Below are 113,982 nucleotides of genomic sequence, written 5' to 3'. Positions count from 1 at the left end.
TGATAAAGGCCCTGCCTGACGTGCTGCGCAGCCTGGACGCGCGGCAGTCCCTCGGCCACGTCGAGCTGATCGGAGGCCTGTTTCCGGCGCTTGTGGTGCGCCACCTGAGGCCGTTGTCTGCCAACGATCTCACCGCGTTGGGCGAGCTGGCCCAGCAGCATCAGGTCTCGCTGTGGCTTCAGGGCAGCGATGCCGATCAGCCGACCCCGGAAGGCGCCGCGCAGACTCCGGCCTATGCGCTGGATGATCAGCAACTCCGGTTCGAGTTCGCTCCCGGTGATTTCACTCAGGTCAACGCCGACATCAACCAGGCGATGGTCAATCAGGCCATTGCCTGGCTTGGCCTGCAGCCGGGCGAGCGGGTGCTTGATCTGTACTGCGGGGTGGGTAACTTTTCGCTGCCACTGGCCCGCCAGGGTGCATTCGTCGCCGGCATCGAAGGGAGCGACGAAATGGTATTGCAGGCGCAGCATAACGCCGGATTAAATGCGCTCGCTCAAACGCACTTTTGCCAGGCCGACTTGTCGAAGCGACTTGCCGACGATGTGCTGGCGCAGCGATACCATGCCGCGTTACTCGACCCGCCACGGGATGGGGCCGAGACGCTGGTCGCTGCGCTGGCTGAGCACGGCATAGGAAGGATACTGTACGTATCCTGCAATCCGGCCACGCTGGCCCGCGATGCGGGAGTTCTGGCAGGCAAGGGGTATCGGCTGGTACAGGCGGGGATCATGGACATGTTCCCGCAAACCGCCCATGTGGAAGCCATGGCACTGTTCGTGTCTGGCAAGGACAAGAGTTAATGGTACAAGTACGCGCCGAACATCCGATGAACCGGGATGGCAGCATCAATCTGGATGCATGGATGGCTCGCATTCAGAGCCGGGTGCCGCTCACCACGCCCGAGCTGCTCAGGGACGCTTGTGAGTGGGCGGAGGAGCTGGAGCAGGCCGCTATCGCCGCGGAGCATATCTGGGCCGAAGGGACGAGCAGCTATCGGACCGGGCTGGAAATGGCGGAAATCCTGGCCGACCTCAAGCTCGATCAGGACTCGCTGGTGGCCGCGGTAATCTACCGTGCCGTACGCGAGGGCAAGACCACCCTGGCAGCGGTGGAAAAGCGTCTTGGCGCGGTCGTGGCCGGCCTGGTTGACGGCGTGCAGCGCATGGCTGCCATCAGCGTCTCGCAGAATCCGGCCAAGGCCACGGTGTTCAACCCGCAATCGCAGGTCGAAACGCTGCGCAAGATGCTCGTGACCATGATCGACGATGTGCGCGTGGCGTTGATCAAGCTGGCCGAACGTACCTGCGCCATCCGAGCCGTCAAGGACGCTCCGGATGCCAAGCGCTATCGCGTGGCCCGCGAGGTCTTCGACGTCTACGCGCCGCTTGCCCACCGTCTGGGCATCGGCCATATCAAGTGGGAACTCGAAGACCTGTCGTTCAGGTACCTCGAGCCGGTGCAGTACAAGCAGATCGCCAAACTGCTCGACGAGCGGCGGCTGGATCGCCAGGTCTACATCGAGGATGTCATGGCGCAGCTGCGCGCGGAGCTGGAAGATGCCGGCATCCATGCGGACATCACCGGGCGGGCGAAGCATATCTATTCGATCTGGCGCAAGATGCAGCGCAAGGGCATCGAATTCAGCCAGGTGTATGACGTGCGCGCGGTGCGCATCCTGGTGCCACAGGTACGCGACTGCTATACCGCCCTGGGCATCGTGCACAGCCTGTGGCGGCATATCCCCAACGAATTCGACGACTACATCGCCAACCCCAAGGAAAACGGCTATCGCTCGCTGCATACGGCAGTGCTGGGGCCCGAGGGCAAGGTGCTCGAGGTGCAGATCCGTACCCAGGCGATGCATGAAGAAGCCGAACTCGGCGTCTGCGCCCACTGGCGTTACAAGGGCACCGATGTGAGCGCCTCGTCCACCGCCTACGAAGACAAGATCGCTTGGCTTCGCCAAGTGCTTGAATGGCATGAAGAAATGGGCGACATCGGTGGCCTCGCCGATCAGTTGCGGGTCGACTTCGAGCCGGATCGTATCTATCTCTTCACGCCCGATGGCCACGTGCTGGATGTGCCCAAGGGTGCCACGCCGCTGGACTTCGCCTACCGGGTCCATACCGAAATCGGACACAGCTGCCGTGGCGCCAAGGTCAATGGCCGGATCGTGCCGCTGAACTACATTCTGCAGACCGGCGAGCAGGTCGAGATCATCACCGGCAAGCAGAGCGGGCCGAGTCGGGACTGGCTGAACACCAATCTGGGCTACGTCAATACCTCGCGCGCCCGGGCGAAGATCCAGCACTGGTTCAAGCAGCAGGCCCGCGAACAGAACGTGCAGGCCGGCAAGCTCATGCTCGAGCGCGAGTTGACGCGCCTGGCATTGAACGGCGCCGACTACGCCCAGTTGATCGATCGTCTGGGGATCAACAGTCAGGAGGATCTGTTCGCTGCAGTGGGCTCCGGAGACACCCGTCTGGCGCACGTCGTCAATGTCGCGCAGCAGCTGGTCGAACCGGACCGCAGTACCGAACAGCTGGAGCTGATTCCCAAGCGTCCGAGCAAGACCGGCCGGCGCAGCGACGTGTTCATCCAGGGGGTGGGAAACCTGCTCACCCAGCTTGCCGGTTGCTGCCAACCGGTGCCCGGCGACCCGATCATCGGCTACATCACCCACGGCCGGGGGGTGACGGTGCATCGTGCCGATTGTGCCACCGCCATGCAGCTGCAGGACCGCGACGGCGAGCGGCTGATCGAAGTCAGTTGGGGTAGCAAGCCGGTGCAGACCTATCCGGTTGAAATCTACATTCGCGCCTACGACCGCAGCGGATTGCTGCGCGACGTGTCGCAGATGCTCGCCAACGAAAAGATCAACGTACTCGAGGTCAGCACGCGCACCAGCAAGGACGACAACTGCGCCTCCATGCTGCTGACCATCGAGATTCCCACGCTGAATCTGCTCGGCAGGCTGCTGGGGCGCATCGGGCAATTGCCCAATGTCATCGAAGCGCGCCGCAATCGTCAGGAAAACCGTGCGTGAGCGAGCGCTACACGCTTGACGATCTGCTCTATCTCATGCGGCGGCTGCGTGACCCGAAGCACGGCTGCCCCTGGGATCTGGAGCAGGATTTTGCCAGCATTGTGCCGCATACGCTGGAAGAGGCGTACGAAGTCGCCGACGCCATCGCCGAGCAGGACTATACCCAGCTCTCGGGCGAGCTCGGTGATCTGCTGTTCCAGGTGGTGTACTACGCCCAACTCGGCCAGGAAGCCGGTCACTTCGGCTGGGATCAGATAGTCGACGGCATCACTCGCAAGCTGGTTCGCCGCCACCCTCATGTGTTCCCCGATGGCAATCTCAGAACACCGCCGGGCACACTGCGGATCGACGCGGATCAGGTCAAGCGTCGCTGGGAAGAAATCAAGGCGCAGGAGCGGGCTGAAAAGTCTGCCACGCCGCGGCAGCTGTCGCTGCTCGATGACGTGCCGTCCGCCCTGCCGGCACTCAGCCGCGCACAGAAGCTCCAGAAGCGTGCATCCGGGGCAGGTTTCGATTGGCCTGAGGCGGCACCGGTGGTGGCCAAGATCGCTGAAGAGCTGGACGAGGTCCGTGACGCCATGGCTGCCGGAGATCATCAGGCCGTGGCAGAAGAAGTAGGAGACCTGCTGTTCTGCGTCGTCAACCTCGCGCGCCATCTGAAGGTCGATGCCGAAACGGCGCTACGCGAGGGCAACGCCAAATTCGAACGGCGGTTTCGCTACATCGAAGCGCAGCTGGCCCAGGCCGGCGAGTCAGTCGATCAGGCCGGCCTGGCGCGGCTGGATCAGCTCTGGGACGAGGCCAAGCGCGCCGGACTGTAGTGCTTCAGTGCTGGGGTTCCTGCTGCTGCTCGGTCAACTCGTTGAGATACTTGCGGCTGAGCTCGAGGAAACGTGGCGTTGGCCCGACATCGTCATACAGCGGGTCGCCCATCTCGTCTACCGCGATGACCTTGTCGCCGGCCTTGTACGGTAGACACTCCTCAAGCTCCTCCAGCGCCGTCGACAGCAGATCAGTGATCAGCTCCTCGACGCAGCGCTTGGGATACATCTCGTGCAGTGCGGCCAGTCGCGCGGCGTCTTCCACCGGCAGATTGACCTGATAGGTTTCGCGCGTCATGCGCCCCTTGGCAGTGCGTTCCCACTCCTGGGTCAGTTCACGAATCTTCATTGTCCCCCCTGGGATTGGCCGGGTTTCGCTGAAAGTGCAAGTCGGTCCGATTCGCTGGCGAACCGCTGCGCCCCGACTTGCCTCTAACTGAGTGACAACGCATGCTGTGATTCGTTTATCGACCGGGAGGCAGGACATGGCAGAGATCGACACACGGTTACGCGCGGACGTCCACGAGCTCGGCGAGTTGCTGGGACAGACGATCAAGGCGCACCTGGGCGATGAGTTCCTCGAGCGCATCGAGCGCATCCGTCTCGGAGCCAAGCAGGGGCGGCGCAGCGACCAGGCCGAGCACGACGCGCTACTCGCGGCACTGAGCGATCTGCCCGACGACCAACTGCTGCCGGTCTGCCGTGCCTTCAATCAGTTTCTCAATCTTGCCAACATCGCCGAGCAGTATCATCGTATCCGGCGCCGGCGCCCTGACGAGCCGGAACGGTTCGAAGACACCTGCCTGGTTGACCTGATGCAGCGCCTGCGCGCGTCCGGGCTCGACGGCCCGGCCCTCAAGCGGCACGTCGAGGCGCTGGATATCGAACTGGTTCTTACCGCCCACCCGACCGAGGTCACCCGGCGTACCCTGATCCAGAAATACGACGCGATCGCTGACACCCTGGCGCGGCGCGATCACGATGATCTGAGCATCGCTGAAATCGCTACCCTGCGTAGCGACCTGGCTCGCCTGATCAGCGAGGCCTGGCACACCGATGAGATACGCCGCAGCCGACCGACGCCGGTCGACGAGGCCAAGTGGGGCTTCGCCGTCATCGAACATTCCCTGTGGCAGGCACTGCCACGTTTTCTGCGTGAACTCGACAGCGAGGTCGGCCGCGAGGCGGGCAGTGCGCTCGGCGTGCGCGCCGCACCGATCCGCGTGGCGTCGTGGATGGGTGGTGACCGCGACGGCAATCCGAATGTCACCGCGTCCGTCACCCGGGAAGTCTTGCTCCTTGGACGCTGGATGGCAGCCGATCTGTACCTGCGCGATATCGAGCAGCTTGCCTCGCAGTTGTCGATGCAGGCAGCCAGCGAGGAGCTTCTCGCTACCGTCGGCGACAGCGACGAACCCTATCGTGCTTTGCTCAAGCAATTACGCAGCCGGCTTCAGGTGACCCGAGCCTGGGCGGAGCAGGCGCTGACACGGCCTGTCGAAGAGCCGGCGGACATGCTGCACGAGCTCGAGGAGCTGCGCGGCCCGCTGGAATGCTGTTACCGCTCACTGACCGACTGCGGCATGCGCATCATTGCCGACGGCCTTCTGCTGGATGTACTGCGTCGGGTCAACGCGTTCGGGCTGGGGCTGGTGCGTCTGGATATCCGCCAGGATGCATCGCGTCACGCCGATGCGCTCAGCGAGCTGACCGAGTATCTGGGTCTGGGCCGCTTCAGTGACTGGGAGGAAGAGCGCCGTTGCCAATGGCTGCTCGATGAAGTGCATGGCCGGCGGCCGTTGTTGCCGCCCGACTGGGAGCCGTCGGCCGATACCGCCGAAGTGCTGGAGACCTGCCGCGTGGTTGCCCGCCAGCCGGCGGGCTTGCTGGGCTCATATGTGATTTCCATGGCATCGAACGCTTCGGATGTGCTGGCCGTGAAGCTGCTTCTCAAGGAAGCGGGTGTTCGCTGGCCCATGCGCGTGGCGCCGTTGTTCGAGACGCTGTCGGATCTGGAAAATGGTGCGCCGACCATCGACCGGCTGTTGTCCTTCGATGCGTATCGAACGCTGGCCGGCGATGAGCAGGAGGTCATGATCGGCTACTCCGATTCGGCCAAGGACGCCGGAGCGCTGGCCGCCGGTTGGGCGCAGTACCGCGCGCAGGAGGCCCTGGTGCAGGTCTGTGCCGACCGGGGCGTGAAGTTGCGGCTGTTCCATGGGCGCGGCGGCACCGTCGGGCGGGGCGGTGCTCCGGCGCATATGGCCATCCTTTCACAGCCTCCGGGCTCGGTGAACGGTCAATTTCGGGTAACCGAACAGGGTGAAATGATTCGCTTCAAGTTCGGCCTGCCCGGAATCGCGGTGCAGAGCCTGCGCCTGTACACCAGCGCGGTGCTCGAAGCATCCCTGTTGCCACCGCCTGCGCCACAGCCACAGTGGCGCGACACCATGCAAGGCCTGGCAGATCGTTCAGTGGAGATCTACCGCGCAGTGGTGCGTCACGAGGCAGAGTTTGTCGAGTACTTTCGCCAGGCGACGCCGGAGCAGGAGCTGGCGCGGCTGCCGTTGGGCAGCCGGCCGGCGAAGCGTCGGTCGCAGGGCGGCATAGAAACCCTCCGTGCGATCCCCTGGATCTTCGCCTGGACACAGACCCGCCTGATGTTGCCGGCCTGGCTCGGCGCCGGACAGGCGCTGGCCGAGGCGATCGACAAGGGTCAGGCGGTAGAGCTGCGCGACATGATGTCGCAGTGGCCGTTCTTCACGGCTCGCATCGAGATGCTGGAAATGGTGTTGTCCAAGGCAGACGGTGGCATTGCGCGCTTCTATGAGGAACGGCTCGCCGACCCCGAGCTCTGGCCGCTGGGGAGCCGGCTTCGCGATGCGCTCCAGCAGGCGATCGACGCGGTACTGGAGCTGCGAGAAACGGACCAGTTGCTGGCCCGTAGCCAGCTGCTGGCCGAGTCGGTGGCGATCCGCAATCCGTATACCGACCCGCTCCATGTGTTGCAGGCCGAGCTGCTCAAGCGGACCCGGATACAGGGCCAGGAGGTCGCGCCGGGCCTCGAGCGGGCCTTGCTGGTTACCGTCGCCGGCATCGCGGCAGGCATGCGCAACACCGGCTGATCCGGGGAGCGCTACCCGCCGCAGGGGCCGGCGCACGCGACCTTGGTCCAGCTTGTACATGCCAGGCTGTGCGTGTATGTTGAACGCCCTTTTCGCATCGCTTCTGCCTTGCATGCGCGAATTTCGCACACCAGCGACGCTGGTGTCTGCCGGCCTGTGGTTCGATACCCGAGGCGGCCCGGTTTCAGTTAGATGAGGAGTTCAACAAATGCGTGTCATCCTTTTGGGTGCCCCGGGAGCGGGGAAGGGCACACAGGCCCAGTTCATCTGCCAGCGCTTCAACATTCCGCAGATTTCCACCGGTGATATGCTGCGTGCCGCGGTCAAGGCCGGCACCGAGCTGGGTAAGCAGGTCAAGGAAGTGATGGACAGCGGCGCGCTGGTTTCGGACGAACTCATCATCGGTTTGATCAAGGAGCGGATCCAGCAGGAAGACTGCACCAACGGATTTCTCTTCGACGGCTTTCCGCGCACCATTCCGCAGGCCGAAGCGCTGGCCGAAGCCGGTATCGCCATTGATCACGTCCTGGAGATCGCGGTCGACGACGAGGAGATCGTTCAGCGTCTGTCCGGTCGCCGCGTTCACCCGAACTCCGGTCGCGTGTATCACGTCCAGTACAACCCGCCCAAGGTTACCAACCAGGACGACGTGACGGGCGAACCGCTGATCCAGCGGGACGACGACAAGGAAGAGACCGTACGCAAGCGTCTGCAGGTGTACCACACGCAGACCAAGCCGCTGGTAGAGTTCTACCGCAAGGTATCCTCGGCTACCGGTACGCCGAAGTGCTCGAAGATCGAAGGCGTTGGCAGCGTCGACCAGATCACTGCGAAGGTACTGGCCGCGCTAAGCTGAGCCCCCTTGCAGTCCACGAAGCCCGTGCGACCCCGTCGCGCGGGCTTCTTCATTTTGGGTACAATCGCTTCCTTTTCAGGCGCTCCCCATGACTACTCTGCTTGCCATCGATACCGCTACCGAAGCCTGTTCAGCTGCGCTGCTGGTAGGTGATCGGGTCTTCCATCGGTTCGAAGTCATCCCCCGTCTGCATGCGCAGCGGCTACTGCCCATGGTCGATGAACTCCTCATCGAGAGCGGAGTCACTCTTCAAGAGATCGATGCGCTGGTGTTCGGGCGCGGCCCGGGTGCCTTTACCGGCGTTCGTATCGCCACCGGGATGGTGCAGGGGCTGGCCTTCAGCGCTGGCAAGCCAGTCATTCCGGTTTCGAATCTGGCTGCACTGGCCCAGCGCGGCTGGCGAGAGCACGGCGCTGAAGCGGTCTGCGCGGCGATCGATGCGCGGATGGACGAAGTCTACTGGGGCTGTTTCCGCCTGATCGACGGCGTCATGCAGGCGGTCTCCGGGGAACGGGTGTGTGCACCCGAGCAGGTCGCGGCACCTGATGGTTTCGAGCCGCAACTGGGCTGCGGTACCGGCTGGTCCTATGTTGACAGGCTGGCGGTGCAGGTGCCGGCCTCCGCTGCCGACATGTTGCCGGATGCCCGCGACCTGATCGACCTAGCGCTGCCCGCATGGCACGCGGGCGAGACCGTTGATGCCGCAGATGCCCAGCCGATCTACCTGCGCGATCAGGTTGCCACGCCCAAGGGCGCCTGATCAGCGGGCATCAGCACCATTTCGTCGGCGAACCTTTGCTGCAAGGCTGTCCCGCGGATACTCTGACGGGACTCATTCTGGAGTGGCTAAATGCGTCTGGATGGTCAGCTTCCATTCAACTCGCTCATCGAGCGCAGCCGAACTGTTGTCCCTCCGGCCAACAGCGAACCTGCGCGTCCCGGCCAATCTGCCCCCGTTGAACCCGTTCGTGCGATAACCCCCCGGTCTGTCGTGGCGCTGTCGGCGAATGCCGAATACATACCCGCCCGTCGTGACGCTCAGCAGCCGGTCCATGGTCGCAACAACCAGGCTCTGGCAGCATACGAGGCTACGGCCAATATCGCGGTCGAGGCGGACGTCGAAGGTATCTTTGGCGTTGACCTTTACGCCTGAGCACATGAACAACGTCTTTCCCACGCTCTCTCAGGACAGTCCAGCCGCCACGCTCGCCGTGACCTGGCGTGACGCTGCCCATCAGCAGGCGGCCGACGCGCTGGCCAGGCGCTTGCAACTACCCGTGGGTCCACGTGAACAGATCGATGCCGAGCTGATACTCCAGTGTGCCGACGATGGTCTGAGTCTGATCGCTACCGAGGCAGGCGCTCCTGGTGCCGTTCGGGTCGATTTCGTCGAGGGCGCGCTGGCGCATCGTCGCCAGTACGGCGGGGGTGCAGGGCAGATGGTCGCGCGCGCGGTTGGCCTGCGCGGAGCCATCAGGCCCTATGTGCTCGATGCCACCGCCGGGCTGGGGCGTGATGCTTTTGTGCTGGCGGCGCTCGGCTGCGAAGTCATGCTGCTTGAACGCCAGCCGGTCATCGCCGCCTTGCTGGCCGATGGCTTGAGTCGCGCGACCAGGGCCGGTGGTGAAGTAGCGGAAATAGCCAGTCGCATGCGGCTGCTCGAAGCCGACGCCATTGAAACCATGCGTGACTGGGCTGGCCCGGTCCCCCAGGTGATCCATCTGGACCCGATGTTCCCGCATCGCGACAAGTCGGCTTTGGTAAAGAAGGAAATGCGCCTGTTTCGACCACTGGCCGGCGACGACCTGGATGCCCCGAGGCTGCTCAGTGAGGCGCTGGCACTGGCCAGCCACCGCGTCGCCGTGAAGCGGCCACGCAAGGCGCCGGCCATCGAGGGGCCGCCGCCCAACGCCAAGCTGGAGGGCCAGTCCAGCCGCTATGATATCTACGGCCGGAGGAAGCTCGGCTAGTGGTCAGGCTGCTGCGGAGGGTGTCGACGTTCGGGCGACCTGCCGGATTGAAAGTCGGATCTCGGCGGTCAGTACGCGTCGGGCAGTGCTTTCGGCGATGTCTTCGAGTTCCGGCTTGAAGTGCAGCCGACCCTGTTCATCGGCGCTGAGTACGTCCAGTTGCATCAGCCGCTGAATGAATTGACGAAATAGCGTCTTGTCGAAGAATTCCGGCGCGTTGAGTCCGTGCAGAATGGACAGCCGCTGCGCCATCACGGTACATAGCCCTTCGAGTTCTTCTGCCGTCAGACTGCCGTTCGCGTTGTTCAGCAGCAGCGCTGCCACCATATAGAAACGTTCGAGCATCTGGATGATGGTGCGTGCGAGCAGCGTCAACAGCACGAACTCTCCAGAGCTGGGGTCCGGTCGATGGATCTGCTCGTTTTCTTCGCGCAACAGGCCCTGCGCAATCAGCCCGTCGATCCATTGCTCTATCACCTCCGGCAGGGCTGTCTCGTCCCACTGCAGGAACAGTTCGGCCTGCAGGTAGGGGTAGATGGCCGTGATCAGGCGGGCGATCTGCGCCCGAGTGACCCGGGGGTTGTTGAGAAACAGGCAGGCGATCAGGGCGGGCAGAGCGACGAGATGCAGAACATTGTTGCGGTAATAGGTCATCAGCACCGCCTGCGGCTCGTCGAGAAAGAGTATCTCCCCCAGCGCGTCGGACTGGCGTCCGATCAGGCCCATGTCTTCCACATAGCGAATCAGCGCCGGGCCTTCGAGTTCGGGTAGCGTAACGCTGGCGCTATATGGCACCCGGCGCAGGAGCGTGGTGTAGGTGTCCAGTACTCGTGCCAGGGCCGGCTCGTCGAGCGCCAGGCGGGGCGTGGACAGCATCGCCAGAGCGACCAGGTTCACCGGGTTGACGTCTGCCGCAGCATTGATCGAGCGAGTCAGCAGCTGAGCCAGCTCGTTGGTGGCGTACGTCATCCATACGGGTTTCGAATGCTCAGGGTCGGACACCTGGCGCCAGTCGGGCTGGGTTCGGTCAAGAAAGTCGGCCAATGCGACCGGCTCGCCGAAATTCACCGCAACCTGACCGAACGGCAGCTTGAGCGCTGACAGCACGCGAAACAGATCGAATACCGATTCCTTTTTCTTCGCCTGACCGCGCAGTTCGCCCAGATAGGTGCGACCTTCCAGGACGCGTTCGTAACCGATGTATACCGGCACAAAGACAATCGGCCGGCGGGAGCTGCGCAGAAAGCTGCGCAGCGTGATCGCTAGCATGCCGGTCTTCGAATTGAGCATGCGGCCGGTCCGCGAGCGGCCACCCTCGATGAAGTATTCGACCGGAAACCCACGACTGAACAGGGTGTGCAGATATTCGTTGAACACCGCTGTGTACAGCTGGTTGCCCTTGAAGCTGCGGCGCATGAAGAAGGCACCGCCCCGGCGCAGAATGCTGCCGATGATCGGCATGTTGAGATTGATGCCAGCGGCGATGTGCGGCGGGGTCAGGCTGTTGCGAAACAGCAGGTACGACAGCAGCAGGTAGTCGATGTGGCTGCGGTGGCAGGGCACGTAGATGATCTCGTTGCCGCGGGCGATGTCCTGCACGCGCTCGATGTGCTGGACGCGGATTCCCTTGTACAGCTTGTTCCAGAACCAGGACAGTACCACCTCGAGAAACCGGATGATGGTATAGGTGAAGTCCGATGCGATCTCGTTGGCGTAGCGGGCAGCGTCTCGGCGGGCCCTGGCCTCGTCGATATTCTCTTCCTGGGCCTCGCGAGCGATCGCCTCACGAACCAGAGGTGCCCGCAGCAGGCCCTTGAGCAAGGTACGGCGGTGAGACAGATCCGGCCCCACCACGGCACCGCGCTGCTGGCGGAAGTGCACACGCAGCAGGCGGTTGACCTTGCGCACGTTGCGTGGATGACCGAGGTCTTCGTTCACCAGCGCACGGACCGACATCGGATTGCCAAACCGCACACGTATCTTGCGGCCGTGCAGCAGGATGGCCAGCAGCTTGCGCAGGCGTCCGCCAACGGCCCAGTTGTAGGCGAACAGCAGCTTGATCGGCGAGGATTCGACGTCCGGCGACTGTCCCCAGAAAACGCTGACCGGGACCAGCTGCACGTCCAGTGAAGGGTTGTGCTCGACGGCGTTCAATATCCTCAGTAGCTGGGGCGACTGGCGTCGGGGATCGGGCCGACCGACCCAGGCCTGTCCGTGGTGAAGAAAGACGTGCGCCTCGGCTTCGTCGAGCGCGCCAATAGTCGGGCGAACCGGCCGGGGAATGCCGGCCTTGACGCACTCGCGGTCCAGCACCAGCAGGTCGGAGAGCGATCTCGATGGGAGCACGTAGACGATCGGCTGATGCTGGTCCAGCCGTTCGTTGTAGGCAGAGTTGGCAATGCTTTCCGACCGTGCCCAGATAAACAGCAGCCGGCGCATGAAGCCGAAACGCAGCCGGCCGAAAAAGGATGAAAAACCCGCAGACATGACATTCTCGTTGTTATCGCGGCAGACCGCGTTGCTCGTGCGGCGATTCTAACGGTTTTGCCGAATGCTGACATGCCCGCAGGCCTGCCGCGACCCCCCTTGAAATCCCCGATCACGGTTCATATAGTTTTTGCGCTCCGGTGTCGGTCAGCTGCAGCCGTTGCCATCGACGCAGTTCCGCCCGGGGGCTCAGATCACCCTTTATAACTTTGCCATTCAATGTATGCTTGCCCGTTGCGGCGCGCAGCCTGTTGCGGTGCGTCGGTTTTATGGGGAATGGAAAGAGGCCATGATAAAGATAAACAGCCTGACAAAACGCTTCGGCGACCACCTTGCAGTGGACAATCTCTCATTCGATGTTCAGCCGGGGGAAGTGCTCGGTTTTCTCGGTCCGAACGGGGCCGGCAAGTCGACCACCATGAAGATGCTCACCGGCTTTCTTACACCTGATGGCGGCTCTGCCTCGGTGTGTGGCTTCGACATCCAGAACCAGATTCTCCAGGCCCAGCAGCAGATGGGCTATCTGCCGGAAGGTGCGCCATGCTATGGCGACATGCGCGTGCGGCGCTTTCTGGAATTCGTCGCAGAAGTACGCGGGTTCAGCGGCGCGGACAAGCGCAAGCGCGTCGAGCTCGCTGTCGAGCAGGTCGAGCTTCAGGGTGTACTCGATCAGAGTATCGAGACGCTGTCCAAGGGCTTCAAGCGCCGGGTCGGCCTGGCGCAGGCCATCCTGCACGACCCCAAGGTGCTGATCCTCGACGAACCAACCGACGGTCTCGATCCCAACCAGAAGCATCAGGTTCGCCAGCTGATCCAGCAATTGGCCAGCGGCAGCAACAAGATCGTGGTGATTTCCACGCATATCCTCGAAGAAGTCAGCGCCGTGTGCACCCGAGCAGTCGTCATTGCTCGCGGCCGGCTGCTGGCCGATGGCACCCCGGACGAGCTCGAGTCGCGCTCGCGTTACCATCAGGCTGTTACTGTTGCGCTTGCCCAACCCGTGGACAGCCAGCCGCTGCTGGCGCTGCCTGGTGTGCTGGAGGTCGAGAGCGAGCGCGAAGGTCGCCTGCTGACCGTCATCCCGCAGCCGGGCCAGGTCATCTTCCCGACCGTGGGGCAGTACGCACGCGAGCACGCGTGGCCGGTCCAGGAGTTGTCGGTCGAGCGCGGCCGTCTGGATGAAGTCTTCCGCCGGCTGACCGCGGAGGATGCGGCATGAAGAATCTCGGAACCATCTTCAAGCGCGAGCTGGGTAGCTACTTCGCCACGCCGCTGGCCTATATCTTCATCGTCATCTTCCTGGTGCTGGCTGCGGTGTTCACGTTCTATCTCGGTGGCTTCTACGAGAGCGGACAGGCGGATCTGAATCCGTTCTTCAACTTCCATCCCTGGCTGTATCTCTTCCTGGTTCCCGCCGTGGCCATGCGCCTGTGGGCCGAGGAGCGCAAGTCCGGCACCATCGAGCTGCTGATGACGCTGCCCGTGTCGCGTACCGACATGGTGCTTGGCAAGTTCCTGGCAGCCTGGGTGTTCATCGGCATTGCCCTGTTGCTGACATTCCCGATCATCATCACCGTCAACTATCTGGGATCGCCGGACAATGGCGCGATCATTACCGGCTACATCGGTAGCTGGCTGCTGGCCGGTGGGTATCTGGCGATCGGCTCGTGCATGTCCGCTGTTACCAAGAATCAGGTCATCGCCTTCATCGTCAGCGTCGTGGCCTGCTTCATCTTCATACTCAGTGGCTTTCCGCTGGTACTGGACGTGTTCAGTGGATGGGCGCCTCAGTGGCTGGTCGATGCCATCGCCTCGCTCAGTTTCCTGATCCGTTTCGACGCCATCAGCAAGGGTGTCCTGGATCTGCGCGACCTGCTCTATTTCATATCGCTGATTGCTGTCTGGCTGCTGGCGACGGCCATTGTCATCGACCTGAAAAAGGCCGATTGAGGCGAGGAGAACAACAATGAAACGTATCATGTATTCGGGTACCGGCTTGCTGGTGCTGCTGCTGGCCTTCGTCGCCTTCAACATGGCGTCCAGCGTGCTGCTGCCCGGCGCCCGACTCGACCTGACCGAACAGAATCTCTACACCATCTCCGACGGGACCGAGCAGATCCTCGAAGACCTGGAAGAGCCGATCGATCTGTATTTCTTCTTCTCCGACGAAGCCAGCAAGGACATGGTCGTGCTGCGCAACTACGCCCGTCGAGTCGAGGAAATGCTTCGCGAGTACGAGCGCGTCGCGGACGGCAGCATTCGCCTGCACATTATCGACCCGCAGCCGTTCTCGGAGGCGGAAGACCGGGCCGCCGAGTTCGGGCTGCAGGCCATTCCGCTGTCAGAAACCGGAGAGCAGCTGTATTTCGGCCTGGCCGGTACCAACGAGCTGGCGCAGCGCGAGGTGATCCCGTTTTTCGCTCTGGAGCAGGAAGGACTGCTGGAATATGAACTGAGCCGTCTGGTCAACAGTCTCGCGCAGGCTGAAAAGCCGGCGATCGGCTTGATCACCGGCTTGCCGATTGCCGGCGGCAGCATGAACCCCATGCAGAGCCAGGGAGGGGCACCCTGGGTAGCCTACGAACAGATTGAGCAATTGTTCACCATCCGTGACCTGGATGCGGATCTGGACGAAGTCCCGGCGGACATCGATGTGCTGTTGCTGGTGCACCCGAAGTCGCTGAGCGAGGCGGCGCTGTTCGCCATCGATCAGTTCGTGCTGCGTGGGGGCAAACTGCTGGCGTTCATCGATCCGCTGGCCGAGGCCGATCAAAGCCAGGAAGCCATGATTGCTGTGATGGCTGATGGCAAGGCGTCTGACCTCGGTCCGTTGCTCAAGGCATGGGGGCTGGACTACAACCCCGAGCAGGTGGTGCTCGATGCTCGGCTGGGCATGTCGGTCAGTCGCGGACAGGGCCAGCTGCCTGCGCGTCATATCGGCTGGCTGGAGCTGGAGCCGCAGCAGCTTGATCGCGAGGATACCGTCACCGCGCCGCTGCAGTTGATCACCGTCGCCACCGGCGGCGCCCTGGTGCCGATCGATGGGGCGAAAACTCGCATCACCCCACTGTTGAGCAGCACCAGCAACAGTGCGCTGGTTCCATCCAGTCGATTCGCACAGCTGCAGGACCCGGAAACGCTGCTCGATGGCTTCGAGGCTGACGACAAGCAGTACCTGTTCGGTGCCCGCGTGCAGGGCCCTGCCAGCACCGCCTATCCCGAGGGGCTGGAAGGCCGGCAGCCGGACATCGCCAGCAGCGACAATATCAACGTAGTGGTCGTCGCCGACACCGACATGCTGACCGATCGCATGTGGGTCCAGGTGCAGGATCTTTTCGGCCAACGTATTCCGCAGCCCTGGGCAGACAATGGCGGCCTGCTGGTCAACGCACTGGATAACCTGTCCGGGTCGGAAGCATTGATCAGCGTTCGGTCGCGGGGCGATTTCAGCCGCCCGTTCACCGTCGTGGAGGACCTTCAGCGCCGCGCCGAACGTCGCTTCCGCGCCAGTGAACAGCGCCTGCAGCAGCAGCTGGCCGAGACCGAGCGTCAACTGGCGGAGTTGCAGCAGCAACAGGATCCGTCACAGCTGGCGGAGATGTCCGTTGAACAGGAGCAGGCGATTCAGCGCTTCCTGGACGAGAAGCTGGCGATTCGCAAGCAGCTGCGTGACGTGCGCTTCCAGCTCAATGCGGATATCGAACAGCTGGGCACACGCCTCAAAGTCATCAACATCGCCCTGGTGCCAGCGCTGCTGACCCTCGGCGTACTGCTGTGGTGGGGCGTCGGCCGTCTGCGCCGCCGCTCGGCCTGAATCGGGGGCACTTATGCGCAACGTCATCATCGCCCTGATCGCGGTGGTCTCCATCGCTCTGGTCGCCGTGGCATTGAAGATGCGCGGCGAGGATCGGGTTGCCGACCTGGAGTCGCGACCGTTGTTCTCGGACGCTCAGCGAGAGGTCATCGATGGCCTGGAGCAGATCGAGCTGCGTCGCGGTGGCCAGCAGGTTGAGCTGGAGTATCGCGACCAGCAGTGGGGTGTCGCCAATCATTACCACTACCCGGCGCAACGCGAACGGGTGGCTGCGCTTCTGCACGCCATCCGTGGCGTACGCATCGTCGAGGAGAAAACCGACAACCCCGAGCACCACGCCCGGCTGGGACTGGACCCCCAGGCCGAGGGCAGCAGCGCGCTTGAAGTGATTCTGCGCAACGCGGACCGCGATCTTTCTCTGGTGTACGGCAATACAGTCGGGAGCGGGCAGTTGGTGCGCCTGCGCGAGGACGATCAGGTATGGCTGATCAATCGTCCGTTTTCGATGTCGGTGAATCCTCAAGAGTGGCTGGCACTGGACGTCATCGGGCTGCCCATGGAGCGCCTGTCGACGGCCCGGTGGGAGCATGCCGACGGAGAGGTGGTGGAACTGGACAAGGCCCGGGAAGGTGATTACAACTTCCGCCTGGTCGGCTTGGCTGCAGATGCCCAGGCCGGAAAGGAGCGGCTGATCAACGGAATGGTGCTGGCGCTTGCCCAACTGCGCGCGCAGAACGTGATGCCACGCAGCGAGCTGACGCTCGGGCAGCCGATGCTGCGCATGCAGCTTGCCACCTTCGGAGGCGCGGAGCTGGCCGCCAGCCTGCATCAGATCGATGGCAAGTACTGGCTGCTGGTAGACGAATACAAGCCTTCCAGCGACGAAGTGCTGGCAGTGAATGCCGATGATCGATGGGCTTATCAGCTGAACATCGGCCAAGTAGAGAATCTCGAAAAACGCCGTGCCGATCTGGTGTCCCAGGACGACTGACAGCCTTTTCGCGGCCATTTCCCTTCTCATTGGCCTGTATCGCCCCTGATACAGGCCATTTCGCCCTTTTCCCCGACTTGCGCGCTATTTCGCTTCGACTAGAATCGATTTACGGCCTCTTTCTCAGCCCTCGACTGTTGCGCGTGGCATTCCCGGTCTTGAACGCTCGGTGCGAACAAGCGGTGCACGACGCTGGATGGCGACCAGGAGCGCCGGGATTGTTGTCCATACAGGACGGCGTGGCGTAACGAGTTTGTGGAGAGTGGTAATGGCTGAGCGTGAGCACGGCACCGTGAAATGGTTCAACGATGCCAAGGGTTTTGGGTTTATCCAGCGCGAGTCCGGGCCGGATGTTTTCGTACACTTTCGTGCCATCCGCGGGGATGGGCACCGAACGCTGGCCGAGGGCCAGAAGGTGGAGTTCACCGTCACGCAGGGTCAGAAGGGCCTGCAGGCAGAAGACGTATCGGCGGTGTAATGTACGGGACGTTGCCCCAGGGGCAACGTCCCGTTCCTGTCATGGCAGGTGTTGATCGACCCACTGGCGGAACTGGGCTGGTGGCAGCGCCCCTGCGAGGCGAGCCAATTCCTGTCCGCGCCGGACGATCATCAGCGTCGGTATGCTGCGGATAGCGTAGCGTGCTGCGAGTTCTGGCTGGTCTTCGGTGTTGATCTTGAGCAACTGTGCACGCGGCTCAAGTTCGGCGGCTGCCTGTTCGAACACCGGTGCGAACTGGCGACAGGGCCCGCACCATGGCGCCCAGAAGTCGATCACCACCGGCAGGTCGCCATTGGCATGGTTGGCGAAGTCAGCCTGCCCAACCTGCACCGGCAGCCCACTGAACAGCGGCTGCTTGCACGCCCCGCAGGTGGGGCCTGCTGCAAGCCGTTCGGCAGGCAGCCTGTTTTTCCTGTGACAGTGGGGACACGCGAGAATCATCGCTTCGCTCATTCATGTTCTCCTTACACGCTTAGGCTGAAGTGTAGCCCGGACCACGCGGCTCTACCGGGCAGCAGCTCATTCATCCCGCCAGTGATTCTGCATTTCGACGAATGTGAGCGAGGCGGACCAGGTGATCAGCATCAGGCCAGCCAGGGCCTCGGTACCGAAGAGAAAACGCAAGTGCCCGCCGGGTGACAGGTCGCCGTAGCCGACCGTGGTATAGGTCGCAGCGGAGAGGTAGACGAAATCGAGCAAGCCGGGCTGCTGCATCTCGGAGATGCCGCTGTTTTGTCCGAATTCGGCCAGCAGCCAGGCGCCGACGCCAAACATCCATATCTCGATGACATGAGCGATCAGTAGACCGAAGAACAGCAGGAGTATGCGCAGACGGGGTCGCAGGCCTGACCAGCGCGTGATCGCGCCCAATCGGTACGCCACTTCATAGTGGAAGACGATCGCTGCAATGGTGATCAGCGCCGTGGCCAGCGCAACGACCAGGTACGTACTTGTCATTTCAGGGCTTCTGCGCCCAGACGAACTCTGCCTCGCCTTCGTCGTTGATCTTCAACCAGCGATCGGCGTCCGCTTCCCCATCCGATTCAGTCCAGCCCCCGACCGAGCAACGGACCTCGTGTCCTGTGGCGGCATGCACCGCCCGGGCACAGTCGACATCGGTCTCCCAGGGGGTGGTATCGCTGTCAAACCAGATGCTCGCCCATTTCCCCGCCGCCTTGCGAACGATCATCAGGGGGATCGGCTGCGCGGTATGGATCACGCCTTTGCGGGTCAGGCCTGCGCCTGGCGGGAGGACCAGATCACCCACCTCCCGCCCGAGCCAATGGATCAGATCATCGACATGATCGTCTCGTACGTAGATTTCGATATCGGGTTGGCGCACGGAACCTCCTCAGCAACGTTGCAGGATCACCAGTCGCATGGCGACTTCCAGCCCCGGCAGTCCGGATGCCACTGCCGAACGCTGCCGGTCGGGCGCGCTGCGCAGACTGTGGGGCGTCATGCCGATCAGGTTGGTCAGATCGTCGGGTGTCAGGTGCAGAGGATAGCGCAGCGTCTCATCACTGACGACCTGCATCCCCACGGGCTGATCCTTGAGCAGGTCCGGCGTGGCATGCACTTCGTCATAGAGTGCTGCGCGCAGGGTTCGAAGGTGATCGGCATGTGGGCCCACCAGTACCAGGTGGCCGCCTGGTTTCAGGGTGCGCAGGCACTCGTCCCAGGACCACGGACTGAATACCGAAAGCAGTCCGCCGAGACTCTCACCGGCAACAGGCAGACGCGCGCTGGACGCGACCAGCCAGCGCAGGCTGCGGCTGCGGCGTGTAGCGCGCACGACGGCGTCCTTGCTGATATCCAGCCCGCCTATCCGCGTCTCCGGCAGCGCGGAGGCCAGTCTGGCGGTGTAGTAGCCTTCGCCACAGCCCATATCGAGGACGGCACCAGGCTCGAGCCGGGCGAAGGCACCATTGATTGCATCGCTGACCGGCTGGTAGTGGCCTGCATCCAGAAAGGCCTGTCGGCAGGCCAGCATGGCCGGGGTGTCGCCCGGATGGCGGCTGTTCTTGTGCTGGACCAGGAGAAGATTGAGGTAGCCCTGCCGGGCCTGGTCGTAGCTATGGTTGTTATCGCAGCGCCATTGCTGGCCCAGGTTGGTCAGTGCTTCGTGGCACTTCGGACAAATCAGTTCCAGCATCAGACCAGCAACCTGCAGAGGGTTGCCTCATAGATGTCTGTCAGCGTGTCAAGATCGTCGGCGCAGATACACTCGTCTACCTGATGTATCGTTGCATTCACCGGGCCCAGCTCGACCACCTGGGTACCCATGGTCGCGATGAAGCGGCCGTCGGAGGTACCGCCTGATGTGGAGGGTTGGGTCTGGCGCCCCGTGACATGCAGAATCGCTGCAGCGACGCCATCAAGGAGGGCGCCTGGCTCGGTCAGAAACGGCAGTCCGGAGACCGTCCAATCCAGCTCGAAGTCCAATCCGTGCCGACCGAGGATCTCCCGGGTACGGCCCTGCAGACTGTCAACGTTGGATTCGGTGGAGAAACGGAAGTTGATCAGCGCTTCCAGCTCGCCGGGGACGACGTTGGTCGCGCCGGTTCCGGCCCGAATGTTGGATATCTGAAAGCTGGTCGGTGGAAAGAACGCATTGCCCTCATCCCAGACTTCGGCGGCCAGCTCTGCAAGCGCCGGCGCCGCGAGATGGATGGGGTTGCGTGCCAGGTGCGGATACGCAACGTGCCCCTGCTTGCCCTTGATCAGCAGACGGGCGTTGAGCGATCCACGGCGACCATTCTTGACCACGTCGCCCACCCGCTCGGTGCTGGAGGGCTCGCCAACAATGCACCACTCGACGGTCTCGTCTCGCGCCTTGAGTGTGTCCACTACACGCACCGTTCCGTCCAGGGCAGGGCCTTCCTCGTCGCTGGTGATGAGGAAGGCGATCGATCCCCTGTGGTCGGGATGCGCGGCGACAAAGCGCTCAACGCCTACCACCATCGCAGCAAGGCTGCCTTTCATGTCAGCCGCACCGCGACCGTGCAGCATGCCGTCCCGCACCACCGGAGCGAACGGCGGATTGCTCCATTTGTCGAGAGGGCCAGTCGGTACGACGTCGGTATGCCCGGCGAAACATAGCACTGGCCCTTCGGTTCCCCGGCGTGCCCAGAGGTTGTCCACCTCGCCAAAGCGCATCGATTCGATGACAAATCCGCAGGCAGCCAGGCGTTCCGCCATGAGCTGCTGGCATCCGGCATCGACGGGTGTAGTGGAATCTCGCGAGATCAGCTCGCAGGCCAGGGCAACGGTCGGGGAAAGCTCGGTCATGGCTCGTCTGTCGTAACGGTATAAGAGCGGCATGATACCAGAGATGAGCCTGCACACTGTCCGCCGGAACTATGGCCACCGAGCGCGGCGCCAGGCCCGACGCTGTTTCTTGTCAAGGAAGGTCCATGCCACGAAGCGGCTGCGCTTGTTGCCCTGGGCCATTGGAATGACGCGCACGTCCGTTGCTCCCAGAGCTCTGACCCGCTCCTGCAGAGGCGCGACGTTTTCCAGCCTGGACACCAGGCTGGAAAACCAGAAAACCTGCTCTCTGCAGCCGCCGCTCTGATTGGCCATGCGCTGGAGAAATCCGGACTCGCCGTCCTCGCAGAACAGTTCGTTGTGCTGGCCTCCGAAGTTCAGCGCCGGATCGGCCGTGCCCCTCAGGTTCTGCCACTTCTTTCGGCTGGCCTCGTGGGCTTCGTCAGCGCTGCGGTGAAACGGCGGGTTGCACAGAGTAAAATCGACCAGTTCGTCCGGTTGAATGATGTGCTCGAAGATGGCCGTCGGATCGCTCTGCAACCGCAGGGATATCCCGGAGGCGAGCGTCGGATTGGCCGCCAGAATCTGTTCGGCGTTGCGCAGAGCCGCCGGGTCGATGTCCGCGGCGATGAAACGCCAGTCGTATTCCACCCGTCCGACGAGGGGATAAATCAGGTTGGCGCCGGTGCCGATGTCCAGTCCCAGCAGCTCGTGTCCCGCCGGCACGACGCCATCGTGGCTGTCAGCCAGCAGATCGGCGAGGGCGTGAACATAATCGGCACGCCCGGGTACCGGCGGGCACAGATAGCCGGGTGGAATGGACCACTGTTCAATGCCGTACTGCGTCAGCAGCAACGCGCCATTGAGCGCGCGAACCGCTTGCGGGTTCGCGAAGTCCAGCGTCGGCTGGCCATGCACGCCGGTGCGCATGAAGGCGCGCAACTCCGGCGCGACGCGCACTAGCGCATCGAAGTCGTAGCGACCCTGGTGCCGGTTGCGAGGATGCGGACCGGAAGGGCGGCGGGAAGACTGCTGGGACGATCGGGTCATAAGCGGATCCGCCTGGTGAACGAGGCGCAGTGTCCCACAGCCGGGGACCGGATCCTATCCCGAGTTGTGCACAGTTCCGGTGGATGGATCTGTGGATAACTGTCGGATAACCGCATCCGATTGTCATCCAGGCTGACGCGCAGGGCCATGGGTGTTTTTTGACCAGGCGTTGTCGAAGCCGTCTTATCACATGGCCGGTGCTGATATAATCGCGGCATATCAGAGAGGTGAACATGACCACAGATGACCCACGTTTCGGCGGTATAGCACGGCTTTATGGACGCGAAGGGCTGGCCAGGTTGCGGGACAGTCACGTCGCCATAGTCGGCATCGGCGGGGTCGGCTCGTGGGCAACCGAAGCGTTGGCGCGTACCGGCATCGGCCGGATCACGCTGATCGATCTCGACGAAGTTTGCCAGACCAACACCAACCGGCAATTGCCTGCCATGGAAGGGCAGATCGGGCGCCCCAAGGTCGACGTCATGGCAGAGCGCCTGCGTGCGATCAACCCCGCCTGCCATGTTAATGCGGTGATGGATTTCGTTTCCGAGAAGAACCTGGCCGACTACATCACCGACGATATCGATGCGGTGGCCGACTGCATCGACAGCGTCAAATCGAAAGTGGCGCTGATCGCCTGGTGCAGGCGGCGCAAGATTCACATCGTCACTGCAGGCGGCGCAGCAGGTCAGTTCGATCCCCTGCAGGTGAAGATCGCCGATCTGTCGAAAACCACCAACGATCCGCTGGCGGCCAAGGCCCGATCGATGCTCAGGCGCAACCACAACTTCCCCCGCGCCGAAAGCAAGCGCAGCTTCGGCGTTCCTTGCGTGTATTCCACCGAGCAGCTGACCTATCCGCAGCCGGACGGCAGCGTCTGCCGTACCAAGGTGTTCGACGGCGAGGTGGTCAAGCTGGATTGCGAGGGTGGGCTGGGAGCGGTATCGATGGTGACAGGCACCTTTGGCCTGAACATCGCAGCGAAGATCGTTGAGCGCTTGCTGAAGTAGGGGCAGCGACGGGGTCGCTAAGCGGCAAGCTACTAGCTTCGAGCGACAAGCAGCACGCTGCGAGTGGAGAGTTCTGAGCTGAAGGCTTGAAGCAGCGTTCACGTCAGCGGGTAAGACGTTTCCCAAGATCCGGAGCTTCAAGCGGCGCCAATCAGCTTGCCGCTTGAAGCTCGTAGCTTGGGGCTGCCCTTAGTTGTGCGCGTGCAGCATCTCGTTGAGCTGGATCGCGGTCTTGTTTGTCTTGCACTCGATAGCGCCAGTCTGCGAGTTGCGTCGGAACAGCAGGTCGGTCTGATTGGCCAAATCACGCGCCTTGACGATCTCGACGATATTGTCGGCATCGTCGAGCAGTGCAACCTTGATGCCCGCGGTGATGTACAGGCCGGCTTCCACCGTACAGCGATCGCCCAACGGGATGCCGATACCGGCGTTGGCGCCGATCAGACAACCTTCGCCTACCGAAATGACGATATTGCCGCCGCCTGACAGGGTGCCCATGGTTGAGCAGCCACCGCCGAGATCGGAACCCTTGCCGACAAACACGCCAGCCGAGATCCGTCCTTCAACCATGCTGGTGCCGGCGGTTCCGGCATTGAAGTTGATGAAGCCTTCGTGCATGACGGTCGTGCCTTCGCCAACATAGGCCCCCAGGCGCACCCGTGCGGTGTCGGCGATGCGGATGCCGGAAGGGACCACGTAGTCGGTCATCGACGGGAACTTGTCCACACTGTGCACGATGATCGTCTCGCCGCCCAGCCGCGCAGCCAGCTGCCGCTGCGGCAATTCTGCGATGTCGATCGCGCCCTGGTTTGTCCAGGCGACGTTGGGCAATAGGGGAAAGATACCGGCCAGAACCACGCCATGCGGTTTGACCAGGCGATGCGAGAGCAGGTGAAGCTTGAGGTACGCCTCCGGCGTCGATGCCGGTGCTTCGTCGGTGGCCAGGATGGTGGCCACCAGCGGGCGGGTGCTGCCCGAGAGCTGGCGGACTACCGCGCCCGCTTCGGCGAATCCGGCCTGCTCCAGCGCCTTGCCCAGCGTCTCGCACTGAGTGGCTTTGAGCGGCAGCGCATGGTTGCCTTCGCTGTAGCCGAGCTGTTCGGCCACGACCTGCACCAGCCTGGAATCGGGGTGCAACAAAGGTTGCGGGTAGAACACTTCGAGCCAGTTACCGGCAGAGTTTTGCGTCCCGACGCCGAAGGCCAGGCTGAAACAGTCGCTCATGGGCTAATTCCTTGGATGCTATGCATGGACGGTCATGTAAGAGCGGCGGCGTATTGGTCGGGCTTGAAGCCGACCAGCCGCTGCGAGCCAGTGTCGAGCACCGGTCTTTTAATCATCGATGGGTTGGCTTGCATCAAGGCGACGGCCTTGGCGGTATCGATAGCCTGCTTGTCGGATTCATCAAGCTTGCGAAACGTCGTACCCTGGCGGTTGAGAATGGTCTCCCAGCCGTGCTCGTCGCACCACGCCTGCAGCCGAGCCGCGTCGATCCCTTCCCTCTTGTAATCATGGAAATGGTATTCGATGCGCTGCTCATCCAGCCAGGTCCGAGCCTTCTTCATCGTGTCGCAGGCCTTGATGCCGTATAGGGTGATCATGTTCAAAGACTCTCTATCAGGCGGCGGATACGCTGCGCGGCTTCGATGCAGTCGGCGAGCGGCGCCACCAGCGCCATGCGTATCCGTCCGGCGCCGGGATTATAACCGTCGACCTCGCGAGACAAGTAGCGGCCTGGCACTACTGCCACGTTCTGCTCGGCGAGCAGGCGGCGAGTGAAGGTCTCATCGTCGATAGGGGTGCGGGGCCAGAGATAGAAACCCGCGTCAGGTCGGGTGACGTCCATGACGCTGCCGAGGATGTCCAGCACCGCATCGAACTTGGCCTGATACTGCATCTGGTTCTCCCTGACATGACGCTCGTCCTTCCAGGCGGCAATGCTCGCCAGCTGCGTCTGCACGGGCATGGCGCAGCCGTGATAGGTGCGGTAGGTCAGGTAAGGCCTGAGCAGGCTGGCGTCCCCGGCGACGAAGCCGGACCGTAGCCCGGGCAGATTCGACCGCTTGGACAGGCTGTGGAACACCACGCAGCGGCGGAAGTCGTCACGACCCATCGCGGCGCACGCCTGCAGCAGGCCGACGGGACCGGATCCATCGGGTTGATGGATTTCGCTGTAGCATTCATCGGAAGCGATTACGAAGTCGTAACGATCGGCCAGTTCGATAAGCTGCTGCAGCGTTCGCAGACCTATGACCGCGCCAGTCGGGTTGCCCGGCGTACAGATGAACAGAAGCTGGCAGCGTCGCCACACGTCCTCGGACACCGATGCGAAGTCCGGAACGAATCCGTTGTCGGCATCGCAGGCCAGGTAATGGGGCTCGACTCCGGCCAGAAATGCCGCACCTTCATAGATCTGATAGAACGGGTTGGGACTGACCACCAGGCCCTCCGGATCCCGTTCGACGACTGCCTGGGTGAACGAGAACAGCGCTTCGCGCGTGCCGTTGACCGGGACGATGTGGCGATCGATATCCAGCGTGTCGTGATTCAGGCTGAAGCGACGCGTGAGCCAGTCGCCGATGCTGCGACGTAGCTCAGGCAGACCCAGTGTGGTCGGATACACAGCAGCCTTGTCCAGGTTTGCCGCGAGCGCTTCGAGAACCAGAGCCGGGGAGGGGTGCTTGGGTTCCCCGATCGACAGGGACACCGGCGCCAAGGCGGGATTCGGCGTCACGTCGGCAAGCAGCGCGCGCAGCTTTTCAAACGGGTACGGTTGCAGGCGGTCGAGATCGGGGTTCATCCGCTGGTGGTCCTCAGGGGCCGATGGCAATCTGCGACGGCGGGCTGTTGTCGGAACGCTGGGCGCTTGAACCCAGCGTTTTGATGATGGTGCTCTGCAGGCGCTCGCACAGCTGCGGGTCGGACAGGGGCTGATTGTTCGCATCGGTCAGCACGAACACGTCATCGACCCGCTCGCCAAGCGTGACGATCTTGGCGTTTTGCACGCTGATCTCGAAGTCGAGGAATATCTTGCCCATGCGTGCGAGCAGCCCGGGTCGGTCAGGCGCCGACAATTCCAGGATGGTGTGCTGACCGCCATGGTCGTTGAAGATGGTCACCTCCGGATCGAAGGCAAAGTGCTTGAGCTGGCGCGGCACGCGTCGCTGAATGATGGACGGGTAGTCGTCCGGATCTGACAGCGCTTCGATCAGCCCGTGCTTGATCTGGCGGATACGTTCAATATTATCGCCGATCGAGCCGCCGTCAGCATCGAGCACGATATAGGTGTCCAGGCTGAATCGGCTGGTCGAGGTGATGATTCGGGCATCCTGAATGTTCAGGTTGAGCTGGTCCATCGCTGCCGCGGTGACCGCGAACAGGTCGTTCTGCTCGGGTGTGTAGATGAAGATTTGCGTGGCGCCCTCGAATTCACGCTGTGCTGTCTCGCGCAGCATGACCAGCGGGCCGTTGCGGTTGGGGTGCTGGGTGATCGCCTCGGTATGCCAGGCCACATCGCTGGCGGTGTGGCGCAGGAAGTAGTCTTCACCCAGTTCTGCCCACAGGGCTTCCGCGTCGTCCTCGTCGACGCCGGCGCGTACCAGAATGTCCAGCGCCGCTTGCTGGGTCTGGCGGATCTGCTCCTCGCGATCAGGCGGATTTTCCAGCCCTCGACGCAGTGCCCGCTTGGTCTCGGTATACAGCTGACGCAACAGCGAAGCGCGCCAGCTGTTCCACAGCGTCGGATTGGTGGCGTTGATGTCGGCAATGGTGAGTACGTAGAGGTAATCCAGCCGCACCTGGTTGGCCATTTTCACGGCGAAGTCATGGATGACGTCGGGGTCGGAAATGTCCTTGCGCTGCGCAGTGGTGGACATCAACAGGTGATTTTCCACCAGCCAGCTCACCAGGTGCGAGTCCCACGCCGGCAGCTGATGACGCTGGCAGAAGGCCTCAGCGTCTACCTTGCCGAGCTCCGAATGGTCGCCGCCGCGGCCCTTGGCAATATCGTGGTAAAGCCCTGCGATGTAGAGCAGATCCGGCTTGGGCAGGCGACAGAAGATGCGCCATGCCAGCGGATATTTCTCCTGGTAATCGGGGCGACCGAGTTTGCGCAGATGCTTGATCAGATTGAGCGTGTGAGCGTCGACGGTATAGATATGGAAGAGGTCGTGCTGCATCTGTCCGACGATCTTGCCGAATTCCGGCAGATAGCGGCCGAGAATGCCGTAGCGGTTCATGCGGCGCAGGTTGCGGTGAATGCCTTCCTGACAGCGCAACAGCTCGATGAACAGGCTGGTATTGCGAATGTCACTGCGGAACCTGTCATCGATCAGATGCCGGTGATCCCGCAGCAGGCGGATGCTGTCGGCCCGTACCCCGCGGATCTCGGGATGCTGCGCCATGAGCAGAAAAATCTCGAGCAACGCGAACGGGGTGCGCTTGAATACCTGCGGATGAGTGACTTCGATGTAATGGTTGCGGACCTGGAAGCGGGCGTTGAGCGGACGGATGTCGGCGGCTTCGGCATTGCGCAGCAGAATCTCTTCGAAATGCTGCATGAGCAGGTCGTTGAGCTCGGAGAGTGACATCACCACGCGATAGTACTTCTGCATGAAGCGCTCGACGGCGAGCTTGGCGTCACTGTCCTCATAGCCGAGCAACTGCGCCAGAGTGCGCTGATGATCGAACAGCAGGCGATCCTCGGCCCGGCCGGCCAGTGTGTGCAGGGCGAAACGGACCTGCCACAGAAACGCGCGGCCCGAGGCCAGGATGTTGTACTCCGGCTCGTTGAGGAATCCCTGCTCGACCAGCTCGCGCAGGTCGTTGGTGCCAAAATGCCGCAAGGCCACCCAGCCGATGGTCTGGATGTCGCGCAGGCCGCCTGGCGAGCTCTTGACGTTCGGCTCGAGGTTGTATTCGGTGTCGTTGAACTTGGCGTGGCGGGCCTGCTGTTCTGCACGTTTGGCGCGGAAGAATTCGGCATCGGTCCACATGTGCTCGGAACTGATCGCCTGCATCATCGCCTGGCGCAGCGACTCCTCGCCCGACAAGGTGCGTGATTCCATCAGGTTGGTAATCACGGTGATATCGGCCCGGGCTTCGCTCGCACAGTCGCCTATCGACCGCACGCTCTGACCGACTTCCAGACCGATGTCCCATAGCAGCATCAGGAACTGCTCGATCGACTCCCTATAGCCGTCGGCATTGTCTTCACGCAGCAGGATCAGCAGATCGATATCCGAATGCGGATGAAGCTCGCCCCGCCCGTAACCACCCACCGCCAGCAGGGCGATGCCCGGGTCGGCGGCACAGGGCAGGCGACTCCAGGCCTGACAGAGGATCTGGTCGGTAAACCAGGCACGGTCGTGTATCAGCTTGTGGATGTCCCGCCCGCCGGTGAAACGCGCCTGCAGGACGGAATCGGCCTGAGCGATGGCTTTCTTGAACGCAGCAATGGGGCTGCTTTTCAGGGCCAGTTCCGCCTGAAACTGACCTCGGTCGAACAGTTCGGTATCCATAGCTACCCCCTGCGGTGACGACGGGTGACGCTTACTGGAAGGTCTCTTCCTGACGGCGGGTCAGTACTTCGTGCCCGTCTGCAGTGACAAGAATGGTGTGTTCCCACTGCGCGGAGAGCTTGCGATCCTTGGTAATGGCCGTCCAGCCGTCGCCGAGCAGACGGGTATCGGGCCGGCCCTGATTGATCATTGGCTCGATGGTGAAGGTCATGCCTTCCTTCAGCTCCATGCCGGTGCCCGCCCGTCCGTAATGCAGTACCTGGGGGTCTTCGTGGAAGACCTTGCCGATGCCATGCCCGCAGTACTCGCGAACCACGCTGTAGCGATTGGCGTGCGCATGGTCCTGGATGATCTGTCCGATATCGCCCAGACGTGCGCCGGGGCGTACGACGGAGATACCTTTATATAGACATTCCTGGGTCACGCGAATCAGGCGATCGACCCACTCGGGCGCTTCGCCGACGATGAACATCTTGCTGGTATCGCCGTGGTAACCATCCTTGATCACGGTTATGTCGATATTCAACGCGTCACCGCTCTTGAGCGGCTTGTCGTTGGGGATGCCGTGACATACCACGTGATTGATCGAGGTGCAGATCGACTTGGGGAACGGAATCCGGTCAGGCGCACCGCCGTAGTTCAGCGGGGCAGGGATGGCCTTCTGTACATTGACGATGTGATCGTGGCAGATCCGGTCGAGCTCTTCGGTGGTCACGCCGGGCTTGACGTGCTCGCCGATCATTTCCAGCACCTCGGCCGCCAGGCGGCCGGCAATGCGCATGCCGGCGATATCTTCCGCAGTCTTGATGGTTACTGTCATGAAGGCTCTCTCACAATTCCATGCCCTGAGGCATGCAGGCTTGAACAAACCAGAGAGTTTACCAGACATGATCGTCGCTGTTGAGCCGCAGCAAGCGCAGCTCGCCTCGCCGCTCGGCATGTCGAACTTTATTCGATGGGCTCGATATGGTATAAAGCGCCGCGCCTGAAATAACGCAACGCGCGTCAGGCGAAACTAGAAACCGCACACGTATCGTCACAGTGCCCTGGGTGCCCTTCGGGGTTGGACACTGGGATACGTGGAGGCCCAACCCGACTTTATGATGGAGTTATCATGACCCAAGTCTCTATGCGTGACATGCTAAAGGCCGGTGCGCACTTCGGCCACCAGACCCGTTACTGGAACCCGAAAATGGGCAAGTTCATTTTCGGCGCCCGCAACAAGATTCACATCATCAACCTGGAAAAGACCATGCCGATGTTCCACGAAGCCCTGAGCTTTGTGGAGAAGCTGGCTTCCGGCAAGAACAAGCTGCTCTTCGTCGGCACCAAGCGTGCTGCGAGCAAGATCATTGCCGAAGAAGCAAGCCGCGCCGGCATGCCCTACGTTGATCATCGCTGGCTGGGCGGCATGCTCACCAACTACAAGACCATCCGTCAGTCGATCAAGCGTCTGCGTGACCTCGAAGTACAGGCTCAGGACGGCACCTTCACCAAGCTGACCAAGAAAGAAGCGCTGATGCGTACCCGCGATCTCGAGAAGCTCGATCGCAGCCTGGGTGGTATCAAGGACATGGGTGGCCTGCCTGACGCGCTCTTCGTTATCGACGTCGAGCACGAGCGGATTGCCATCACCGAAGCCAACAAGCTGGGCATCCCGGTTATCGGCATCGTCGATACCAACAGCAGCCCGGAAGGTGTCGACTACGTCATCCCCGGCAACGACGACGCTATCCGCGCGATCAAGCTGTACGCCGCTGCGATGGCTGATGCGGTCCTGCGTGGCAAGAGCAACGGTGGCGGTGCCGACGAGTTCGTCGAAGAAGAAGCACCGGCGACCGAGGCCTCTGCAGGCTAAGCGAGTATTTCGGCGCGCGGTTGCCGTATCGAAAAGGGGGCTATGCCCCCTTTTTGCAATATGCTCAACGCAACATGAACGACCTGCTCCGCGAAGCCGGGGCAGTACAGAATCAAGTCATTCTAGAGGAATCATTCATGACACAGATCACTGCAGCCATGGTCAAGGAACTGCGCGAGCGCACCGGCCAGGGCATGATGGAATGCAAGAAGGCTCTGGTTGCCGCCGACGGTGACATTGAAAAAGCGATCGATGACATGCGTGCCTCCGGCGCGATCAAGGCTGCCAAGAAAGCCGGCAACATCGCTGCTGAAGGCGCCATTGCAGTCAAGGTTTCTGCTGACAGCAAGGCAGCTGTCATCGTCGAAGTCAATTCCCAGACCGACTTCCTGGCTCTGCAGGACGACTTCAAGAATTTCGTCAGCGCGACGCTGGACAAGGCTTTCGAAGCTGGCTACACCGATGCCGCACCGCTGGTTGCCGATCAGGAAAGCGCACGTGAAGCGCTGATTGCCAAGACCGGCGAGAACGTCAACATTCGTCGTCTGGCTCGGGTTGAAGGCGACGTGATCGGCGCCTACCTGCACGGTCACCGTATCGGTGTCGTGGTCAACCTCAAGGGTGGCAATGAAGAGCTGGCGCGCGATATCGCCATGCACGTTGCGGCCAGCAACCCGCAGTTCGTCGACCCGTCTCAGGTGTCCGAGGAAGCGGTTGCCAAGGAAAAGGAAATTTTCCTGGCGCTGAACGCCGACAAGATTGCCGGCAAGCCGGACAACATTGTCGAGAACATGGTCAAAGGTCGTATCAACAAGTTCCTGGCTGAAGCCAGCCTGGTCGAGCAGCCCTTCGTCAAGGATCCGGAGGTCAAGGTCGGTGATCTGGCGAAGAAGGCCGGTGCCGAGGTCGTTTCCTTCATCCGCTTTGAAGTGGGTGAGGGCATCGAACGCGCCGAAACCGACTTCGCTGCCGAGGTCGCTGCCCAGGTCGCGGCATCCAAGCAGTAAGTTGCTTGCTGACCGTTGCATTGCAGGCGCTCCGCGGGAGCGTCTGCAATAAGGTCTCCCAGAGGCTTCCCGCGCAGGCGTGAAGCCTCTTTTTTGAAACACTGAACAAGTGCCCATCAGCAGTGTCTTGGTGGAACTTGTTGAGTTTTTCTCCCTTCTATCGCAGGAGAGTGCATCGATGGCCCAGGTACCCAGCAGCCGCCAGCCCAAGTACAAGCGGATCCTTCTGAAGCTCAGCGGTGAGGCCCTGATGGGGACCGAAGACTTCGGTATTGACCCTAAGGTTCTCGACCGCATGGCGCTGGAGGTAGGCCAATTGGTCGGCATTGGCGTACAGGTGGGTCTGGTGATCGGCGGCGGCAACCTGTTCCGCGGTGCCGCACTGCATGCGGTCGGCATGGATCGGGTAACCGGTGACCATATGGGCATGCTGGCTACTGTCATGAATGCCCTGGCCATGCGCGACTCGCTGGAGCGCTCGAACATTCAGACCCGGGTCATGTCAGCCATTACCATGGAAGGTGTCACCGAGCATTACGATCGCCGCAAGGCGATGCGCTACCTCGCGGGCGGTGACGTGGTAATATTTTCCGCCGGCACCGGCAACCCGTTCTTCACCACCGATACCGCGGCCTGCCTGCGCGGCATCGAGGTCGATGCCGACCTGGTCCTCAAGGCCACCAAGGTCGACGGTGTCTACAACGCCGATCCCATGAAGGACCCGAACGCCCAGCGTTTCGATACGCTCAGCTATGACCAGGTGCTGGATCTCAAGCTTGGTGTAATGGATCTGACCGCGATCTGTCTGATCCGCGATCACAAGATGCCGTTGCGGGTCTTCAACATGAACAAGCCTGGCGCGCTGCTCAATGCAGTGGTAGGAAGCGCCGAAGGAACACTGATCGAGGGCTAATCGATGATCAATGAAATCAAGAAGGACGCTCAGGAGCGCATGAAGAAGTCGGTCGAGGCACTGGATCATGCGTTTGCCAAGATTCGTACCGGCCGCGCTCATCCGAGCATTCTCGATAGCGTCATGGTCTCCTATTACGGCGCTGATACGCCGCTGCGTCAGGTTGCCAACGTCAACGTCGAAGATTCGCGTACGCTGGCGCTGACGGTTTTCGACCGCAGCATGATCCAGGCTGTCGAAAAAGCCATCATGACCTCCGATCTCGGACTCAATCCGGCTACTGCCGGCACCACCATTCGTGTGCCGATGCCTGCCCTGACCGAGGAAACGCGCAAGGGTTTCACCAAGCAGGCGCGTTCCGAGTCCGAGAACGCCCGGGTTGCCGTACGCAATATCCGGCGCGATGCGCTGAGTCAGTTGAAGGACCTGCAGAAGGAAAAGGAAATCAGCGAGGACGAGGAACGTCGTGCAGCTGACGAGGTCCAGAAGTTGACCGACAAATACATCGCCGAAATCGATAAGGCGCTGGAAGCCAAGGAATCGGACCTGATGGCCATTTGAGCCATCGTTCCCCATTGACCCATGAATGATATGACAACAGCCGGTCGTCCGCCGTCCATTCCCCGCCATGTGGCCATAATCATGGATGGGAACAATCGCTGGGCGCGCAAGCGCTTTCTTCCGGGTGTAGCCGGCCACAAGGCTGGTGTCGATGCGGTGCGCGCGGTCATCGAGGTCTGCGCCGAGGAAGGCGTCGAGGTTCTGACCTTGTTTGCGTTCTCGAGCGAAAACTGGAATCGACCCGAAGAAGAGGTCGGTGCGCTGATGGACCTGTTTCTCAGCGCCCTGCGCCGGGAAGTGCGCAAACTGGTCGAAAACGAGATCTGTCTGCGTATCGTCGGAGATCGATCACGTTTTTCCGCAGAGCTGCAGAAGGCCATGGCGGAAGCCGAAGCGCTGACGGCGGACGGCACACGCCTCACGCTGGTGGTCGCCGCCAACTATGGCGGGCAGTGGGACATCGCCCAGGCGGCTCGCCGTCTGGCAATCGAGGCTCAGGCCGGTAGGCTTGATGCGACAGCCATCGACGAGCAGGACTTCCAGCAGCGGCTTTGCACGGCGGAGTGGCCCCAGCCGGACCTGTGCATCCGTACCGGCGGCGAACGCCGGGTAAGCAACTTTCTGCTGTGGCAGATTGCCTATGCCGAGCTGTATTTCTCCGATCTCTATTGGCCCGATTTCAAGCACGACGCGCTGCGCGCCGCCTTCGCGGATTTCGCCAAGCGGCAACGTCGCTTTGGCAAGACTAGCGAGCAAGTAGCGGCGGAATCCGGATGCTGAAGCAGCGCATCATCACGGCCGTCATCCTCGCCCCGCTGGCAATCGCCGGCTTCGTTTTCCTGCACGGGCCACTGTTTGCGCTGTTCGTGGGCGCCATCGTGACGCTGGCGGCCTGGGAATGGGCTCGTCTCGGCGGCGAAACCACGCAGAAGGGCCGAATTATCTATGCTGCCGCCGTTGCGTTGCTGATGGCCGGTCTTTACCGGGACGGCTGGCCGGCGCAGTACATTTTCATACCGGCGCTGCTCTGGTGGATATTTGCGACAGTGTTGATCATTCGCTATCCCAACGGACGGGGCGTCTGGGCTGGCTCGATGATCTGCCAGCTGTTCGGTCTGCTGGTGCTTCTGCCTGCCTGGTACGGGCTGATCTGGCTTCGCGAGCAGCCTTCCGGCCTGCTGCTGATCCTTGCCGTGCTTCTGCTGGTATGGATCGCCGATATCGGCGCCTACTTTGCAGGCAAGAACTTCGGCCGCAACAAGCTGCTGCCCAAGGTCAGTCCGGGCAAGACCCGCGAAGGACTGTTTGGCGGGGTCTTCTTTACTCAGGTGGCGACACTGGGCACCTTGCTGTATCTCGGCTGGCCATTGCCTGATGTGTTGCTGGGTCTGGTCGGCGCCCTGCTGGTGGTGCTCTTTTCAGTGGTTGGCGATCTCACCGAGAGTGTCTTCAAGCGCGAGCAGGGCATGAAGGACAGCAGTAACCTGCTGCCCGGTCACGGCGGTGTGATGGATCGTATTGACAGTCTCACTGCTGCTATTCCGGTATTCGCCCTGTTCTGGCTGCTGGTCGGGAGCCGCCTCGGGTGACCATCAGCCAAATCTGCATTCTCGGTGCAACCGGATCGATTGGTGTCAGCACGCTGGACGTCATTGCCCGCCATCCGGATCGCTATGGGCTGTTTGCGCTCACCGGGCACAGCCGTATGGATGTGCTGCTCGCGCAGTGCATCGAGCACGATCCCGTCCATGCGGTGGTCGCCGGCGCGAGCCAGGCCGCAGCGCTGCAGGCATCCCTGGCAGCGGCAGGAAAGCGCACCCGGGTGCTGCACGGCCCCGAGGCGTTGTCCAGCGTGGCTGCAGATGAGCGCGTCGATGCAGTCATGGCTGCCATCGTCGGCGCTGCGGGTCTTGCCCCTACATTGGCGGCGGTCAGGGCAGGCAAGCGCGTATTGCTGGCGAACAAGGAAGCGCTGGTCATGTCCGGCAGTCTGTTCATGGACGCCGTCAGCCAGTCTGGCGCGCGGCTGTTGCCCATCGACAGTGAACACAACGCGATTTTCCAGTGCATGCCTCCTCGCTACAGCGACGGTCTGGCCAATGTTGGCGTGCGCAAGATTCTGCTCACTGCATCAGGTGGTCCGTTTCGCTCGCTCGCGTCCGATCAGCTGGCCGGCGTGACGCCTGAGCAGGCGTGTGCCCACCCCAACTGGTCAATGGGGCAGAAAATATCGGTCGACTCGGCAAGCATGATGAACAAGGGGCTGGAGCTGATCGAGGCCTGCTGGCTGTTCGATGCCAGGCCCGATCAGGTGCAGATCGTGGTGCATCCGCAGAGCGTGATTCACTCCATGGTCGAGTACGTTGACGGTTCGGTGCTGGCGCAGCTGGGCAATCCTGACATGCGGACGCCGATTGCCCATGCTCTGGCCTGGCCCGAGCGCATCGACTCGGGCGTCGCTGCGCTCGACCTGCTGCAGGTGGCCTGTCTGGATTTTGAAGCGCCCGATGTCGAGCGCTTCCCCTGCCTGCGCCTGGCCCGCTCCGCGGCAGAAGCTGGCGGCACCGCCAGCGCTGTTCTCAATGCGGCCAATGAGGTAGCAGTGGAAGCCTTTCTCAGCCGGCGCATTGGTTTTACCGACATCCCTGTTATCATCGACGACGCGCTCAGCAGCCTGCCGGCAGAATCGGTTCGCGATCTGGACCATATTCTTCACGCCGACCGGCTTGCGCGCGAGCACGCCACCGCATGGCTGGCCAACAAGGTTTGACTGGCTGAGGCAGGTATCCACCGCCTCACCCGAACGAGGCGTCAATGGACCTTCTGTTTACCCTTCTTGCGACTATTGTAGCCCTCGGGCTGCTGGTCACCATTCATGAGTACGGTCATTTCTGGGTAGCTCGACGCTGCGGCGTCAAGGTGCTCAAGTTTTCCGTGGGCTTCGGCAAATCGCTGTTCAGCTGGCACGACAAGCGGGGCACCGAGTACGCCGTCGCAGCGATACCGCTAGGCGGTTACGTGAAGATGCTCGACGAGCGCGAGGGTCCGGTAGACCCTGCCGAGCTGGATCAGGCGTTCAATCGCAAGGACGTGAAGAAGCGCATCGCCATCGTCTGCGCCGGGCCGTTGGCCAACTTCCTGCTCGCTATCGTCGCCTTCTGGGTGATCGCGGTGATGGGTATTACCACCATTGCCCCGGTGCTCGGTCCGGTTGAGCCCGGCAGCGTTGCCCAGCGTGCCGGTCTCGCCGAAGGCATGGAGCTGGTCGAGATCGACGGTCAGAGTACGCCCAGCTGGCACGAAGTGAATCTGCAGTTGATCCGCCGCTTGGGCGAAACCGGTCGTCTCGAAGTGATGGCCAGGGAGACGCCGGAGAGTGCTCCGCAGAGCTACACGCTCACCTTGCAGGACTGGTTGCGTGGTGCAGATCAACCTGATCCGATTGAAGCCCTCGGCCTCACTACCTGGCAGCCGGTAGTCGAGCCGCGCATCGGTCAGGTGACTTCCGATGGCGCTGCCGAAGCCGCTGGCCTCCGGGAAGGGGACCTCATTCTGGCAATCGACGGCGAGCCCGTTCAGGATTGGGTTCGCCAGGTGGTTCCGACCATCCAGGCTAGCGCTGGCCAGGCTCTGGAGCTGACGATCGACCGCGACGGGGCGACGCAGACGCTGATCGTCACCCCTCAGGCTCGTGAGCATGAAGGTCGCTCGCAAGGGTTCGTCGGGGCGGGCGTAGCAGCGTTCGAATGGCCTGAACACATGATCCGCAGCATTGATTACAACCCGCTGGTGGCGATCCCGGTGGCGCTGGGCAAGACCTGGGACATGACGGTTCTCACGCTGGAATCGCTGAAGAAAATGCTCACCGGCCTGGTGTCGGCAAAAAACTTGAGCGGTCCGATAACCATTGCTAAAGTGGCGGGCGCTTCCGCCAAGTCCGGCCCAGAAAGCTTTCTCAGCTTCCTCGCCTATTTGAGCATCAGCCTCGGTGTGCTGAACCTGCTGCCGATCCCCGTCCTGGACGGGGGGCATCTGGTTTACTACGTTGCGGAATGGGTTCGCGGCAAGCCGTTGTCGGAGCGTATTCAGGCCTGGGGGTTGCAGATCGGCCTGACACTCATCGTTGGGGTAATGGTATTTGCCATCTTCAACGATATCAGCCGTCTGGGTTGACCGATAAGACAGCGGAAGCCGAGCTGTCGCAAGGTTGCCACGGCCAATAATTTAAACCAGTCAGTCAGAACGGATTTCATGAAACGTTACCTATTGCCTGCGCTACTGATGATTCTCCTGGCGCCGGAAGTTTTTGCAGATTCCTTCCGGATCTCCGACATTCGCGTCAATGGGTTGCAACGTGTCTCGGCTGGCAGCGTGTTCAGCGCGTTGCCGCTGAATATCGGCGACGAGGTGGACGACCAGGAGCTGGTCGACGCTTCCCGGTCGCTGTTTCGTACCGGCTTCTTCCAGGACATTCAGCTCGGCCGGGAAGGCAACGTGCTGGTGATCAACCTGGTGGAGCGCCCGTCCATTTCGTCCATCGAGCTGGAGGGCAACAAGGCGCTGAAGAGCGAAGACCTGCTCGAAGGGCTGCGTGCAGCAGGGTTGGCAGAGGGTGAAATCTTCCAGCAGGCCACGCTCGAAGGCGTGCGCAATGAACTGCTGCGCCAGTATGTGGCGCAGGGTCGCTACTCGGCCGACATCGAAACCGAAGTGGTGGCCGAGCCGCGCAACCGTGTAGGACTGCGTATCATCGTCGACGAAGGCCAGGTTGCTTCGATCAAGCACATCAACGTCGTCGGCAACACGGTCTTCCCGACCGACGAGCTGGTCGATCTGTTCGAGCTCAGCACCTCCGGCTGGTTTTCGTTCCTGCGTAACGACGACAAGTACTCCCGTGAGAAATTGTCCGGCGATCTCGAGCGCCTGCGTTCGTACTATCTCGACCGCGGCTACATCAACATGGATGTGGCATCGACCCAGGTTTCGATCACACCCGACAAGCGCAACGTCTACATCACCGTCAACATCAACGAGGGCGAGCGCTACACCGTCAGCGATGTAAAGCTTTCCGGCGACCTGAAGGTCGAGGAGAGCGAAGTCGAGCGTCTGCTGCTGGTGCAGCCGGGGCAGGTGTTTTCCCGCCAGGTGATGACGGCGAGCAGTGACCTGGTGACCCGTCGGCTGGGCAACGAGGGCTATACCTTCGCCAACGTCAATGCCATTCCGGACATCAATGAAGAAGACCGTACCGTATCGGTCACCTTTTTCGTCGACCCGGGTCGCCGTGCCTACGTCAATCGCATCAACTTCCGCGGCAATACCAAGACCGACGACGAGGTGTTGCGCCGTGAAATGCGCCAGATGGAAGGCGGTTGGGCCTCCACTCACCTGATCGATCAGTCCAAGGTACGCCTGGAACGCCTGGGATTCTTCAAGGAAGTTGACGTCGAAACCGTGCCGGTGCCAGGCGCGGAGGATCTGATCGACGTGAATTACACCGTCGAAGAACAGCCCTCCGGTTCGATTACCGCCAGCGTCGGCTTCGCCCAGGGTACTGGTCTGATTCTTGGGGGCTCGATCAGCCAGAACAACTTCTTCGGTACCGGAAACCGCGTCAGCGTCAGTGCTAACCGTTCCGAATACCAGACGTCGCTGTCGTTTGGTTTCCTTGATCCCTACTTCACCGTCGATGGCGTCAGCCTTGGCTACAACGCCTTCTACCGTACAACCGACTACGACCGCCTCAATGTAGACATCTCGAGCTACGCGGTTGACTCCTATGGCGCCGGCTTCAACATCGGCTACCCGATCAGCGATACGTCGCGCCTCTCTTTCGGGCTCAACTTGCAACAGGATGAAATCAAGACCGGTACCTACACCGTTCAGGAAATCGTCAACTTCCTCGAAGAGGAGGGCGATTCATTCACCAACTTCAAGTTCAATGCAGGCTGGTCGCAGTCAACGCTCAACCGCGGCGTGTTTCCGGATCGCGGCTTCTCGCAGAACCTGAACGTGGAAACCACGGTGCCGGGCAGCGATCTGAGCTTTTACAAGATCGACTATCGCGGACAGCACTTCCTGCCTGTCAGCGAATCCCTGACGTTGCGGACCCATGCCAACCTGGGCTACTCCGACAGCTTCGGCGATACCGGGCGCGTGCCGTTCTACGAGCACTATTACGCCGGCGGCATCGGTTCGGTGCGCGGTTTCCGTGACAGTTCGCTCGGCCCCCGAAGCACGCCGGCCGCGATTGATCCGGACCGCGATCAACTGCCCTTTGGCGGTAACGTCAAGGTGACCGGTGGCGCGGAACTGATCTTCCCTGCGCCGTTCGTTACCGATCAACGTTCACTTCGCACGGTGCTGTTCTTCGACGTGGGCAATGTCTTTGATACCGAATGTGCCAATACCGTATTGCTCAATGGCCGCGAGAATCCAGGCTGTGGTAGCGTAGATGCCGGTCAGTTGCGATACAGCGCCGGTGTGGGCCTGTCCTGGCTCACCGCTCTGGGCCCGCTCGGGTTCAGCCTGGCCATGCCTCTGAACGACGAATCGGAAGACGACACCCAGGTATTCCAGTTCACCTTGGGCCAGACGTTCTGAGGCTGGCCTCTCTCATCACTACAAAATCCAGGAGCAGTTGAAGGTGCGTAAGTTAATCAGCGTTGCAGCAATATCCTTGATGGTACTCGCCAGCTTTCCGGCTGTTGCCGAAATCAAAATCGCCGTGCTGGATTACCAGATGGCTCTGGTCGAGTCGGATGCTGCCAAGCGCTACTCGGGCGAAGCGGAAAAGAAGTACGGTAATCAGGTCCAGCGCCTGCGCAATCTCGAAAGCGAGGCCAAGCGCCTGCAGGAGCGCATGCAGAAGGACGGTGAAAAGCTCGGCCAGACCGAAAAGGAAAAGCTCGACCTCGAGTTTCGTCAGAAGGCACGTGAATTTCAGACCCTGTCCCGCGAGCTGAACGAGCAGCGCGCCCAGGATGAGCGTCAGGTTGTCGAAACACTGCGTCCCAAGCTGGAAGAGGCGGTCAAGGCGGTGATTGCGTCCGGCAATTATGATCTGGTCATCGATCGCAGCGCGGTTGTCGACGTCAAGCCCGATCTGGATATCACCCGCCAGGTCATCGAGCGCCTCAACAGCGCCCGCTAAGCGATGACTGATACTTTGCTGACTCTGTCCGATCTGGCCGATGCGCTCGACGCCAGGCTGGTGGGCGACGGCACGCGCGTCATCACCGGCCTGTCCACACTGGCCGACGCCGGACCGGGTCAGCTGAGCTTTCTGGCCAATGCCCAGTACCGCAAGTTGCTGGCCACTACCCGTGCCGACGCAGTGCTGTTGCGCGAAGCGGACGCAGAGGGGTTCGGCGGCAATGCCCTTATCGTCAGTGATCCATACCTCGCCTATGCCCGTTTGTCCCACCGATTTGATCCCAAGCCGCGTCCGGCTGCGGGCATTCATCCTACGGCGGTGGTCGCCACGGATGCCACGGTGCATCCAGAGGCCAGCGTCGGCCCGTTCGCGGTCATCGAGTCGGGTGCGAATGTTGGCGCCGGGGTGACACTGGGCTCTCACTGTCACGTGGGTGCCCGTTCGCGCATCGGCGCGGGCGGCTGGCTTGCGCCTCGGGTCACGATTTACCACGATGTGCGCATCGGCGAGCGGGTGGTGATCCAGTCAGGCGCGGTGATCGGCTCGGAAGGCTTCGGATTTGCCAATGAGGCGGGCCGCTGGGAGAAGATAGCCCAGATCGGTGGCGTGAGCATTGGTGACGATGTGGAGATCGGCGCCAATACCGCGATCGACCGGGGCGCTCTGGCCGATACCGTTATCGGCGACGGCGTCAAGCTGGACAACCAGATTCAGATCGCCCACAACGTCCAGATCGGCGACCACACGGCCATGGCCGCCTGCGTGGGTATCTCCGGCAGCACGCGGATCGGCCGTCATTGCATGATCGCAGGCGGTGTCGGGATGGTTGGCCATATCGAGGTCTGCGACAACGTATTCGTCAGCGGCATGACCATGGTCACGCGGTCGATCACCGAGCCTGGCGCCTACTCGTCAGGAACGGCAATGCAGCCGGCGGCCGAATGGAAGAAGAGTGCTGCACGGATTCGGCAGCTCGATGCGCTGGCCAAACGTGTCCAGCACATGGAGAAGCAATTGGCGGCAGTGACTCCAGCTGCGCAGGGTTCATCTGAACCCTGATCGGCGCTGCGGCGCACCTATTTCACTGCAAGGCTTGCCTAATGGATATCAACGAAATCAAAGAATACCTGCCCCACCGGTACCCGTTCCTGTTGGTAGATCGGGTGGTGGAGCTGGATCTCGAGAATCGCCACATTCGTGCATACAAGAACGTGTCGGTGAACGAGCCCTTCTTCAACGGGCATTTCCCTCAGCATCCCATCATGCCCGGCGTGCTGATCATTGAAGCCATGGCTCAGGCCGCGGGTCTGCTTGGTTTCAAGATGATGAATGTCAAGCCGTCCGATGGCACCCTGTACTATTTCGTCGGTTCAGACAAGCTGCGCTTCCGTCAGCCGGTAGTGCCAGGCGACCAGCTTCAGCTCGAAGCTCGCCACCTGAGCAACAAGCGCGGCATCTGGCGCTTCTCCTGTCGAGCCATCGTCGGTACGCAGGAAGTCTGCGCCGCCGAGATCATCTGCGCGGAGCGCAAGATATGAATCGGATCCATCCTCAGGCGATCGTCGATCCGGCTGCGCGGCTGGCCGATGATGTCGAGGTCGGACCCTGGACGCTGATCGGCCCGGATGTCGAAATCGGCTCCGGCACGGTCGTCGGCCCCCACGTGGTGATCAAAGGGCCGACGACAATCGGCCAGGGCAACCGGATATTCCAGTTTGCCTCGGTCGGCGAAGACTGCCAGGACAAGAAGTACCGTGGCGAACCCACCCGCCTGGTGATTGGCGACAACAACGTCATTCGGGAAGGCTGTACGCTGCATCGCGGCACGGCACAGGACCAGGGCGTCACCACCATCGGCAGCAACAATCTGCTCATGGCCTATGTACATGTTGCCCACGACTGCGTGGTAGGTAGCAACATCATCATGGCCAACAATGCCACCATCGCGGGACATGTTCACGTCGGCGACGGCGCGATCCTTGGCGGCTACACGACGGTCCACCAGTTCTGCCGTCTTGGCGCCTGGTCGATGAGTGCGGCCAATAGCGCGGTATTCAAGGACATTCCCGCGTTTGTCATGGTGGGTGGAAATCCGGCCAGCGCGCACGGGATGAACTTCGAAGGCATGCGCCGCAGAGGCTACAGCCCGGAGCTTGTCGCTGCGCTGCGCCGCGCCTACAAGATCGTTTATCGCCAAGGCTTGACCCTTCAGGAAGCACTGGTTTCGCTGGAAGACAGCGCTGCCGAGTTCGCCGAAATTGCGCTGTATCGCGATTCCATCCTGGCGTCGACCCGCGGCATCACCCGCTAGAAATGTCCGGTCTCCAGCCCTCGTCCCGTCAATCCTTGTGTATTGCTCTGGTTGCTGGCGAAGCATCTGGCGACACACTGGGGGCGGGTCTGATGCGCGCGCTCAAGCGCGACTATCCTGATGCTCGCTTCATCGGTATAGGCGGGCCGCGGATGATCGCCGAAGGCTTGGTGAGCCAGGTGCCGATGGAGCGACTGTCAGTGATGGGGCTGGTCGAGGTGCTCGGGCGACTGCGAGAACTGCTGGCGATCCGCAAGAATCTGGTCGACTACTTCAAGCGCGAGAACCCGGACGTGTTCATCGGCATCGATGCCCCGGACTTCGTTCTGAACATTGAAAAGAGGCTGCGCGCCGAACGCATCCCCACTGTCCATTACGTCAGCCCGTCCGTCTGGGCCTGGCGCGAGAAGCGTGTGCTGGGCATCCGCGAATCCACCGATCTGATGCTTACGCTGTTCCCTTTTGAAGAAGACGTGTATCGGCGTCATGGCGTGCCGGTGCGGTGCGTCGGCCACACGCTGGCAGACCAGATTCCGCTGCAGCCCGATCGCGAGGCCGCCCGCGTCTCCCTCGGTCTGCCAGCCGACGCGCGGGTTATCGCATTGATGCCGGGCAGCCGTAACGGGGAGCTGCGCAAACTCGGCGCCCTGTTTCTGCAGACCGCGGCCTGGTGCGCTGCGCGCAGACCCGAACTGACGTTCGTCATGCCATGCGCGAATGCGGAGCGAAAGGCGCAGATGCAGGCGATCATCGCCGAGAACGACGTTGGCGTTGCTGTGCAGTTGCTTGACGGGCAGGCCCACGAAGTGCTTGCGGCCTGCGACGCGGTGCTGATCGCCTCGGGCACCGCGACGCTCGAGGCCATGCTGTTCAAGCGCCCGATGGTCGTTGCCTATCGAATGGCTGGACTGACCTTTCGTATACTCAAGCGGCTGGTCAAGGTAGGCCACGTTTCGCTGCCCAACCTGCTGGCACAGCGCGAGGTGGTGCCGGAGTTTCTGCAGGATGATGCGACCCCCCACGCGATGGGCGAGGCGTTGCTGGCTCGCCTGGACCCGTCTCCCGAACGCGAGGAAGCCCAGGCCACCTTCACCGAACTGCATCAGCTCCTGCGTCGCGATGCCGACCGGGCCGCGGCAGACGCTGTTATTGCATTGATGAAAGAGAAGGGTCGACTGGCATGAACCAGGTCATCATGGAGTGGGTGCTACCCGAAGGCGAGCTGGTCGCCGGCGTAGACGAAGTCGGCCGTGGACCGCTGTGCGGTGCGGTGGTGACCGCGGCGGTGATCCTCGATCCGCTGCGACCCATCGAGGGCCTGAATGATTCGAAAAAGCTCACCGAGGCGCGCCGTGAGGAGCTTTTCCCGATCATTCAGGAGCGCGCGATCGCCTGGTGCATCGCCCGCGCCGAGGTCGAGGAAATCGATCAGCTGAATATCCTACACGCGACCATGCTGGCCATGCAGCGCGCCGTGGCCGGGCTGTCGGTCCGTCCCGATCGGGTGTTGGTCGACGGTAACCGCTGTCCGGTTCTCCCCATGCCGAGCGAGCCAGTGATCAAGGGTGACGCGCGCGTGCCGGCAATCGCCGCAGCATCGATCCTCGCCAAGGTCGCTCGCGACCGCGAGATGTGCGAGCTGGATATGATGTATCCCGGTTACGGCTTCTCCAGCCACAAGGGCTACGCGACGCCGTTTCACCTCCAGGCGCTGTCGGAACTCGGCGCTACATCCATCCACCGCCGTTCATTCGCGCCGGTGCGGCAAGTACTGGGCCTCGACGGTCTGATAGCTGAGCCGGACGACGACGAAGTACTCGTGAAGGCCTCTCTGCTGGATTGATTCAGGCCGTTGAGGTCGCTCTGTGCTGGCAACTCAGTGCCTGGTCAGTCGCGCCGGGAGGGACAATCCGACACGCAGCAAGTACATCCATGTAGCTCGGCGATCGCATCCATGCGAGCGACGGTCGGTTTGCCCCTCCCGGCACGACTGACCCGAAACGTTAGTGTCGCTGGTTGGATCGGTTAGGCTTTGGGACTCGCACCTGCGCACAGCTGCGCAGCGACTCTCGAGTCGGATCAGCTCGCGCAGCCGGCGGGGCGGAGCAAGTCTCTGCCGCAAGGATGCGGCAGTGAAGCCCCCGGGGATGGGTTCACGGCGCCTTGCGCAGTCACGTCGGCTGCGTGGGCGTTAGGCACCGATCCTCCCGCCCGAGTCGGTATGCGGCGACATCGCCGACCATCTGCGCTTCGTTCGACTAGTCCCGTCAGTGCCTGACCGCTACAATCTCTCTCCTGCAGTTTCGCTTCAAAACAGGAATTCCATGACCGTCTCCTTCGTCCATCTGCGCGTTCACAGTGAGTATTCCCTGGTCGACGGGCTGGTTAAGATCAAGCCGCTGATCAAGGCGACTGCCGATGCCGGCATGCCGGCTGTTGCGGTAACCGATCAGAACAACATGTGCAGCCTGGTCAAGTTCTACAAGGCGGCCATGGGTGGCGGCATCAAGCCGATTTCGGGCGTCGACATCTGGCTGGTGGGCCGGGACGACGATACCCAGCTGACTCGCATGACCCTGCTGTCAATGAACAAGCGGGGCTATCGCAACCTTACCGAGCTGATTTCTCGCGGTTATACCGAAGGCCAGCGCAACGGTGTGGTCACCATCCGCCGCGAGTGGGTCGCCGAAGCCAGTGAAGGTGTCATTGCCCTGTCGGGAGCCAAGGAGGGCGAGATTGGCCAGGCGCTGCTGTCGAACAATCCGCACGAAGCGGACGCGCTGATCGAATACTGGCTGGGTGTGTTTCCGGACCGGTTCTATCTGGAGTTGCAGCGCACCAGTCGCCCGCATGACGAAGAGTACCTGCACTCTGCAGTCACACTGGCCGCGCGCTTCGACTGTCCGGTCGTCGCCACCAACGACGTGCGCTTTCTCAAGCGCGAGGATTTCGAGGCGCACGAGACGCGCGTATGCATCGGTGAGGGCCGCGCCCTTGACGACCCGAGGCGGGTGCGCCAGTACAGCGAAGAGCAGTATCTGAAAACCCCGGCGGAAATGGCTGAGCTGTTTGCCGATATCCCCGAGGCACTGGAAAACTCGGTCGAAATCGCCCGACGGTGCAGCATCGAGGTGCAGCTGGGCACGTACTTCCTGCCGGAGTTTCCGATTCCGGAAGGTCTGACCATTGAAGAGTATTTCAAACAGGTGTCCTTTGAAGGCCTTGAGCAGCGCCTGAAGATCATCCTGCCGCCCGATTCGCCGGACTACGAATCCAGGCGTAAGGTGTACGTCGATCGCCTGAATTTCGAGCTCGATATCATCAATCAGATGGGCTTCCCCGGCTACTTCCTGATCGTCATGGACTTCATCAAATGGGCCAAGGGTAACGGCGTGCCGGTGGGTCCGGGCCGGGGGTCAGGTGCCGGCTCACTGGTCGCCTATTCGCTGCTGATCACCGATCTTGATCCGCTGGCCTACGACCTGCTGTTCGAGCGCTTCCTCAATCCGGAACGGGTATCGATGCCCGACTTCGATATCGACTTCTGCATGGAAGGCCGCGACCGGGTGATCGACTACGTCGCGGAAGCCTACGGGCGCAACGCGGTATCGCAGATCATCACCTTCGGCACCATGGCGGCCAAGGCTGTGGTACGTGACGTCGCGCGCGTGCAGGGCAAGTCCTACGGTCTGGCGGACAAGCTGTCGAAGATGATCCCCTTCGAAGTGGGCATGACGCTCGCCAAGGCCCATGAGCAGGAAGAGCTGCTGCGCGAATTCCTTGCCGTCGACGAGGAAGCCCAGGAAATCTGGGACATGGCGCGCAAGCTCGAAGGTATTACGCGTAACGTCGGCAAACACGCCGGTGGGGTGGTGATCGCGCCGACCAAGCTGACCGATTTCGCGCCGCTGTATTGCGACGAAGCCGGTGCCGGCCTGGTGACCCAGTTCGACAAGGACGACGTCGAGGCGGCAGGCCTGGTGAAGTTCGACTTCCTCGGCCTGCGTACGCTGACGATCATCGATTGGGCCATGGATACGATCAACCGCGAGCAGGCCAAGAAGGGCCTGGATCCGTTGAATATCGACTTCATTCCGCTGGATGACGCGCCCACGTATCAAATGCTGCAGAGAGCAGAAACCACAGCGGTCTTCCAGCTCGAATCGCGTGGGATGAAGGAGCTGATCAAGAAGCTCAAGCCGGACTGCCTGGAAGACCTGATTGCACTGGTTGCCCTGTTCCGCCCGGGGCCGCTGCAGTCGGGCATGGTTGACGACTTCATCAACCGCAAGCACGGACGCGAGATCGTCTCCTACCCGCACCCGAATTATCAGTATGCAGGCCTTGAGCCGGTGCTCAAGCCCACCTACGGCATTATCCTGTATCAGGAACAGGTCATGCAGATCGCCCAGGTGATGGCCGGCTACACGCTCGGCGGGGCGGACATGCTGCGCCGCGCCATGGGTAAGAAGAAGCCCGAAGAGATGGCCAAGCAGCGGGCGATCTTCCTCGAGGGCTGTCAGAACAACGGGATCGATGCCGATCTGGCGGGCAATATCTTCGATCTGGTAGAAAAATTCGCCGGCTACGGCTTCAACAAGTCGCACTCGGCCGCCTATGGTCTGGTGTCATACCAGACCGCCTGGCTCAAGGCGCATCATCCTGCACCCTTCATGGCAGCGGTACTGTCTGCCGACATGCACAACACCGACAAGGTGGTGACGCTCATCGAAGAGTGTCGCAGCATGAAACTGCGCATCAAGGCGCCGGATGTGAACGTGTCAGAGTTCAAGTTCACCGTCGATGACGCCGGGGACGTGGTCTATGGCCTGGGTGCGATCAAGGGCGTTGGCGAAGGCCCGGTGGAGACCATTGTCGAGACGCGGCAGGCGGGTGGACCTTTCAACGACCTGTTCGACTTCTGTGCCCGGGTCGATCTCAAGCGGATCAACAAGCGGGTGATGGAGGCGCTGATCCGCAGTGGCGCGCTGGATCGCCTGGGACCCTTCTTCGACGAAGAGCAGCAGGCGTATCTCAAGCAGGTCGATCGCAACCGTGCAGCGCTCGCTGCTGCAATGGAGGAGGCGATGGCCTCGGCCGAGCAGACCGCGCGCAGCGCCGACAGCGGCCACGATGACCTGTTTGGCGATCTGCTCGGCCCCTCGACTGACCGTGATGTGTTCGAAAGCTACCGCCGGGTGCGCGAATGGTCCTTCAAGGAACGGTTGCGCGGCGAGAAGGAAACCCTGGGGCTATACCTGACCGGCCACCCGATCGACGAGTACGAAAAGGAGATCCGCCGCTTCGCCAGGCAACGCATCATCGATCTGAAGCCGTCGCGCGAGGGCCAGACGATCGCCGGGCTGGTATTCGACCTGCGGGTAATGAAAAGCAAACGCGGCGACAAGGTGGGTTTCGTCACCCTCGATGATCGATCGGCGCGGATAGAGGTCTCACTATTCGCCGATGCGTTTCAGGCCGCGCAGAGTCTTCTCCAGAAGGACGCGTTGCTGGTGGTCGAAGGAGAGGTGGCGCAGGATGACTTTTCCGGCGGACTGCGCATGCGTGCCAAACGGGTCATGAGCCTCGAGGAGGCACGTACCAGCCTGCTCGACAGCGTACGGATCAGTATGGACACCGTTCGCCATGGTCCGGACTGCCTGGCGCAGATCGCCGGGCTGCTGCGCAAGCATCGCGGCGGGTGCGCGGTTACGATCGACGTGACGCGCCCGGATGCGACCGCGCTGCTGCGTCTTGGCGAGGAATGGCGCGTGGAGCCGGCTGATGAGCTGGTCCAGAGTCTGCGTGACCAGCTCGGCAAAGACAGCGTCTCCTTGCACTACAGATGACTGCTACCCCGGGACCGCTTGCTCGACGCAGGCTGCTCAATCCCGTAAGGTAATCACCAAAAATTGGATGCCCCGAGCGGGCGCCCCGCGGATGATGGACGCTTATGAGCAAGAGTCAGAAGTATTTGGAGTTCGAACAGCCGATCGCAGACCTGCAGGCCAAGATCGAGGAACTGCGCCTGGTCGGGACCGACAATTCGCTGAATATCGGCGATGAGATCACCCGACTGGAAGACAAGAGCCGTTCCCTCACCGAAAGCATCTTCTCCAATCTGTCGAGCTGGCAGGTTGCGCAAATGGCCCGTCATCCGCAGCGCCCCTACACGCTCGACTATATCCGACACATCTTTACCGATTTTGAAGAGATGCACGGCGACCGTCATTTCGCCGACGATGCGGCGATCGTCGGCGGCATGGCGCGCCTCGATGGCCGCCCTGTCATGGTCATTGGTCATCAGAAGGGCCGTGACGTAAAGGAGAAGGTGCGCCGCAACTTCGGCATGCCCAAGCCGGAAGGCTACCGCAAGGCCTGCCGCCTCATGCAACTGGCCGAACGGTTCAAGATGCCGGTGGTGACCTTCATCGATACGCCCGGTGCCTATCCTGGCATTGATGCGGAAGAGCGCGGACAGAGCGAGGCGATCGCCTGGAACCTGCAGATCATGTCGCGGCTGAAGACGCCCATCATCTCCACGGTCATTGGTGAAGGCGGGTCCGGCGGCGCGCTGGCTATCGGCGTATGCGACCGTCTGATGATGCTTGAATATTCCACCTACTCGGTGATCTCGCCCGAAGGCTGTGCGTCCATCCTGTGGAAGAAATCCGAGAAGGCTGCTGATGCGGCCGAAGCCATGGGTATCACCGCTGGCCGGCTCAAGGAGCTGGGCCTGGTCGACCAGCTCATCTCCGAGCCCCTGGGCGGCGCTCATCGTGACCCGAAGGAAACGGCGGCACGCATCAAGGCCCAATTGCTCGAGCAACTGAGCTCGCTCGACGAACATGACGCCGATTCGCTGCTCGACTCGCGCTACGAGCGCCTGATGGCCTTCGGTATCAAGTAATCATGTTCGACCCGCAGGCGCTGCTCGACAGGCTGGCGCCCTGCATGGACGCCCCAGCCTGGCGGCTGGGGTTGTCCGGTGGCATGGACTCCATGGTCCTGCTCCACGCGCTCTCCATTCTGCGTGACTCGGTCGAGTTGCCACCTCTCTCAGCTATTCATGTTCATCATGGCCTGCACCCTGACGCCGATCGATGGGCGACGCAGTGCGCCGAGGCGTGTGATCGTGCTGGCGTTGCGCTGCGCACCGAACGCGTGACCGTTGCTCCGGGCGCGAGTATCGAGAATGCCGCCCGCGAGGCGCGCTACCAGGCGTTCGAATCGGTTATCGGGACAGGCGAGGTATTGCTGCTTGCGCATCACCGGGACGATCAGGTCGAAACGATTGTCTTCCGACTGTTGCGAGGCACAGGGCTACGCGGGTTGACCGGTATGCCGGCAGGGCGGGCGCTGGGGGGCGGCCGGCTGTACAGGCCATTGCTGGCGTGGTCACGCGCCGATCTGCTGCGATGGGCGCATCACCATGCACTGACGTGGGTTGATGATCCCGCCAACGGCGATCCGCGGTTTGCACGCACCGCGTTGCGCCACGAGGTTCTGCCGGGCATGCGTCAGCGATGGCCGATGGTCGACGGGAGTCTCATCCGTCTGGCGGAACATGCCGAGCAGGCGCTCGAACTGCTCGACGAGCGTGCGGAGGAAGATCTCCAGCGCGTGGCGGCGCGTCACAGCGATCAGTGGCTGGCAGGCTGGCCGGCGTTGTGCGTCGCAGAGCTGCTGCGACTGAGCGGCCCGCGGCGTGTCAACCTGCTGCGCTTCTGGCTCGACCGACATCACTGCAGGCTGCCCGACCAGCGCCGGCTCCGTGAGCTCATCGAGCAACTCGGTGCGCGGACTGACGCTCAGCCGCAAGTACTGCTCGACGGATACCGTCTTGTACGCGAATCAGGCTCCCTGTGGCTGCTGCCCGAGGTTCTGCCCCTCCCGATGGCACAGGTGATCGAACCGGCTGCGAGCGTGGATCTGGCCGGCAACGGACGGTTGGTCTTCACCGCCGCTGCCGGTGGGCTGGGGCGTGGGGTGGGGCGCTGGGAGGTTCGCTATCGCGAAGGTGGCGAATCCATCAAGCCTGCGCACAGACCTCACCAGAGCCTCAAGCGCCTGCTGCAGGAGGCCGCCATTCCCGCCTGGCTGCGTGCGCGCGTGCCGTTGCTATACTGCGATGGCCGTCTGGTGTCGGTCGGTGGGCGCTGGCAGGACGAGGCGGCATGCATCGGTGCGGATGACACCGGCTGGCAGGTGCGGTGGGAGCCTGGGGTGTCGGGTTAGAGACGGTTTCAGCCGGGCTTTGCGATTGAGCAAACCGGGGTCCTCTGGTATTCTGGCTTCCCATCTTGACGAGACTTTGGTCTCCCTTCGATTCCTCTGCGGCCGGCGGTCGCCTAACAGTCAATCTACGGGTTTTTATGACGCGCTACATCTTCGTCACGGGTGGTGTTGTATCTTCATTGGGCAAGGGTATCGCCTCGGCATCGCTGGCAGCGATCCTTGAAGCGCGCGGCCTGAAAGTCACCATGCTCAAGCTGGATCCGTACATCAACGTCGATCCGGGCACCATGAGCCCGTTCCAGCATGGTGAGGTGTTCGTCACCCACGATGGCGCCGAAACCGATCTCGATCTTGGCCACTACGAGCGCTTCGTCAAGGCGACGATGAGCCGGGCCAACAACTTCACCGCCGGTCGTGTCTACGAGCACGTGCTGCGCAAGGAGCGCCGCGGTGACTACCTGGGCGCGACCATCCAGGTCATTCCGCACATCACCGACGAGATCAAGAGCCGCATCATCAAGGGTGCAGGCGACGCTGATGTGGCGCTGGTGGAAATCGGCGGCACCGTAGGCGATATCGAGTCGCAGCCGTTCCTCGAGGCGATCCGCCAGTTGCGTGTGGAAGTCGGCGCGCGCCGCGCGATGCTCATGCACCTGACGCTGGTGCCGTACATTGCCACCGCCGGCGAGACCAAGACCAAGCCGACGCAGCACTCGGTCAAGGAACTGCGTTCCATCGGTCTGCAGCCTGACGTGCTGATCTGCCGTTCCGATCATCCGATCGACCTGTCCTCGCGCCGCAAGATCGCGCTCTTCACCAACGTGGAAGAGCGCGCGGTCATCGGCCTGGAAGACGTCGACACCATCTACCGCATTCCCTCGGTCCTGCACGCGCAGGGTCTGGACGACTTCGTCGTCGAGCGTTTCGGTCTGGAGTGTTCGCAGGCGGATCTGTCCGAATGGGACCGCGTGGTCGACGCCAAGCTGTACCCGGAGAAGGAAGTGACCATCGCCATGGTCGGCAAGTACATGGAGTTGCTGGACGCCTACAAGTCGCTGATCGAGGCGCTCAGCCATGCCGGTATCCAGAGCCGCACGAAGGTCAATGTGCGCTATATCGATTCCGAAGATATCGAGCAGAAAGGCCTCGAGCTGCTGGAAGGCGTCGACGCCATTCTGGTGCCGGGCGGCTTCGGTCTGCGCGGTGTCGAGGGCAAGATCGCCACGGTGCGCTATGCCCGCGAGAACAAGATTCCATACCTTGGCATTTGTCTGGGTATGCAGGTTGCAGTCATCGAATACGCGCGCGATGTACTCGGCTGGGCGGACGCCAACTCGACCGAATTCGACAAGACCAGCACGCATCCGGTGGTGGGCCTGATTACCGAATGGCAGACCGCTTCGGGTCAAATGGAGCAGCGTTCGGAAGACTCGGATCTCGGCGGGACCATGCGGCTCGGTGCGCAGGAATGTGCCTTGACCGCCGGTTCACGCGCGCATGACTGCTACGGTCAGGATGTTATCGTCGAGCGTCATCGCCACCGCTATGAGGTCAACAACAACCTGTTGCCCGATCTCGAAGCGGGTGGACTGAAAATTACCGGTCGTTCGGTAGACGGTGCGCTGGTCGAGATGGTCGAAGTGGCCGACCACCCGTGGTTTGTCGCGTGCCAGTTTCACCCGGAGTTCACTTCCACGCCGCGTTATGGGCATCCGCTGTTCAGCGGCTTCGTGAATGCCGCCATTGCCCAGCGTGCCGTCAAGGCCTGAGGACCAGCAATGACCCAGAAGACCATCACCGTTGGCGACATCCAGATCGCCAACGACAAGCCGTTCGTGCTGTTCGGAGGCATGAACGTGCTGGAGAGCCGCGATCTTGCGATGCAGATCTGCGAGACCTATGTCGAGATTACGAGCAAGCTGGGCATTCCTTACGTGTTCAAGGCCAGCTTCGACAAGGCCAATCGCTCTTCCATCAGTTCGTTCCGTGGACCGGGCATGGAAGCAGGCCTGCGCATCTTCGAAGAGATCAAGCAGACCTTCAACGTACCGGTGATCACCGATGTGCACGAACCGCATCAGGCTGCTCCGGTGGCCGAGGTTTGCGACATCATTCAGCTGCCTGCCTTTCTCTCGCGCCAGACTGATCTGGTGGTGGCCATGGCCAAAACCGGTGCCGCGATCAATATCAAGAAGGCCCAGTTTCTCGCTCCCCAGGAAATGAAGCACATCCTCACCAAGTGCGTTGATGCCGGAAACGACCGACTGATCCTTTGTGAGCGGGGTTCGAGCTTCGGCTACAACAACCTGGTGGTCGACATGCTCGGCTTCGGCATCATGAAGCAGATGGGCTATCCGGTGTTCTTCGATGTGACCCACGCTTTGCAGATGCCCGGCGGGCGCAGTGACTCGGCCGGCGGCCGTCGCGCTCAGGTCACTGATCTGGCCAAGGCAGGCATGAGTCAGGGGCTGGCAGGCCTGTTCCTTGAAGCGCATCCCGATCCGGACAACGCCAAATGCGATGGCCCCTGTGCGCTGCCTCTGAACAAGCTCGAACCGTTCCTCTCGCAGCTCAAGCAACTGGATGATCTGGTCAAGGGATTCCCGACGCTCGAAACCGCGTGAACTTGTCGCGTCGGACCTGATCTACTTTCGGACGATTCATATGGAGATAGCATAATCATGGCAAAGATCATCGACATCAAGGGACGTGAGGTCCTCGATTCGCGCGGCAACCCGACCGTCGAAGCGGATGTGATTCTGGATGGCAATATTATCGGCAGCGCCTGCGCCCCGTCCGGCGCCTCGACTGGCTCGCGTGAAGCGCTTGAGCTGCGCGATGGCGACAAGAGTCGCTATATGGGCAAGGGTGTACTCAAGGCCGTGGCCAACATCAACGGTCCGATCCGTGAGCTGCTGATGGGCAAGGATGTGACCGATCAGGTCGCACTCGACCGCGCCATGATCGAACTCGACGGTACCGAGAACAAGGCCAAGCTCGGCGCCAATGCCATTCTCGCCGTGTCGCTGGCTGCCGCCAAGGCCGCCGCCCAGTCCAAGGGCATCCCGCTGTATGCACACATTGCCGATCTGAATGGCACGCCCGGCCAGTACAGCATGCCGGTGCCGATGATGAACATCATCAACGGTGGCGAACACGCTGACAACAATGTGGATATCCAGGAGTTCATGGTCCAGCCGGTTGGCGCCAAGACCTTTGCCGATGCGCTGCGCATGGGTGCTGAAATCTTCCATCACCTCAAGGCGGTCCTCAAGGCCCGTGGTCTGAGCACCTCGGTTGGCGATGAAGGTGGCTTCGCGCCGAACCTCTCGTCCAACGAGGATGCGCTGGGCGCCATCGCCGAAGCCGTGGCCAACGCTGGCTACACGCTGGGCGGCGACGTCACCCTGGCGCTGGACTGCGCATCCAGCGAGTTCTACAAGGACGGCAAGTACGACCTGGCCGGTGAGGGCAAGGTGTTCGACGCGGCCGGCTTCGCGGATTACCTGGCTGGTTTGACGCAGCGCTACCCGATCATCTCCATCGAAGACGGCATGGATGAGTCTGACTGGAACGGCTGGAAAGTGCTCACCGACAAGATCGGTGAGAAGGTTCAGCTGGTTGGTGACGATCTGTTCGTCACCAACACCAAGATCCTCAAGGAAGGGATCGACAAGAGCATCGGGAACTCGATTCTGATCAAGTTCAACCAGATCGGCTCGCTGACCGAGACCCTCGAAGCCATCCAGATGGCCAAGAAGGCTGGCTACACTGCCGTGATCTCGCACCGTTCCGGTGAGACCGAAGACAGCACCATCGCCGATCTGGCGGTAGGTACCGCCGCCGGTCAGATCAAGACTGGTTCGCTGTGCCGTTCCGACCGCGTTTCCAAGTACAACCAGCTGCTGCGCATCGAAGAGCAACTGGCCGGGCAAGCCCCGTACAAGGGGCGAGCCGAGTTCCGCGGCTAAGCCACAGTTGCGTTCCGGTTCAACAAGGCGCGCCGCCAGTCGGCGCGCTTTTTCGTTGGGACGTGGCAATTGGCTTGCGCGCCGATTAGTATCTGCTCACTGAATCGCTGCCCGCTGGAGGCTGGACGTTGTGAAATGGCTCTGGATTGCCGCCCTGGTTTTGCTGGCTGGCCTGCAATACCGCCTATGGGTAGGCGAGGGCAGCTTCGCCCATGTCGCTCAGCTCAAGCAGCAGATCGCTGAACAGCAGCAGGAAAACGAGCAGCTGCTCGAGCGTAATCAGGTGCTCACTGCAGAAGTGCTGGAGCTCAAGCAGGGCCTGGAAACCATCGAAGAACGTGCCCGCCGCGAACTCGGCATGGTGCGCGAAGGCGAAACCCTGTTCCAGCTCAGCAACGAATGACGGCGTCGCCTTCATTCTGGGTCGTGATCCCCGCCGCCGGTGTCGGCGCGCGGATGAACGCCGATCGGCCCAAGCAGTATCTCCCCCTGGGTGGTCGCACCCTGATCGAACACACCCTCGACTGTTTTCTTGATCACCCAGGCCTGCGCGGCCTGGTCGTCAGCCTGTCGGCAACGGACGGTTACTGGCCGACCCTGGCTTGCGCGGCGGACACGCGCATCCAGCGTGCTGCCGGCGGTGCCGAGCGAGCCGACTCGGTGCTCGCCGGCCTTGAGCGGCTGTCGACGCTGGGCGCCGCACCTGAAGATTGGGTACTGGTGCACGACGCGGCGCGACCCAACCTGGCTCGTGCCGATCTGTCGCGGCTACTGGCGTCCCTGGTAGACGACCCGGTTGGCGGTCTCCTGGCGGTTCCGGTCCGCGATACGCTGAAAAAGGCCGGGCCGGATGGCCGGGTAACGGCCACCCCGGACCGCAGTCTGTTCTGGCAGGCCTACACGCCGCAGATGTTCCGCCTTGGGATGCTACACGACGCGCTGAAACGGGGGCTTGCCGCTGGTATCGCGATTACCGACGAAGCGTCGGCCATCGAATGGGCGGGTCATGCCCCAAGATTGATTGAGGGGCGAGCCGACAACATCAAAGTGACGCGGCCAGAAGATCTCGACTGGCTGGCCAGTCTGCTGCGCTGAGCTAGCCGTCGCTACCTGCGCTTCGTCATACCGCCATTCACTGCCTGGTTCGTGCAAAAAAGCCGATCGCGCCAGTAGAGAGACAATTTGAAGTACCATACCGCGGCGCGACCTGAGTTATCATCGTCTTCATCAGGCGATCGCTGAGACGCTGGTTTCAACCGATCGGCTAGCGAGCTAACAAAAGAGGAGAAAAGCATGAGCCGTCAGGCAAAAGCCGTGGTTTGCCGTGAATGGGGTCAGCCCGTTCAGGTAGAGACCATCACCGTCGATGGGCCCAAGCGGGGTGAAGTCACCATCAAGGTCGCTGCATGTGGTGTGTGCCACAGCGATCATTCGGCAACGACCGGCAAGATTCAGTACCCACCGCCGCTGGTTCTGGGCCATGAAGCCGCCGGTGTGGTGGTGGAAGTCGGCGAGGGCGTGACCGAGTTGAAGGAAGGCGACTACGTCGTCAGTACCTTCATCACCATGTGCGGCAAATGCCGTAACTGTGTTCGCGGCCGCCCGGTCCTCTGTGAAAATGCTCGCAAGTCTCTGGTTACTCTGCCCGATGGCACGGTTCGCACCCACGGCAAGGATGGCGAAGACCTCAACGTGTTCGGTGCCTGCGGCGTAATGGCAGAATACGCGACCATGCACGTGGACAACTGTGTGAAGATCGAGGAAGGCGTGCCCATGTCCAGCGCAGCGCTGGTTGGCTGCGCAGTGATTACCGGCGTCGGTTCGGTGTTCAACACTGCACAGCTTGAGCCCGGTTCGCGAGCCGTGGTGTTCGGCATCGGCGGTGTGGGTCTGAACGTGATCCAGGGTTGCGTCACTGCCGGGGCCGAAATGGTCATTGCCGTGGACACCAACGAGTCGAAACTGGAAATGGCCAAGGAGTTCGGCGCCACCCACACCATTAACATCAAGGATGTGGAAGACGTCAGCAAGGCGATCAAGAAGCTCAGCGGTGGTGGTGTCGACTACGCGTTCGAATGTGTGGGTAACGGCAAGGTCGTCGAGCAGGCCTACAAGGCACTGGGCCGCGCCGGCACGGTCGTTGTCGTCGGCGTGGCAGACATGCAGGACAAGACCTCCTTCAATACCTTTTCGCTGCCGGCTGACGAGCGCACCATCAAGGGTAGCTGGCTGGGTTCGGCACGGCCGCAGTACGATTTCCCAAAGATTCTCAATCTGTACAAGGCCAATCGTCTCAAGCTTGACGAGCTGGTGACCAAGACCTACAGCATCGACGACGCTCCCCAGGCGTTCCAGGACATGCTGGACGGCAAGAACGCCCGGGGCGTGATCGTTTTCGAATAACCCGGGTTTACGCTGCTGTATCGACGGGTACCGGACCGCTGTCCGGTACCCGTTTTTTATTGGCGCTCCGCAGTCCTGCTTCTTTAGCCTTCCTCTCATCTGTCACCGATTGACCCGCGCCTGCCGAATGATATGCTGTATGTATATACAGTATAAAGGCGGTATGTATGCTTCTTTTCATTGATATCCCGTTTCCTGCGCACCCCGGCGTTCATTGATCATGGGCTCGGTTGTCGCACTCGAAACGCTTTTGGATGAACGGCGCGTCTGGCGTGGTCAGGCGCTGGCCGAACCTGCCGGCGTACAGCCGACCGGTCATGCCGTGCTCGATCAGGCGCTCCCGGCGGGAGGCTGGCCCGAGGCAGCGCTGAGCGAGATTCTGCTGCCCGCTGAAGGTGTCGGTGAGCTTCAACTGCTGTGGCCTACGCTGGCGCGGCTGACGCAGGCCCGAGAGCGCATCGTTCTGGTAGCACCGCCGCATATCCCATTCCCCTGGGCCTGGCAGGTGGCCGGAATCGATCTGCGCTGGATGAACATCATTCGCTGCAGTGCTCGGGAGGCCCTCTGGGCCACCGAACAGTGTCTGCGCTCGGGCAGTTGCGGAGCGGTGGTGTGCTGGCCGGAAAGAGCCGATGACCGTTCATTGCGCCGATTGCAGGTAGCCGCCGAAACCGGTCAGACGCTGGCTTTTGCCTACCGTCCGGTTGGCGAAGCGGTGAATGCTTCTCCGGCAGCCCTGCGTCTGGTCTTCGATGGGCCAGGACAGGTACGGGTGCTCAAGTGCCGGGGTGGCCTGGCGCCGGCTCGCTCCATTTCGCTTGTAGCGGGGCGGTAATGCCATGCGCTGGGCCTGTATTCTCCTGCCTCAATTGGCGATGGACGCCGCGCTGCGTGGCCGCGAGGATCCCGATGCCCCGCTGGCGCTGATTACCGGCCCGGCACAGCGCCGGGTGCTGCAGGCAGTCAACGCAGCTGCCCGTGAACTGGGTCTGCGACCGGGGCAGACGCTCACCGCGGCGCATGCGCTGACGCGCAGCTTCAGCACCGCCGAATACGACGTGGCGCAGATCGACCATTGGCACCGCTTTCTCGCCGCCTGGGCTTACCGGTTCAGTTCGCATGTAAGCCTGGATTATCCCCGTGCGCTGCTACTCGAGGTCGAGTCCAGTTTCAGCCTGTTTGGCCCCTGGCCGCGCTTCGAAGCGCGGTTGCGTGAAGAATTGACCAGCCTGGGGTTCCGTCACCGCATTGTTGTGGCGCCCAATCCGGCCGCTGCACGTTTTCTGACCAACGTACATGACGGGCTCGCCGTAGCGGATCGACAGACGCTCGGGGCGATCCTGGGCAGCATGCCGGTCTCGCGCTGCGGATTCGATCGCGACACGGCAACAGCTTTTGAGCGCATGGGGCTGCGACGCTTCAGGCAATTGCTGGACTTGCCGCGGGACAGCCTGGCTCGACGCTTTCCCCGAGAAGTCCTTCAGCATATCGATACCCTGCTGGGTGATCGCGCCCTGGTGCTCGGCTGTTATGCGCCCCCGGATGAATTCGACCAGCGCATCGAGCTCAATTTCGATGTGGAGTCCCATCAGGCATTGCTGTTTCCCTTGCGCCGCTTGACTGGTGATCTGGCGGCCTTTCTGGCTGGTCGGGACAGCGGCGTACAACGCTTCATCCTGTCACTGGAGCACCGGGAAGGCCCCGATAGTGATGTGCCGGTCGGTCTGCTCGGCGCCGAGCGCGATCCGTCCATGCTATTCGAATTGGCTCGAGGGCGCTTCGAACAGTTGCAGATTCCCGGCCCGACTCAGGCGTTGCGGCTGGTGGCCCGTGACCTGCCGGCCTTTGTTCCGGAGCACCGCGAACTGTTCGAGGAGCGTCCGCAGCAGTCGGTGCCCTGGGAACAACTGCGTGAACGGTTGCGAGCGCGGCTGGGTGACGAGGCGGTGCAGGGCGTTCATGCCCTGGCTGACTATCGACCCGAAGCCGCATGGCGCATGGCCGCAGTCGGACATGTCGGCAAATCGGCCGGGCTGCCGCCACGACCGGGCTGGCTGCTGCGCGAGCCCATCGTCCTGCACGAGTTTCTTCCGCGTGTGCTGGCCGGACCTGAGCGTATCGAGTCTGGCTGGTGGGATGGGTGCGACGTGCGCCGCGACTATTACCTGGTACAAACCCGCGACGGCCAGTTGGCCTGGGCCTATAGCTGCGTCGACCAGCCGGGGCGACTGATGTTGCATGGGTGGTTCGCATGAGCGGTTACGCTGAATTGCACTGTCTGTCGAATTTCAGCTTCCAGCGTGGCGCATCGAGTGCCGAGGAGCTGTTCAAACGCGCCGCTCAGCACGGTTACCGCGCTCTGGGCATAACCGATGAATGCACTTTGAGCGGCATCGTGCGCGCCTGGCAGGCGTCAAAGGAAACAGGCGTGCCGCTGATCATCGGCAGTGAAATGCGTATCGAGCACGGGCCCAGGCTGGTCCTGCTGGTGGAAAACATCGACGGTTACCACAGTCTCTGCCGCCTGATTACCCTGGCTCGCCGGCGCACGGTCAAGGGTGAGTATCGGGTGCTGCGCGAAGACCTGGACGGTGCGTGCAAGGGTCTGATGGCCCTGTGGTTGCCCGATTCGCCGGACGATGATGCGACCGGTGAATGGCTCAGGGACCTGTTCGGTGTCCGGTTGTGGCTCGCCATTGAATTGCATTGTGGAGCGGATGACGCCGAGCGTTTGCGTGGCTTGCAGACGCTGGCGCAGCGTCTGGGGCTGCCGGCTGTCGCCAGTGGTGATGTCCATATGCACGCGCGCGGCCGCCGTGCCCTGCAGGACACCATGACCGCCATTCGTCATCACTGCACAGTGGCCGAAGCCGGCTACCGGCTGTATGCCAATGGTGAACGACATCTACGCAGCATCGACAGACTCTCGGGCATCTATCCCCCGGAGCTGCTCGCAGAAACCCTGCGCATTGCCAAGCGCTGCCAGTTCGATCTTGGCCAGCTCAAGTATCAGTATCCGCATGAGCTGGTCCCGGTTGGCCACAGCCCCAGTAGCTGGCTGCGTGAGCTGACTGAGCAGGGTGCGCGCTGGCGCTGGTCAGAGGGGATCACCGAACAGGCTCGGGAACAGATCGAGAAGGAGCTGAGCCTGATCGCCGAGATGGGTTATGAAAGCTACTTTCTCACCGTGCATGACATCGTGCGCTACGCCCGCGAGCAGGCGATTCTGTGTCAGGGTCGCGGTTCCGCGGCCAATTCCGCTGTGTGCTACGCACTGGGCATCACCGAGATCGACCCGTCACGTTCGAGCCTGTTGTTCGAGCGCTTTCTGTCCAAGGAACGTAACGAGCCGCCGGATATCGACGTCGACTTCGAGCATGACCGCCGTGAAGAGGTCATTCAGTACATCTTCCGCCGCTACGGTCGACAACGCGCTGCACTGACGGCGGTGGTCAGCAGTTATCACGCTGCCGGTGCGCTGCGCGATGTGGGCAAGGCACTGGGCCTGCCACCTGATCAGATCAACGCCCTGGCCAAGTGTGCAGGTAAATGGACCGACCGTTTGCCTTCACCGGAGCGCTTGATCGAGGCCGGGTTTGATCCGGAAAGTCCTATCCTGCATCGGGTCATGGTGCTTGCAGGGGAGCTGGTCGGCTTTCCCCGGCACCTGTCGCAACATCCCGGTGGATTCGTGATTTCCGAACAACCACTGGAAACCCTGGTGCCGGTGGAAAATGCGGCAATGGCCGATCGCACCATCATCCAGTGGGACAAGGATGACCTGGACCTGGTCGGCCTGCTCAAGGTGGATATTCTCGCCCTGGGCATGCTCAGCGCCATCCGTCGTACGTTCGATCTGGTTCGCGATTACCGAGGACGCGAGTTGACGCTGGCGACCATCCCCGCTAAGGACTCGGCAACCTTCGACATGATTGGCAAGGCCGATACCGTTGGGGTATTCCAGATCGAGTCGCGAGCGCAGATGGCCATGCTTCCGCGGATGAAGCCGCGAACCTTCTACGATCTGGTCATCCAGGTCGCGATTGTGCGGCCCGGGCCTATACAGGGCGACATGGTGCATCCGTATCTGCGTCGTCGAAATGGCGAAGAGCCAATCAGCTATCCCTCCGACGCCCTGAAACGCGTGTTCGAACGAACGCTGGGCGTGCCACTGTTCCAGGAGCAGGTGATGGCGTTGGCAATCGTGGCTGCCGATTACACGCCAGGGGAGGCTGATCAGCTGCGTCGCTCGATGGCCGCCTGGAAGCGCCACGGCGGGTTGGAGCCGCACAAGCTGCGGTTGACCGAAGGCATGCTCAGAAACGGCTACACGCTGGAGTTTGCAGAAAAGATCTTCGAACAGATACGTGGGTTCGGCAGTTACGGCTTCCCTGAGTCACACGCGGCAAGCTTCGCCCTGCTGACCTATGCCAGTTGCTGGCTCAAGTGTCATGAACCGGTGGCCTTCGCCTGCGCCCTCATAAACAGCTGGCCAATGGGCTTCTACAGTCCTGACCAGATTCTTCAGGATTTGCGCCGGCACAACCTCGAGACATTGGCGGTCGATGTGCGATACAGCGACTGGGACTGCTCGCTGGAGCCCGGGCAGGGCGAGCAACCTGCCTTGCGCATGGGGCTGCGGATGATAAGGGGGCTGCGCGAGGAGGCTGGTCGTAGTATCGAAAGTGCGCGCCAGGATGGCCCATACCAGAGCGTCGCAGACCTGGATCGGCGGGCGGGGCTCGACGCACGTAGCCGGGAATTGCTTGCCGACGCCGATGCTCTGCGCGGGTTGGCCGGGCATCGGCATCAGGCCCGCTGGGCCACGGCCGGTATCGAGCCGCAGCTGGCACTGTTCGAGGGCATCGATTCGCCGACCGAAGCGGCTGTCGCACTGCCGGTACCCAGCGTGGCGGAAGATATGCAGGCTGACTACGCGACCGTGGGCACGACGCTGGGTCCTCATCCTCTCGCACTGTTGCGTCCGCAACTCGCGGCAAGGCGCTGCCGAAGTTCGCGCGAACTGTCCGACATCGAACATGGGCGCTATATCCGGGTTGCCGGTCTGGCGATTGGCCGACAGCGCCCGGGCACCGCCACGGGCGTCATCTTCGTCACGCTGGAAGATGAGTTCGGTATGGTCAACGTCATCGTCTGGGCTGATCTGGGGGAGCGCCAGCGCAAGGAGCTGATCGGTTCACGTCTGCTCGAGATTCATGGTCGACTGGAAACGAAGGAGGGCGTCACCCACCTGATCGCCGGGCGTCTGGTCGATCTGACGCCCATGCTGATTGGGCTGGATGTGCGCAGCCGGGACTTTCGCTAGGGGGCGAACCCTTCGAAGAAATCGGCAACCATACCCGGCTCCAGCAGGTCGATGCTGGGCACTCTCCAGCGCGGTTGCCTGTCCTTGTCGACCAGCAATGCGCGAACCCCCTCGGCGATGTCACCGTGCTCGAACCATTGCCGGTCCAGATACAGCTCAAGTGCAAAACAGCCTTCGAGATGCAGCTGCCTGCCGCGCCGCAACAGCTCGAGCGTGACAGCCATGGCAAGCGGTGAACGGGTTTCCATAAGTGCCAGTGTTTGCTGCGCCCAATCGCGCCAGGCGGGATTTTGTTCCTTTCCGAGTGAGTCGCGGATGCTGCGCAGATCGCCAGCTGAAAAATGACGATCAATAGCGGGCCGCAGCGGCTGCAACGCATACCCGGGCTGCAACCCCATCTCGTGCAACTGGGCTTCAAACATTGAAAATACCTGGTCCGAGCCATTGAAGCCGGCCAGCGCCTTCTCGACGGCGCCCAGCCCGTCGTCGTCCACGACAATATCGAGAAGCCCTGCATATCGGGCGTCCGCAGCGCTCAGTTGGGTGCCGGTCACTCCCAGATAGATGCCGAGAGCCCCGGGCAGCCGCGACAGAAAATAGCTGGCGCCAACATCTGGGAAAAAGCCGATGCCGGTTTCCGGCATCCCCAGTCGCGAGCGTTGCGTAGCGATGGTCAGAGCACCCTGTGCCAGACCCATGCCACCGCCGAGCACATAACCGTCGAGCAAGGCTACAACCGGTTTGGGATACCGGTGAATCAACTGATCAAGGGCATACTCTTCAGTGAAGAAGGTTTCTGCAGCGGCCTTATCCCCGGCCAGATAGCTATGGTAAAGCGCTCGCACGTCGCCACCGACCGAGAAGGCCCGGTCCCCACTGGCACGCAGTACCACAACTCGCACGTCCTCGTCGGATAGCCACAGATCCAGCTGTGCCCGCAACAGACGCACCATGTCGAGATTCAGGGCGTTCAGCCCTTCGGGACGATTCAGCGTCAGATAGCCGATGCGGTGACGAATTTCCGCAAGCACTGGCGATTGTGTACCACTCATACCGACTCCACTCATGCCGATCCCTGGCAGGAGCCGGACTCCCGCGTCCGGCTCCGCTTTATGATGACCTAACGCAGACAGGAAAAACGCGCGAATGCTCAGCGCTGCATGGGCTCACTGACGAGCGGTACGCGGAAGATCTCTTCCAGTTCACCTGACTCGCGCAGGGTATCCAGCGCGGCGCGCAGTTTCGGCCCGTAGTCCGGCCGCGAGGCCATACGCTGCATGTAAAGATGCCCGGCGAGCCCGCTGGTATAGACCCGTATGCGGAAATGCGAAGGGTCGATGCCCTGTGCAAGAAAGGTGTGATAGAGCAATACGTCGCTACTCAGGAACGCGTCAAGCCGGCCCGCAGCGAGCATCTGCAGCGCCTGATCGAGATTGTGCGTGGCAATCTTGATCATGCCCTGATCTTCCTCGAAGACTTCGCCGTAATAGGTCCCGCGGATGTACCCGACCGGTCGGCCTGCAAGTGCCTCGAAGGACAGCGTACCGGTGGAGTCTGCCGGCGCGACCAGAAACATGTTGCTGCGCAGCACTTCGCCCAACGGGGTGGCGAAGTCATCCAGAGTGGGGTTTTCGAACAGCACGGTGAAATCGCCGTGTCCCAGGCGAAACTCGTGACGCAAGCGCTGATGCGGCAGGATACGGTTGTGCAACGGAACCCCGGCCACTTCGGTCAACCGCTCGGCCAGGGTGTGCAGCAACCCGGCCGGTTGGCCTCGCTCATCGAGGTAGGCCCAGGGCCACACATCGGCCGACATGAAGCGCGCCGCCTCGTCGTTCACCTCGCGCACCTGAGCCAGGCTTGGCAGAGGTACCAGTGCGGCGATCAGGGCGGGAAGAAGGAACCGGAAAAAAGACATTATGGGCAACTGGCTATCAATGTGCCGCCAGTATACTCATTTTGTTTCCCGGTTGAATTGATGCGCTATCCGGTGAACGGACCGCCCGTCGGATCAGACGAAAAAATGTTTTCGCATCAATCGCTTGACAGCTCACCTGCAATCCGTAGAATTGCGACCTCTGACGCGGGGTGGAGCAGTCTGGTAGCTCGTCGGGCTCATAACCCGAAGGTCGTAGGTTCAAATCCTGCCCCCGCAACCACATTCGAGAAAACCCCGCACTGCCATGCAGTGCGGGGTTTTTTTACGTCTGCTTCACGCGGCGTTGTTCACCATGTGACGCTTTTGCACGGCGTGGCGAAGAATCCGCTGTAACCCACGCCCCGTGCCCGCTTGCGGCAGCAGGGTCTCTGTGTCATCGTCCGGAAATGATGCGTGCCGAGGCCGCCGGGCGGCAGCGCGTGTCATCGGTCGGGCGAAGCGGACGGTTGTTGACTGATGTCATATTAAAATCATTGCCCCTGCGATATAGTCCGCCAGACAGAACAATAAAAAACGAAGCACTTCCGGTGCGTTAGTGAAACGGGGAGGGACAACCTCTTGGAGACACCCTACGAACGATTCGCGCTGTCGGCCTGGCGCGGCGAGTTTCGGGACCCCGCTGAAGAGCGAGCCTACCGCAAGCACGTCGAACCGGCAGCAGCCAGACATCTGCGCACATCAGTCACGGTCTGGGCCTCCCTGTTGCTGCTGTTCGGATCACTCGACTTTCTTGCGTTGGGCTTGAGCAGTGGGTTTGTGCAGTTGATGGCGGCGCGTGGCATCAGTGCTGCTTTGTTGCTGCTGCTGGCCTGGCGGCTCAAATACAACCCGCACTGGGCCACGTCCGGCTACGCTGTGACGATTCTGGAAATTGTCGGATTCACGCTGTTCTTCCTCATCTACTTCGTACGGCCCGATATCATCATCTGGAACATCGGCGTCACGCTGATTCTTCTGCTGTGTCTGTATATCTTCATACCAAACCGCGTCGTGCTGTCCAATGTGGCCGCAGGATTCGGGATTGTTGGCACCCTGGTATGCGTCAGGCTCACTGGCGCCGACGCTGCCAAGATCATATCCCTGTTCATTCTGCTCTGCCTGCCAACCACGGTCGGCATGATTGCCGCCCTGCGTCTGCAGATGGTGCAGCGCCGCCAGTTCGCATTGCACACCGAAATGGTCGAAATCAACGCCTCGCTGCAAGAGGAGATAGAGCGGCGCGAAGCGCTGGAAGTCGAGTTACAGAAGCAGGCCACCACTGATCCCCTGACCGGGTTGTTCAACCGCCGTCAATATGAACTGCTGTTCAACCGGGAACGCGAGCGGAGCCGGCGCCTGGGTACTGAGTTGTCGCTCTGCGTGCTGGATCTCGACCACTTCAAGCAGATCAACGATCTGCACGGTCACGACGTGGGGGATCAGGTGCTGCGACACGTCGCAGCCCTGTTCGGGCAGACCCTGCGTCAGACCGACATCATCGGCCGGTTCGGTGGCGAAGAGTTCATTCTGCTGCTGCCCGAAACGAGTCTGGAACAGAGCGAGCGCCTGATCGATCGTCTGCGTCAGCGGCTCGAAGGCGCACCGCTGGAGACCGACGAGCAGACCATTCGTATCACCGCGACCTTTGGTTTGACCGCGGTTCAGGATGAGGACAAGACCATCGAAGACATCGTCAAGCGCGCCGACAGGGCTCTCTACCTGGGCAAGCAGAGCGGCAGAAACCGAGTGGTAACGGCAGACCATGGCGACCAGTGAAAGCATGCAACCAATGAGTGAGCTGCAGTCCGGAGCAGCGGTGCCGCAACCAGCGCCGACCAATGAACCGCCCCCGATGGCTTCCTGGCGCATCAGCGGATGGTCGGGCGAGTTCGTTGATCGCCAGATCGAGCAGGAGTACCTGTTCAAGCACCGCGGACTGATTGCCCGGCAGTTGATCACCGCGCTGCTGATCTGGGCCGCGCTTCTACTGCTTTTCGCCATCCCCGACTATCAGGCGCTCGGTCCCGTGCCGATATTCTGGTCGAGCCTGACCGTGCGCGGCGCTACCTGTCTGTTGATCGGGGCACTGGCCATCTTCGTGTACCGTGATCCGATCCGGGCGACCCAGGCGCGGTGGATAACTGCACTGGAGCTCATCGCGGTATTGCTGTTCATGCCGGTTTACCTGCTGCGCCCGGACATTGCGTCATGGATCGTGACGTTGACCATGATCATGCTCATCGCGTTGTTCATATACCTGCCCAATCGCGTCCCGGCTGTGCTTGGGGTGTCACTGTTCATGGCGGCCGCGACAGTGGTGACGCTGGATCAGGTCCGTCCGAAATCCGCTGGGGAAATGGCAGCCGTGTTTCTGCTGTTGCTGGTGCCTATCGGCATTGGCTGGGCTGCGGCGTTGCGTACCCAGGTGCTCCAGCGCAAACAGTATGCAATGTGGCGCCAGGCGCAGCAGGCCAATGAGGCGCTGAGCCGGGAGATGGAGGAGCGCGCGCGGTTGCAGGAGGCTCTGGTCAGGCAGGCGACCACCGATCCGCTGACCGGTCTGAACAATCGCCGTCAGTACGAGGCGTTGTTTACTACGGAGTTGGCCCGTGCTCAGCGCAAGGGTAATGCACTGGCGTTGTGCATCATCGATCTTGATCATTTCAAGCAGGTGAACGACACCTGGGGCCATTCGGCCGGCGACCAGGTGCTGCGCAGCGTCGCACAGCTGTGCAGAGACAACTTTCGAACGATCGATATTCTCGGCCGTCTGGGAGGAGAGGAGTTTGTCGTGCTGCTGCCCGATACCGATCTGGCCACGGCAACCCGAATTGCCGAGCGTTTCATCGAAACCCTCTCAGCCGCGCCGATACCCGTTGGCGGGCAGGCTATTCAGATCACGGCCACAGCAGGTGTGGTGCAACGTCGGGCGGACGAAGCGCAGCTCGAATCTCTGGTCCAGCGCGCCGACAAGGCGTTGTACGAAGGTAAACACGCCGGACGGAATCGGGTTGTAGCGGGGTGATGCGGTACACTGGACGTTCCTCTCGTTCGAGTGCTTCTCGTGCGCAAGATCATTCACGTCGACTGCGACTGTTTTTATGCCGCCATTGAGATGCGCGACGATCCTCGGCTGCGCGGGCGGCCGCTGGCGGTGGGCGGGGACCCGAGCAGGCGCGGCGTTGTCGCAACCTGCAACTATGAGGCAAGGGCCTACGGCGTGCGCTCGGCGATGGCATCCGGCTATGCGAAGAAGCTCTGCCCGGACCTGCTGATCGTGCCGCCGCGCATGGCGGTTTATCGCGAAGTATCCGAAGCGATACAGACGATCTTTTCCGATTACACCCCATTGATTCAGCCGCTGTCGCTCGACGAAGCCTATCTCGACGTGAGCGAGAGTCAGGCGTGTCGCGGCAGTGCCACCCTGATCGCCCAGACGATTCGCCAGCGCGTACGCGAGTCCCAGCAGATCACTGTCTCGGCCGGCGTGGCGCCGAACAAGTTTCTCGCCAAGATCGCCAGTGACTGGAACAAGCCGGACGGCCTGAAGGTGATTCTGCCCGATGAAATCGAAGCCTTCATCGAGAAGCTGCCCGTCGAGCGTCTGCACGGAGTCGGCAAGGTGACTGCCACTCGTTTGAAGAAGCTGGGTATCGATGTATGCGGTGAGTTGCTGCCCTGGCGCAAGCAGGATCTGGTACGGGAGTTCGGCAGCTTCGGTGAGCGGCTCTGGCACCTGGCGCGGGGCATCGATGATCGTCCGGTCATCGTCGAGAGCAAGCGCCAATCGGTCAGTGTGGAGAATACCTACGATCAGGACCTGCCAGATCTCAATGCCTGCCTCGGTGCGTTGCCGGCGCTACTTGAGAAGCTGGCGCAGCGTCTCGGACGACTCGGCGATCAGTATCGGGTCAGCAAGCCGTTCATCAAGCTCAAGTTTTCCGACTTCACCCAGACCACGCTGGAGCAGGCCGGCGCTCCGGTTAGCCCGGAGGGCTACCGAGACCTCTGCAGCCGCGCTTTCGCCCGCGGCGAGCGGCCCGTGCGCCTGATCGGCGTGGGAGTACGGCTGGACAACGCTCACAGCCCGCTGGGTGAGCAGCTCACGTTGTTCTGACAGCTGCCTTTCTTACGCAGGCCGGGCACAGGTGGTTCTCATCGCGCGGCTGCCAGCCGAGCTTGCCGATGCGATCAACGGCCCTTTCCGTGCGCGCTGCAAGGTCATCACTTTCCGCGGCGAGAAACTCGAAAGCCTGATCACGCCCGCATTCGTCGCAACGGATCGACCAGCCAAGCACAACCTGTCCGCGCAGGTCCGGACCCTGGGCCGTCACCGTCCATTGGCCGGGCGGGTTGATCAGGTAGCGCACCTTGTCAACGCGCAGTGGCAGTGGCAGATCACGACTGCCCTTAACCGTGCAGATGAGCCGATCGCCCGGCTGTATGCCACCGCCGCGGCCGGTGACCTGATACAACCCGGCACCGAGAGTGCGGCATTCGATCAGCGTGTGGGAGGGGTTCAGGGCGTTACGTCGGAAGTCGTGTTCGGCCATCGGCAGGTGTCCGGCTGGGTTGGAAGCGGGGGCGCGCATGATAACACTGGCGCGTGCAGCGTCATCACTGATGTCACTGATAGTCGGGTCAATTGGCTGTGAGAAGCTATGCTTGCCGGGTCATTGTCACAGCCACATTACCTAGAGGACACATCATGAGCGTCAAACAACTATTCGATCTGACCGGCAAGGTTGCACTGATCACCGGTGGTACCAAGGGCCTGGGCCTGCAGATGGCCGAAGCCTTCGGTGAAATGGGCGCCAAGGTATTCATCAGTGCGCGCAACGCAGCCGAGGTCGATGAAGTGGTTGCCCAGCTGGGTCAGCAGGGAATCGAGGCTGGCGGGATTGCCTGCGACCTGGGCAAGCCGGAGAGCAACCCGGTGAAGACGCTGGTCGATGCGGTCGAAGCGAAGTTCGGCACGATCGACATTCTTGTCAACAACGCCGGTACCACCTGGGGCCAGCCTGCGGCCGAACACAGCTACGAAGGCTGGAACAAGGTCATGTACCTGAACGTCGATGCCTGCTTCCTGATGGCCCAGGAAGTCGCCCGTCGCTTCATGATTCCGCGCCAGACCGGCAAGATCATCAACATCGCGTCAATCGCGGGTCTCAAGGGCAACCGTCCGAATACCGGGATCTACACGGTCGCCTACAACACCAGCAAGGCCGCGGCTATCAACCTGACCCGCGCGCTGGCCGGCGAGTGGGGTCCCTACAACATCAACGTCAATGCGATCTGCCCGGGGTACTTCCCGACCAAACTGTCGAAGGGCCTGGAAAAGGTCAGCGAGCACATCAAGCAGGGCACTCCGCTCGGACGGGTAGGCGGCGAGGAAGACATCAAGGGTCTGGCGGTGTTCTTTGCATCCGAAGCGTCGCGCCATGTCACCGGTCAGGCCGTCGCGGTCGATGGTGGCAATTCGGTGGTGTGATCAGCCAATGACCGGGCCGACTGCGGCCCGGCCATTCAGGTCAGGCCGTTGCCGAGCTGCTCGGCGGCCTGCCTGGCTCGGGTCCCGTGTTCGGCCTCGAGCTGTTCCATGCGCTGACGGTAAAGGTTGCGCTCGCTTTTCGGCAGGTCCTTCCACCCCTGATGGGTCGGGATGTCGGCTGTTGCGTCGTACAGCAGGGTGAATACTTCGGTATCGATACCGCTGCGCAGCGTGCCCTGATAGTTGTCCAGCAGCACCTTGATGCGGATCGAACCTTCGATCAACGGCAACTGTCCGGTCATCAGGCTTTGCGCCAGGAAACGAATATCTTCTGCCAGCCGTTCATCACGCTCGCGGCCGATCCGTTCAAGCTCCTGCCGCTGACGCCACACGCGCCGCCACAACACCCAGGCGTAGGTCGCCAGCGCGACAATCAGTACAAGCCCGGCGATCGCCAGCCAGTCGAAAATATTCATCGCGTCAGAACCGCATCGCAGAAGGGTCGAGACTGCCTTCTTCCTTCAGGTTGATTTTCGGCGAGAGGAAGAATCCGGTGCGGATATGCCCCTCGAGTCGGTAATCGATCGCCTGCTGCCGGTCGACCATCTTTGCCAGATCGCTCAGGTGGCGCCATAGGTTGGACCGCACATTCAGATCGAAATACTGCGAGCCGTAGGCGGGCACGTCGAAGGTCGAATCGCTGACGCCGGTGGCCAGTCTGGTGTCGTTCAGATAGACCACGTAATGCATGCCGCGGATCGGCAGCACGCGATCATTGGGATTGTCGACGCGCAGGCGGAGCTGGAAGGATTGTTCCCAGAGGTTCGACTTGAGCATCTCCACGTTCGCCAGGGCAATATCAGGCTTGGTATACGAGCGCCCCAGACCCAGCGCGGCGCATCCGCTCAGCGACGAGGCGCCAAGCAGCAGTATCCAGATGGCCATCTGACGAGCGAACATGAGCCCCTCCGTATCCCGGCCGCGGAGCAGTTGTGCAGCGGCCTGTGCCTGTCCATACTAACCGCAATTGCTGCCAGGGAGTGACAACATGCCACTTTTCGAAATTGTTTTTCAGGGACAGGTGAAGGATGGCATCGCGCCGGCGCAGGCGCGGGCACGGCTCGGTCAGTTGTTCCAGGCCGGAGACCAGCAGCTCGACACGCTGTTTTCGGGTCGTCGCATCGTCATCAAGCAGGGGCTGGATGCCGCCGGTGCCGAGCGCTACCGTCAGGCTATCGAGCGCGCCGGCGCGGTGTGCAGCGTCGAGCCGATGGTCGAGGCAATGGCCAGCGCCGAAGCCGAGCCGGAGCAGCCGGTCGCGCCTGCGCAGCAAGCGCCACGTGCAGCCAGTTCCATCATGCCACGTGACGAATACATGGCAGCATTCGCCAACGTCGAGGCGCCCGACTTCGGAATCGCCGAACTGGGAGCCGACCTGCAGGATGAGTACACCGATCACACGCCTCTGCCCCTGGACCTTTCCGCGCTGAGCCTGGCGCCCCCCGGTGCCGACCTGGACCAGCTCAAGCAGGACCGCCCGCCGGTGAACCCGAATATCGACCACCTGAAACTGGTGGACTGACAACCGGTCGGCCGAAGGTCAGAGCATGCAACACTGCTTGAACTTGCGACCTGAGCCGCAGGGACACGGCTCGTTGCGGCCGGCCCGCACCGACCGACCCGGCTCCACGAAGTACCATCGCTCGCGCCTGCGGACGAAGTCCGAACATTCCCGATGGCTGTGCTGCCTCCCGTCCGGGTCCGCCCAGTGCGCGACGAATGTGACCTGGGCGCGGTCCCCCGACGCTGGCTCGGCCCGCTCAACGTCCAGCCCGAGCCAGCTGCTTTCGCGGCTCCACTGGGCTATTGCGGCGCGGTCGAGGCCCTCTTGTTGCGCGGGAAGCGTTGTGTTCACCAGGTAATCGATGAGCCCCAACGTATAGGCGCAGTAGCGCGAACGCATCAGCCGCTCCGGGCTGGGCGCGGCTTCGCCCGCATGCAGAGGTTGGCAGCAGCGACCGTACACCAACCCCGATCCGCACGGACATTGGTCCGCCTTGCCCATGACTACCACCAGTACTTGCCGAACATTTCGGGGTTGGCCCAATACTTCGAATTGAGCCAGTCAGGCACCTGCTTGTACTCGGCCAGATCGTACGTATACAGCGTCAGCAAGCGGTCGCCCTGCGCAAAGCGGGCAGTGCGCTGCAGCGCCAGGGCAAAGAAGTCCGTGTCCTGCCAGTCACTGGTGAGGCTATGGTCGATCAGCACGGCCATGCGGCTGACCGACAGATTGCGCAGGCCGGCCAGCAGCTCGGTGCCGGCGCGCTTGTCGAGACGCTCCAGTTCGTTGGCGACTATGGCCAGGTCGTAGCGCTGGTTGGCCAGTTCTGGAGGCAAGGGCACGTCTGCGGTATTGATGCAGTCGCACCCGGTGGTCTGCTCGCAATAGGCCATGGCCGCAGGCACCGGCGCGGTGCTGATGCACAGCAGGCGCCTGGGCTGATACTTGTCGAGGATGCCCAGCAGGGCGGAGGTGGGGCTGGCAGTCATGGCGTCAGGCTCCTGGCGGAATCGGACAAGGTAGAGCTACAAGCAGCAAGCTGCAAGCTGCACGCGAGGACGGATGTTCGAGCTTGAGCGCCGAAGGCCAAAGGCCAAAGGCCAAAGGCCAAAGGCTAAAGGCTAAAGGCTAAAGGCTAAAGGCTAAAGGCTAAAGGCTAAAGGCTGGAAGGAAGGAAGAGATTAAAGGATCAGCGCAAATAGTACTTGACACCCTTAATGCCAAAATCAACATTGTCCAGCCTCCAGCCTCCAGCCTCCAGCCTCCAGCCTCCAGCCTCCAGCCTCCAGCCTCCAGCCTCCAGCCTCCAGCCTCCAGCCTCCAGCCTCCAGCCTCCAGCCTCCAGCCTCCAGCCTCCAGCCTCCAGCCTCCAGCCTCCAGCCTCGTCGCTTGCCGCTTGCCGAGTGATGCTCGCAGCGTCCGGCTCGCCGCTTACCGCCTGCGGGTCGCTTTGGCGTATCATGGCAGCTGTTTCCCGGAGCCTGCATGCTGAACGATGATCTCAAGGGCCAGATCCAGACGGCCTATCGTACTTTCCTCGAAAACAAGTCTCTCAAGCCTCGTTACGGGCAGCGTGTGATGATCGCCGAAGTGGCCAAGGTGTTCGGCGGAGTCGAGCTCGACGATGAAGGCCGCCGCAGCGGCGAACCGGCAGTGGCGGTGATCGAGGCCGGTACCGGCACCGGCAAGACGGTGGCCTATTGTCTGGCAGCGATTCCGATCGCCAAGCATCTGGGCAAGCCGTTGGTCATTTCTACTGCCACGGTCGCGCTGCAGGAGCAGATCGTGCTCAAGGATCTGCCCGATATTCAACGCAATGCTGGCCTGGATTTCCATTTTTCGCTGGCCAAGGGTCGTGGACGCTACGTCTGCCTGTCCAAGCTCGATCAGCTGTTCTCCGACAATCAGGCGCTCTCCAGCCAGCAGCAGGGATTTGCCGAGGAAGGCTTCCGCATCGACATCGACGAGGCCGGGCTCAAGCTCTATACGCGGATGGTGGAAGCGCTGGGCAGCAAGAAATGGGACGGTGAGCGCGATTCGTGGCCCGAGGCGCTGGACGATCAGGACTGGTCGCGCCTGACGACCGATCATATCCAGTGCAGCAACCGGCGCTGCGGCCACTTCAATCAATGCGTCTTCTACAAGGCGCGGGAAAGTGTGCAGAAGGTCGACGTCATCGTTACCAACCATGATCTGGTGCTGTCCGACCTCGCCCTGGGCGGTGGGGCGATCCTTCCGGATCCGCGTGACTGTCTGTATATCTTCGATGAAGGGCACCATCTGCCGGACAAGGCCATTTCGCATTTCGCCCATCACACACGCATGACCGCGACGGCCGACTGGCTCGATCAACTGGACAAGAATCTCACCAAGCTGCTGGCGCAGCATCCGCTGCCGGGCGACTTCGGTCGGTTGCTCGAGCAGGTACCGGTGCAGGCGCGTGATCTAAAGCCGCATCAGCAGTTCATGACCCAGGCGCTGGGTGAGGTGGCCGACTTTGCCAGCACTGAAGATCTGAGTGGTCACGTGCGACCCCAGTATCGTTTCGAGCACGGCGTTGTGCCGGAGCATCTGCGCGACATGGGTACCGAGCTGAAGGCCGGATTCGGGCGCATTACCGACTCGCTGCAGCGCCTGGTCGACATGCTCAAGGAGGCCATGGACGGCGAGTCGGTCGGAGTGCATCAGACCCAGGCCGAGGAATGGTATCCGCTGTTTGGCGCGCTGCTGGCGCGGTCCGAAGGCAACTGGACACTGTGGACGCAGTTCTGCCTGGTCGATGCCGAGGACAAGCCGCCCACCGCGCGCTGGCTGACGCTGACCGAGGCCAATGATCTGGAAGTGCACGTCAGCCCGATCCTGGCCGCGGACACGCTGCGTCAGTCGCTGTGGTACAGCGCCTTCGCCTGCCTGGTGACGTCGGCGACGCTGACCGCCCTGGGTCGCTTCGACCGCTTCAGTCAGCGCGCGGGGCTGCCCCGCAGTGCTGTCTGTGCGATGGCGCCAAGCCCGTTCAGGCACGGTGAAAACGGGGTGCTGCGTATTCCCAACCTGGGCGCGGATCCGCGGGACAATGCCGGACACAGCGCGGCGATTATCGAACGCCTGCCCGATATGCTTGAAGGCGTCCCCGGCAGTCTGGTCCTGTTTTCCTCCCGGCGTCAGATGCTCGAGGTTTTCGCCGGGCTGCCGGCCGCGTTCCGCGAACGGCTTCTGGTCCAGGGTGATCTCTCCAAGCAGGAGCTGATACGTCAGCATCGCGCGCGCGTGGACAAGGGCGAGCCCAGCGTCATCTTCGGCCTGGCCAGCTTCGCGGAGGGCGTCGACCTGCCAGGGCGCTATTGCGAGCACGTGGTGATCGCCAAGATTCCCTTCGCTGTGCCGGACGACCCGGTGGAGGTGGCGCTGGCCGAATGGATCGAGCGCAACGGCGGTAATCCGTTCATGGAAATCGCCGTGCCCGACGCCTCGCTGCGTCTGATCCAGGCTTGCGGACGCCTGCTGCGTAGCGAGCAGGATTCCGGGGTGATCACATTGCTCGACCGGCGCCTGGTGACCCAGCGCTACGGCAAGGCCATTCTTGATTCGCTGCCGCCGTTCCGTCGCGAAATCGAGTAGCCCTCTTTTGCGGCTATGTCAGCTGATACCTGCCGCTTATCCGAGCTGAAAACACGCGTCCAGCAGGCTTTAATAGTGGCAGAACAACAACCGATACGGACCAATACATGACCACCATCCAAGGCTATTTCGATCCTCGCTTCGAAGCGGTGCGCGAGCTTTTCGCCGAACAACAGAGCGATGAACAGGCTCGCGGTGCGGCCTTATGCGTGACGATTGGCGGCGAAACCGTGCTCGATCTGTGGCAGGGGGTGATGGACAAGGACAACCAGCGTGTATGGGAGCAGGACACCCTGGTCAACGTATTTTCCTGCACCAAACCGCTGGGTGCAGTCGCGCTGCTGCAACAGGTCGAGGCCGGGCGTATCGAACTGGATGCGCCGCTGGCCACCGTTTGGCCCGAGTTCGTCCGGGCCGGCAAGGAGTCGGTCACCCTGCGCCATGCGCTCAGCCACCGTTCCGGACTGTCGGCGATCGCCGACCCGCTCCCGCCTGAGGCGCTGTTTGATTGGGATGCCATGGCTGCGGCCCTTGCCGCGCAGGCCCCCTGGTGGACACCTGGGGAAGCACACGGTTACGCACCGGTCACCTACGCCTGGCTGCTCGGCGAACCGCTGGCGCGGCTCAGCGGCCAACGCCCTGGCGCGTATATCAACCGGGAGGTCTGTCAGCGGCTGGGCATGGATTTCTACGTCGGCGTGCCGGACGGCGAGCTGGACCGCATCGCGTCGCTCTCAAGATTGCGCAACCAGTATGGTGATGAGTACGCGCGAGCCCTGTTCGCCGCGATGGGCCGTCCTGACCAGCTCAGCTTCAAGGCCTTCGGCAATCCGTCCAGCATGATGACCAGCAGCAATCGACGCGAGTGGCAGCAGGCTGAGATATTCTCGGCCAACGGGACCGGGAATGCCCGTTCGCTGGCTCGTTTCTGGCAGGTATTGGCGCATGGCGGCAGTCTGGATGGGGTGCACCTGCTTGACGCCCATCTGGTCGACCTGATGCAACGTGAACACAGCCAAGGCATGGACAAGACGCTGCACGCACCGACGCGCTTCGGGCTGGGCGTCATGCTTGAGCAGAATTACGAAGGCGGCGGCTTCGGCATGGGCGAACGCGCCTTCGGCCATCCCGGCGCTGGCGGCTCGCTGGGCTTCTGTGACCCGGACGCCCGCGTCGGCTTTGGCTACGTCACCAATACCATGGGGCCCTACGTGCTAATGGATCCGCGCGCGCTGGCGCTGAGTCGGGCCATTTACAGGGTTCTGCGTCAGCTCGATTGATTGCCCCGGATCAACAGCTTCGTGGCCGATGGGTGCTAGCATTGACTCAACGTACAAGGAGCTCCCGATGAATTCGAACATTGCCGATCTGCGACGCGACTATACCCGGGACGGGCTGCTGGAAAGCCAGGCGCCGGATGAACCCATGTCGCTTTTCGCGACCTGGTTCCAGCAGGCCGTGGAAATCGAAACCACCGAACCCAATGCAATGATGCTGGCCACGGTCGACGGGGCGGGGCAGCCGCATCTGCGGACGCTGTTGCTCAAGGGGGTCGATCCGCGCGGCTTCATTTTCTTTACCAACTACGATAGCGAAAAGGGCCGGCAGCTGGCCTTGCAGCCACGCGCGGCGATGACCTTCTGGTGGCACGACCTGGAGCGTCAGGTTCGTATCGAAGGGCAGGTTGAACGCATCAGCGCTGACGAGTCCGATGCCTATTACCACAGCCGCCCTGTGGGGAGCCGCCTCGGTGCCTGGGCGTCGCCGCAGAGTCAGGTCATCGCTGGGCGTGAGGTATTGGAAGACGACCTTCGCGCCCTGCAGCAGCGTTACGCCGACAATCCCCCGCCGCGTCCGGAGCATTGGGGCGGATATCGCCTGGTTCCGGAACTGATCGAGTTCTGGCAGGGACGCTCCAGCCGACTGCATGACCGGTTGTGCTACCGGCTGGAGAACGGATTGTGGAGCCGGAAGCGGCTCGCTCCCTGAACAGCGGGTTGCGCGACATGGAGATATTGACCACTCTTTGCTGATAACGGGAAGCGGAGAGCGCCATGGCCGTCGGCATGTTCCAGCACAAGGTTGTCGTAATCAGTGGCGGTTGCGCCGGGATCGGCAGGGCATTGGCAGTGCGTTTCGCTCAGGCGGGCGCGCGCCTGGCCATCCTCGACATACAGGATGACGCGCTGGTTGCGTTGCGCCAGCAGCTGCAGGATCGAACCGGAGCAGAGGTCCTCGCCCTGCACTGCGACGTTTCTGATGAGCAGGCCTGCAACGAGGCGATCTGCCGGGTGATCGAGCACATGGGCGGAGTCGATGTACTGATCAATAATGCCGGTATCACTCACCGCAGCGCCTTCGCCGACACCGAGACTGCCATATTCCAGCGCATCATGGCGGTCAACTATTTCGGCGCGCTGTATCTGACGCGTTACGCCCTGGGTAGCCTTATCGAACGGCAGGGGCAGATCATCGTGCTGAGCTCGCTGTCCGGCTTCGCGCCGCTGCCCAATCGCAGCGCTTACACCGCCAGCAAACATGCCCTCCACGGTCTGTTCGAAGCCTTGCGGCTGGAAGTGAAGGAGCAGGGCGTGAATGTCATGCTGGTGGCGCCGGGTTTTACCGCCACCGACATTCGCAAGAACGCCCTGGTCGGTGACGGTTCAATCAGTCCGCAGACGCTCAACCCCGCGTTGAAGGTAGCCTCGCCAGCGGATGTCGCCGAAGCGATTTTCCGCGGCGCGACACGGCGCAGGCGTCTACTCGTGGTATCCAACGTGGACTGGCGCGCGCGCATGCTGGCCCGTCTGTTCCCTCAACTCTTCGAGCGCTGGATGGTGCCGAGGCTGAGTGGGATCAGGTCGACCCGTTGAACGCTTGCAGATAGCGCAGCGCGCCCTGGCCAGCGATACGTCCGCTGGCGAAGCAGGCCGTCAGCAGATAGCCCCCGGTGGGGGCTTCCCAGTCGAGCATCTCGCCGGCGCAGAAGACGCCTGGGGAGCCCCGGAGCATCAACGTTTCGTCCAGTGCCTCGCGCATCACCCCTCCCGCGCTGCTGATGGCTTCGTCGAGGGGTCGCGTGGCGTGCAGTTCGACGGTCAAGGCCTTGATCGCCTGCGCCAGATGCTGTGGATCGACCAGCGTCTCACGCGCGGCGCATTCGTGGAGCAGGCTGATCTTCACCGGATCGAGACCGGCGCGCTTGCGCAGTACCGATGCCAGTGACTGGCCGTTGCGCGGTGTGGCGAGTGCCTTCGTCAATTGCTCCAGCGAGCGATCCGGGGCCAAGTCCAGCGTCAGTCGTGCAATGCCGTCCGTGTCCAATGCACTGCGCAGTTCAGCTGACAGGGCGTAGATCAGACTGCCCTCGAGCCCGTCGGCGGTCACGATGCATTCGCCACGGCGCGCAATGCGCGTTCCGTCGGCGGCGAGCGTGGAGGCAATGACCTGCTTCAGCGGCTGGCCGGCGAAGCGCTCGGACAGCCTTGCACTCCATCGAGCAACGAAGCCGCAATTGGCCGGCCGCAGCGCCCGCACCGCTATGCCGCTGCTTGCCAACCAGGGCACCCAGGCGCCGTCCGATCCCAGGCGGGCCCAGCTGCCGCCGCCCAGCGCGAGGACGGTCACCTGCGGGCGGACCGCAACCTCGCCGGCGGGCGTGACGAAGGTCAGCTCGCCGGCTTCGTTCCAGCCGGCCCAGCGATGCCGTGTATGAAAACGCACGCCGCTGGCGCGCAGCCGTGTAAGCCAGGCACGCAGCAGCGGCGCCGCCTTCATGTCGGTCGGAAACACCCGTCCGGAGGAGCCGACGAAGGTGTCGACACCCAGCCCGTGAATCCACTGACGCAGTGCGTTGGCGTCCCAATCGGCCAGCCAGTTGCCGACCCAGGGAGCCGCTTCGCGGTAACGCGCGATGAAGGCCGGCGGGTCTTCGGAATGGGTTATGTTCATGCCGCCGACTCCGGCCAGCAGAAACTTGCGGGCAACCGAGGGCATCGCATCGAACACCTCGACCCGGACGTCACCGGCCGCCAGCACGTCCGCAGCCATCAATCCGGCTGGACCTGCACCGATGACGGCGGCGTACGGTGCGGGCGGTGCAGAACAAACCATGCGGGCATCCTGAAGGGGCGGGCGGGACGGGAGTTTACCCCAATCCCCGCGCGTGCCAAATGTCACTGGCTGTGTGGTGCAGAATGCCGTGACGGCGGGCCAGTGCCGACCGATCCTTGTCATAGCCCCCGCCGATGACTGCGCATACCGCAATGTCGCGACCCAGGCATTGCTCGATCACCAGCCGATCGCGCCGGGCAATGCCCGTATCGGTCAGATTCAGGTAGCCCAGCGCGTCGTCGCGGTGCACATCGACGCCAGCGTCGTAGAGCACCAGGTCCGGCTGGTAGAGCGGCAGCAGGTAATCCAGGGTCTGCTGCAGAACCTGGCAGTAGCCTTCGTCATCCAGTCCGCGGGGCAGAGGGATGTCCCAGTCGCTCTGAGCCTTGCGCGCCGGAAAGTTGTTTTCGCAGTGCAGCGATACCGTGATCGCATCGCTGTCGTGTTCGAGTATCCGGGCGGTGCCATCGCCCTGATGCACGTCGCAGTCGAGTATGAGCACCCGTCGGACCCTGCCGGCGGCCAACAGATAGCGGCTGATGATCGCCAGGTCGTTGAAGATGCAGAAACCCGACGCGAAGTCGTAATGGGCATGGTGCGTGCCGCCCGCCAGATGGCAGGCCAGGCCGTGCTCCAGTGCGAGCTGCGCAGTGAGTACCGAACCGCCAACCGCCCGCGTGGTGCGCTGCCAGAGCTGCTCGCTCCAGGGCAGACCCATACGTCTGATTTCATCGCGACTCAGGTCATTGAAGTGAAAGCGTTCAACGTAACCCCGGTCGTGCGCCAGTGCGAGCAGATCATCATCGGCTCGCTGGGCACAGTGCAGGTTGCCATCGCTCAGCAACCCGGTGCCGCGCAGGTGATCGTGAAGCAGCACGAACTTTTCCATCGGAAAGCGATGTGCGGCGGCGAAGGTGAAGCTGTACTCGGGGTGATAGACCAGCGGCAGGTTCATGGTGAGTCCGGCTGCTCCGTGAAGGAAAAGGCCGAGTATGGGCGAGCAGGCGAGCGATCGCCAGGCAGGCCCGCCGGTCTAGGCGGCGTCAAGGCTGCCGAAAATGTCTCGGCAGGGTACACTCCCCGCAATGAATGCTGCGACGGTCCGTCGCAGTCGAGGCTATGGTTATTCCGGCGCTGTCCGGAAGTGGTTGAGGATGCACGATGACGCAAATGCTGGACGATCTGGTTAGCCTGCTGGCGCTGGAGAAAATCGAGGAAACGCTGTTTCGCGGCCACAGTCAGGATCTGGGCTTCAAGCAGCTGTTCGGCGGTCAGGTGCTCGGTCAGGCGCTGTCGGCAGCCAGCCAGACCGTGGACCCGCAGCGCCACGTCCACTCGGTGCACGGCTATTTTCTGCGGCCCGGTGATGCGCGCATGCCGATCGTCTACCAGGTCGATCCGGTCCGCGACGGTGCCAGTTTCACAACTCGGCGGGTGCAGGCCATTCAGAAGGGCAAGCCGATCTTCACCATGATCTGCTCTTTCCAGGGGTACGAGGAAGGGTACGAGCATCAGGCAAGCATGCCCGATGTGCCTGGGCCCGAGGATCTGCTGAATGAAACCGAGCTGACTCGCAAGTATCAGCATCTGATTCATGAGAAGGTGCGAGACAAGGTGCTGGTCGACAAGCCGATCGAGATCCGCCCGGTCGGCGTGTTCAATCCGTTCGACCCCAAGCCAGCCGAGCCGCGTCGTTTCATGTGGCTGCGCGCTGACGGCAACCTGCCGGATGATCCGCCGCTGCATCGCTACCTGCTGGCCTACGCCTCGGACTTCCACCTGCTGGGAACAGCGTTGCAACCCCATGCGGTGTCCTCATGGTCGCCCAACATGCAGATCGCCAGCCTCGACCACGCGGTCTGGTATCACCGTCCGCTCAGAATGGACGATTGGCTATTGTACGCCATGGACAGCCCGTCCTCGGCCGGCTCTCGGGGGCTTTCACGCGGGCAGATCTTCAACCGCCAGGGCGAACTCGTGGCGTCGGTGACGCAGGAATCGCTGATGCGCAATCTGAATCAATAACATGAACGGCATCCGCGGCTGGGTTTTCGACCTCGACGGTACCTTGACGGTGGCACAGCATGACTTCCCGGCGATCCGCAGGGAGCTGGGCATTCCTGCCGAGTTCGATATTCTCACCCACATCGCCGCGCAGCCCGAGCCCTCGCGCAGCGAGTTATCGGAGCGACTCGATGCCATCGAGAATCGGCTTGCCGAGGCCGTGCAGCCGGCGCTGGGTGCAGCACAACTGATCCGCTATCTGCATGGTCGCGGCGACCGGCTGGCAATCCTGACCCGCAATATTCGCTCGGTCGCCTTGTCATCATTGCGTACGCTCGGCGTAGCGGACTGCTTCGACGATGCTCACGTGCTTGGCCGCGACGAAGCGCTGCCCAAGCCCGATCCGGACGGCATCCTGCAGATGCTCGATCGCTGGCAGCTGAACCAGGCGGACGTGGTCATGGTGGGTGATTTCCGCTTTGACCTCGAAGCGGGCCGCGCTGCAGGTTGCCGTACCTGTCTGATCCATCCCGACAATCAGTGGCCGGAGCTGGCGGACTGGCATATGCGCGACTGCCACGCACTCCTCGACAGCCTGGGTGGCAGCGCCGCGGCAAGCTATTCGACAGACTGAATGTGCTGGCGCTCGCCGGCATGCAGGCCCGACTGTATGATGCGGCATCAAAGCGCTACTACCGGATGCCGCCTCATGTGGACCCGCTTCAAGGCTCTCTTTGCATCACCGCGCCGGCCTCCGGCCATGTCGCCCCACTCCAGGGCCGGCAGCTCCTTGCAAGCCAGTACTGCGGAGCACCCGGCGGATGACATTCAACGGGCCTTCCTGGGATTGCTGCTGGGCGTACATTCGCCATTGCCACTGGCGCTCAATCGGTTCGAACTCGCGGCGATACGGCGGCTCGACAGTCTGGCCGATTCCGATCTCAATGATCACGCGCTGGTCCCGCGTCTGCCTGCGATTCTTCCGCGATTGATGACCAGCTTCCGCGACCCGGCGACCTCGTCGAGAGAGTTGGCTGACCTGGTCGGCCGCGATCTGGTGTCGGTGAGCGAAGTCATGCGCCTGGCAAACAGCCCGTTCTACCGGCGTTCCAGTGAGGCAAAGACGCTCGAGCAGGCTGTGCTGGTGCTTGGCCAGCGGGGCCTGCGGCAGATGATGGCTAATGTCATGCTCAAGCCTGTCTACAATTCTCAGCGAGGTCACTTCAGCACCATCGCCGCCCCGTTGCTCTGGGAGCAGGCGGAAAAGACCGCAGCAGTCAATGCGGCGCTGGCGCGTGCCAACGATGAGACGGATGAATTTTCCGCGTATCTGGCTGGCCTGTGCAGCAACCTGGGCCTGCTGATCGGAGCCCGTGTGCTTGATGGCTTGTTCGATGGCAGCGAAACCCCGAGCAGCGAGCTGTTCCGTGAGCAGTGGCTGCAAGCCGCCCGCAGGCTGACTGCCGCAGTGGCGCGGGCGTGGGATTTTCCCGACGCGACGCAGCAGGCACTGGCCGGGTTGCAGAAGCAATCGGGCGTTCGGTTGCCTGCACCCAGCCAGCAGTTGTACAGTGCCGAGCGCTTCAGCCAATACCATGGCCTGTTGAGCCGCGGGCGGCTGCCCGGCGGCGTCGACATGGCCTTCTCACAGATGGCGCCGGCAGAGCACTTTTCCATAGCGATGCAGACCCTGGCGCGTTTCGAGCGCCGGGACTGAGTGGTGCCGGCCGAAGCGAAACACGATTGAATCAAGGAGCGGTCATGGGCTGGTTGCGATCTCGGCGTCTGCACTATTTTCTCGGTGGCGTGGCCATCATCTTCATGTTGCTGCTGCTGCTGCGGGCGGTATTTCTGTTCGGCTTCTCCGCCGTTACGCCAGGCGTAGAGCAGTCCTGGTCGCTGGTTCTGGAAACCCTGGGGATCGGCGTGCGTTTCGACCTGCGCCTCGCGATTCTACTGATGCTGCCGGTGATGCTGCTCGCCTGGCTGCCGGTCTGGAACAGCCTGCGCTCTTCGCTGCTGCGCTGGATCGGGCGAATCTATCTGATCGTTGCGCTGGCCGTGGTGCTGCTGCTGTACATCATCGACTTTGGCCACTATGCCTACCTCGGGGTACGCCTGAATGCCTCGGCGCTCAAGTTCCTCGCCGACGCGCAGATCTCTCAACAGATGCTCTGGGAGACCTATCCGGTAGTCTGGATCACCCTGGCGTGGCTGGCGCTGCTGCTGATCTGCGCCGGCGCGCTGATCGGACTCGAGCGGTTGACCTTCAATCGACCGGCTATCCGCATAGGGCTGTGGTCGCGGATCTGGGGCAGCAGTCTTATGGTCGTTCTGGTGTTTCTGGCAATCCTCGGCCGCTACACCAATATCAATCTGGAAAATCCTGTTCCGCTGCGCTGGAGTGATGCCTTCTTTTCCGGCGACAGCCAGTTGGGTGCGCTGGGGCTGAATCCGGTCATCTTCTTCTACGACACCATGGGTGTGCCGCAGGAACGCTACGATCTTGATCAGGTTCGTCGTCACTATCCTCAGGTGAGCCAGTATCTCGGCGTGGCCGAGCCGGACATCGAGACGCTTCCATTGGCGCGGCAGGTGCCGCTGCAACCGCATCGCCTGACCGCCGAGCAACGTCCCAATGTCGTCTTCGTCATGCTCGAGTCATTGGGTACCACAGCGGTCGGGGCCTATGGCAACCCGCTGCAGCCAACGCCGAATCTGGACCGGCTGGCCAAGCAGAGCTGGTTCTTCCGTCACTTCTACGTGCCGGTCACCGGAACCGCGAAAACGGTGTGGGCGAGCATCACTGGCATTCCAGACGTGTCGCGCCAGGAAACCGCCACGCGCAACCCGCTGATCACCAATCAGCACACGCTGATCAACGCGCTTGAGGGGTACCACAAGGTCTACACCATTGGCGGCAATTCGGGCTGGGCGAACATGAACGCGCTGATCCGTCAGAGCATCGACGGCGTCAAGCTGTATGAGGAAGGCGGCTGGAAGGCGAAGAACGTCGACGTATGGGGTATCTCCGATCTCGACCTGTTCAAGGAAACTGACCAGATCCTGCGCGATCTGCCCCGGGACAAGCCATTCTTTGCCTACATCCAGACTGCAGGGCACCACCGCCCGTACACCATCCCGAAGGAAAACGATGGCTTCCAGGTCATCGACCGCACGCTGGAGGAGGTACAGGCAGCCGGTTCGCAAAGCGTCGCTCAGTACAACGCCGTGCGACTGCTAGACTTCAACATCGGCCGTCTCATGGAGCTGGCTGAAGAGGGTGGTTATCTGAATAACACCATCTTCGTCATGTTTGGCGACCACAACACGCGGATCGCCAATATCGACTACATGAAGCCGGCATTCGAAAAGCTCGGTCTGGAAAGCAACAACGTACCGCTGCTGATCTATGCACCCGGGTTGTTGCAGCCACGCGAGTTCGAGGAAGCGGTCGGGCTGGCAGATCTGCTGCCGACAATTACCTCACTGCTGGGCTATGAGTACGAGAATCGCACGATGGGACGTGATCTCCTGCAACCGGCCCCTGAGGGCGAGCGGGTCGTGCCGCTGGTGCTGCGTGAAGGAACGTTCCCGCTGATTGGCGCGGTGACCCAGGACTTCCTTCTTCAGATGAACTACGACGGGACCGAGCCGAGCCTGCATGATCTGGACTCGGACACGCCGCTGGACAACGTCGCGGAGGCGCATCCGGAAGAGTATCGGCGGTTGTTGCCGCTGGCTCGCGGATTATACGAGACTTCGCGTTACATGCTTTACGAGAACGTGCGCGACTAACATTGCGCACCGCTTCACATGCTCAGTCGCATCGACAGGTCGACAGCCTTGATATCCTTGGTCAGGCTGCCGATCGAGATGTAGTCGACCCCGGTCTCGGCGACACTGCGCAGGTTGCTCTCGGTAATGCCACCGGACGCTTCCAGCTTGGCGCGCCCGGCGGTGATCTCGACCGCTGTGCGCATATCGGCATCGCTCAGTTCATCCAGCATGATGATATCCGCGCCGGCCTCCAGCGCCTGGCGCAGTTCATCCAGGCTCTCCACTTCCACCTCTACCGGCTTGCCCGGCGCAATGACATGGGCCTGCTGTATTGCCTGGGCGATACCGCCGCAGGCTGCGATGTGGTTCTCCTTGATCAGAAATGCGTCGTACAACCCGATCCGATGGTTGTCGCAGCCGCCGCAGGTGACGGAATACTTCTGTGCCATCCGCAGGCCCGGGAGCGTCTTGCGCGTATCCAGAAGGCGCACGCCGGTACCCTCAACCAGATGGGCGAAATAGCGGCTGCGCGTTGCGGTAGCGGATAGCATCTGCAGGAAGTTCAGCGCGCTGCGCTCGGCGGTCAGCAGGGCACGGGCCGGTCCACGCAGGATACAAAAAGGATCATTGGGCTGCAGTCGGTCGCCATCGGCGGCGCGCCACTCCACCGCTATCGCCGGACTCACCTGGCGGAAGACTTCGTTCGCCCACGCGGTGCCGGCAAGGGTCGCCGGCTCGCGGCTGATGATGGTGGCGGACGCCTGTCTCTCGGCGGGAATCAGCGCTGCGGTGATGTCGCCGCTGCCGATGTCCTCGGCCAGTGCGCGGGCCACGTCATCGCGAATCGTCGCCTGCAGACTGTCGAGGGTGAGGTTCGGCATGGGAGCTCTCGTCGCGTATCGGATGATGGCGGCGAGTATAACCGATCAACATGAAAATACCCGCCCGGGACCGGGCGGGTAGCTGACGGGTCAGCGCTTGAAGCTGTTGGCCGGATCGTTGAAGTAATCGCGAGCCAGTTTGAATACCACTGGGCTGAGCAGCAGCAGTGCGATCAGGTTGGGGATGGCCATCATCGCGTTCAGTGTATCGGCGACCAGCCACAGACTGCCCAGATCGATTCCCGGCAGCGTGCCAAGGGGAATGGCGATGATCCACAGCACGCGAAACGGTATGTTGGACTTCTCGCCAAACAGGAACTGCGTGCACTTTTCCCCGTAAAAGCTCCAGCCGATAATGGTGGTGAAGGCAAAGATGGCCAGACCGATACTGACGATGTACTGCCCCCAGCCGCCCGGCAGACCTTCGTTGAAAGCGTACGCCGACAGCGATGCACCGTTCTCACCGCTCTGCCAGGCGCCGGTCACCAGGATCACCAGACCGGTGATCGAGCAGATGACGATGGTATCAATGAAGGTGCCCAGCATGGCCACGGTGCCCTGACGGATCGGGTTGTTGGTTTGAGCCGCTGCGTGGGCGATAGGTGCACTACCCAGACCAGCCTCGTTGGAAAACACGCCGCGCGCCACACCGAAGCGGATGGCGGCCCAGATGGTCGCACCGGCGAAGCCGCCCGCTGCAGCGATGGGATTGAAGGCGTGATAGAAGATCAGCCCGAATGCATCAGGGATGCGGTCGGCATGCATGATCAGAATGATCAGGCCGCCACCCACGTAAAACAGCGCCATGATCGGCACCAGCTTGCCGGCGACGTCACCGATGCGCTTGATGCCGCCGATCAGCACCAGCGCAACCAGTACGGCAATGACGATGCCGGTCACCAGCGGCTGCACGCCAAAGGTGCTTTCCAGCGCGTCTGCGACAGAGTTGGACTGGATGGTGTTGCCGATGCCGAATCCGGCCAGCATGCCGAATACCGCGAACAGTACCCCCAGCCACTTCCATTTCGCGCCCAGACCGTTCTTGATGTAGTACATCGGACCGCCGACGTGGCGACCATGCGCGTCCTTTTCACGAAAGTGCACGGCCAGCGAGGCTTCGCAGAACTTGGTCGCCATGCCGACCAGGGCGATCAGCCACATCCAGAACAGCGCGCCCGGGCCGCCAAAGAACAGTGCAGTAGCCACGCCGGCAATGTTGCCGGTGCCTACCGTGGCGGACAGTGCAGTCATCAATGCGTTGAAAGGGCTGATGTCACCGTCCTCGGTGCTCTTTCGACCGCGCCATAGCATCTTGAAGCCGTACACCAGCTTGCGCTGCGGGATGACCTTCAGCCCGAGGGTCAGATAGAGTCCCGTACCGGCCAGCAGGGCCAGCATTGCCGGGCCCCAGACAACACCGTTGATGGCGTTGATAGCGCCAATGAGTGATTCCATTAATGCAGCTCTCCAGAGTTGTTATAGTTCGACGGCGCCGCTGTCCTTGGGCAGCAAAACGCGGCTAAGGGACTGACCATGCTGGACTTTTGCAGGCCATCCGCAAGCTGACAACAGCATGGACGGCTTGGCTGTTCGCGGCCTGCCTGTGATCGTCGAATTGTTACATGAATGCGTCGAAACCCGCGGTGTGCGCCCGTGAGCGTCTATTCTGTGATCTACGTCGACAATCAGGATGAAAGAACTGGCACGAAATCAAAATTCTGTATACTGCGAATATTGACGCCAGATAATCGTCGGAAAATGGAAGGACGCTCAGGAACGAGCAATCAGGCGCCGCTGAAAGACAAGTGACACTTGTCCGGAGATCAGTCATGACACAGGATCGGAAAGTCGTTCCCATCGCGCCAGGGAATAATCGTGCGGGAATGGGCAGTGGCCGTGCGCTGCAGCTGCCAGCACCTTTGGTTCCGGTCCGTGAGCACGCCCTGGTGTTCTTCAAGTCTGCGCTTGGCGAGCTGTTCGATAACGCCGACGACAGTCTTTTTGAAATGGCCGACAAGGCCGGCAGCAACACCGAACAATCCATGTACTTCGAGGCGATGCGGCAGATTCGCCTGCAGCGCCATGCGCTTGAGCGCACCTGTCTGAATAGTCTCATGACGCTGCTCGACGAGATGAATCAGAGCGAGCGGCCCCAGCCGCCGGCTAGCTCGGCATTTGAGCTCGACAGCCTGTCACTCGTTCAGCACGATGACCTGGAGCAGACGGTGGCTCTGGATGGCATGGTCGGTCGCGCGTCACTGCGTAACCGCGCCGCGCTCAGTCATCTGGCAACGCGCATGAACAGTCTGATCAAGTCGCAGATTGACGACCGCAGCAATCCGCTAGGGCCCGGTTCGCTTGCCGACATTTTCGTACAGGGCTACGCACCGCTGGGTCTGAACATCAAGGTCAAGCTGATCGTCCTCAAGCTCTTCGAGCGCTATGTGCTCAACCGTGTCGACAACCTCTATGAAGACGCCAACGGTCTGCTGATCGGCGCCGGTGTGATGCCAGACCTGAAACTCAGCGGCGTCCCGGCGCAGCCGGCTAGAAGCGGACACGGCGGCAGCCGTGGACAGGGCGCTGGCGGGGAGGGTGCTGCAACCGGTGGCGATAACGAGCAAGTGCTGTCCATGTTCAGCGAGCTTATCGGCAGCTGGCGCCACGCCAGCGGCGATGTGGCACTCTCCGGCCTTGGCTCCAGCGGCGGTACGCCGATGCAGACTCAGGAGCTGCTCGGCTTGCTGTCCCGGTTGCCGGGCGAGAACAGCGGCACGCGCTCGATCCGCGATCTTCGCCAGGGCCTGCATCAGGCTCTAGACCGTCAGCGCCACGAGACTGGACAGGTGCGCAGCGTGGCGCGGGTAGACGACGACGTCATCAGTCTTGTTTCCATGCTGTTCGACTTCATTCTCGATGACCCGAATTTGCCCGCTGCGCTGAAGGCACTGGTCGGGCGTCTGCAGCTGCCGCTGTTGCGCGTTGCCATCGCCGACAAGAGTTTCTTCAATCGATCGGGCCACCCGGCTCGACGGCTGTTGAACGAGATAGCCCGCGCAACCATGGGCTGGAGCGATCAGGACGATCTGCGCAAGGATCAGTTGTACAACCTCCTCGAAGGCATCGTTGGCAAGCTGCTCGATGATCCTGCGCCGACCTCTCAGGTGTTCGAGCGGATGCACGATGAGCTCGCGGACTTCGTTCGTGTCGAGCAGCGCCGCTCCGAGCGTCTCGAACAGCGCACGCGTGATGCCGAAGAGGGCCGCGCCAAGGTCGACGCTGCGCGGCGCGAGGTGGGCCTGGAGCTCAACCGACTGATGGTCGGCCGGACGCTGCCGGTGTTTGTTGTCGACCTGCTCCGAGACACCTGGAGCCCGGTCATGCAGATCACCTGGCTCCGGGAAGGTGCTGACTCCTCAGCCTGGAAGGATGTCGTCACTACTGCCAGGCGCACCCTCGACTCGGTGGAGCCTCTGGGCAGCAGCAGTGCAGCCGAGCGCGTCGCGCTCAATGAGCGGGTGATCCGTGCCCTGCGCAATGGCTTGCTACTGATTGGTCAGGACGAGGCTCAGAGTGCACCGCTGCTCGATCGCCTGGCGTTGCTCCAGCAGAGCATCCTGCCGGTGGCAGATAGCCAGGTTGTTCGTACTTCGCCGCCGGCCGATCTTGCCGAGCCCGCTCCGTCTTACCTTGCCGATGCTGGCGAGCCGCAGCCTGCGGTGGAGACGCAGGTTGCTCCGACCCCGCCGGTGAACAAGGTCGTCGAGGCCGACTTCCAGCCTGTGCTGGTAGCCGAGCCAGTGATGGAAGCGCCCCCTGCTCAGCCGGAAGTACAGACTATCGATGATCTGCCGAGCGTCAGCGCTTCTGCCTGGGTCGATGCTCTGCACCCTGGCTCGTGGTTCGAGTTGGTGATCGCCGAAGGACAGCCGGCGCAGCGCTGCAAGCTCGCGGCCATCATCAGCTTCAGCGGCAAGTACATTTTCGTCAATCGTAACGGCATGAAGGTGGCGGAGTTCACCCAGCCGGCGCTGCATCGCCATTATGACGCCGGTCTGGTCCGTCTGCTGAATGACAACCAGTTGTTCGACCGGGCGCTGGAGTCGGTCATCGGCAATCTGCGCAAGCTGCAGTCCACCCGTACCTGACAGGCAGATGCGTCCTGCATCGCCGCCTGCTAGCATAGGCTTTTGCTTGGCGGCAGACGGGTATGATGCAGGTAGCGGACGATGGCTGGGTCGAGGGGGTGCTGCGGTGTCCCTCAGCGCATTTCAATGAGCGTCCGGTAGGCGAGACGGTTTCGCTGCTGGTGATCCACAATATCAGCCTGCCGCCGGGTCAGTTCGGCGGTGGCCATGTGCAGGAATTCTTCACCGGCCATCTCGATCCGGATGTTCATCCCTATTTCGCCGGAATCGTTGCGCTTCGCGTATCCGCGCATTTTCTCATCGAGCGTACCGGCAGTCTCACTCAATTCGTTTCCTGCCTGGATCGCGCCTGGCATGCCGGGGCTTCGCACCATGGCGGGCGTCCGGACTGCAACGACTTCTCCGTAGGCGTCGAGCTGGAGGGAACGGACGACACGCCGTTCACCGATGAACAGTACGCCACGCTAACCCGCCTCAGCGACGCGCTCATGCGCCGCTTTCCCGAGATTACGCCCTACCGGGTTACCGGACACGAGCATATCGCACGCGGCCGCAAGACCGATCCGGGCGTGTGTTTCGACTGGCGCCGCTATCTGTGTTCACTGCCCCGGCCGCACAACGAGACCGGTCGCTGATGAATTTTCTGACGCTGTGCATCACGGCGCTGGTCTGTTGGGGCACGCCCTGGCGCACCGGGTTGCCTTCAGACCCGGTCGGACGCTGGGTCGACAAGTCAGCGGATCTGGCAGATGGCCGGCCTCGCTTCGCGGTGATCTGGCTCGGGTTGGCAGTCGCCCTCCCGCTGTTACTGCTGATTGCAGCACTCTGGCTGATTGAGGGCGTGGCCTACGGTCTGCTTACGCTCGCCCTGCATGTGGTGATGCTGCTGGCCTGCGTCAGTCGCAAGGACCCTCTGGGTGCGATGAGCCGCTCGATCGAGCGCGCCTGGCAGCGCGGCGATCAACAGGCTGCTGCGCTCATAGCCGAGCGGGATTGGTCGATTCGGGCCGAAAACACTGAGGAGCTCGGCAAGGTGGTACGGGGGCATCTCGGGCTTGAAGCATTACGCGGCTATTTCGTTCCGGCGTTCTGGTACCTGTTGCTGGGGCCTGTTGCCGCGCTGGGCTACGCACTTGCCCGCAGTGCAAGCGAGCGCGCCAGAGACGGGAGCACGGCTGCCGCGGAGGCGGTGCAGGCGCTTGACTGGCTGCCGCTACGCCTGCTGGGAATGAGTCTGGCCGTGGTAGGGCGGTTCCGGGCGACGTGGGAATGTCTGCGTCGCCGCTTCACCGACTGGGATACCCCATCCAGCCAGGTGGTCGGCGAGCTGATCGAAGCCTCGCTGGGCCCGGTCGCCGAAGCCACGTCGCATTTCTCAGCCACCCGCCGGCTACTCCTGTACGCCCTGCTGGTGTGGGCGGTTTTCATCGCTTTCCTCTCGCTCGTCGGCTAAAGAACCCTGCGCTGCCGCCGATAGCATCAGTATGAGACAATCCGATTGATGGCGATAAGGCATCATATAGCCTTCGTCTAGAGATTGACCTGCCGCCCCGTCAGCATTGGCGCGTGGCAACCCGTCCGTCCGGTTTTCCCAGTCAGCCGGCGCGACAGAATTACGAGGAGAGCGGATGTGATGAGTTTTCTGGCGCCAGCGATCGCGTTGATGAACCGGCTCGGTTACGGGATGAAGTTCTGTCTGATCAGCATGCTGTGCTTCGTGCCCCTGATCATCATCAGCGGCATGGTGGTTCAGCAGGCCTATGAGCGCGTGCAGATGACCCAGCACGCGCTGGACAGCATGGCGTTACTACGTCAGACCAGCCAGTTGCTCCGTGATGCCGAGACGCTGCGGGATCTGGACATGGTCCTCGATCAGCTCAGCCAGGGCGAGCATGCGGCGGAACTCGAAAGCCGCACACAGACGCTGCGCAATCAGGTGGTTGATGCGCTCAAGGCACTCCCCCTGGATCCGGGTAGTGAGGGCACGCGGGACCTCATCGCCAAGCGTGACGAGCTGGTAGCCAGCTACACCCGTATCGGAACGGAGTCGGTACGCAACCGTGGGTCGCTGTCGGCCCAGGCGTTCGGCGAAGCCGCTTCGTTGCTGAGCTTTGCCGCTGCCTATGCCGGGCTGCCGCAGGACTATGATCGCAACGTACGTCAACTTAACGATCTACTGATCAACGTCACGCCCCAGGTGACCCAGGCGATCGGCCAGGGCCGTGCCGTCGGCGCCTATTCAATGGGGCTGGGCTACCTCAATTCCGATGCCAGTCGCGCTATGGATGACCTGATCGAGGTGCTTCAGCGACTCTCGGCGGACTATGAGCAGATTCTCGGACTCGCGCTGGCAGATCCGGCGTTGGCGTCGTTGCAGCCGGTGGCGCGGGAGAGTCTGGCGACCCTGGCAGCCAGCCAGGTGCTGTTCGAAGAGGAAATCGTGCTTGCCAACGCGCTTGAAGGGAGCTGGTCGGCCTATTTCCAGACCATCACCGGTGAGATCGACAAGACCTACGCGTTGAATCAGGAAATCTTCAACTCGCTGGAGCTGGTGCTCGATCAACGTCTGGGCAAGAACACTCAATCAATGGTCGGACTGATCATTGCCCTGGTGGTGGTGCTTGCACTGATCGTCTATCTGTACCTCGGCTTCTATGTCGCGACCCGCCGGACGCTGAGCCGACTGTCTGCTCTGATGAACCAGGTAGCCGGCGGCGACATGACCGTGCGTGTCGAGGTCGACAGCCGGGACGAGCTGGGCGCGCTTGCCCGCGAGTTCAACGATACCGTCAGCCGCATCCGCGGGTTGATTCAGCAGGTCAGTGAAACCTCCGGACAGGTGCAGGACCAGTCGCGTCAGGTCGAAGGTGTCGCTGCAGAGAGCAGCCAGGCCGTCGCTTCACAACGCAGCCAGATTGAGCAGGTCGCTACTGCGATGAACGAAATGGCCGCTACCTCGCAGGAGGTTGCGCGCAGTGCCGCGCTGGCGGTGACCAATGCCGAGCGGGTCAATGCCGAAACCCTCGATGGACAGAGGCTGGTCGCTTCCTCCGTGCAGGGTATCGAAAAGCTGGCTGGGGAAATCGACAACTCGGTCAAGGTGATCAACCGGTTGGCCGACGACAGCGCCTCGATCAGTCGTGTGCTGGACGTCATCAAGGGCGTCGCCGAACAGACCAATTTGCTCGCCTTGAATGCGGCGATCGAGGCTGCGCGGGCCGGAGAGCAGGGCCGTGGATTCGCTGTGGTCGCCGACGAGGTGCGGACACTGGCGCGCCGCACCCAGCAATCGACCGAAGAAATCGAACAGATGATCGTACGGCTGCAGGACGGCGTGGGCGCTGCAGTCAAGGCCATGGGCAGCAGTCACAGCATGACCAGTGCCACGGTCGACGCTTCGCAGAAGGTGCGCGCCGCGCTGGACAATATCCTCAGTGCAGTCAATCTGATCGTCGACCAGAGCCAGCAGATCGCCGCTGCGGCCGAAGAGCAGACGGCGGTCAGCCATGATATCGATCAGAATATCGTGGAGATCAACCATGCAGGCGAACGCACCGCCGCCGGTGCGGTGCAGGCTGAGCAATCCAGCGGCCGGATGACGCAGCTGGTGACCGAGTTGCAGCGGATCATCAGCGCATTCCGCGTCTGACTCCGCAGCGGCTCAAGCCTCGCCGGTGGGGCGGGGCTTGGGCTGCCAGAGCACCTCAGGAGTGCCCTGCAGCCGGGCTATCGAACGCGCGATCACGAACAGCAGGTCCGATAGCCGATTGAGGTAAATCCGGGCCTGCTGATTGACATCTTCCAGCCCGGCCAGCGTCAGATAGCGTCGCTCTGCACGTCGGCAGACGCTGCGTGCCAGGTGTGCCAGCGCTATGGCTTCCGAACCCCCGGGCAGAATGAAATTCTTCAGTGGCTCGAGCTCGGCGTTATACGCATCGATCTCCGCCTCCAGCGCCGCAACGTCAGCGGCGTCGATGATCTGCTGACCAGGTACTGCCAGTTCTCCACCCAGGTCGAACAGCCGATGCTGGACAGGCTCAAGTGTCTGGCGAACCGGCTTCAGCTCCGGTGCATGCAGCGCGGCGAGCAGTAGACCGATCTGGCTGTTCAGCTCGTCCACGCTGCCCATGGCTTCCACACGGGGATGGTCCTTGCCCAGCCGCCGACCATCAGCCAGTCCCGTCTCGCCGGTATCGCCGGTGCGGGTGTACACCTTGCTTAATCTGAATCCCATGTGCGCCTGCTCTCCAGTGACTGAACGATGCAAAGCGCAAGCCTAGCGATAAAGTACCGCTACGCCTAGGGTTCACCGACTGGGCAGTCCTCGGAAAGCCAGTAGTGAAAGCAGATCGGCGTAAAGCGCTTCCAGATGAGGAAGCGAAAGGCCTGCCTCGCATGCGGAGCGGCAGGCGAATCCCAGCAGGTAGTCGATTTCCGTACGTCTGCCCGCGGCCACATCCTGGCGCATGGAAGAGCTATTGGCAGCGGTTCGCTCGATCACATCCTGTACGGTCCGGGGCAGGCGCCTCGCGACGTCGGGCATGCCGTTCGCCGTAAGCAACTGCTGCAACTCATCGAGCAGGCTCGGCAGGCGCGGGCCGGCCCTGGCTGGCACCAGGCCATTGGCACAATCATGAAGCGCCGTGAACGGGTTGATCGCGCAATTGACTGCGAGCTTTTCCCACAGCACCGGTAGTATGTCTGGCTCCCACTGACAGGTGAAGCCGCTGGCGCGCAGGGACGCAAGCCAGTCCGGCTCAGGAAGGCCACGCGGGTCACCCACGCGCGTCAATCCCTTGCCGGCCCAGATCACGGTCTGGCTGTCGGCCAGCCAGGCACCGTCGGTCACACTTGCAAACAGGATCCTTTGCGCAGGTAGCAGGTCACACGCGGCCTGTTGTGAGCCCAAACCATTTTGCAGCAACAGGATATCGCTGGACGGATGCAGTCGATGGGCGATGCTGCGCAGCGCATCGGTTACCGAATACGCCTTGGTCGCCAGCACCAGTCGGTCGATCGGCCCTGATGACATCGCAGGCTCAGCCGGAATTGTGAAAACCTGTTCGCCTGCGGAATCGCGCAGGCTGACCGATGCACCCAGGCGTTGCCATTTCGCCGACGCTTCACCATCACGCAGAATCATTCGGCACGCGAGGCCGGCGGCGGTCAGCCTGGCTGCCCAGAGCAGGCCCAGGCTGCCGGCACCGAGAACGTGAAACATCAGACAGTGAGCGGCCGGCGCACTTCGGTGATGAGATTGGTGGCGTAGGCTTCTTCCAGATGCTGCTCGACCGAGCTCAGCAGCTGCTCGGCCTCAGGTAGCTCCTGATTCGATTTGACAGCGCCAACGGCCATCCCGGCACGAACCGACAGATAACCCTCGCTGGTCTTGAACGCCTTCAGGTTCAATCCGTCATGCAGCCGCCGGAAACTCTGCGGTTTGCAGTCGTGCGGGTCGTCGGCCAGGGTGACGATGGCAAAGGTGTTCGAACCGACCCGTGCGATGACGTCGGTCGGCCGTACCAGTTGTTGCAGCCGCCGGGCGATGCCACGCAGCAGCTCGGTCTGCACTGCCTCGCCGAAGCGGCCACCCATTTCATCAAGGTTCTGCACGCCAAGTACCAGCACGCAGCAGGCGCCCCCACGGGTATCAATGCTGCGAATCGCATCTTCGAGCCGCTGCACTAGATAACGCCGATTCCCCAGCGCGGTCAGGCTGTCGACCATATTGTGCGATTCGAGTTGGGCATTGTTGCTGGCCAGGAGGCGGTTTTCGTCGAGCAGACGGTTGATCAACTGCGTGGTGCGATCGGCAGCGAATATCCGCGGAAGAAGCTGTTCATTCATGGACGACTTGCTGATGAAGTCATCAACGCCCCGGTCGAAGGCTTCACCGAGCACATTGTCACCTTCGCGCGCGGTAAGCAGAACAACATAGGTGTAGTGTCCGCTCTGTTCGTCGGCCTGCCTGACCCGTGTGGTCAGTTCGAGCCCATCCATTTCGGGCATCAGCCAGTCAGCCACCATGACGCTGGCAGGACGCTGCTCGTGCATCGTCAGCGCGTCCATGGCAGAGCTGGCGAAGCGGATATCCGCGTAGCCGGCCTGGGTCAGGTTATGACCTATGACCGCACTACTGAACTTGGTATCGTCCACCACCATGATGCTGAGTTGTGGATTGGGCATAGCTTTGCTCCCTGCAGCTTGGACTCTGGCAAATGTCGTTATAATGCCACGAGCATATCCGTTCTTTTGCTGGTTTTGTCATAAAAAAACACTAAATCCGAGGTAACGCATGCCATCTTTCGATGTGGTGTCCGAACTGGACAAACACGAAGTCACCAATGCCGTCGACAATGCCATGAAAGAGCTCGACCGTCGCTACGATTTGCGCGGAAAGGGCGAATTCGAATTCAAGGAGAAAGATCTCACGGTCAACATCACGGCCGACGCTGATTTCCAGCTCGAGCAGATGCTCGAAATCCTCAAGCTCAGCCTGGCCAAGCGCAAGATCGATATCCAGTGCATGGAGATCAAGGATGCGTTTGCGTCGGGCAAGCAGGTGAAGCAGGATGTCGTGCTCAAAGAAGGCATCGACAAGGAGCTGGCGAAGAAAATCGTTGCTCGCATCAAGGAATCGAAGATCAAGGTTCAGGCGGCTATTCAAGGCGAGCAGGTACGGGTCACCGGCAAGAAGCGGGACGATCTGCAGGAAGCCATGGCGCTGCTGCGTGGGGCCGATTTCGAGATGCCGTTGCAGTTCAACAACTTTCGTGACTGAAGCGGCGCAGGATACACAGGTTATAAAAGGGAAGACTGATGAATGATGTGATCGTCCAGCTGGAGGAACTACAAGAGGCGTGGTTACCGCTGGTACTGCAATACGGTAGTCAGGTGCTGCTGGCTCTGGTGACCCTGCTGGTCGGCTGGTGGATTATCGGCCGGTTCACTTCCGGCGTTCAGGCGCTGCTGGAAAAGCGCGCAGTAGATCGCACCCTGCATGGTTTTATCGGCACGCTGGTAGGCCTCGGGCTGAAGATTCTTCTGGTGGTCAGCGTCGCCGGAATGATCGGCGTCGAGACGACCTCGTTCATCGCGCTGATCGGTGCTGCCGGCCTGGCAGTGGGTCTGGCCTTGCAGGGCAGTCTGGCCAATTTCGCTGGCGGCATGCTGATCCTGATGCTGCGTCCTTTTCGGGCCGGTGAATACATCGAAGCTCAGGGCGTGGCAGGCACGGTGGACAGCATCCAGATATTCCACACCGTACTCAAGAGTCCTGACAACAAGACCATCATCGTGCCCAACGGCAGTCTGTCCAATGGCAATGTGATCAACTATTCTCGCCAGCCCACCCGTCGGGTCGATCTGAACATCGGAATCGACTACGGTGACAGCGTCAAGCAGGCGCGCGAGATTCTGCTTGGTCTGGCCCAGGCGGACGAGCGAGTGATGAAGGATCCTGAGCCTGCTGTATGGCTGGTAGCGCTGGGCGAGAGCTCGGTCGATCTCTCCTTGAGGATGTGGACCAGGACCGAGGACTATTGGGGCGTCTACTGGAGCATCATCGAGTTGGCCAAGGAACGATTCGACGAGGAAGGTATCACCATACCGTTCCCGCAGCGGACCTTGTACCTGCAGTCCGAGGCCGTCGCCGACGACCGGTAAAGGAATGTATAAACTCAATAAAAACCCAGCCTTAGCTGGGTTTTTTTGTGTTATTTGGTACGTCCGTCAGAAAAGCGTCGATATAGGTTGAACGCGTCAGGGTGAGGCTTGTCACTTGGTACAGCGATGCAATTGGGTGTCGCGCCTACCAATCAATAGTGAGAGGGGCAACCTCATGAAAAACCTTTTTAAAACATCGATGCTCGTCGCCGCTATGGTCCCTGCCATGGCAATGGCCGAACCCATGACTGGCGGCCAGGAAATCACCCTGAGTGGTGCCGGCAGCAGCGACAAGGATTTCGACAGCACCGTGCTGTCAGTCCAGGGCAGCTGGGGTCAATATCTGAGCGAGAGCTCCCTGTGGGGCGTGCGTCAGACCATCAACGCGCGTGACAGCGAAGGCGAGAGCGTCATGTTCGACGGTTCGACCCGCGTGTTCTACGACTACATGTTCGGAGACGGTCCGGCTCGTCCGTTTATCGGCGCCAGCATCGGTGGTCTGTACGGCGAGCAGGTCGATGAGACCTTCATGGGTGGGCCTGAAATCGGCATCAAATACTGGGTCCAGGACAACACCTTCATCACCGGCATGATGGAATATCAGTTCCTGTTCAAGAGCGGCAGCGATGCACGTGACAGCTACGACGATGGCGCGATCTTCTACAGCGTGGGTCTCGGTTACAACTTCTAACCGATCGTCGTGATGAAAAGGGCGCCTTCGGGCGCCCTTTTTTGTGTCGGTTACGGTCTGTCAGTCGATCCCCGGGCGGCGAGCACGGTCCGGGTGAGCGTGACGTAACAGCAGAAATGCCAGCACGATGGCCGGCACGCCGGTGAACGCCGTCAGCGTGAAAAAGCCTACCCAGCCCACATTCGCTGCAAGCAGGCCGGTGAAGCCGGCAGCGAACTGCCCGGGCAACGTCATGAGCGAGCTGAACAAGGCGTACTGTGTGGCCGTATAGGCGGTGTTGGTGAGACTCGACAGGTAGGCGATGAAGACCGAGATCGCCAATCCGCCGGTGATGTTATCGGCCACGATCGCCAGCACCAGCCCATAGCTCTGCGGGCCTATGTGCGCTAGCCAGGCGAAGGCGATGTTGGTCGCTGGCGCCATGAAGGCGGTGGCTATGAGCATTGGCGCAATACCGTAGCGCGCTACCAGCAGGCCGCCCAGCGCTGCGCCCGCCAGCGTCATGGCAAGTCCGAAGGCGGCGGCGATGTTGGCGATTTCGGCCTTGGTAAAGCCCAGATCCAGATAGAACGGGTTGGCCATGACGCCCATGAAGATGTCGCTGATGCGGAAGGTCGCGATGAACGCCAGAATCAGCAGGGCCGTCTTTCCATAACGCTGGAAGAATTCAGCGAACGGGCAGATCATCGCGCCAATGAACCATGCGGTCAGGTCACGTTGCCAGCCGGTATGTTCGGTGCTGGCAAGATAGCGCTGAACACGCTCCTCAAGCTGGCTGGTCTGTTCGGATATGCGTACAGACGGCTCGGCGATCACCAGCGTGGTCACCACACCGATGCCCATCAGTCCTGCCATGACCGTGTAGGCCAGCGTCCAGCTGTCCATGCTCGCCAGGTGAAGCGCACCTGCGCCGGCTGCCAGGATCGCCAGGCGATAGCCAGTCACGTACGTGGCTGCCATGGCAGCCTGGCGATGCTTGGCCTCTGCCTCGACCCTATAGGCGTCAATGGCGATGTCCTGTGTGGCCGATCCGAAGGCGGTCAGTACGGCAAACACGGCGATGAGACCCAGATGCTCCCGTGGGTCGCTGAATGCCATGCCGAGCAAGGCGCCGACAATGACGACCTGCGACAACAGCATCCAGGCACGCCGGCGCCCGAGCAGGCGGGAGAGGATGGGGACGGGAGCGCGGTCGATTATCGGGGCCCACAACACCTTTACCGAGTAGGCGATGCCTACCCAGCTGAGAAAGCCGATGGCCGAGAGCTCGATTCCCAGGTCGCGCAGCCAGGCACCGAATGTGCCGCCCACCAGCAGCAGGGGCAGACCAGCCGAGAACCCGAGAAACAGCATGCCGATAACGCGCGGCTTGAGGTAGACCTGCCAGCCTTCGCTGGGCAGCTCGGCCGGTCGGGCCTGGTCTTCAGTCATGGGAATCCTGTTGAAAGAGACGGGCGGTCAGTCCGGCCAGCCGTAGCGTTTCATGTCGATGCGCCGGTTGCGAATGACAACACCTTCTGCAACCAGCCGTTGAAATTGTTCCTGCCCAGCCGGCGAATCAGCCGGCAGCGATAACCGTCCCTGACTGTTGACGACCCGATGCCAGGGCAGCGTCGACCCCGGCGGCAACTCCCCCAGCCAGCGACCCGCCAGGCGCGCGCCGCGGCCGAGTCCGGCGAGACTTGCCAATACGCCGTAGCTGCATACGCGACCCGCTGGAATGCTCGACAGCGCGGCCCAGAATGCTTCTTTTGCAGGGCCGGATACCGTTCGGCAATCCGTTTCCGTGGCGGGTAGTAATCGCATGTCAGGCATGGATAATGGCGCTCTTGTCGAATTCGTCTCACAAGGTTGTCCCATGTTTTACCGCCTCATTGCCGCGCTGGCTTTGGTCTTTGCGCCATTAGCCATTGCCGATACCGTCTGGCTGGACAACGGCGACAGGATAACCGGACGAATCGAATTACTCGATAGGGGCCGACTGGTGGTTACTACCGAGTTCGCCGGCGAGGTCACCATTGATGTCGCCCGGGTGCGGACGCTGGAAAGTGACCGTCCGCTGCTGGTCAAGCGGGCCGATGAAGCCGAACGGGCGCTATCGATCCGACCGTCCACCATTCCGGGGCAGATTCAGGTGGTCAATGGCCTGCCCGATGCTCACGAAGTGCGCCTGACCTCCGTCGAGCAGATGATGGCGCCCCAGCCGCTGATCAAGGACTGGTTGCTGGAAGGCAACGCAGACGTTGCGATATTCCTCAAGCAGGGCCAGGTGGATGAACGTGACCTGGCGCTACGTGGCAACACCCGGATCCGCCATGGTGACTGGCGCCATTCACTGGCCGGCAACTTCGAGCGCTATTACATCGACGATGTGAAGAACCGCGACTTCTGGCAGACCGAATATGACCTGGGCTGGTTCTTCCAGGAGCAATGGTTCTGGCAGACCGCCTGGAATTACCAGCGGGATCGAATCGGCGATATCCGCCGCCGCGCGCAGTTCGGTATGGGGCCGGGTTACGAGTGGTGGAACACGACGCTCAGCCGCTTCGAAACATCCGGCCGTATTGACCACGTCAGGTTTACCGAGCGCAGCGGGGAAGAGCGGCAGTTCAATGCGCTTGGTCTGGAGTGGGACTATCGCCGGTACATGCTGGGCAAGCGATTCGAGGTCTTTCATAACGCCGAGACGCTGATTACCGGCGACCCGTCGATCCGCTATGTGATTGATGCCGAACTTGGCTTGCGCTACATGCTCAACAACTGGGCTTCGCTGAGCCTGCTGACCGAGTGGGATTACGTCGACAGTGCCAACAGTGCCAACGTCGATGAGATCCGCTATCGCTTTGGTCTGGGGGTAAGCTGGTAGGGACCGGCGCTGCCGGCCCCATGCGAGCTGTTACAGGCGCAAGCCGCCATCCAGCTCGAGGACGCGGCCGGTGTAATAGTCGTTTTCCAGAAGGTACGCTGCCGAGTGCGCGATCTCTGCCGGCTTGCCCATACGCCGGAGCGGGATGCCGGATGTCATCTTCTCCAGTGCTTCCGGTTTCATGCTTCCGGTCATCTCGGTTTCAATGAAGCCCGGCGCGATGCCGGCCACGCGAATGCCGTAGCGCGCCAGTTCCTTCGCCCAGGTCACCGTCAGTGCCGCGACGCCGGCCTTTGCAGCCGAATAGTTGGACTGGCCGATGTTGCCGGCACGCGAGATGGACGAAATATTGATGATCAGGCCCTGATTGCCCAGCTCGATCATCTTCGCCCCCACCTCACGCGTGCACAGGAATACGCCGGTGAGATTGACGTCGATCACCGACTGCCACTGTGCCAGGCTCATCTTCTGAATCTCGCCATCCTTGTTCTTGAGCAACAGACCGTCACGCAGGATGCCGGCATTGTTGATCAGGCCATTGATCGCGCCAAAGTCCTGCGCGACCTGAGCAACCATGGCCGTCACCTGCTCTTCGTTGGCGACGTTGCACACGTAGGCACGCGCCTCGATGCCGGCTGCCCGGCAGGCTGCTACCGACTCATCGAGCCGATCCTGACCCAGATCGACCAGCGCCAGCCGGGCGCCCTTGGCAGCCAGAAATTCGGCCATCGCGCGGCCAAGCCCCTGACCGCCTCCGGTGATGATGATCACGCTGTCTTTGATTTGCATGTTCCTGCTCCTGATTGCCATGCGGACTGGAAAGCCCGCAAGCATGCATGAGAACGTCGACGGAATGAATACCCGGGTCGGTATCGCTCTTGCCGCCGGGCGGAGCATGCTTGAATTCGCAGCCGTCGCCCCCATACCTGATCTTTACCGTTCCCGCGAGGTTGCAATGATTCGACTTCTTCTACTTGCCGTCCCGCTGATCGAGCTGGCCGGACTGATAATCCTCGGCCAGCGCATAGGTGTTGGTTACACGCTGCTGTGGGTGCTGGCCAGCGGTTTGCTTGGCGTAGCAGTTATCCAGCGTCACGGCTGGAGCACCTTGCAGCGCCTGCAAGAGCGCATGGCGGAGAACCGCAGCCCCTTCGGCGTGCTCAAGTCAGGCATGTGGGGCGTGGTGGCCGGTCTGCTGCTGATGTTCCCCGGCGTTATCACCGATGCGCTCGCGGTCGTCGCCTTCATCCTCGCGCTGCGTCACCGCGGGCAGGCTGGCCCAGGTGAGCCGGGTGGCCCGAAGGTGTACCGCCGCGGTGACAACAATGTGATCGAAGGTGAGTGGGAGAGCCGCGAACAGCGCGACGAGCCCGACTCCCGGATCGACAAGCATTGAAAAATTTTTGCCTCCGCGCCCTTGAAAAGCCTTTGGCCAGCCCCATTAACCCTGCACCAGTTATCGCGGGGCACCAGGATTGGTGATCCGCGCAGGACAGTGACGCGACCGCAAGGGGCGTCCTTCGGGTCGCAAGACTCGACGTTAACTCGAAACAGCCGGCAAACCGGCATTTGACATATATATGGGAGATCCAAAACGATGAAAATCCGTCCGTTACACGATCGCGTAGTCGTGCGTCGCAGCGAAGAAGAGACCAAGACCGCTGGCGGTATCGTTCTGCCCGGCTCTGCCGCAGAAAAGCCGAACACCGGCGTAGTAATCGCTGTAGGTACCGGGCGTCTGCTGGACAACGGTGATGTTCGTCCGCTGGCCGTCAAGGAAGGTGAGAAGGTGGTTTTCGGTCCCTATTCCGGTAGCAGTACCATCAAGATCGATGGCGAAGAGCTGCTGATCATGAGCGAGTCCGAAATCTACGGTGTGCTCGACAACTGATCATCGAATCGTTGACGCAACGCATCCCTTAACGAATTCAACGAAGGAAAGCGAAAATGGCTGCTAAAGAAGTTAAGTTTGGTATTCCCGCCCGTAACAAGATGCTGGCCGGTGTGAACATCCTGGCTGACGCCGTGAAGGCAACCCTGGGGCCGAAGGGCCGCAACGTCCTGATCGAGCGCAGCTTCGGTGCACCGCTGATCACCAAGGACGGCGTATCGGTTGCCAAGGAAATCGAACTGAAAGACAAGTTCGAAAACATGGGCGCCCAGCTGGTCAAGGACGTCGCCTCGCGTGCCAACGATGATGCAGGCGACGGCACCACCACCGCTACCGTCCTGGCCCAGGCTATCGTTACCGAAGGTCTGAAGGCCGTTGCTGCCGGCATGAACCCGATGGACCTCAAGCGCGGCATCGACAAGGCAACCACCGCCATCGTTGCCGAACTGAAGAACCTGGCCAAGCCCTGTGCCGATTCGCGCGCCATCGCTCAGGTTGGCACCATCTCCGCCAACTCTGATGAATCAATCGGCAAGATCATCGCCGAGGCTATGGATCGTGTTGGCAAGGAAGGCGTAATCACGGTCGAAGAGGGCTCCGGCCTGGAGAACGAGCTGTCCGTCGTCGAAGGCATGCAGTTCGATCGCGGCTACCTGTCTCCCTACTTCGTCAACAAGCCTGAAACCATGCAGGCTGAGCTGGACAACCCGTACATCCTGCTGGTCGACAAGAAGATCTCCAACATCCGCGAGATGCTGCCGGTCCTCGAAGCGGTCGCCAAGGCAGGTCGTCCGTTGATGATCGTTGCCGAAGACGTCGAAGGCGAAGCGCTGGCCACCCTGGTCGTCAACAACATGCGCGGTATCGTCAAGGTCGCGGCTGTCAAGGCGCCGGGCTTCGGTGATCGTCGCAAGGCAATGCTGCAGGATATCGCCATCCTCACCGGCGGTACCGTCATCAGTGAAGAAGTCGGTCTGAGCCTGGAAGGCGCAGCCCTCGAGCACCTTGGTCAGGCCAAGCGCGTGCAGATCAACAAGGACAACTCGACCATCATCGACGGTGCTGGCACCCAGGTGGACATCGAAGCCCGTGTGGGTCAGATCCGCAAGCAGGTCGAGGAAACCACCTCCGACTACGACAAGGAAAAGCTGCAGGAGCGTCTGGCCAAGCTGGCCGGTGGCGTTGCAGTAATCAAGGTCGGTGCTGGCTCCGAAGTCGAGATGAAAGAGAAGAAGCACCGCGTCGAAGACGCCTTGCATGCAACCCGTGCTGCAGTCGAAGAAGGCGTTGTACCTGGCGGTGGTGTGGCGCTGGTGCGCACCCTGAAGGCTATCGAAAGCCTGACCGGCGACAACGAAGACCAGACCGTAGGCATCAACCTGCTGCGCCGGGCTATCGAGGCTCCGCTGCGTCAGATCGTTACCAACGCGGGCGACGAAGCTGCGGTCGTGGTTCAGCAGGTCAAGGCCGGCGAAGGTAACTACGGCTACAACGCGGCCACCGGTGAATACGGCGACATGATCGAGATGGGTATCCTCGATCCTGCCAAGGTCACTCGCAGCGCGCTGCAGGCTGCTGCATCGGTTGCAAGCCTGATGATCACCACCGAGGCCATGGTTGCGGAGTTGCCGGAAGAGAAGCCGGCGATGCCTGACATGGGCGGCATGGGTGGTATGGGTGGCATGGGCGGCATGATGTAACAGCCCCCCGGCACGCACCACAGAGACCCGGTCCGAATGGACCGGGTTTTTTTATGGGCAAAGTTTGGTTTGTAAGAGATTGCCTACAGGGGATGTACGCGCTTGCAGACAGGAGTAGTGAGCGACTGCCGCTATTCGCCGCAGGATGTCAGCTAAGCTGTTGATTCAAAACGATAAGCACATTTTGTGCAGCGCTTCGGGGGCGGTCGGCGGGGGGTATCCAGAGCCGATTTGTAACCGTATTATTCACCCATGCACAACGGATTGTGCAGCTCGGCAGGATGCTGAGCCAGGGATACACCAGGATGGGAACGTCGGGACGACGGGACACGGATGGCACACAGGGAATGAAGAGTGGGCGGGTAACACCGCCCCTTTTTTTGCCTGCGATTTGCCCGGAAAACAAAAAAGGCCAGCTTTGAACTGGCCTTTTTGCGTTGCGCTATCAGCGCTCGAGATACTGCAGCTTGTCTGGCACGCCATCCCATTCTTCCGCATCAGGGAGCGCGTCTTTCTTCTCGGTGATGTTAGGCCATACATCGGCCAATTCCGCGTTCAGGGCGGTGAATTCCTGCTGATCCTCGGGGACTTCGTCTTCTGAGAAGATCGCGTTCGCCGGGCATTCGGGCTCGCACAGTGCGCAGTCGATGCACTCATCCGGATGGATGACCAGGAAGTTCGGACCTTCGTAGAAGCAATCGACAGGGCAGACCTCAACGCAATCGGTGTATTTGCACTTGATGCAGTTGTCGGTAACAACAAAAGTCATGGTGGGGGCTCCATCGGAATCAGGCGTGACGCAAATGTGGCGCGTAGTCTATCAGCTTTTACAGGGTGGTACAGAGCGCGGCAGAGCGTTTTACCCCTAGCCTACCGATCGCGGCGCGTTTAATGAAAATCAATATCATTCGCACCCTTTTCAGAGCATTTCCTCCTTCCATTTATAGATCAGCTCCAACGCCTGGCGTGGGGACAGTTCGTCCGGCTTCAGTCGCTGCAACTCATCCACCAGCGGATGTGAGGCGCTGGCGAACAGGTCGACCTGCAAGGGCTGGTTGGTCGAACCTGCCGTGGCGGCCTGCTGGCTGAGGCTCTGACGCTCCAAATTGGAAAGGTGTTCGCGGGCGCGCTCGATCACCGGTCGCGGCACGCCAGCGAGCTGAGCGACCTGCAAGCCGTAGCTCTGGCTGGCTGGCCCGGCCAGAACGGTGTGCAGGAAGACGATGCGGTCGTTATGCTCAGTAGCGTTCAGATGCACGTTGGCCACCCCGGGGTCGGTCTCTGCCAGCCCGGTGAGCTCGAAGTAGTGCGTGGCGAACAGCGTGAACGCACGCACACGGGCCAGGTATTCGGCGGCCGACCAGGCCAGCGACAGACCATCAAAGGTGCTGGTGCCCCGTCCGACCTCGTCCATCAGCACCAGGCTGGCCTCGGTCGCGTTATGCAGGATATTGGCGGTCTCGCTCATTTCGACCATGAAGGTCGAGCGGCCACCGGCGAGATCGTCGCTCGAGCCGATCCGCGTGAAGATTCGATCCATCAGAGACAGTTCGACCTGACCGGCAGGTACGTACGCGCCGATATGTGCGAGCAGCACGATCAACGCGGTCTGCCGCATGTAAGTCGACTTACCACCCATGTTCGGCCCGGTGATGACCAGCATGCGGATCTCCGGGTCGAGACACACGCCGTTCGCCACAAAGGGGCTATCCAGCACGTTCTCCACGACCGGGTGACGTCCCTGGTGGATGATCAGCTGACTATTGTCGACAAACTGCGGGCGGCAGTAGTCCAGCGTGCTCGCGCGCTCGGCCAGATTGGCCAACACATCCAGCTCGGCAAGACTGGCCGCGGTGTCCTGCAACGTCGCCAGGTCCTCGTTCAGACGGTTGATCAGCTCGTCATACAGTGCCTTTTCGCGTGCAAGGGCCCGGCTGCGTGCCGACAGCGCCTTGTCTTCGAAGGTCTTCAGTTCCGGTGTGATGAAACGCTCGGCGCCCTTGAGTGTCTGCCGTCGGATGTAGTCGGCAGGTGCCTGTGCAGCCTGGCCTCTGGACAGCTCTATGAAGTAGCCGTGGACACGGTTATAGCCGACCTTCAGCGTGTTCAGACCGGTCCGTTCGCGTTCTCTGACTTCCAGATCGAGGAGGTACTGCCCGGCGTTTTCGCTGATGTTCTGCAGGTCATCGAGTTCTGCGTCGTAGCCTGGCTTGATCACGCCGCCGTCGCGGATGACGGCGGGCGGATTGTCGATGACGGCGCGCTCCAGCAATGCGGCCAGTTCGGGATAGGTTCCGATGCTGGCGGCCAGGCTCCCAACGTGTGGTGACTGCACATCGACCAGCGACTGTTGCAGGCCGGGCAGGGCGCCGAGCGAGTCGCGCAACCGGGCGAGGTCGCGTGGCCGGGCCGAGCGCAGGGCGACCCGCGCAAGTATGCGCTCTATGTCGCCGATGCCCTTGAGCAATGGGTGGATATCTTCATGGCGGTGCTGGTCGAGCAGGGCTGCGATGCTTTCCTGGCGCGCCTGCAGAACGCGCATGTCGCGCAGTGGGCGGTTCAGCCACCGAGCCAACAGCCGGCTGCCCATCGCCGTGGCGGTACGGTCGAGTACATCGAGCAGGGTATTCTCGCGGCCGCCTCCCAGATTGCAGTCGATTTCCAGATTGCGACGGCTGGCGCCGTCGATCACTACGCTGTCCTCGAAGCGCTCCTGAACCAGTCCGCGCAAGTGTGGCAGGGCGGTGCGCTGGGTTTCGCGTGCATAACCCAGCAATGCGCCCGCCGCAGCCAGTCCAAGCGTGAGATCGGCGCAGCCGAAACCGGCCAGATCCTTGGTGCCGAATTGCTGGGTGAGGCTTTTGAAGGCGCTGTCCTGATCGAACTCCCAGGGCGCGCGGCGTCGTACGGCCCGCCGTCGCTCGATCGGCGTGTCGGTTTCCCAGTCATCGGGAATCAGCAGCTCGGCCGGCGCCAGGCGTTCCAGTTCGCCCAGGAGCGTCTCCCAACCCGCGAACTCCGTGGCCACGAAGCGGCCGCTGTTGATATCCAGCGTGGCCAGACCGAATCGCCGCTCGCTGCCGACCAGCGCGGCAAGCAGGTTGTCGCGGCGTTCGTCGAGCAGTGCTTCGTCACTTACGGTGCCAGGCGTGAGGATGCGAACTACCTGACGCTCGACCGGTCCCTTGCTGGTAGCAGGGTCGCCGATCTGCTCGCAGATCACCACCGATTCGCCCAGCTTGACCAGTCTCGCCAGGTACCCTTCGGCAGCGTGAAAGGGGATGCCGGCCATGGGTATCGGCGAGCCACCTGACTGGCCGCGGGCGGTCAGCGTTATGTCCAGCAGGCGGGCGGCTTTTTTCGCGTCGTCAAAGAACAACTCGTAAAAATCGCCCATGCGGTAGAACAGCAACTGATCAGGATGGTGCTGTTTGATGCTGAAATATTGCTGCATCATTGGCGTGTGGCTGGCGGATTTCTCGGCGCGGCTCATGAATATCTCTGATCGATGAATGCGGTGGGCAAAGACGGCCTAGTCTACGCAAAGCCGCCTTGGCTTTTAAGCGCAAAATGAGAGGTGCAACAACGATGTCCCAATACGATCCTCTGATCGACTCCGTCGCGGCGCGGCTGGGCAATGGCTTGCGCCGGCTGGGGCTGAAAGTCACCGTGGCCGAGTCCTGCACCGGCGGCGGCATCGCCGAGGCGATCACCCGCGTCAGCGGCAGCTCGGGGTGGTTCGAAACCGGTTTCATCACCTACGCCAACAGCAGCAAGACGCGCTGGCTTGGTGTCAGCGAAGAAGATTTGGCCAGGCATGGGGCGGTCAGCGAACAGGTGGTTCGCGCAATGGCGCAGGGCGCGCTCGACGCGGCGGAAGCCGACCTGGCGGTGGCGGTCAGCGGTGTTGCCGGTCCGGAAGGGGGTACGCCCGAAAAGCCGGTAGGCACCGTCTGGTTCGCCTGGGCTGTCCGCGACCGTGGTGTGTTTGCGCACTGCAAACGCCTGCAGGGCAGTCGCAAGGAAGTGCGCGCGCATACTGTGCTCAAGGCGCTCGAAGGTCTGGTGATCGAGGTCGAGCGGGCCCTGGCGGCACGCTCGTCGTAAGGCGCCAAAAGGGGGTAGGCGGGGAAAAAGTTCTGTGGAATAATACTGACCAAATATACAGTAGTTCCCGGGCGCTCGGCACCCGCCACTTCCAAGAGGATGCACAATGGACGACAACAAAAAGAAGGCGCTTTCCGCGGCTTTGAGTCAGATTGAACGTCAGTTTGGCAAGGGCGCGGTGATGCGCATGGGCGACCATGAGCGGATGGCGATTCCTTCCATCTCCACCGGTTCGCTGGGGCTGGACATTGCCCTGGGCCTCGGCGGCCTGCCGAAGGGACGTATCGTCGAGATCTACGGCCCCGAGTCGTCGGGTAAAACCACATTGACCCTCTCGGTGATCGCGCAGGCGCAGAAGAAAGGCGCTACCTGCGCGTTCGTCGACGCGGAGCACGCGCTCGATCCGGAATACGCTGCCAAGCTGGGCGTAAATGTCGATGATCTGCTGGTCTCGCAGCCGGATACCGGTGAGCAGGCGCTGGAAATCACCGATATGCTGGTGCGTTCCAATGCCGTTGACGTGATCATCGTCGACTCTGTTGCTGCGCTGGTACCCAAGGCCGAGATCGAAGGCGAGATGGGCGACCACCACGTCGGCGTGCAGGCGCGCCTGATGTCTCAGGCGCTGCGCAAGATCACCGGTAACATCAAGAACGCCAACTGTCTGGTGATCTTCATCAACCAGATTCGCATGAAGATCGGCGTCATGTTCGGCAATCCGGAAACCACCACCGGCGGTAACGCGCTGAAGTTCTATTCATCGGTTCGTCTGGATATCCGTCGCACCGGCGCGGTGAAGGAAGGCGACGAGGTGGTCGGTAGCGAAACCCGGGTCAAGGTCGTCAAGAACAAGGTCGCTCCGCCTTTCCGCCAGGCCGAGTTTCAGATTCTCTACGGCACCGGCATCTATCATAACGCCGAGATCATCGACCTTGGCGTGCAGATCGGCCTGGTCGAGAAAGCGGGCGCCTGGTACAGCTACAAGGGCAGCAAGATCGGACAGGGCAAGGCCAATGCGGCCAAGTATCTGGAAGAGAACCAGGCGATCGCCGAAGAAATCGAGAAGGCGATCCGTGAACAGCTTCTGCCCAAGCCAAGCAAGCCCGGTGCGTCGGTAGTCGAAGACAGCGCCGAAATCGACGCCTGAAGCAGAACCCGGGGCGCCTTCCCACGGGCGCCCCGGTTAGATTCTATCCTTCCCCTATCCCCGTTTCGGCAGACCGCCCATGTTCCGTCGAACCACGCTCGAAACGCCGCAGGCTATCCGCCGCTCGGCCATGGATCTGCTTGCTCGTCGCGAACACAGCCGCAGCGAGCTGTCGCGCAAGCTCCGCCAGCGCGGCGCTCCATCCGGTCTGGCCGATGTCGAACTGGACAAGCTCGAAGAGGACGGCCTGCTGAGCGACGAGCGCTTCTGTGAAGCGTACGTGCACGCAAGAAGTCAACGTGGCTATGGACCTGTTCGCCTGCGTGAAGAGCTGCGCCAGCGCGGCGTGGCGGACTATCTGATTGACGCCATACTCGGCGACGCAGCCTACGACTGGAATGAGCTGGCCGGCCGGACCTTCGAGAAACGCTTCCCTGAAGGCAGGGCGACCGATATGAATGAGCGCAGCAAGCAGCTGCGCTTCATGCAGTATCGCGGGTTTGCTGGTTTTCCGGACGATTGATCCAGTCGATTAGGCCGCGCAATCGGCCATGATTCCTGCCATTGAACACGAAACTCAGCCGCACCAGGTTGGCCAGTTCTGGCTCGTCGGCTTCAGCTCCGCTCGGTGTCGTCTGAATGAACCCTGGCGTGCGGCAGATATCCGCGTAGGTGTCCTGTAGATGGGCCAGTGCGCTTTCGGTCAGTGCCCGATTGAGTCGCATGACGTAGCTGCCATCTACCCAACGTGCAGAGTGATAGTTGCTGTAGAAATCCAGGATGTGATCCATCGCATCTGCGGGTGAATCGACCAGTGTCATCAGGTTCAGATCGGTTTCCAGAATGTAGCCGTTCGCGCAGAGCTGTTCCCTGAAGAACGCCATCAGGCTTTCCCAATATCGGCCGCCGGGCACATCCAGCAGGATGACAGGGACAATCGGGCTCTTGCCGGTTTGGATCAGCGTGAGCAGCTCGAGGGTTTCATCCAGCGTACCGAAGCCGCCAGGACACAGGATCAACGCTTCTGCTTCCTTGACGAAGAACAGCTTGCGCAGAAAGAAGAACTTGAAAGACAGGTCGTGCTCGGTGCCGTTGACGACGTCATTCGAACGCTGCTCGAAGGGAAGTGTGATGTTGAACCCGAGGCTGTTGTCCAGCCCGGCGCCTTCGTGCGCAGCCGCCATGATGCCTGCACCAGCGCCGGTGATGGTCATGAAATCGTTCGCTGCCAGTAACCGGCCCATTTCCCTGGCGATGACGTAGAGATCGTGACTGACCGGTGTTCGCGCGGAGCCGAAGACCGTGACCTTGCGCCGCCGTTTGAACAGTTCGAGTCGGGCGAAGGCGGCTTCCAGTTCACGAATGGTCTGCAGCATGATCTTTGCGTCCCAGCGGTTACGCTCGGCCTGGGCCATACGCACGATGGCCAGCACCATTTCGCGATAGAGCTCGGCCATGTCCTGGCTACCATGACTATCACGGATCAGATCATCGACCCTGCCCTGAATCCCCGGCGCGCCGGTATTCAAATGTCGATTGAGATAATCGACGTCGCCCGGATCATCGGACATCGGTGTCTCCTCCAGAGGGCGCTAGAACGAAATGGATTCGCCCAGCTCGGGAATGTGTGCAGGCCAGCCGAGGCGGGTTTCCACTGCCTGGGCGAGTGCCTCGCTACGGGACAGCTCCCCGTGGACGAGATACACCTGCGGTCTGGTGTTGAAATGGCTGAGCCAGTCAATAAGCTGACTTTGTCCGGCATGTGCCGAGAACCCGCCCAGCGTATGGATCTGTGCCTTGACTGCAAATGTCTGGTGAAGAATGCGCAGCCGCTTATCGCCATCAACCAAACGGCGGCCGGGAGTGCCGGCGGCCTGAAACCCCGGCATGATGACATGGCATTCCTCGCGCCAGATGTTGTGCTTGAAGTGATGCATGATCCGGCCCCCTGTGCACATGCCGGCCCCTGCGATAATGATGGCGCCGCTGGTAATCCGGTTTATGGCCATGGACTCCTTGGGCGTCGGTGTGCACTTGAGCACCGGTAGCCAGCTGGTCAGTTTGCCGTCCGCGGTCTGGCCTATCAGCGCGCGATCATCGTCACTGAAATGGTGATGATACCGATCGTAGATCTCAGTCGCGGCGATGGCCATCGGGCTGTCGAGAAAAACTGCGCGCTGTTTCAGCGTGCCGGCCTGATAAAACTTGCCCAGGTAATACAGCAGGTCCTGGGTACGGCCTACGGCGAACGCTGGAATGAGCACATTGCCGCCCTGCTTCCAGGCAAGATCGAGAATACCCTGTAGCTCCTCGAGCGTATCCTCTCGGTTGCGATGATCGCGGTCGCCGTAGGTTGATTCCAGCAATACGATATCGGCACTGTTGATCGTTTCCGGGTCCCGCAACAGCGGTGATCCAGGCCCGCCCAGGTCGCCGGAAAATACCAGCCGCCGTGTCCTGCCGTGGTCTTCGTGCACTGCGATTTCAACGGTGGCTGAACCTAGAATATGGCCGGCTTCGCGAAAGGTCAGTTCGATCCCCGGGGCGACCATGGTGGGCTGCGCGTATGGCAACGGTTGGCGCAGCTCAAGCGCGGCAAGGGTGTCGGGCAGGGTATACAGCGGCTGGACAGGCGGCCGGCCGGAGCGCTGTCGCCATCGATTCTCCCATTCGGCGTCGCGTTCCTGCAGGTTGGCTGAGTCCTTGAGCATCAGTGCGAGCAGGTCGGCGGTATCATGCGTGGTATAGATGGGGCCCGCGTAGCCCTCCGCGACCAGCCGGGGGAGCATGCCCGAATGATCAAGGTGAGCATGCGAGACCACCACTGCATGCAGCGATCGGGGATCGAAGCGAAAGTGATTCCGGGCAGCGCGATCTTCCTTCCGGCCTCCCTGGGACATGCCGCATTCGAGCAGCACCCTGGCCCCATTGGCCTCGATCAGATAACAGGAGCCGGTAACCTGGCGAACCGCGCCGTGAAATGTAAGTTGAGCCATGGGCATCTCCCTGAGCAGAAGCGACAGTATTGCCGCTCCGGCTGCCCGTTTCGCTGACCTGGATCAGGGATGGATCAGAGTTGCTGGCAATGCTCGGCAATGAAGCTTTGGGTCAGCACCGGCTGGGTGCTGCCAGTGAGCACGAAGTGATAGCTGAGCGTGGCGCCCATGTCCATCAGCCGACGTAAGCGCTGATCGGCACAGACACTCGCTTGTAGCTGAGTCCTGACCACCAGAGGGTCCGCCTGCAACTGCTCGGCGTAGTCAGGTGCAACGGATAGAAAGTTGATCAGTTCCGTGCCGCTCACGGTCAACCCTTCGTCGGTGATCTGCTCGTTCATCTGGCGTGGCCGGTCCCTGTTGTTCTGCTCGGCGACGTTCTGCAGCGTCTGCTCCAGTTGCGCTTCGCGCAGGGATGCGGCAGACAGCGATGTCGCGAGCAGCATAGTCAGGACCAGCAGCGGTAAGCGCATGAATTCTCTCCAGGTGACGTGTACACGATGTGAGACTCCACTGCCGCGGCGTGGTTCGCTATCAGTGGTGGCCGGCCGGTTCCTGTTGCACTGGCACCACCTGCCGACGCTTTTCCACGTACAGCGGCACCAGCTGAGCAACCAGCATCCCCGCCAGCATCAGCACACAACCGAACAGGCCACGCAGGCTGATGGTTTCATCGAGGATCAGCCAGGCGAACAGCGCCGCGAACACCGCCTCGAGACTGAGTATCACCGCAGCGTGTGACGTGATCGCATCCTTCTGCGCAACGACCTGTAGCGTGAAGCCGACGCCAACAGCCAGGAGCCCCCCATACAGAACGGCAGGAAGCGACAGTTGTATTGCTGTCCAGCTGATCTCCTCGAAGGTGACGGCCAGCATCAGACTGATGACTGCGCATACCACGAACTGTACGAAGGCCACCTTGATGGCATCGAAGCGACTGGCCAATGCGCCTACCAGTAACACATGCACCGCCCAGCAGCACGCGCCCAACAGTTGCAGCCAGTCGCCGGACGCGACCTTGTAATGCTCGTTGATGCTGAGCATGAGCATGCCGATGAGCGCCAGCAACGCCCCCACCCAGGTACCCGAGCCTGTGCGCATGCCTATCAGCAAACCGAATACCGGAACCAGGATGACGTACAGGCCGGTAATGAAGCCGGAATTGGTGACACTGGTGAACATCAGGCCGATCTGCTG

105 protein-coding genes and 1 tRNA gene (2 of these 106 cut by a window edge) are annotated in these 113,982 nt (G+C 61.7%); 69 read left to right on the top strand and 37 right to left on the bottom strand.

Annotation, left to right across the window (positions count from 1 at the left end; genetic code table 11):
* The 3 genes in view from rlmD to mazG are tightly spaced (each overlapping or abutting the next) and all read left to right on the top strand, a layout consistent with a single transcriptional unit that may run on beyond the window.
* A protein-coding gene (rlmD, locus tag KEM63_RS13045; protein WP_223652317.1) for a 23S rRNA (uracil(1939)-C(5))-methyltransferase RlmD crosses the window boundary here: on the top strand, positions 1-803 show its 3' portion. 550 nt of this gene lie to the left of the window's left edge; 803 of the gene's 1,353 nt are visible here — the last part of the coding sequence; its start codon lies beyond the left edge, outside the window; its stop codon occupies positions 801-803.
* Positions 803-3,049 carry a GTP diphosphokinase gene (relA, locus tag KEM63_RS13040; protein WP_223652307.1) on the top strand — a complete coding sequence of 749 codons (2,247 nt, stop codon included), beginning with the start codon at positions 803-805 and terminating at the stop codon, positions 3,047-3,049. Before rlmD ends, relA begins: the two co-directional genes overlap by 1 nt.
* A complete protein-coding gene (mazG, locus tag KEM63_RS13035; protein ID WP_223652305.1) occupies positions 3,046-3,870 on the top strand; it encodes a nucleoside triphosphate pyrophosphohydrolase in 825 nt (274 codons plus the stop codon). The genes relA and mazG overlap by 4 nt, the downstream gene beginning before the upstream one ends.
* Positions 3,871-3,874: 4 nt before the next feature.
* Here the strand turns inward: mazG and KEM63_RS13030 are convergent, their stop codons facing one another.
* The gene (locus KEM63_RS13030) at positions 3,875-4,219 is read right to left on the bottom strand and encodes a pilin assembly protein (protein WP_223652304.1); all 345 of its coding nucleotides are present in this window, start codon (positions 4,217-4,219) and stop codon (positions 3,875-3,877) included.
* A 136-nt stretch (positions 4,220-4,355) separates the two neighbouring features.
* Here KEM63_RS13030 and ppc point away from each other — a divergent pair, with 136 nt between their 5' ends.
* The 5 genes from ppc (at position 4,356) to KEM63_RS13005 (ending at position 9,821) form a co-directional block, all read left to right on the top strand.
* Positions 4,356-6,995, top strand: a complete 2,640-nt coding sequence (gene ppc / locus KEM63_RS13025) for a phosphoenolpyruvate carboxylase (RefSeq protein WP_223652302.1) — start codon at positions 4,356-4,358, stop codon at positions 6,993-6,995.
* 208 nt (positions 6,996-7,203) lie between these two features.
* On the top strand, positions 7,204-7,851 hold the full coding sequence (gene adk / locus KEM63_RS13020) for an adenylate kinase (RefSeq protein ID WP_223652299.1): 648 nt from the start codon (positions 7,204-7,206) through the stop codon (positions 7,849-7,851).
* Between the two features lie 88 nt (positions 7,852-7,939).
* A complete protein-coding gene (tsaB, locus tag KEM63_RS13015) occupies positions 7,940-8,611 on the top strand; it encodes a tRNA (adenosine(37)-N6)-threonylcarbamoyltransferase complex dimerization subunit type 1 TsaB (protein ID WP_223652297.1) in 672 nt (223 codons plus the stop codon).
* Between the two features lie 90 nt (positions 8,612-8,701).
* Positions 8,702-9,004: a hypothetical protein gene (locus KEM63_RS13010; protein ID WP_223652295.1), complete on the top strand. Its 303-nt coding sequence runs from the start codon at positions 8,702-8,704 to the stop codon at positions 9,002-9,004.
* Between the two features lie 4 nt (positions 9,005-9,008).
* A complete protein-coding gene (locus KEM63_RS13005) occupies positions 9,009-9,821 on the top strand; it encodes a class I SAM-dependent methyltransferase (protein WP_223652293.1) in 813 nt (270 codons plus the stop codon).
* A gap of 3 nt (positions 9,822-9,824) precedes the next feature.
* Here KEM63_RS13005 and plsB read toward each other — a convergent pair whose 3' ends face one another.
* Positions 9,825-12,308: a glycerol-3-phosphate 1-O-acyltransferase PlsB gene (plsB, locus tag KEM63_RS13000; protein WP_223652291.1), complete on the bottom strand. Its 2,484-nt coding sequence runs from the start codon at positions 12,306-12,308 to the stop codon at positions 9,825-9,827.
* Between the two features lie 289 nt (positions 12,309-12,597).
* Between plsB and KEM63_RS12995 the strand changes: the two genes are divergently transcribed.
* From KEM63_RS12995 to KEM63_RS12975, 5 genes are all read left to right on the top strand, one after another.
* A complete protein-coding gene (locus tag KEM63_RS12995) occupies positions 12,598-13,527 on the top strand; it encodes an ABC transporter ATP-binding protein (protein ID WP_223652289.1) in 930 nt (309 codons plus the stop codon).
* Positions 13,524-14,258: an ABC transporter permease subunit gene (locus KEM63_RS12990; protein ID WP_223652287.1), complete on the top strand. Its 735-nt coding sequence runs from the start codon at positions 13,524-13,526 to the stop codon at positions 14,256-14,258. Before KEM63_RS12995 ends, KEM63_RS12990 begins: the two co-directional genes overlap by 4 nt.
* Before the next feature lie 16 nt (positions 14,259-14,274).
* The gene (locus KEM63_RS12985; RefSeq protein WP_223652285.1) at positions 14,275-16,122 is read left to right on the top strand and encodes a GldG family protein; all 1,848 of its coding nucleotides are present in this window, start codon (positions 14,275-14,277) and stop codon (positions 16,120-16,122) included.
* A gap of 13 nt (positions 16,123-16,135) precedes the next feature.
* The gene (locus tag KEM63_RS12980) at positions 16,136-17,113 is read left to right on the top strand and encodes a DUF4340 domain-containing protein (RefSeq protein WP_223652284.1); all 978 of its coding nucleotides are present in this window, start codon (positions 16,136-16,138) and stop codon (positions 17,111-17,113) included.
* 268 nt (positions 17,114-17,381) lie between these two features.
* Complete coding sequence (locus tag KEM63_RS12975; RefSeq protein WP_223652283.1) at positions 17,382-17,591, top strand: cold-shock protein; 210 nt, start codon at positions 17,382-17,384, stop codon at positions 17,589-17,591.
* A 39-nt stretch (positions 17,592-17,630) separates the two neighbouring features.
* Here KEM63_RS12975 and trxC read toward each other — a convergent pair whose 3' ends face one another.
* From trxC to rlmF, 6 genes are all read right to left on the bottom strand, one after another.
* Entirely contained in the window at positions 17,631-18,065 is a 435-nt protein-coding gene (gene trxC / locus KEM63_RS12970; protein ID WP_223652282.1) for a thioredoxin TrxC, read from the bottom strand.
* 66 nt (positions 18,066-18,131) lie between these two features.
* Complete coding sequence (locus tag KEM63_RS12965; RefSeq protein WP_223652281.1) at positions 18,132-18,569, bottom strand: ion channel; 438 nt, start codon at positions 18,567-18,569, stop codon at positions 18,132-18,134.
* A gap of 1 nt (position 18,570) precedes the next feature.
* Positions 18,571-18,954 carry a hypothetical protein gene (locus tag KEM63_RS12960; RefSeq protein WP_223652280.1) on the bottom strand — a complete coding sequence of 128 codons (384 nt, stop codon included), beginning with the start codon at positions 18,952-18,954 and terminating at the stop codon, positions 18,571-18,573.
* Positions 18,955-18,963: 9 nt separating this feature from the next.
* Positions 18,964-19,767 (bottom strand): putative RNA methyltransferase, encoded by an 804-nt coding sequence (locus tag KEM63_RS12955; RefSeq protein ID WP_223652279.1) that lies wholly within the window; start codon positions 19,765-19,767, stop codon positions 18,964-18,966.
* Positions 19,767-20,903, bottom strand: coding sequence for a succinyl-diaminopimelate desuccinylase (gene dapE, locus KEM63_RS12950; RefSeq protein WP_223652278.1), 1,137 nt, complete (start codon positions 20,901-20,903; stop codon positions 19,767-19,769). The genes KEM63_RS12955 and dapE overlap by 1 nt, the downstream gene beginning before the upstream one ends.
* Positions 20,904-20,972: 69 nt before the next feature.
* On the bottom strand, positions 20,973-21,932 hold the full coding sequence (gene rlmF / locus KEM63_RS12945; protein WP_223652276.1) for a 23S rRNA (adenine(1618)-N(6))-methyltransferase RlmF: 960 nt from the start codon (positions 21,930-21,932) through the stop codon (positions 20,973-20,975).
* A gap of 233 nt (positions 21,933-22,165) precedes the next feature.
* On the opposite strand from rlmF, the gene tcdA reads away from it, so the two are divergent.
* Positions 22,166-22,942, top strand: a complete 777-nt coding sequence (tcdA, locus tag KEM63_RS12940; protein ID WP_223652274.1) for a tRNA cyclic N6-threonylcarbamoyladenosine(37) synthase TcdA — start codon at positions 22,166-22,168, stop codon at positions 22,940-22,942.
* A gap of 189 nt (positions 22,943-23,131) precedes the next feature.
* Here tcdA and dapD read toward each other — a convergent pair whose 3' ends face one another.
* Genes dapD through map form a run of 5 tightly spaced genes read right to left on the bottom strand, consistent with a single transcriptional unit; the run spans position 23,132 to position 29,281 of the window.
* On the bottom strand, positions 23,132-24,166 hold the full coding sequence (gene dapD / locus KEM63_RS12935; protein ID WP_223652272.1) for a 2,3,4,5-tetrahydropyridine-2,6-dicarboxylate N-succinyltransferase: 1,035 nt from the start codon (positions 24,164-24,166) through the stop codon (positions 23,132-23,134).
* A gap of 32 nt (positions 24,167-24,198) precedes the next feature.
* Entirely contained in the window at positions 24,199-24,543 is a 345-nt protein-coding gene (locus KEM63_RS12930) for an ArsC family reductase (protein ID WP_223652270.1), read from the bottom strand.
* Between the two features lie 2 nt (positions 24,544-24,545).
* A complete protein-coding gene (dapC, locus tag KEM63_RS12925) occupies positions 24,546-25,742 on the bottom strand; it encodes a succinyldiaminopimelate transaminase (RefSeq protein WP_223652268.1) in 1,197 nt (398 codons plus the stop codon).
* Between the two features lie 13 nt (positions 25,743-25,755).
* On the bottom strand, positions 25,756-28,461 hold the full coding sequence (locus KEM63_RS12920; protein WP_223652266.1) for a [protein-PII] uridylyltransferase: 2,706 nt from the start codon (positions 28,459-28,461) through the stop codon (positions 25,756-25,758).
* A gap of 31 nt (positions 28,462-28,492) precedes the next feature.
* Entirely contained in the window at positions 28,493-29,281 is a 789-nt protein-coding gene (gene map / locus KEM63_RS12915; RefSeq protein ID WP_223652264.1) for a type I methionyl aminopeptidase, read from the bottom strand.
* A 294-nt stretch (positions 29,282-29,575) separates the two neighbouring features.
* On the opposite strand from map, the gene rpsB reads away from it, so the two are divergent.
* The 27 genes from rpsB to KEM63_RS12780 all read left to right on the top strand — a co-directional run bounded on the left by rpsB (position 29,576) and on the right by KEM63_RS12780 (position 62,205).
* Entirely contained in the window at positions 29,576-30,319 is a 744-nt protein-coding gene (gene rpsB / locus KEM63_RS12910; protein ID WP_223652262.1) for a 30S ribosomal protein S2, read from the top strand.
* Between the two features lie 137 nt (positions 30,320-30,456).
* Entirely contained in the window at positions 30,457-31,326 is an 870-nt protein-coding gene (tsf, locus tag KEM63_RS12905; RefSeq protein WP_223652260.1) for a translation elongation factor Ts, read from the top strand.
* A 178-nt stretch (positions 31,327-31,504) separates the two neighbouring features.
* Entirely contained in the window at positions 31,505-32,239 is a 735-nt protein-coding gene (gene pyrH / locus KEM63_RS12900) for a UMP kinase (protein WP_223652259.1), read from the top strand.
* 3 nt (positions 32,240-32,242) lie between these two features.
* On the top strand, positions 32,243-32,800 hold the full coding sequence (frr, locus tag KEM63_RS12895) for a ribosome recycling factor (RefSeq protein WP_223652257.1): 558 nt from the start codon (positions 32,243-32,245) through the stop codon (positions 32,798-32,800).
* Positions 32,801-32,830: 30 nt separating this feature from the next.
* On the top strand, positions 32,831-33,580 hold the full coding sequence (gene uppS, locus KEM63_RS12890; protein ID WP_223652255.1) for a polyprenyl diphosphate synthase: 750 nt from the start codon (positions 32,831-32,833) through the stop codon (positions 33,578-33,580).
* Positions 33,574-34,389, top strand: coding sequence for a phosphatidate cytidylyltransferase (locus tag KEM63_RS12885; protein ID WP_223652253.1), 816 nt, complete (start codon positions 33,574-33,576; stop codon positions 34,387-34,389). The genes uppS and KEM63_RS12885 overlap by 7 nt, the downstream gene beginning before the upstream one ends.
* On the top strand, positions 34,386-35,570 hold the full coding sequence (ispC, locus tag KEM63_RS12880; protein ID WP_223652251.1) for a 1-deoxy-D-xylulose-5-phosphate reductoisomerase: 1,185 nt from the start codon (positions 34,386-34,388) through the stop codon (positions 35,568-35,570). Before KEM63_RS12885 ends, ispC begins: the two co-directional genes overlap by 4 nt.
* 44 nt (positions 35,571-35,614) lie before the next feature.
* Positions 35,615-36,973 carry an RIP metalloprotease RseP gene (gene rseP / locus KEM63_RS12875; protein ID WP_223652249.1) on the top strand — a complete coding sequence of 453 codons (1,359 nt, stop codon included), beginning with the start codon at positions 35,615-35,617 and terminating at the stop codon, positions 36,971-36,973.
* A gap of 78 nt (positions 36,974-37,051) precedes the next feature.
* Positions 37,052-39,403 carry an outer membrane protein assembly factor BamA gene (gene bamA, locus KEM63_RS12870; protein ID WP_223652247.1) on the top strand — a complete coding sequence of 784 codons (2,352 nt, stop codon included), beginning with the start codon at positions 37,052-37,054 and terminating at the stop codon, positions 39,401-39,403.
* 43 nt (positions 39,404-39,446) lie between these two features.
* Complete coding sequence (locus tag KEM63_RS12865; protein WP_223652245.1) at positions 39,447-39,953, top strand: OmpH/Skp family outer membrane protein; 507 nt, start codon at positions 39,447-39,449, stop codon at positions 39,951-39,953.
* A 3-nt stretch (positions 39,954-39,956) separates the two neighbouring features.
* Positions 39,957-41,015 carry a UDP-3-O-(3-hydroxymyristoyl)glucosamine N-acyltransferase gene (gene lpxD, locus KEM63_RS12860; protein WP_223652243.1) on the top strand — a complete coding sequence of 353 codons (1,059 nt, stop codon included), beginning with the start codon at positions 39,957-39,959 and terminating at the stop codon, positions 41,013-41,015.
* Positions 41,016-41,056: 41 nt separating this feature from the next.
* Positions 41,057-41,494: a 3-hydroxyacyl-ACP dehydratase FabZ gene (gene fabZ, locus KEM63_RS12855; protein ID WP_223652240.1), complete on the top strand. Its 438-nt coding sequence runs from the start codon at positions 41,057-41,059 to the stop codon at positions 41,492-41,494.
* Entirely contained in the window at positions 41,491-42,267 is a 777-nt protein-coding gene (lpxA, locus tag KEM63_RS12850) for an acyl-ACP--UDP-N-acetylglucosamine O-acyltransferase (protein WP_223652238.1), read from the top strand. Before fabZ ends, lpxA begins: the two co-directional genes overlap by 4 nt.
* A 2-nt stretch (positions 42,268-42,269) precedes the next feature.
* Complete coding sequence (lpxB, locus tag KEM63_RS12845) at positions 42,270-43,451, top strand: lipid-A-disaccharide synthase (RefSeq protein WP_223652236.1); 1,182 nt, start codon at positions 42,270-42,272, stop codon at positions 43,449-43,451.
* On the top strand, positions 43,448-44,110 hold the full coding sequence (gene rnhB, locus KEM63_RS12840; RefSeq protein ID WP_223652234.1) for a ribonuclease HII: 663 nt from the start codon (positions 43,448-43,450) through the stop codon (positions 44,108-44,110). Before lpxB ends, rnhB begins: the two co-directional genes overlap by 4 nt.
* Before the next feature lie 481 nt (positions 44,111-44,591).
* Positions 44,592-48,116, top strand: coding sequence for a DNA polymerase III subunit alpha (gene dnaE, locus KEM63_RS12835; RefSeq protein ID WP_223652232.1), 3,525 nt, complete (start codon positions 44,592-44,594; stop codon positions 48,114-48,116).
* A gap of 104 nt (positions 48,117-48,220) precedes the next feature.
* Positions 48,221-49,177, top strand: coding sequence for an acetyl-CoA carboxylase carboxyl transferase subunit alpha (gene accA, locus KEM63_RS12830; protein WP_223652230.1), 957 nt, complete (start codon positions 48,221-48,223; stop codon positions 49,175-49,177).
* 2 nt (positions 49,178-49,179) lie between these two features.
* Entirely contained in the window at positions 49,180-50,505 is a 1,326-nt protein-coding gene (gene tilS / locus KEM63_RS12825) for a tRNA lysidine(34) synthetase TilS (RefSeq protein ID WP_223652228.1), read from the top strand.
* 137 nt (positions 50,506-50,642) lie between these two features.
* Positions 50,643-52,274, top strand: a complete 1,632-nt coding sequence (locus tag KEM63_RS12820) for a CTP synthase (protein WP_223652226.1) — start codon at positions 50,643-50,645, stop codon at positions 52,272-52,274.
* Positions 52,275-52,283: 9 nt separating this feature from the next.
* On the top strand, positions 52,284-53,129 hold the full coding sequence (gene kdsA, locus KEM63_RS12815) for a 3-deoxy-8-phosphooctulonate synthase (protein ID WP_223652224.1): 846 nt from the start codon (positions 52,284-52,286) through the stop codon (positions 53,127-53,129).
* Positions 53,130-53,186: 57 nt separating this feature from the next.
* On the top strand, positions 53,187-54,476 hold the full coding sequence (gene eno, locus KEM63_RS12810) for a phosphopyruvate hydratase (protein ID WP_223652222.1): 1,290 nt from the start codon (positions 53,187-53,189) through the stop codon (positions 54,474-54,476).
* A 130-nt stretch (positions 54,477-54,606) separates the two neighbouring features.
* The gene (gene ftsB, locus KEM63_RS12805) at positions 54,607-54,879 is read left to right on the top strand and encodes a cell division protein FtsB (protein WP_223652220.1); all 273 of its coding nucleotides are present in this window, start codon (positions 54,607-54,609) and stop codon (positions 54,877-54,879) included.
* On the top strand, positions 54,876-55,571 hold the full coding sequence (gene ispD, locus KEM63_RS12800; RefSeq protein WP_223652217.1) for a 2-C-methyl-D-erythritol 4-phosphate cytidylyltransferase: 696 nt from the start codon (positions 54,876-54,878) through the stop codon (positions 55,569-55,571). The genes ftsB and ispD overlap by 4 nt, the downstream gene beginning before the upstream one ends.
* Before the next feature lie 198 nt (positions 55,572-55,769).
* On the top strand, positions 55,770-56,879 hold the full coding sequence (locus tag KEM63_RS12795) for a zinc-binding dehydrogenase (RefSeq protein WP_223652215.1): 1,110 nt from the start codon (positions 55,770-55,772) through the stop codon (positions 56,877-56,879).
* A gap of 220 nt (positions 56,880-57,099) precedes the next feature.
* Positions 57,100-57,714, top strand: a complete 615-nt coding sequence (gene imuA, locus KEM63_RS12790) for a translesion DNA synthesis-associated protein ImuA (protein ID WP_223652214.1) — start codon at positions 57,100-57,102, stop codon at positions 57,712-57,714.
* Positions 57,715-57,718: 4 nt separating this feature from the next.
* Positions 57,719-59,134 (top strand): Y-family DNA polymerase, encoded by a 1,416-nt coding sequence (locus KEM63_RS12785; RefSeq protein WP_223652211.1) that lies wholly within the window; start codon positions 57,719-57,721, stop codon positions 59,132-59,134.
* Entirely contained in the window at positions 59,131-62,205 is a 3,075-nt protein-coding gene (locus KEM63_RS12780; RefSeq protein WP_223652209.1) for an error-prone DNA polymerase, read from the top strand. The genes KEM63_RS12785 and KEM63_RS12780 overlap by 4 nt, the downstream gene beginning before the upstream one ends.
* Here the strand turns inward: KEM63_RS12780 and KEM63_RS12775 are convergent.
* Complete coding sequence (locus KEM63_RS12775) at positions 62,202-63,257, bottom strand: enoyl-CoA hydratase/isomerase family protein (RefSeq protein ID WP_223652207.1); 1,056 nt, start codon at positions 63,255-63,257, stop codon at positions 62,202-62,204. The two genes, KEM63_RS12780 and KEM63_RS12775, sit on opposite strands and share 4 nt — an antisense overlap.
* Before the next feature lie 98 nt (positions 63,258-63,355).
* Positions 63,356-64,123: a substrate-binding periplasmic protein gene (locus tag KEM63_RS12770; RefSeq protein ID WP_223652205.1), complete on the bottom strand. Its 768-nt coding sequence runs from the start codon at positions 64,121-64,123 to the stop codon at positions 63,356-63,358.
* Positions 64,124-64,287: 164 nt separating this feature from the next.
* Between KEM63_RS12770 and KEM63_RS12765 the strand changes: the two genes are divergently transcribed.
* From KEM63_RS12765 to dinB, 4 genes are all read left to right on the top strand, one after another.
* Positions 64,288-64,364 (top strand) — tRNA-Met (locus tag KEM63_RS12765).
* A gap of 338 nt (positions 64,365-64,702) precedes the next feature.
* Entirely contained in the window at positions 64,703-65,899 is a 1,197-nt protein-coding gene (locus KEM63_RS12760; protein ID WP_223652203.1) for a GGDEF domain-containing protein, read from the top strand.
* 4 nt (positions 65,900-65,903) lie between these two features.
* A complete protein-coding gene (locus tag KEM63_RS12755) occupies positions 65,904-67,148 on the top strand; it encodes a GGDEF domain-containing protein (RefSeq protein ID WP_223652201.1) in 1,245 nt (414 codons plus the stop codon).
* A gap of 39 nt (positions 67,149-67,187) precedes the next feature.
* Complete coding sequence (gene dinB / locus KEM63_RS12750) at positions 67,188-68,240, top strand: DNA polymerase IV (protein ID WP_223652199.1); 1,053 nt, start codon at positions 67,188-67,190, stop codon at positions 68,238-68,240.
* Here the strand turns inward: dinB and KEM63_RS12745 are convergent.
* On the bottom strand, positions 68,227-68,715 hold the full coding sequence (locus KEM63_RS12745) for a hypothetical protein (protein WP_423747806.1): 489 nt from the start codon (positions 68,713-68,715) through the stop codon (positions 68,227-68,229). The genes dinB and KEM63_RS12745 overlap by 14 nt on opposite strands.
* A 116-nt stretch (positions 68,716-68,831) precedes the next feature.
* On the opposite strand from KEM63_RS12745, the gene KEM63_RS12740 reads away from it, so the two are divergent.
* Entirely contained in the window at positions 68,832-69,614 is a 783-nt protein-coding gene (locus tag KEM63_RS12740; RefSeq protein ID WP_223652197.1) for an SDR family oxidoreductase, read from the top strand.
* A 35-nt stretch (positions 69,615-69,649) separates the two neighbouring features.
* On the opposite strand, the gene KEM63_RS12735 is transcribed toward KEM63_RS12740, so the two are convergent.
* Together KEM63_RS12735 and KEM63_RS12730 are read right to left on the bottom strand one after the other, a co-directional pair.
* A complete protein-coding gene (locus tag KEM63_RS12735; RefSeq protein ID WP_223652195.1) occupies positions 69,650-70,090 on the bottom strand; it encodes a DUF2489 domain-containing protein in 441 nt (146 codons plus the stop codon).
* Positions 70,091-70,094: 4 nt separating this feature from the next.
* A complete protein-coding gene (locus KEM63_RS12730; RefSeq protein WP_223652193.1) occupies positions 70,095-70,574 on the bottom strand; it encodes an LEA/WHy family protein in 480 nt (159 codons plus the stop codon).
* 88 nt (positions 70,575-70,662) lie between these two features.
* Here KEM63_RS12730 and KEM63_RS12725 point away from each other — a divergent pair, with 88 nt between their 5' ends.
* On the top strand, positions 70,663-71,196 hold the full coding sequence (locus tag KEM63_RS12725; protein ID WP_223652191.1) for a hypothetical protein: 534 nt from the start codon (positions 70,663-70,665) through the stop codon (positions 71,194-71,196).
* Positions 71,197-71,214: 18 nt separating this feature from the next.
* Here KEM63_RS12725 and KEM63_RS12720 read toward each other — a convergent pair whose 3' ends face one another.
* The 3 genes from KEM63_RS12720 to KEM63_RS12710 all read right to left on the bottom strand — a co-directional run bounded on the left by KEM63_RS12720 (position 71,215) and on the right by KEM63_RS12710 (position 72,640).
* A complete protein-coding gene (locus KEM63_RS12720; protein ID WP_223652188.1) occupies positions 71,215-71,679 on the bottom strand; it encodes a YchJ family protein in 465 nt (154 codons plus the stop codon).
* A 2-nt stretch (positions 71,680-71,681) separates the two neighbouring features.
* A complete protein-coding gene (locus KEM63_RS12715) occupies positions 71,682-72,167 on the bottom strand; it encodes a DUF6231 family protein (RefSeq protein WP_223652187.1) in 486 nt (161 codons plus the stop codon).
* A 200-nt stretch (positions 72,168-72,367) separates the two neighbouring features.
* A complete protein-coding gene (locus KEM63_RS12710) occupies positions 72,368-72,640 on the bottom strand; it encodes a hypothetical protein (protein ID WP_223652184.1) in 273 nt (90 codons plus the stop codon).
* A 23-nt stretch (positions 72,641-72,663) separates the two neighbouring features.
* On the opposite strand from KEM63_RS12710, the gene dinG reads away from it, so the two are divergent.
* From dinG to KEM63_RS12690, 4 genes are all read left to right on the top strand, one after another.
* Positions 72,664-74,796 carry an ATP-dependent DNA helicase DinG gene (gene dinG / locus KEM63_RS12705; RefSeq protein WP_223652182.1) on the top strand — a complete coding sequence of 711 codons (2,133 nt, stop codon included), beginning with the start codon at positions 72,664-72,666 and terminating at the stop codon, positions 74,794-74,796.
* Between the two features lie 107 nt (positions 74,797-74,903).
* A complete protein-coding gene (locus KEM63_RS12700) occupies positions 74,904-76,076 on the top strand; it encodes a serine hydrolase domain-containing protein (RefSeq protein WP_223652180.1) in 1,173 nt (390 codons plus the stop codon).
* Between the two features lie 67 nt (positions 76,077-76,143).
* Positions 76,144-76,785, top strand: a complete 642-nt coding sequence (gene pdxH / locus KEM63_RS12695) for a pyridoxamine 5'-phosphate oxidase (RefSeq protein ID WP_223652178.1) — start codon at positions 76,144-76,146, stop codon at positions 76,783-76,785.
* Between the two features lie 65 nt (positions 76,786-76,850).
* Positions 76,851-77,669 carry an SDR family oxidoreductase gene (locus KEM63_RS12690; RefSeq protein ID WP_223652176.1) on the top strand — a complete coding sequence of 273 codons (819 nt, stop codon included), beginning with the start codon at positions 76,851-76,853 and terminating at the stop codon, positions 77,667-77,669.
* Here KEM63_RS12690 and KEM63_RS12685 read toward each other — a convergent pair.
* A complete protein-coding gene (locus KEM63_RS12685; RefSeq protein WP_223652174.1) occupies positions 77,653-78,909 on the bottom strand; it encodes a TIGR03862 family flavoprotein in 1,257 nt (418 codons plus the stop codon). The two genes, KEM63_RS12690 and KEM63_RS12685, sit on opposite strands and share 17 nt — an antisense overlap.
* Before the next feature lie 34 nt (positions 78,910-78,943).
* The gene (locus KEM63_RS12680) at positions 78,944-79,864 is read right to left on the bottom strand and encodes a histone deacetylase family protein (RefSeq protein WP_223652172.1); all 921 of its coding nucleotides are present in this window, start codon (positions 79,862-79,864) and stop codon (positions 78,944-78,946) included.
* 206 nt (positions 79,865-80,070) lie between these two features.
* Here KEM63_RS12680 and tesB point away from each other — a divergent pair, with 206 nt between their 5' ends.
* The 4 genes from tesB to KEM63_RS12660 all read left to right on the top strand — a co-directional run bounded on the left by tesB (position 80,071) and on the right by KEM63_RS12660 (position 84,711).
* On the top strand, positions 80,071-80,934 hold the full coding sequence (gene tesB / locus KEM63_RS12675; protein ID WP_223652170.1) for an acyl-CoA thioesterase II: 864 nt from the start codon (positions 80,071-80,073) through the stop codon (positions 80,932-80,934).
* 1 nt (position 80,935) lies between these two features.
* Positions 80,936-81,547 carry an HAD family hydrolase gene (locus KEM63_RS12670; protein WP_223652168.1) on the top strand — a complete coding sequence of 204 codons (612 nt, stop codon included), beginning with the start codon at positions 80,936-80,938 and terminating at the stop codon, positions 81,545-81,547.
* Positions 81,548-81,703: 156 nt separating this feature from the next.
* The gene (locus KEM63_RS12665; RefSeq protein ID WP_223652167.1) at positions 81,704-82,630 is read left to right on the top strand and encodes an HDOD domain-containing protein; all 927 of its coding nucleotides are present in this window, start codon (positions 81,704-81,706) and stop codon (positions 82,628-82,630) included.
* A gap of 44 nt (positions 82,631-82,674) precedes the next feature.
* Complete coding sequence (locus KEM63_RS12660) at positions 82,675-84,711, top strand: LTA synthase family protein (RefSeq protein ID WP_223652165.1); 2,037 nt, start codon at positions 82,675-82,677, stop codon at positions 84,709-84,711.
* 14 nt (positions 84,712-84,725) lie between these two features.
* Here the strand turns inward: KEM63_RS12660 and nadC are convergent, their stop codons facing one another.
* Complete coding sequence (gene nadC / locus KEM63_RS12655; RefSeq protein ID WP_223652163.1) at positions 84,726-85,574, bottom strand: carboxylating nicotinate-nucleotide diphosphorylase; 849 nt, start codon at positions 85,572-85,574, stop codon at positions 84,726-84,728.
* 90 nt (positions 85,575-85,664) lie between these two features.
* Positions 85,665-87,029 (bottom strand): alanine/glycine:cation symporter family protein, encoded by a 1,365-nt coding sequence (locus tag KEM63_RS12650; protein WP_223652161.1) that lies wholly within the window; start codon positions 87,027-87,029, stop codon positions 85,665-85,667.
* 374 nt (positions 87,030-87,403) lie between these two features.
* Here KEM63_RS12650 and KEM63_RS12645 point away from each other — a divergent pair, with 374 nt between their 5' ends.
* From KEM63_RS12645 to KEM63_RS12630, 4 genes are all read left to right on the top strand, one after another.
* Positions 87,404-89,722: a DUF1631 domain-containing protein gene (locus KEM63_RS12645; RefSeq protein WP_223652160.1), complete on the top strand. Its 2,319-nt coding sequence runs from the start codon at positions 87,404-87,406 to the stop codon at positions 89,720-89,722.
* 62 nt (positions 89,723-89,784) lie between these two features.
* Positions 89,785-90,357, top strand: a complete 573-nt coding sequence (gene ampD, locus KEM63_RS12640) for a 1,6-anhydro-N-acetylmuramyl-L-alanine amidase AmpD (protein ID WP_223652159.1) — start codon at positions 89,785-89,787, stop codon at positions 90,355-90,357.
* Entirely contained in the window at positions 90,357-91,175 is an 819-nt protein-coding gene (ampE, locus tag KEM63_RS12635) for a regulatory signaling modulator protein AmpE (protein WP_223652158.1), read from the top strand. Before ampD ends, ampE begins: the two co-directional genes overlap by 1 nt.
* Positions 91,176-91,352: 177 nt before the next feature.
* The gene (locus KEM63_RS12630) at positions 91,353-93,371 is read left to right on the top strand and encodes a methyl-accepting chemotaxis protein (protein WP_223652157.1); all 2,019 of its coding nucleotides are present in this window, start codon (positions 91,353-91,355) and stop codon (positions 93,369-93,371) included.
* A gap of 12 nt (positions 93,372-93,383) precedes the next feature.
* Here the strand turns inward: KEM63_RS12630 and KEM63_RS12625 are convergent, their stop codons facing one another.
* The 3 genes from KEM63_RS12625 to KEM63_RS12615 all read right to left on the bottom strand — a co-directional run bounded on the left by KEM63_RS12625 (position 93,384) and on the right by KEM63_RS12615 (position 95,908).
* Positions 93,384-93,956, bottom strand: a complete 573-nt coding sequence (locus KEM63_RS12625; protein WP_223652155.1) for a cob(I)yrinic acid a,c-diamide adenosyltransferase — start codon at positions 93,954-93,956, stop codon at positions 93,384-93,386.
* Positions 93,957-94,028: 72 nt separating this feature from the next.
* Positions 94,029-94,946, bottom strand: a complete 918-nt coding sequence (locus tag KEM63_RS12620) for a 2-dehydropantoate 2-reductase (protein ID WP_223655882.1) — start codon at positions 94,944-94,946, stop codon at positions 94,029-94,031.
* Complete coding sequence (locus KEM63_RS12615; RefSeq protein ID WP_223652153.1) at positions 94,943-95,908, bottom strand: GGDEF domain-containing response regulator; 966 nt, start codon at positions 95,906-95,908, stop codon at positions 94,943-94,945. Before KEM63_RS12615 ends, KEM63_RS12620 begins: the two co-directional genes overlap by 4 nt.
* A gap of 109 nt (positions 95,909-96,017) precedes the next feature.
* Here KEM63_RS12615 and KEM63_RS12610 point away from each other — a divergent pair, with 109 nt between their 5' ends.
* The 3 genes from KEM63_RS12610 to KEM63_RS12600 all read left to right on the top strand — a co-directional run bounded on the left by KEM63_RS12610 (position 96,018) and on the right by KEM63_RS12600 (position 98,078).
* A complete protein-coding gene (locus KEM63_RS12610; protein ID WP_223652150.1) occupies positions 96,018-96,503 on the top strand; it encodes a YajQ family cyclic di-GMP-binding protein in 486 nt (161 codons plus the stop codon).
* Between the two features lie 38 nt (positions 96,504-96,541).
* Positions 96,542-97,387 carry a mechanosensitive ion channel family protein gene (locus tag KEM63_RS12605; protein WP_223652148.1) on the top strand — a complete coding sequence of 282 codons (846 nt, stop codon included), beginning with the start codon at positions 96,542-96,544 and terminating at the stop codon, positions 97,385-97,387.
* Between the two features lie 175 nt (positions 97,388-97,562).
* Entirely contained in the window at positions 97,563-98,078 is a 516-nt protein-coding gene (locus KEM63_RS12600) for a hypothetical protein (protein ID WP_223652146.1), read from the top strand.
* 60 nt (positions 98,079-98,138) lie between these two features.
* On the opposite strand, the gene KEM63_RS12595 is transcribed toward KEM63_RS12600, so the two are convergent.
* Positions 98,139-99,509, bottom strand: a complete 1,371-nt coding sequence (locus tag KEM63_RS12595) for an AmpG family muropeptide MFS transporter (RefSeq protein WP_223652144.1) — start codon at positions 99,507-99,509, stop codon at positions 98,139-98,141.
* 27 nt (positions 99,510-99,536) lie between these two features.
* Complete coding sequence (locus tag KEM63_RS12590; RefSeq protein WP_223655881.1) at positions 99,537-99,884, bottom strand: MGMT family protein; 348 nt, start codon at positions 99,882-99,884, stop codon at positions 99,537-99,539.
* A gap of 52 nt (positions 99,885-99,936) precedes the next feature.
* Here KEM63_RS12590 and KEM63_RS12585 point away from each other — a divergent pair, with 52 nt between their 5' ends.
* Positions 99,937-100,944: a DUF481 domain-containing protein gene (locus KEM63_RS12585; RefSeq protein ID WP_223652142.1), complete on the top strand. Its 1,008-nt coding sequence runs from the start codon at positions 99,937-99,939 to the stop codon at positions 100,942-100,944.
* A 30-nt stretch (positions 100,945-100,974) separates the two neighbouring features.
* On the opposite strand, the gene KEM63_RS12580 is transcribed toward KEM63_RS12585, so the two are convergent.
* Positions 100,975-101,733 carry an SDR family oxidoreductase gene (locus KEM63_RS12580; protein WP_223652140.1) on the bottom strand — a complete coding sequence of 253 codons (759 nt, stop codon included), beginning with the start codon at positions 101,731-101,733 and terminating at the stop codon, positions 100,975-100,977.
* 166 nt (positions 101,734-101,899) lie between these two features.
* Between KEM63_RS12580 and KEM63_RS12575 the strand changes: the two genes are divergently transcribed.
* From KEM63_RS12575 to groL, 3 genes are all read left to right on the top strand, one after another.
* Positions 101,900-102,340: an FxsA family protein gene (locus KEM63_RS12575; protein ID WP_223652138.1), complete on the top strand. Its 441-nt coding sequence runs from the start codon at positions 101,900-101,902 to the stop codon at positions 102,338-102,340.
* A 201-nt stretch (positions 102,341-102,541) separates the two neighbouring features.
* Entirely contained in the window at positions 102,542-102,835 is a 294-nt protein-coding gene (locus KEM63_RS12570; RefSeq protein ID WP_093394287.1) for a co-chaperone GroES, read from the top strand.
* A 56-nt stretch (positions 102,836-102,891) separates the two neighbouring features.
* Positions 102,892-104,535, top strand: coding sequence for a chaperonin GroEL (gene groL, locus KEM63_RS12565; RefSeq protein ID WP_223652136.1), 1,644 nt, complete (start codon positions 102,892-102,894; stop codon positions 104,533-104,535).
* A 445-nt stretch (positions 104,536-104,980) separates the two neighbouring features.
* On the opposite strand, the gene fdxA is transcribed toward groL, so the two are convergent.
* Together fdxA and mutS are read right to left on the bottom strand one after the other, a co-directional pair.
* Positions 104,981-105,304: a ferredoxin FdxA gene (gene fdxA, locus KEM63_RS12560; RefSeq protein ID WP_093394281.1), complete on the bottom strand. Its 324-nt coding sequence runs from the start codon at positions 105,302-105,304 to the stop codon at positions 104,981-104,983.
* Between the two features lie 150 nt (positions 105,305-105,454).
* Complete coding sequence (gene mutS, locus KEM63_RS12555; protein WP_223652134.1) at positions 105,455-108,028, bottom strand: DNA mismatch repair protein MutS; 2,574 nt, start codon at positions 108,026-108,028, stop codon at positions 105,455-105,457.
* A 95-nt stretch (positions 108,029-108,123) separates the two neighbouring features.
* Here mutS and KEM63_RS12550 point away from each other — a divergent pair, with 95 nt between their 5' ends.
* From KEM63_RS12550 to KEM63_RS12540, 3 genes are all read left to right on the top strand, one after another.
* Positions 108,124-108,642 carry a CinA family protein gene (locus tag KEM63_RS12550; RefSeq protein ID WP_223652132.1) on the top strand — a complete coding sequence of 173 codons (519 nt, stop codon included), beginning with the start codon at positions 108,124-108,126 and terminating at the stop codon, positions 108,640-108,642.
* A 106-nt stretch (positions 108,643-108,748) separates the two neighbouring features.
* Positions 108,749-109,789, top strand: coding sequence for a recombinase RecA (gene recA / locus KEM63_RS12545; RefSeq protein WP_223652122.1), 1,041 nt, complete (start codon positions 108,749-108,751; stop codon positions 109,787-109,789).
* Positions 109,790-109,868: 79 nt separating this feature from the next.
* On the top strand, positions 109,869-110,312 hold the full coding sequence (locus KEM63_RS12540; protein WP_223652120.1) for a regulatory protein RecX: 444 nt from the start codon (positions 109,869-109,871) through the stop codon (positions 110,310-110,312).
* On the opposite strand, the gene KEM63_RS12535 is transcribed toward KEM63_RS12540, so the two are convergent.
* The 4 genes from KEM63_RS12535 to KEM63_RS12520 form a co-directional block, all read right to left on the bottom strand.
* Positions 110,272-111,360 carry an LOG family protein gene (locus tag KEM63_RS12535; protein WP_223652118.1) on the bottom strand — a complete coding sequence of 363 codons (1,089 nt, stop codon included), beginning with the start codon at positions 111,358-111,360 and terminating at the stop codon, positions 110,272-110,274. The two genes, KEM63_RS12540 and KEM63_RS12535, sit on opposite strands and share 41 nt — an antisense overlap.
* Before the next feature lie 21 nt (positions 111,361-111,381).
* Entirely contained in the window at positions 111,382-112,785 is a 1,404-nt protein-coding gene (locus KEM63_RS12530; protein ID WP_223652116.1) for an MBL fold metallo-hydrolase RNA specificity domain-containing protein, read from the bottom strand.
* Positions 112,786-112,859: 74 nt separating this feature from the next.
* On the bottom strand, positions 112,860-113,258 hold the full coding sequence (locus KEM63_RS12525) for a PA3611 family quorum-sensing-regulated virulence factor (protein WP_223652114.1): 399 nt from the start codon (positions 113,256-113,258) through the stop codon (positions 112,860-112,862).
* Between the two features lie 61 nt (positions 113,259-113,319).
* Positions 113,320-113,982: the 3' portion of a DMT family transporter gene (locus KEM63_RS12520; RefSeq protein WP_223652112.1), read on the bottom strand. The gene runs 267 nt beyond the window's last position; only the last 663 of its 930 coding nucleotides appear in the window; its start codon lies off the right edge, out of view — the gene reads right to left on this strand; the stop codon is at positions 113,320-113,322.

The sequence above is a fragment of the Halopseudomonas nanhaiensis genome, assembly GCF_020025155.1.
Lineage (GTDB): Bacteria > Pseudomonadota > Gammaproteobacteria > Pseudomonadales > Pseudomonadaceae > Halopseudomonas > Halopseudomonas nanhaiensis.
This window is presented reverse-complemented; position numbering and strand designations above follow the sequence as displayed.

Bases quoted from the DNA above. Each gene is read 5' to 3' on its own strand.
- relA (WP_223652307.1), top strand. From the start codon at position 803: ATGGTACAAGTACGCGCCGAACATCCGATGAACCGGGATGGCAGCATC.
- KEM63_RS13030 (WP_223652304.1), bottom strand. From the start codon at position 4,219: ATGAAGATTCGTGAACTGACCCAGGAGTGGGAACGCACTGCCAAGGGG.
- ppc (WP_223652302.1), top strand. From the start codon at position 4,356: ATGGCAGAGATCGACACACGGTTACGCGCGGACGTCCACGAGCTCGGC.
- adk (WP_223652299.1), top strand. From the start codon at position 7,204: ATGCGTGTCATCCTTTTGGGTGCCCCGGGAGCGGGGAAGGGCACACAG.
- tsaB (WP_223652297.1), top strand. From the start codon at position 7,940: ATGACTACTCTGCTTGCCATCGATACCGCTACCGAAGCCTGTTCAGCT.
- KEM63_RS13010 (WP_223652295.1), top strand. From the start codon at position 8,702: ATGCGTCTGGATGGTCAGCTTCCATTCAACTCGCTCATCGAGCGCAGC.
- KEM63_RS13005 (WP_223652293.1), top strand. From the start codon at position 9,009: ATGAACAACGTCTTTCCCACGCTCTCTCAGGACAGTCCAGCCGCCACG.
- plsB (WP_223652291.1), bottom strand. From the start codon at position 12,308: ATGTCTGCGGGTTTTTCATCCTTTTTCGGCCGGCTGCGTTTCGGCTTC.
- KEM63_RS12995 (WP_223652289.1), top strand. From the start codon at position 12,598: ATGATAAAGATAAACAGCCTGACAAAACGCTTCGGCGACCACCTTGCA.
- KEM63_RS12990 (WP_223652287.1), top strand. From the start codon at position 13,524: ATGAAGAATCTCGGAACCATCTTCAAGCGCGAGCTGGGTAGCTACTTC.
- KEM63_RS12985 (WP_223652285.1), top strand. From the start codon at position 14,275: ATGAAACGTATCATGTATTCGGGTACCGGCTTGCTGGTGCTGCTGCTG.
- KEM63_RS12980 (WP_223652284.1), top strand. From the start codon at position 16,136: ATGCGCAACGTCATCATCGCCCTGATCGCGGTGGTCTCCATCGCTCTG.
- KEM63_RS12975 (WP_223652283.1), top strand. From the start codon at position 17,382: ATGGCTGAGCGTGAGCACGGCACCGTGAAATGGTTCAACGATGCCAAG.
- trxC (WP_223652282.1), bottom strand. From the start codon at position 18,065: ATGAGCGAAGCGATGATTCTCGCGTGTCCCCACTGTCACAGGAAAAAC.
- KEM63_RS12965 (WP_223652281.1), bottom strand. From the start codon at position 18,569: ATGACAAGTACGTACCTGGTCGTTGCGCTGGCCACGGCGCTGATCACC.
- KEM63_RS12955 (WP_223652279.1), bottom strand. From the start codon at position 19,767: ATGCTGGAACTGATTTGTCCGAAGTGCCACGAAGCACTGACCAACCTG.
- dapE (WP_223652278.1), bottom strand. From the start codon at position 20,903: ATGACCGAGCTTTCCCCGACCGTTGCCCTGGCCTGCGAGCTGATCTCG.
- rlmF (WP_223652276.1), bottom strand. From the start codon at position 21,932: ATGACCCGATCGTCCCAGCAGTCTTCCCGCCGCCCTTCCGGTCCGCAT.
- tcdA (WP_223652274.1), top strand. From the start codon at position 22,166: ATGACCACAGATGACCCACGTTTCGGCGGTATAGCACGGCTTTATGGA.
- dapD (WP_223652272.1), bottom strand. From the start codon at position 24,166: ATGAGCGACTGTTTCAGCCTGGCCTTCGGCGTCGGGACGCAAAACTCT.
- KEM63_RS12930 (WP_223652270.1), bottom strand. From the start codon at position 24,543: ATGATCACCCTATACGGCATCAAGGCCTGCGACACGATGAAGAAGGCT.
- dapC (WP_223652268.1), bottom strand. From the start codon at position 25,742: ATGAACCCCGATCTCGACCGCCTGCAACCGTACCCGTTTGAAAAGCTG.
- KEM63_RS12920 (WP_223652266.1), bottom strand. From the start codon at position 28,461: ATGGATACCGAACTGTTCGACCGAGGTCAGTTTCAGGCGGAACTGGCC.
- map (WP_223652264.1), bottom strand. From the start codon at position 29,281: ATGACAGTAACCATCAAGACTGCGGAAGATATCGCCGGCATGCGCATT.
- rpsB (WP_223652262.1), top strand. From the start codon at position 29,576: ATGACCCAAGTCTCTATGCGTGACATGCTAAAGGCCGGTGCGCACTTC.
- tsf (WP_223652260.1), top strand. From the start codon at position 30,457: ATGACACAGATCACTGCAGCCATGGTCAAGGAACTGCGCGAGCGCACC.
- pyrH (WP_223652259.1), top strand. From the start codon at position 31,505: ATGGCCCAGGTACCCAGCAGCCGCCAGCCCAAGTACAAGCGGATCCTT.
- frr (WP_223652257.1), top strand. From the start codon at position 32,243: ATGATCAATGAAATCAAGAAGGACGCTCAGGAGCGCATGAAGAAGTCG.
- uppS (WP_223652255.1), top strand. From the start codon at position 32,831: ATGACAACAGCCGGTCGTCCGCCGTCCATTCCCCGCCATGTGGCCATA.
- KEM63_RS12885 (WP_223652253.1), top strand. From the start codon at position 33,574: ATGCTGAAGCAGCGCATCATCACGGCCGTCATCCTCGCCCCGCTGGCA.
- rseP (WP_223652249.1), top strand. From the start codon at position 35,615: ATGGACCTTCTGTTTACCCTTCTTGCGACTATTGTAGCCCTCGGGCTG.
- bamA (WP_223652247.1), top strand. From the start codon at position 37,052: ATGAAACGTTACCTATTGCCTGCGCTACTGATGATTCTCCTGGCGCCG.
- lpxD (WP_223652243.1), top strand. From the start codon at position 39,957: ATGACTGATACTTTGCTGACTCTGTCCGATCTGGCCGATGCGCTCGAC.
- fabZ (WP_223652240.1), top strand. From the start codon at position 41,057: ATGGATATCAACGAAATCAAAGAATACCTGCCCCACCGGTACCCGTTC.
- lpxA (WP_223652238.1), top strand. From the start codon at position 41,491: ATGAATCGGATCCATCCTCAGGCGATCGTCGATCCGGCTGCGCGGCTG.
- lpxB (WP_223652236.1), top strand. From the start codon at position 42,270: ATGTCCGGTCTCCAGCCCTCGTCCCGTCAATCCTTGTGTATTGCTCTG.
- rnhB (WP_223652234.1), top strand. From the start codon at position 43,448: ATGAACCAGGTCATCATGGAGTGGGTGCTACCCGAAGGCGAGCTGGTC.
- dnaE (WP_223652232.1), top strand. From the start codon at position 44,592: ATGACCGTCTCCTTCGTCCATCTGCGCGTTCACAGTGAGTATTCCCTG.
- accA (WP_223652230.1), top strand. From the start codon at position 48,221: ATGAGCAAGAGTCAGAAGTATTTGGAGTTCGAACAGCCGATCGCAGAC.
- tilS (WP_223652228.1), top strand. From the start codon at position 49,180: ATGTTCGACCCGCAGGCGCTGCTCGACAGGCTGGCGCCCTGCATGGAC.
- KEM63_RS12820 (WP_223652226.1), top strand. From the start codon at position 50,643: ATGACGCGCTACATCTTCGTCACGGGTGGTGTTGTATCTTCATTGGGC.
- kdsA (WP_223652224.1), top strand. From the start codon at position 52,284: ATGACCCAGAAGACCATCACCGTTGGCGACATCCAGATCGCCAACGAC.
- eno (WP_223652222.1), top strand. From the start codon at position 53,187: ATGGCAAAGATCATCGACATCAAGGGACGTGAGGTCCTCGATTCGCGC.
- ispD (WP_223652217.1), top strand. From the start codon at position 54,876: ATGACGGCGTCGCCTTCATTCTGGGTCGTGATCCCCGCCGCCGGTGTC.
- KEM63_RS12795 (WP_223652215.1), top strand. From the start codon at position 55,770: ATGAGCCGTCAGGCAAAAGCCGTGGTTTGCCGTGAATGGGGTCAGCCC.
- imuA (WP_223652214.1), top strand. From the start codon at position 57,100: ATGGGCTCGGTTGTCGCACTCGAAACGCTTTTGGATGAACGGCGCGTC.
- KEM63_RS12785 (WP_223652211.1), top strand. From the start codon at position 57,719: ATGCGCTGGGCCTGTATTCTCCTGCCTCAATTGGCGATGGACGCCGCG.
- KEM63_RS12780 (WP_223652209.1), top strand. From the start codon at position 59,131: ATGAGCGGTTACGCTGAATTGCACTGTCTGTCGAATTTCAGCTTCCAG.
- KEM63_RS12775 (WP_223652207.1), bottom strand. From the start codon at position 63,257: ATGAGTGGTACACAATCGCCAGTGCTTGCGGAAATTCGTCACCGCATC.
- KEM63_RS12770 (WP_223652205.1), bottom strand. From the start codon at position 64,123: ATGTCTTTTTTCCGGTTCCTTCTTCCCGCCCTGATCGCCGCACTGGTA.
- KEM63_RS12755 (WP_223652201.1), top strand. From the start codon at position 65,904: ATGCAACCAATGAGTGAGCTGCAGTCCGGAGCAGCGGTGCCGCAACCA.
- KEM63_RS12745 (WP_423747806.1), bottom strand. From the start codon at position 68,715: ATGCGCGCCCCCGCTTCCAACCCAGCCGGACACCTGCCGATGGCCGAA.
- KEM63_RS12740 (WP_223652197.1), top strand. From the start codon at position 68,832: ATGAGCGTCAAACAACTATTCGATCTGACCGGCAAGGTTGCACTGATC.
- KEM63_RS12735 (WP_223652195.1), bottom strand. From the start codon at position 70,090: ATGAATATTTTCGACTGGCTGGCGATCGCCGGGCTTGTACTGATTGTC.
- KEM63_RS12730 (WP_223652193.1), bottom strand. From the start codon at position 70,574: ATGTTCGCTCGTCAGATGGCCATCTGGATACTGCTGCTTGGCGCCTCG.
- KEM63_RS12725 (WP_223652191.1), top strand. From the start codon at position 70,663: ATGCCACTTTTCGAAATTGTTTTTCAGGGACAGGTGAAGGATGGCATC.
- KEM63_RS12720 (WP_223652188.1), bottom strand. From the start codon at position 71,679: ATGGGCAAGGCGGACCAATGTCCGTGCGGATCGGGGTTGGTGTACGGT.
- KEM63_RS12715 (WP_223652187.1), bottom strand. From the start codon at position 72,167: ATGACTGCCAGCCCCACCTCCGCCCTGCTGGGCATCCTCGACAAGTAT.
- KEM63_RS12710 (WP_223652184.1), bottom strand. From the start codon at position 72,640: ATGATACGCCAAAGCGACCCGCAGGCGGTAAGCGGCGAGCCGGACGCT.
- dinG (WP_223652182.1), top strand. From the start codon at position 72,664: ATGCTGAACGATGATCTCAAGGGCCAGATCCAGACGGCCTATCGTACT.
- KEM63_RS12700 (WP_223652180.1), top strand. From the start codon at position 74,904: ATGACCACCATCCAAGGCTATTTCGATCCTCGCTTCGAAGCGGTGCGC.
- pdxH (WP_223652178.1), top strand. From the start codon at position 76,144: ATGAATTCGAACATTGCCGATCTGCGACGCGACTATACCCGGGACGGG.
- KEM63_RS12690 (WP_223652176.1), top strand. From the start codon at position 76,851: ATGGCCGTCGGCATGTTCCAGCACAAGGTTGTCGTAATCAGTGGCGGT.
- KEM63_RS12685 (WP_223652174.1), bottom strand. From the start codon at position 78,909: ATGGTTTGTTCTGCACCGCCCGCACCGTACGCCGCCGTCATCGGTGCA.
- KEM63_RS12680 (WP_223652172.1), bottom strand. From the start codon at position 79,864: ATGAACCTGCCGCTGGTCTATCACCCCGAGTACAGCTTCACCTTCGCC.
- tesB (WP_223652170.1), top strand. From the start codon at position 80,071: ATGACGCAAATGCTGGACGATCTGGTTAGCCTGCTGGCGCTGGAGAAA.
- KEM63_RS12670 (WP_223652168.1), top strand. From the start codon at position 80,936: ATGAACGGCATCCGCGGCTGGGTTTTCGACCTCGACGGTACCTTGACG.
- KEM63_RS12660 (WP_223652165.1), top strand. From the start codon at position 82,675: ATGGGCTGGTTGCGATCTCGGCGTCTGCACTATTTTCTCGGTGGCGTG.
- nadC (WP_223652163.1), bottom strand. From the start codon at position 85,574: ATGCCGAACCTCACCCTCGACAGTCTGCAGGCGACGATTCGCGATGAC.
- KEM63_RS12650 (WP_223652161.1), bottom strand. From the start codon at position 87,029: ATGGAATCACTCATTGGCGCTATCAACGCCATCAACGGTGTTGTCTGG.
- KEM63_RS12645 (WP_223652160.1), top strand. From the start codon at position 87,404: ATGACACAGGATCGGAAAGTCGTTCCCATCGCGCCAGGGAATAATCGT.
- ampD (WP_223652159.1), top strand. From the start codon at position 89,785: ATGATGCAGGTAGCGGACGATGGCTGGGTCGAGGGGGTGCTGCGGTGT.
- ampE (WP_223652158.1), top strand. From the start codon at position 90,357: ATGAATTTTCTGACGCTGTGCATCACGGCGCTGGTCTGTTGGGGCACG.
- KEM63_RS12625 (WP_223652155.1), bottom strand. From the start codon at position 93,956: ATGGGATTCAGATTAAGCAAGGTGTACACCCGCACCGGCGATACCGGC.
- KEM63_RS12615 (WP_223652153.1), bottom strand. From the start codon at position 95,908: ATGCCCAATCCACAACTCAGCATCATGGTGGTGGACGATACCAAGTTC.
- KEM63_RS12610 (WP_223652150.1), top strand. From the start codon at position 96,018: ATGCCATCTTTCGATGTGGTGTCCGAACTGGACAAACACGAAGTCACC.
- KEM63_RS12605 (WP_223652148.1), top strand. From the start codon at position 96,542: ATGAATGATGTGATCGTCCAGCTGGAGGAACTACAAGAGGCGTGGTTA.
- KEM63_RS12600 (WP_223652146.1), top strand. From the start codon at position 97,563: ATGAAAAACCTTTTTAAAACATCGATGCTCGTCGCCGCTATGGTCCCT.
- KEM63_RS12595 (WP_223652144.1), bottom strand. From the start codon at position 99,509: ATGACTGAAGACCAGGCCCGACCGGCCGAGCTGCCCAGCGAAGGCTGG.
- KEM63_RS12590 (WP_223655881.1), bottom strand. From the start codon at position 99,884: ATGCGATTACTACCCGCCACGGAAACGGATTGCCGAACGGTATCCGGC.
- KEM63_RS12585 (WP_223652142.1), top strand. From the start codon at position 99,937: ATGTTTTACCGCCTCATTGCCGCGCTGGCTTTGGTCTTTGCGCCATTA.
- KEM63_RS12580 (WP_223652140.1), bottom strand. From the start codon at position 101,733: ATGCAAATCAAAGACAGCGTGATCATCATCACCGGAGGCGGTCAGGGG.
- KEM63_RS12575 (WP_223652138.1), top strand. From the start codon at position 101,900: ATGATTCGACTTCTTCTACTTGCCGTCCCGCTGATCGAGCTGGCCGGA.
- KEM63_RS12570 (WP_093394287.1), top strand. From the start codon at position 102,542: ATGAAAATCCGTCCGTTACACGATCGCGTAGTCGTGCGTCGCAGCGAA.
- groL (WP_223652136.1), top strand. From the start codon at position 102,892: ATGGCTGCTAAAGAAGTTAAGTTTGGTATTCCCGCCCGTAACAAGATG.
- fdxA (WP_093394281.1), bottom strand. From the start codon at position 105,304: ATGACTTTTGTTGTTACCGACAACTGCATCAAGTGCAAATACACCGAT.
- mutS (WP_223652134.1), bottom strand. From the start codon at position 108,028: ATGAGCCGCGCCGAGAAATCCGCCAGCCACACGCCAATGATGCAGCAA.
- KEM63_RS12550 (WP_223652132.1), top strand. From the start codon at position 108,124: ATGTCCCAATACGATCCTCTGATCGACTCCGTCGCGGCGCGGCTGGGC.
- recA (WP_223652122.1), top strand. From the start codon at position 108,749: ATGGACGACAACAAAAAGAAGGCGCTTTCCGCGGCTTTGAGTCAGATT.
- KEM63_RS12540 (WP_223652120.1), top strand. From the start codon at position 109,869: ATGTTCCGTCGAACCACGCTCGAAACGCCGCAGGCTATCCGCCGCTCG.
- KEM63_RS12535 (WP_223652118.1), bottom strand. From the start codon at position 111,360: ATGTCCGATGATCCGGGCGACGTCGATTATCTCAATCGACATTTGAAT.
- KEM63_RS12530 (WP_223652116.1), bottom strand. From the start codon at position 112,785: ATGGCTCAACTTACATTTCACGGCGCGGTTCGCCAGGTTACCGGCTCC.
- KEM63_RS12525 (WP_223652114.1), bottom strand. From the start codon at position 113,258: ATGCGCTTACCGCTGCTGGTCCTGACTATGCTGCTCGCGACATCGCTG.